We start from the raw sequence: 115,343 nt of genomic DNA, 5'->3' as shown, positions 1-115,343 counted from the left end.
CTGGGCGCCGCCCATGCCGCCGAGCCCGCCGGTCAGGATCCACTTGCCCTTTAGGCTGCCGCCGTAATGCTGGCGGCCGGCCTCGACAAAAGTCTCATACGTGCCCTGCACGATGCCCTGCGTGCCGATATAGATCCACGAGCCGGCGGTCATCTGGCCGTACATGGCGAGACCCTTCTTATCCAGCTCGTTGAAGTGATCCCAGGTCGCCCAGTGCGGCACGAGGTTGGAGTTGGCGATCAGCACCCGCGGCGCATCCTTGTGGGTGCGAAACACGCCGACCGGTTTTCCCGATTGCACGAGCAGCGTCTCTTCTTCGGTCAGCGTCTTCAGCGTCGCGGCGATGCGGTCGAAATCGTCCCAGGTGCGGGCAGCGCGGCCGATGCCGCCATAGACCACCAGCTCATGCGGGTTCTCCGCCACGTCCGGGTCGAGATTGTTCATCAGCATGCGCAGCGGTGCTTCGGTCATCCAGCTCTTGGCGTTGAGCTCATTGCCCCGCGGGGAGCGGACGTCGCGGATATTGTGGCGCGGATTGGTCATCACTTCTGTTCCCGTTATTCTTTGCAATCAGATTTCCAGAACCGGCAGGATGCCGGGCGAGATGGCGGCGGCGAGAGCGCCGGTGGCGACCAAATCCGCAGCCGCAGCTAGATCCGGTGCCATATAGCGATCGTCCTCGAGCGAGGGCACGGCGGCGCGCAGCACGGCGGCCGCCTTTTCCAGCTCCGGGCTGGTCTTCAGCGGGCCGCGTAGCTCCACGCCCTGCACGGCGGCCAGCGCCTCGATGCCCAGAATGCCGAACAGGTTCTCCGTCATGCCGAGCAGGCGGCGCGCACCGTGGCAGGCCATGGAGACATGGTCTTCCTGATTGGCGGAGGTCGGCGTCGAATCCACCGAGGCGGGGTGCGACATCTGCTTGTTCTCGCTCATCAGCGCGGCCGACGTGACCTCGGCGATCATCAGGCCGGAATTCAGTCCCGGCTTTTTCGACAGAAATGCCGGGAGGCCGTAGGAGAGGGCGGGATCGACCAGAAGTGCAACGCGACGCTGGGCGATGGCGCCGATCTCGCAGATGGCAAGCGCCGTCTGGTCGGCGGCAAAGGCGACCGGTTCGGCGTGGAAATTGCCGCCGGAGACGACTTCGTTGTCGGAAAGCACCAGCGGATTGTCGGTGACTGCGTTGGCCTCGATTTCCAACGTGCGGGCGACGGAGCGCAGAAGATCGAGGCAGGCGCCATCCACTTGCGGCTGGCAGCGGATGCAATAGGGGTCCTGCACGCGCTCGTCGCCCTCGATATGGCTGGCGCGGATTTCAGAGCCTTCGAGTAGGGTGCGCAGCGCCGCTCCCGCATCGATCTGGCCCTTGTGGCCGCGCAGCATGTGAATGTCCGGGTGGAAGGGGGCGGAGGAGCCCATGGCCGCATCAGTGGACAGCGCGCCGGTCACGAGCGCCGTCTGGGCGGCACGATGCGCGCGGAACAGGCCGGCGAGCGCGAGAGCGGTCGAGGTCTGTGTTCCGTTGATCAGCGCCAGGCCTTCCTTGGCGGCCAGCACAACCGGGGTCAGCCCAGCCTTCTTCAGAGCCTCGCCGGACGGCATTCGTTCGCCGGCTAAAAAGGCCTCGCCTTCGCCCATCATCGTCGCCGCCATATGGGCAAGCGGGGCGAGATCGCCCGAGGCGCCGACCGAGCCTTTTTCAGGAATGACCGGGATCACGCCCTTTGCCAACATGCCCTCGATCAGGCGAGATCAGATCCAGACGAACGCCGGAAGCGCCGCGGCCGAGGCGAGATCAGTTTGAGCGCCATGATGAGCCGCACGACATTTTCCGGCAGCGGCGCGCCGAGGCCGCAGCAATGCGACAGTATCAGGTTGCGCTGCAGGGTGGCGAGGTCAGCACTGTCGATCTTGATCGAGGCCAGCTTTCCGAAGCCTGTATTGATGCCATAGACCGGCGCATTGCCGGCCGCGATCTCGGCAATTCGGGCGGCTGCCTTCTCGATGCCGGCATCGAAGGAGCGGTCCAGCACGGCCGCATCATTGTTCCAGTAGATCGCGGCGAGATCGGAGAGCGGGACGCTGCCGGGATGAAGCGTGATCGTCATGCGGATACCTGCTGACCCTTGAAGATGCGTGAATGGAGCGGATTGAAGCCGATGCGATAGACGAGTTCGGCCGGACGCTGGATGTTCCAGACGGCGAAATCTGCCGACTTGCCGACCTCCAGCGTGCCGGTCTCGGCAAGCAGGCCGAGCGCACGGGCCGCCTCGCGGGTGGCACCGGCAATGCATTCGTCGACCGTCAGGCGGAACAGTGTTGCGGACATGTTCATCGTCAGCAATAGCGAGGTCAGCGGCGAGGTGCCGGGGTTGCAGTCCGTGGCGATCGCCATCTTCACCCCGGCATCGCGCAGCGCCTGGATCGGCGGCTTCTGCGTCTCGTTGATGGCATAGAAGGCGCCGGGCAGGATGACAGCGACGGTGCCCGCCTCAGCCATGGCAGCGGCGCCTTCGGCATCGAGATATTCCAGGTGGTCGGCCGACAGCGCGCCATAGGATGCCGCCATCTTCGCGCCGCCGAGGTTCGACAGCTGTTCGGCATGCAGCTTTACGGGAAGTCCGAGCGCTTTCGCATGATCGAAGACGCGACGCATCTCGTCGACCGAGAAGGCAATGCCCTCGCAAAAACCGTCGACGGCGTCGATCAGACCTTCCGCATGGGCCTTGTCCATGCCGGGCAGCACGGTATCGGTGATGTAGTCGCCGTTGCGACCCTTGTATTCCACCGGCGTCGCATGAGCCCCAAGATAAGAGGTCACGACGCGGACAGGCCGCACTTTCTCAATCGCCCGGGCGGCGCGCAGCATGTTGAGCTCGCCTTCGATCGACAGGCCGTAGCCCGACTTGATCTCCAGCGTCGAAACGCCTTCGGCCAGCAGCGTATCGACCCTCGGCAGGGCAGCCTTCACCAGTCCGTCAACGGATAATGCATTGGTCGCCTTGACCGAGGAGACGATGCCGCCGCCGGCACGGGCGACTTCCTCATAGGTCGCGCCTTCGAGCCGCATCTCGAATTCCATCGCGCGGTCGCCGCCGAAGACGATGTGGGTGTGGCAATCGATCAGGCCCGGCGTGATGACACGGCCTTCGCAATCGATGATCTCGGCCTCTCCCGACAGCGAAAGCGGCAGGTCCTGCCACCGGTCGACAAAGGCAATCCGCCCGTCGCGCACGGCAATCGCCGCGTCCTCGATCATGCCGAGCCCGGGCAGGTTGTCATCAAGCGTTGCTATCCTGGCATTGCGCCAGATCTGCGTTGCATCAGCCATTGCGCTCCCTCATATGCGTCTTGTGAATGGCCTTGTTGCTCGTTATGTATATACTTAATGATCGACGAGGCAAGCCGGTCTTTGAGATAAAGGGGAATGCCGTGGACGTGATTTTTGCCGACTATGCTCTTGTGGGCGACGAGATCAGGGCGAATGTCCGAATTTCCATCACCGATGGCCGCGTGGGGTCGGTCGAAATCGGTGCCCAGCCGCAGGCCGGCGACGAGCGCCAAACTTTCGTCCTGCCCGGCATGCCGAACCTCCACAGCCACACTTTTCAGCGCGCCATGGCAGGCCTTGCGGAAACCCGTGGTCCCGGCTCCGACAGCTTCTGGAGCTGGCGCACGGTCATGTACCAGTTCGGCCTGTCGATGAACCCGGACCAGCTGGAAGCGATCGCCGCCCAGGCCTTTATGGAAATGGTCGAGCAGGGTTTTTCCCGCGTCGGCGAGTTTCATTACCTGCATCATGACCGCGACGGCTCGCTCTATGCCAATCCGGCGGAACATCTTGATCGGGTCGCTGGCGCAGCCGGTGCAACGGGCATCGGGCTCACCATGCTGCCGGTCTTCTATGCCCATTCCGGCTTCGGCGGTCTGGCCCCGGCCGATGGCCAGCGGCGCTTCATCCACGATCTCGACCAGTTCGCCCGGCTGATGGAGCGCGGTACGGAGATCACGCGCGAACTGCCGGGCTCCAATCTCGGCCTCGCGCCCCACAGCCTGCGGGCGGTGACGCCGGAAGAGTTGTCGGCACTGACGACGATGACCACGGGACCGATCCACATCCACGTCGCCGAACAGGTGAAGGAAGTTGAGGATTGCATCGCCTGGTCCGGTGCCCGTCCGGTCGAATGGCTGCTCGACCATGCGCTGGTCAATGGCCGCTGGTGCCTCGTCCACGCCACCCATGTGACGGAGAAGGAAGTCACGGCGATGGCGAATTCCGGCGCGATCGCCGGCCTCTGCCCGGTCACCGAAGCCAATCTCGGCGACGGCATCTTTCCCGTCTCCTCCTTCATCGCCCAGGGTGGCCGCTACGGTGTCGGGTCGGATTCCAACGTCTCGATCTCGCTGCGTGAAGAGCTGCAGATCCTCGAATATTCCCAGCGCCTCGCCGAGCGCTCGCGCAATGTCATTGCCGCACCCGGTCAGTCCACCGGTGTCTCGCTCTTCACCAAGGCGGTTACCGGCGGCGCCCAGGCGCTGCAGTCGGAATGCGGCATCGTTCAAGGCGTTCCGGCCGATCTCTTTTCGCTCGACCTCTCGAATGTGCCATGGTCGGCAAAGCATGTGATCGATCAATGGATCTTCGGCGCGGGTATCGGCATCGACTGCGCCTGGGTGAGGGTCGCAAGCTCGTCTCCGATGGCCGGCATGTCGGGCGTGATCAGATTTCGACCAAATTCCGCAAGGTCGTCTCGGATCTGATGGCGGCGGGCTGAGCCCGTCCCGTCAGCTGGTTTCGGCGGCGATGACCTGAAACGGCTCGCCGTCTGCCGTTTCCTGCTGCATGCCTTCGATCGAGCCGCGAATGCGGCTCTTGCCGACCTCGATCACATGGCGCATGGCCGACATTGCCTTGGCCGGATCGCGCGAGGCGATGGCATGAACGATGCGCAGGTGATTGGTCGCCACCTCGTCGATCGTTTCGGGCGAGGCGGCGGGTGACGAGAGCTGGAAGGAAATCGCCAGAGCGGCCTCAATCAGCGCGCTGGCCGATCGCATGAACGGATTGCCCGACATGCGGGCGATGGCGAGATGGAACTCGAGATCCACCTGCGCCACCGTCTCCGGCGTATGCTTCAGGTCGTCGAAGCGGGCGGCGATCGCGTAGAGCGCGACAATATCGTCGCTCGTGGCGCGGACTGCCGCTGCGGCCGCCGCTGCCGGCTCGAGCGCCAGGCGGATTTCGGCCAGGTGTTCGATGAAATCGTAGTCGAGCCCCGATTGAAAGCGCCAGCTGAGCACATCCGAATCAAAGAAGTTCCAACTGTCGCGTGGCAGCACGCGGGTGCCGACCTTGGCCTTGGCCTCGATCAGGCGCTTGGCCGACAGTGTCTTCATCGCTTCGCGCAGCACGGTGCGCGACACGCCGAAACGGGCGGAAAGCTCGGCATCCCCCGGCAGAAGCGAGCCTTCCGGGATCTTGCCGGAGACGATGCCACGGCCAAGCTCGGCCACCACATGCGCGTGGTTGCCGCGACGCTTGCGGCCGCTGATCGCCGTTTCCAGAAGACCCAAAATCACACCTCTCTCAATTGCCTGACTGCAAGTTGGCGGTTTGAATACCAGATGATTGTGCGCTGCAACACGATGAATACGAATAAGAGGATTCCGATGACAATTTTCGTCCACCAGGACGACAGCGTGCCATCGAAGACGATGTAGGTCTGGATCAGTCCCTGCAGCAGAATGCCGACGAAGGTTCCGGCGATCAGGCCGACGCCGCCGGTCAGAAGCGTGCCGCCGATGACGACGGCTGCAATCGCATCGAGCTCCACACCGACTGTCGCCAGCGAATAGCCCGACGAAGTGTAGAGCGTGTAAACGATGCCGGAGAGGCCGGACAGGAAGCCCGAGAGCGCATAGATTCGGATCGTCGTCGAACCGACCGGCACGCCCATCAGTTCGGCGGACTGGATATTGCCGCCGATCGCGTAGACATTGGCGCCGAAGCGGGTGCGCGAGGCGATGAAGATGCCGGCGATGAAGACGGCGAGCATGATCATCGCAAGCAGCGTCAGGCGCCCGCCGCCCGGAAAGCGGATGTAGAAGCCCATCATCGCGTCGATGAATTCATGGGTGATCGGCACGGATTCGGTCGATACGAGATAGGCCGCGCCGCGGGCCAGAAACATGCCGGCGAGTGTCACGACGAAAGGCGGGATCAGCAGATAACGGATCATCGCGCCCATCAGGCAGCCGAACAGGGTGGAAATGACGAGGGCTGCGATGAAGGCGGTCAGCGGGTGGACACCGAAGGAACCAACCATGACGGCGACGAAGACGCTGGTGAAGGCAATCACCGACCCGACCGAAAGATCGATGCCGCCCGACAGGATGACGAACGTCATGCCGACCGCGGCAATGCCGAGAAAGGCGTTGTCGGTCAGCAGATTGCCGATCACCCGCGTCGATAGCATGTTGGGGAACTGCAGCACGCAGAGCCCGTAGGCGATGATGAAGATCGCAAGCGTGGTGACGAAGGGCAGGTTGCGGGCATGGATCATCGGGTCGCCTCCTTCGTGCCGTGCGTCAGCGTCTCCCGCCGCTTCGAGAATTTCACGAAACCGAGAAGGGTCATGACAGCGGGCGATTGCAGCGTCAGTACGATGATGATGATGCCGGCCTTGATGATCAGGTTGAACTCCGGCGGAAAGCCCGAGACGAGAATGCCGGTATTGATCGACTGGATGATCAGCGCGCCGATCAGCGAGGCGGTGATCGAGAAGCGTCCGCCGTTGAGCGACGTGCCGCCGACGACGACCGCGAGGATGGCGTCGAGTTCCAACCACAGCCCGGCATTGTTGGCGTCGGCGCCCCGAATGTCGGCGGTGACGATCATGCCGGCGATCGCAGCGCAGAGGCCGGAAATGGCATAGGCCGAGAAGAGCAGGAAGCGGGCGCGCACGCCGGCAAGGCTTGCCGCGCGACGGTTGATGCCGGTCGCCTCGATCAGGAAGCCGAGTGCGGTCCGGCGCATCAGAAGGCCGATGATCAAAGCCGTTCCGACCCAGAGATAGATCGGGATCGGGATGCCGGCGAAGGCGCCGGAACCGAGGGCTGCGAACGTATCGTCATTGAAGGTGAGGATCACGCCCTCGGTGATCAGCTGGGCGATGCCGCGGCCGGCCACCATCAGGATCAGCGTGGCGATGATCGGCTGGATGTTGAGGATCGCCACCAGCACGCCGTTCCACAGACCGCAGGCAATGCCGACGCCGAGCGAAATCGCGATCACGACGGGGAGAGGATAGCCTTCGGTGATCAGGCTCGCGGCAACCGCGCCACAAATGGCGATGACGGCGCCGATCGAGAGATCGATGCCGCGCGTGGCGATCACCAGCGTCATGCCGACCGTCAGCAGGGCCACGGGAGCTGCGCGCACGAGAATGTCGATCAGGCTGCCGTAGAGACGGCCGTTCTGGACCGACACCGTCAGGAAGCCGGGTGCGACGAGGCTGATAACCCCGAGAATGATGGCGAGCGCGATAAGCTGCGGGGCGAGGCGGCGCAGGCGGCGGGTGATTACATGCATCAGGCCGCCTCCGTCCTGCCGGTGCCGGCAATCGCTTCGATGATGGCATCCGTCGTCAGCTGGCTGCCGGAAAGTTCGGCCACATGGCGGCGGTCGGAGAGCACGACGACGCGGTGGGCGACGGCTGTCAGTTCCTCCAGTTCGGATGAGATGACGACGAGCGACATGCCTTCTGAACAGAGCCTCTCGATCATTTTCAAGATTTCCGCATGGGCGCCGATATCGATGCCGCGGGTCGGCTCGTCGAGGATCAGAAGTCGCGGTTCGGTCACCAGCCAGCGGGCAAGGATCGCCTTCTGCTGGTTGCCGCCAGACAAAAACTTGATCGGCCGTTCGCGATCGGCGGGGCGGATGTCGAGCGACTTGATGAAGGCGTCGGCCAGTTCGCGCTTCTGTGCCGACGAGATCGGCCGCATCCAGCCGCGGCTCGCCTGCAGCGCCAGCACGATATTGTCGGCCACCGAAAGATCGCCGACGATGCCGTCGGTCTTGCGCTCTTCCGGGCAGAAGCCGAAGCCGCTGGCGATCGCCGCCTCCGGTGACGAGATATTCGCCTGCGCGCCATCGATCGTCGCCGTGCCGCTGTCGGCGCGATCGATACCGAAGAGCAGGAATGCAGTCTCGGTGCGGCCCGAACCGAGAAGGCCGGCGACGCCGACGACTTCGCCCGGCCTGATATCGAGATCGAAAGGCGCGACGCTGCCCTTCTTGCCGTAGTTCTGGAAGCGGATCGACGGCGCACCGCGCTCATCGACGGTTTCAGGCTCGGCCTGATGTTCGCGGGTAATGTGCTGCAGCTCGCGGCCGAGCATCATTGAGATCAGCTCCAGACGAGGCAGCTCGGACAGCGCGCGGCTGCCGACGAGGCGGCCGTTGCGCAGCACGGTGACGCGATCGGCGATCTCGTAAACCTGATCGAGGAAATGGGTGATAATGACGATGCCGAGGCCTTCCTCGCGCAGCTGGCGCAGAACGGAAAACAGGCCCTTCACCTCATGGGCATCAAGGCTTGCAGTCGGTTCGTCGAGTACGAGTACCTTGCCGGAAAGATCGACGGCGCGGGCAATCGCGATGATCTGGCGGATGGCGACGGAATAGGAGGCGAGCAGGGCATCGACGTCGATATTAAGCCCATACCGTGCCAGCAGCGCCTTCGACTGTTCGCGCATGGCGCGGCGGTCGATCATGCCGAAACGGCGCGGCTGGCGGCCGAGAAACAGGTTTTCGGCGACGGTGAGATTTTCGAGGAGATTGACCTCCTGGTAGACGGTGCCGATCCCGAGCGCCTGTGCTTGGCCGACATCGTCGGGGAGACCTCGTTCCCATCCAGAGAAATCGTGCCCCGGTCGCGGCGATAGACGCCGGTCAGGACCTTGATCAGCGTCGATTTCCCGGCGCCATTCTCGCCGAGCAGCGCGTGGATCTCGCCCCGGCCGAGCGTGAAGTCCACTTCATCGAGCGCCGGTATGCCGAAGAAGGATTTGCCGATGCCCCGGGCTTCCAGAAGAGCGTGTTGTGCTGACATGTCTCCGTCCCGCATGCTGAAGGAAGCCGAAGCGGAATAAACCGCTTCGGCAATTTGCGATGTCCGGCCTTGATCGGCCGGACCGCGGGAAAGCTTAGTAGCCGAGGCCCTTCTTGGCTTCGTAGACCTTCATCGGGTCGTCAGCGGCCGTATAGAGCTTGGACTCGGTCTGGATCCACTTCGGCGGCTCCTTCTTGTCCTTCAGATACGCATCCAGCGCATCGAAGGCCGGGCCTGCCATGTTCGGCGTCAGCTCGACGGTCGCATTGGCTTCGCCCTTGGCCATCGCCTGGAAGATATCCGGAACGGCGTCGATCGAGACCACCTTGATGTCGGTCCCCGGCTTGAGGCCGGCTTCCTTGATCGCCTGGATGGCGCCGACGGCCATGTCGTCGTTATGGGCATAGACAGCACAGATGTCCTTGCCGCCGCCTTCGGCCTTGATGAAGCTTTCCATGACTTCCTTGCCCTTGGTGCGGGTGAAGTCGCCGGTCTGCGAGCGGACAATCTTGATGTTGGAGGCGGATCCGATGCCTTCCTCGAAACCCTTCTTGCGGTTGATCGCCGGAGAAGAGCCGGTCGTGCCCTGAAGCTCGACGACCTTGCAGTCCTTGGAGCCGACTTCCTTGGCAAGCCATTCGCCGGCAACCTTGCCTTCGAAGACCTGGTCGGAGGTCACGGCGGTCAGATAGAGGTCCTTCGGGGATTCGATCTCGCGGTCGAGAAGAATGACCGGGATATTCTCTTCCTTGGCTTCCTTTAGGACCGCATCCCAGCCGGTGGCGACCACCGGTGCGATCAGGATCGCGTCGACGCCCTGGGCGATGAAACCGCGGATCGCCTTGATCTGGTTCTCCTGCTTCTGCTGGGCGTCGGCGAATTTCAGCGTGACGCCGCGCTTTTCGGCTTCCTGCTTGGTCACGGTCGTTTCGGCCGCGCGCCAGCCGGATTCAGATCCGATCTGCGAGAAGCCGACTGTCAGTGATTGTGCGGAAACGCCTGAAGCAAGTGTCGCGAAAATAGCGGCAGCAGCTGCCGCGACGAGAGCTTTTTCATCTTAATCCTCCCAGAGATGATGAAGCAAACTAGCGCGGCAAGGATTCGCATATAATAATACTTTTTCAAGCCCAATTTTGGCGTGTGGCGAAAAAATCCTCGCGGAATACGAATATGCTAATAAATTAAGCTGGATTCAGTCGCTGATCGCGCAAAGATTCATCGCTGCTGATTTACCTTTACGGAAAAAGACATTCTTGACAGCAGCGCTGAAAATCCAATAGTCGTATTTTTCAATTGCATCGGATCCTGCGGTCTGATGGGAGGAGCGGCGTGGCCTGTGGAGGCGTCACGTCAATCAGACTGGCATGTCAGTTCAGACAAATTGGATGACGAAATCGATGCTGAGAATTCTGCAGATTGCTGATGGTGCGGGTGCGATCAAGGTTGTCGCATGGCAGGGCGAGGGCGCCGGCCAAGTCGTCAACGGCGTTTCTTCGACCTATGATCTCGCCATGCAGGCAATTGCTGCCGGCCGCAGCCTGGAAGCCGAGATCAAGGCCCTCGGCTATGGCGCAGAGATCGATGTCGAAGCCGCCGCCCGCGAAGGCCGCATCGGCCTGCCGATTTCCCATCCCGATCCTGCGCATTTCGTCGTCGCCGGCACAGGCCTGACGCATCTCGGTTCCGCCGATGGCCGCGACAAGATGCACAAGGCCGCCCAGGCGGAAGACAAGCCGACGGATTCCATGCGCATGTTCCTGCTCGGCGTGGAAGGCGGCAAGCCTGCCCCGGGCCAGGTCGGTGCGCAGCCGGAATGGTTCTACAAGGGCAATGGCTCGCAGCTTAAGCCAACCGGTGCCGAACTCGTCTCCCCGTCCTTCGCGCTCGATGGCGGCGAAGAGCCGGAACTGGCCGGCATCTATCTGATCGGCCCGGATGGCACGCCATTCCGCGTCGGCTTCTGTCTCGCCAACGAATTTTCCGACCACGTCACGGAAAAGGGCAATTATCTGTGGCTTGCCCATTCCAAGCTGCGCGAAGCCTCGCTCGGCCCGGAACTGCTGGTCGGCGATCTGCCGGATCACGTCGAAGGCACGTCCCGCATCCGTCGCGGCACGCAAGTGATCTTCGAAAAGCCCTTCCTGTCGGGCGAAGCGAACATGTCGCACACGATCGGCAATCTCGAATACCACAACTTCAAGTACGACATTTTTCGCGCGCCGGGCGATCTGCATGTCCACTTCTTCGGCACGGCAACGCTTTCAGTCTCGCATGGGATCAAGACGGAAGCCGGCGACGTCTTCGAAATCGACGCAGCACCCTTCAAGCTGCCGCTCGTCAACACACTGGCGCTCGCTGCCGAACGCCCTGTGACGATCAAGAAGCTCTGAGGCGATCATGGCAAACATTCGCCTCGCTATCGTCGGTTTGGGCAAGATCGCCAGGGATCAGCATCTCGGCGCCATCGAAGCAACCGACGGGATCGATCTCGTCGCCGTCGCCAGCCGTCACGCCAAGTTGGACGGTGTGCACTGTTTTCACGACATCGCTGATCTGCTTGCCTCGGATGTCGAGATCGACGCCGTGTCGCTCTGCACGCCGCCTCAGGGACGGTTTGAGCAGGCCAAGGCAGCGCTTGATGCCGGCAAGCATGTGATGCTGGAAAAGCCGCCGGGCGCGACGCTGTCAGAAGTCTTTGCGCTGGAGCAGCTGGCAAAATCCAAGAACCTGACACTGTTTTCCACCTGGCATTCCCGTGCCGCCGCAGCCGTCGAACCGGCGCGCGCACTGCTTGCCAAGCGCAAGATCAGGACCGCGTCCGTCGAGTGGAAGGAAGATGTCCGCCACTGGCATCCGGGCCAGGCCTGGATCTGGGAGCCGGGCGGCCTCGGCGTGTTCGATCCGGGTATCAACGCGCTTTCCATCGTCACCCGCATCATGCCGGAAAAGTTTCATCTTACCCGCTCCGACCTGACCTTCCCGGCCAATCGCGCCGCACCGATCGCAGCCAGCCTCACATTCGAGACGGCATCGGGCCTGCCGATCGCTGCCGAGTTCGACTGGCGCCAGACCGGGCCGCAGACCTGGGATATCCGCGTCGAGACCGACGAGGGCTCGGTTGTGTTGACCCATGGCGGCAGCCGGCTCATCGTCGATGGCGAGGCGCAGATCGTCGAGGAAGACCGCGAGTACCGCAATCTCTATCGGGATTTCGTCTCGCTCGTGAACCAGGGCGCCAGCGACACCGATTTTTCGCCGCTGGTGCATGTGGCCGATGCCTTCCTGCTCGGCCGCCGCATCGAAACTGAAGCATTCGAGGATTGAACAATGGCAGATAACGGCAAGACCCCTCCACAGAGCTCTCCACCACGGGTGGACGCAAGCTCCGGTCGCGCGCCTGGTTCGACAATCCCGATAACGTCGACATGACGGCGCTTTATCTCGAGCGCTACATGAACTTCGGTCTGAGCCAGGCCGAGCTGCAGTCCGACCGCCCGATCATCGGCATCGCGCAGACCGGCTCCGATCTGTCGCCCTGCAACCGCCACCATCTTGAGCTTGCCAATCGCCTGCGCGAAGGCATTCGCGAAGCGGGCGGCATCGCCATCGAATTCCCGGTCCATCCGATCCAGGAAACCGGCAAGCGCCCGACCGCCGGCCTCGACCGCAACCTTGCCTATCTCGGCCTCGTCGAGGTTCTCTACGGCTACCCGCTCGACGGCGTCGTGCTGACGATCGGCTGTGACAAGACCACACCGGCCTGTCTTATGGCCGCGGCCACCGTCAACATCCCGTCGATCGCCCTGTCGGTCGGCCCGATGTTGAACGGCTGGTTCCGCGGCGAGCGGACCGGCTCGGGCACGATCGTCTGGAAGGCGCGCGAACTTCTGGCCAAGGGCGAGATCGACTATGCCGGTTTCGTCAAGCTGGTCGCGTCGTCGGCTCCGTCCACCGGCTACTGCAATACGATGGGCACGGCGACCACGATGAATTCGCTCGCCGAAGCGCTCGGCATGCAGCTTCCGGGCTCGGCCGCCATCCCGGCGCCTTACCGTGACCGCCAGGAAGTTTCCTATCTCACCGGTCTGCGGATCGTCGAAATGGTCAAGGAAGACCTGAAGCCCTCCGACATCCTGACCAAGGACGCTTTCGTCAATGCCATCCGCGTCAACTCGGCGATCGGCGGCTCGACCAATGCGCCGATCCACCTGAATGCGCTCGCCCGCCATATCGGCGTGGAACTGACGGTCGACGACTGGCAGACCTATGGCGAGGAGGTTCCGCTTCTCGTCAACCTGCAGCCGGCCGGCGAATATCTGGGTGAAGATTATTACCATGCCGGCGGTGTTCCGGCGGTCGTCAACCAGCTGATGACCAAGGGCCTGATCAACGAAGACGCGATGACCGTCAACGGCAAGACGATGGGCGAAAATTGTCGCGGCGCCATCATCGAGGACGAGAACGTCATCAAGCGTTACGACGCGCCGCTCAAGGAGCGTGCCGGTTTCCGCGTGCTTCGCGGCAACCTGTTCTCCTCGGCAATCATGAAGACCAGCGTCATCTCGCCGGAATTCCGCGAGCGCTACCTGTCAAATCCGAGTGACCCGATGGCCTTCGAAGGCAAAGCCGTGGTGTTCGACGGTCCGGAGGATTATCATCACCGCATCGACGACCCGTCGCTCGGCATCGACGAGCATACGGTTCTGTTCATGCGCGGTGCCGGCCCGATCGGCTATCCGGGTGCGGCGGAGGTCGTCAACATGCGTGCGCCTGACTACCTTCTCAAGAAGGGCGTTAACTCGCTCGCCTGCATCGGCGACGGTCGCCAGTCCGGTACGTCCGGCAGCCCGTCGATCCTGAACGCATCCCCGGAAGCTGCGGCCGGTGGCGGTCTGGCACTTCTGAAGACCGGCGACCGGGTCCGCATCGACCTCGGCCGCGGCGAAGCGAATATCCTGATTTCCGACGACGAGCTCAATGCCCGCCGCCGGGAGCTGGAAGCCAATGGCGGCTATCACTATCCGAAGCACCAGACGCCATGGCAGGAAATCCAGCGCGGTATCGTCGGCCAGATGGAGACCGGTGCGGTCCTCGAACCGGCCGTCAAATACCAGCGCATCGCGCAGACCGAAGGTCTGCCGCGCGACAATCACTGATCTCAAAGGGCGGGAGCGCCCTTGAGATCGTGAGGGCGGCGAGGAGCCGCCCGATCTAACTTCGGCGGCTCGTTGGGGGTCCGCCTTAACGGAGGAGTACATTATGAATTTATTTAAAACTGTGGCCATGGCTGCAATCATGGCGGGCGTTTCCTTTTCGGCTCCCGCCTTCTCGCAGGACAAGGGCCTCGTCGGCGTTGCCATGCCGACCAAGTCCTCGGCCCGCTGGATTGCCGACGGCGACAACATGATCAAGGTCCTGCAGGAGCGAGGCTACCAGACCGACCTGCAGTACGCAGAAGACGATATTCCGAACCAGCTGTCGCAGATCGAAAACATGATCACCAAGGGCGCCAAGGTGCTCGTGGTCGCCTCGATCGACGGCACGACCCTGTCGGACGTGCTGCAGCAGGCGGCTGACCAGGACATCAAGGTCATCGCTTATGACCGCCTGATCCGCGATACGCCTAATGTCAGCTACTACGCCACCTTCGACAACTTCCAGGTTGGCGTCCTGCAGGCAACGACCCTCGTCAAGGCGCTCAAGGCCGATACCGAAGCCGGTCCGTTCAACATCGAACTCTTCGGCGGTTCCCCGGACGACAACAACGCCTACTTCTTCTATGACGGCGCGATGAGCGTTCTCCAGCCGCTGATCGACAAGGGCACGCTCGTCGTCGGCTCCGGCCAGACCGGCATGGACAAGGTCGCTACCCTGCGCTGGGACCCGGCAACCGCCCAGGCCCGCATGGACGCGATCCTCTCCTCGACCTATTCCGACAAGAAGCTGAACGCGGTCCTGTCTCCCTATGACGGTATCTCGATCGGCATCATCTCGTCGCTGAAGGGCGTCGGTTACGGTTCGGGCGACATGCCGATGCCGTTCGTATCCGGCCAGGACGCGGAAGTTCCTTCGGTCAAGTCGATCATTGCCGGTGAGCAGTATTCGACCATCTTCAAGGACACCCGCGATCTCGCCAAGGTCACCGTCGACATGGTCGATGCCGTCATGAGCGGCAAGGAGCCTGAGGTCAACGACACCAAGACCTACAATAACGGCGTCAAGGTCGTTCCGTCCTACCTCCTGAAGCCGGTTGCCATCGACAAGACCAATGTCGATGTCCTGGTCAAGAGCGGCTACTACACGGAAGCCCAGATCAAGTAATTCCGAAGGCCGCGCGGTCTCAAAACCGCGCGGCCCATTTTTTATTGGGAGTCGGTCATGCTTGATCCCGTATTATCTGCTGCGGAAAAACCGCCCATTCTCGAAATGCGCGGCATTTCGAAAGCTTTGGCGCCGTCAAGGCGCTTTCCGATGTCAGCTTTGCCGTCAGGGAAGGCGAGATCCACGCGCTCGTCGGCGAAAACGGCGCCGGCAAGTCGACGCTGATGAAGGTTCTTTCGGGCGTTTATCCCTACGGTTCCTACGAGGGGTCGATCCTCTTCGATGGCCAGGAACGCCATTTCCGCGACATCAACGATTCCGAAAAGCTCGGTATCATCATCATTCACCAGGAACTCGCGCTCATTCCGCTGATGTCGATCGCCGAGAACATTTTTCTCGCGAATGCCCCATCCAAATTCGGGGTGATCGACCGCGACGAGCGCTATGTGCGCACCCGGGAGCTTCTTTCCAAGGTCGGCCTGGGCAGCGAAGTGCCTGAAACGCTGATCACCAATCTCGGCGTCGGCAAGCAGCAACTGGTCGAAATCGCCAAGGCGCTGTCGAAGGACGTGCGTCTGCTGATCCTCGACGAGCCGACCGCGTCGCTCAACGAGACGGATAGCGCCGCACTTCTGGAACTGCTCAAGGAGTTCCGCCGCAACGGCATCACCTCGATCATGATCAGCCACAAGCTGAACGAGATCACCGAAGTCGCCGACCGTATCACCGTCCTGCGCGACGGTCGCACCGTCGGTACGCTCGATTGCCACGAAGGCGCGGTCGACGAGGACGAGATCGTGCGGCGCATGGTCGACCGCGATCTCGAAAGCCGCTACCCGGCGCGCACGCCGAAAATCGGCGACGTGATCTTCGAGGTCGAGAACTGGTCGGTCTACCACCCGCAGCATTCGCACCGGCAGATGGTCAAGAACGTCTCGATGAAGGTTCGCGCCGGCGAGGTCGTCGGCATTTCGGGCCTGATGGGCGCCGGACGCACCGAATTCGCCATGAGCGTTTTCGGCCGCACCTATGGCCGGGACATTACCGGCACCGTGAAGATCCACGGCAAGGAAGCAGACACGTCGAACGTCCATCGCGCGATCAAGGCGGGTCTGGCTTACGTCACCGAAGACCGCAAGCAGCTGGGGCTGATCCTTGCGGAAGACATCCGCAAGAATGTCTCGCTCGCCCATCTCGGCGGCGTCTCCTCCGGCGGGGTGATCGATGACATCAAGGAAATGAAGGTGGCGCAGGAATTCCGCGCCCGCATGCGGATCCGCAGCCACAATGTCTATCAGGAGACCGGCAAGCTTTCCGGCGGCAACCAGCAGAAGGTGGTTCTGTCGAAATGGCTGTTCACCGGTCCGGATATCCTGATCCTCGACGAACCGACGCGCGGCATCGATGTCGGCGCGAAATACGAAATCTATTCCATCATCAACGAACTTGCAGATGCCGGTAAGGCCGTCATCGTGATCTCGTCGGAAATGCCCGAGCTCATCGGCACCTGCGACAGGATCATGGTCATGCACGAGGGCGAATTCGTCGGCGAAGTCGCCGGCGAAGAGGCAACGCAGGAAAATATCATGCGCGCCATCATGCGCCGCAAAGGGAGATAATCCATGAGCACTCCACAGGAAGCAATTGTGGCTCCGAAAGCGGGCACCGGTTTCTGGAAGGAAAATCTTCGCGATTACGGCATGCTGATCTCGCTGGTCATCATCGTCATCTTCTTCCAGTTCGCCACCGGCGGCATTCTGCTACGGCCGCTCAACGTTACGAATATCGTGCTGCAGAACGCCTATATCGTCATCATGGCGCTCGGCATGCTGATGGTCATCGTCACCGGTCACATCGACCTGTCGGTCGGGTCGGTCGCGGGCTTCATCGGGGGCTCGCGGGTCTTTTGATGGTCCGGTGGGGCATCAACCTGCCGCTTGCCATCCTCGCCTGCCTCGTGGTCGGCGGCATTATCGGCGGTGTCCAGGGCTATTTCGTCGCCTATTTCAAGATACCGTCCTTCATCGTCACGCTGGCGGGCATGCTCGTCTTCCGCGGTTTGATGATCGCCATCCTGGGCAGCCAGGCGATCGGCCCGTTCCCGCCGATCTTCCAGAAGCTTTCGTCGGGCTATCTCGTCGAGCTGATCTCGTCCGAAGGCGGCCTCTACCTGACGTCCTTCGTCGTCGGCCTGATCCTGGCGGTACTGATGGTCTGGCAGAATTTCCGCAGCCGCGCGCGTCGCGTCATGCATGGCGTCGAGAGCGAGCCGATGGGCTTCTTCATCGGCAAGAACGTCGTCGTCTTCGCGGCGATCGCCTATGTCGCCTATCTGATCTCCTCGCATCGCGGCCTGCCGAACGTGATGATCATCATGGCGGTACTGATCGTCGCCTATGGCTTCTTCACCAATCGCACCATCCTCGGTCGGCAGATCTATGCCGTCGGTGGTAACGCCCGCGCGGCGGAACTCTCCGGCATCAAGACGACGCGGCTGGTGTTCTGGACCTTCGTCAACATGGGCGTGCTCGCAGCACTTGCCGGTCTCGTCGTTGCGGCCCGCCTCAACAGCGCCACGCCGAAGGCCGGTACCGGCTTCGAACTCGACGTCATCGCGGCCTGCTTCATCGGCGGCGCGTCGGCCTATGGCGGCGTCGGCAAGGTGACGGGTGCCGTCATCGGCGCCTTCCTGATGGGCGTGATGAACAACGGCATGTCGATCCTCGGCATCGGCATCGACTACCAGCAGGTCATCAAGGGCTTGGTCCTGCTCGGCGCCGTCTGCGTCGACGTCTACAACCAGCGCCGCTAGGCATCATTCGATCGAAGACAGGAAGGGGCGCTTGGGCGCCCTTTCGCATTTTGGCGTTCACCATCGGTGCCCGGTCTCTGCAGCAATGCGATCAGCCGGCAGAACGGGCGACACCAATATTGCGTCGAATGGAAGTCGTGACGCCGGAATTCCGGTCGGAGCGGAAATACGTCCAAGCGATATTGATTGGCTGCGTATTACAGGAAAGTATAATCCTCGCAGGTGTAGCGACACACTTAAGCCTTGATCCGGTTGCTCTTCCCTGCGCGTTTTCAATTTCGAGCTTGTCTTTGAGGCAAAGCACACCATGGCGTCCAGCAGTCGTTCCAGTCGTGTTCGGGAAACCCTCCAGGCGTATCGCGGCATACTCGTTTCCCTCGTGGTTCTGCTGGTCTTCGGCTTCACCGCCTTTGCCATCTACGGCCTGACGACGGAAGTGAGCTATGACGAGGTGATCGCAGCACTCGCCGATACACGATGGTCGTCGATCGCGCTGGCCGTTCTTTTCACCATGCTCAGTTTCGCGGCATTGACGGCTTACGATCTCAATGCACTTTCCTATATCGGCCGCAAGCTGCCGCCCGTGCCTGTGGCCATGACGGCATTCAGCGCCTATGCGGTCGGCAACACGGCAGGGTTCGGCGCGCTCAGCGGCGGTGCCATCCGCTTCCGCGGCTATTCGCGGCTCGGCCTTTCGCCGGAAGATATCGGCCGCGTCATCGCCTTCGTCACCTTCGCCTTCGGTATCGGCCTGCTGGCGGTAACCGCATTCGCCTGCCTCGTCACGGCACCGCGGGTGGGAGAGATCATAGGTCTCAGCGAGCACGCCATCCGGATTGTCGCTCTCGTCATCATCGCGGCCCTGGTGGTACTCGTCTTCATCGGGCGTGACGGCCGGGAGATCGCGCTCGGCAAATTGCATCTCAGGCTTCCCGACAGCCGCACGTCGTCGCAGCAGTTCCTGATCACCGCGCTCGACATCTCGGCCTCGGCCTCGACGCTCTATGTGCTCCTGCCGCATACGGATATCGGTTGGCCATCCTTCCTGGCGATCTACGCCACGGCGGTGGGTGCCGGCGTTCTCAGCCATGTGCCGGCGGGGCTCGGAGTGTTCGAGACGGTCATCGTCGCGGCGCTCGGCAGCACGGTGGATATCGATCAGGTGCTCGGCAGCCTCGTGCTCTACCGCGTCATCTATCACGTCCTGCCGCTGGTGGTCGCCACGCTCTTCGTCATCATTCTGGAAGTGCAGCAACTCTCGCGGCATCCGGTCGCTTCGACGCTGCGCAAGCTGGAATTCCGCCTGGCGCCGCTGCTGCTCGCGGCGTTCTCGCTGATTGCCGGTGCAATGCTGGTTCTCTCCAGCGTCACGCCGACGCCGGACAGCAATCTGGATTTCCTCGGCAATTTCATGCCGCTGCCCCTGGTCGAAGGCGCGCATTTCCTGTCCAGCGTCATTGGCATCGTGCTGTTCATCTCCGCCCGCGGCATTGCCCAGAGGCTCGACGGCGCCTGGTGGACGGCTGTCATCTGCAGCGTGCTGGCCCTGCTCTTCGCCGTCGTGAAAGCGCTTGCCCTGTTCGAGGCGGTGTTCCTCGCCGTTCTGCTGGCCGGCCTGCTGCTCAGCGCCAAGCAGTTCAACCGGCCGGCCTCGATGCTGCGCCAGGCCCTGACGCCGCCGTGGATCGTCGCCATGCTGATCCTGGTCGCGGCAGCCGTCACGATCCTGTTCTTCGTCTATCGCGAGGTCGATTACAGCCACGAGCTCTGGTGGCAGTTCGAATTCTCCGAGGAAGCGCCGCGCGGCCTGCGCGCCGTGCTCGGCATCGCCATCGTGGCCGCTGCCGTGTCGATCTTCAGCCTGCTGCGGCCCGCACTGACGCGTTCGCGATCCTCGACGGCGGAGGATCTGGCCCGCGCCACGGAAATCGCCATGGCGCAGAATTTTGCCGACGCCAACCTCGTCCGGATGGGCGACAAGCGGCTAATGTTCTCCGACAGCGGCAAGGCCTTCATCATGTACGGCATCCAGGGCCGTTCCTGGATCGCGCTGTTCGATCCGGTCGGCCCGAGCGACGAGATCGGCGAACTCGTCTGGCGCTTCGTCGAGGAGGCCCGCACAGGCGGCGGACGCGCGGTCTTCTACCAGATCTCTCCGGCGCTTCTGTCCTATTGCACCGACGCCGGCATGCGCGCCTTCCGCCTGGGCGAGCTGGCGGTGGTCGATCTGGAGCGCTTCGACCTGAAGGGTAGCCGGCTATCGGGCTTGCGCCAGGCCGCCAACAAGGGCGTGCGCGAGGGGCTGGAATTCGAAATGCTGCAGCCCGACGAGGTCCCGCCTTATCTCGACGCGCTGCGTGGCGTGTCGGACAGCTGGCTCGACGTTCACAACACGCGGGAAAAGACATTCTCGCTCGGCGCCTTCCGGGATGACTACGTGCTCGCGCAACCCGTCGCCATCCTCAGAAAGGAAGGCCGTATCGTCGCCTTCGCCACGCTTGCGGTCACCGACACGAAGGACGAAGGCACTGTAGACCTGATGCGGTTTGCGCCCGACGCACCAAAGGGATCGATGGATTTCCTCTTCGTCCGCATCATGGAACATCTGCGCGATGCAGGCTTCAGGCAGTTCAATCTCGGCATGGCACCGCTCTCGGGCATGGCTCAGCGGGAAGCCGCTCCCGCCTGGGACCGGATCGGCAGCGTGATCTTCGAGCATGGCGAGCGCTTCTACAATTTCAAAGGCCTGAAGGCCTTCAAGTCGAAATTCTATCCGCGGTGGGAGCCGCGCTATCTTGCCGTGTCCGGGGTCGGCCCAGCCGTGGCGATGATGGATGCGACCCTGCTGATCGGCGGTGGTATCAGAGGAGTTGTCGGTAAATGAGACCGTTTCCAGCCCTGTTGCTCGGCCTTGGCCTGAGCGCCCTCACATATTCTACAGCACTCGCCCAGGAGCCGGATTACAAGACCGGCCTGGTGCCGTCGCCGCATATCTATCTGCCGCAGGCTCAGCCGGCTACCGGCGAGAATGCCGAAGGACAGGCGGGAGGAGCTGCCAAGCCTCCCGAGCTGACCGGCATGGTCTTCCTGATTTCCGATGCGAAGGGCTGGAGCGCGGAGAACGAGGCGGAAGCGAAGGAACTGGTCGAAAGCGGCGCCGCGGTCGTCGGCATCGATTTCCCGTCCTACATGCAATCGCTCGCCGCCGATGACGGCGATTGCATCTATACGATCTCCGATATCGAGGACATCTCGCAGCAGATCCAGCGACGTTTCGGCAACCGGGACTATCGCCATCCCATCCTTGCCGGTGCAAGGAGGCCGGCGCGCTGGTGCTGGCGATGATTGCCCAGAGCCCGCTCGCCACGATCGGCAGCGCGGTCGCGGTCGATCCGGTCGAGGGCATTCCGCTGAAGAAACAGCTCTGCACGCCGGCCGACAAGCGCCCGACGGATACCGGCATCGTCTACGGCCTGACGGATGGCGCCCTGCCGGCTTCGGTCACGATCGCCTTCACACCCGATGCAGATCAGGCCGGCAAGGCCCATGGCCTCGCCCTCAAACAGGCCCATGTCGATATTACGGTGAAGGAAACCTCCGACGAGGCGGAGGATTACCTGAGCACATGGCTCGACAACCAGCTTTCCGCCGATCGACCCCAGGAGATCTCGACCTCCCGCTCTCCGTGCTGGAGGCGAAGCCGGCGATGGATACGATGGCGATCATCTATTCCGGCGACGGCGGCTGGCGCGATCTCGATAGCGAGGTCGGCGGTTATCTTCAGTCCCAGGGCATGCCGACCGTCGGGGTGGATTCGCTGCGGTATTTCTGGGCCAAGCGCACGCCGGAGGAAACGTCCGAGGACCTGAAGCGCATCATCGACACCTATACCGACAAGTGGGGCGTCTCGAACGTGGTGCTGATCGGTTATTCCTTCGGCGCCGATATCCTCCCGGCCGCCTACAACACGCTGCCCAAGGCGACGAAAAGGCGGGTGAAGCAGGTCTCGCTGCTCGCGCTGTCGCCCCAGGTCGATTATCAGGTCTCCGTCACAGGCTGGCTCGGTATGGCGGGTGACGGCGAAGGCGGCAGGACGGTCGATGATATCGCCAAGATCCGCAGCAATCTCGTGCAATGCATCTACGGTACCGAAGAGGACGACGATCCCTGTCCGACGCTGAAGGCGAAGGGTGTCGAGTCCGTGCCGATCGAAGGCGGACACCATTTCGACGAGGATTATGCTGCACTCGGAAAGCGGATCCTCGACAGCCTGCAGACGCGCCTGCCGAAGTGAAGAGTGTCATGGGTATTGATCCTGGGTGGGGGCGTGGCAAATCACGGACCACCCACGGTTTCGTGAACTCGCCCCTTGAGTTTCGGTTGTTGCAGCGTTAAGTCTCGCTTCACCAGGACCGGGCCCCTCTGGCAGTTTGCATTGTGAACTGTGATGTCGGACTGGAATTTCCAACTTCGGTGCCTGGTATCGTGAAGATTTCTGCTGAACGGATGACTGGATCTGGTGACAAGACCGGATTTCGTTCCGCAGCGATGTTCGCGAGTTCCGGCGCCCCTGCCTCGAGATGGGTGTCCTTATGATGGAATTCTTCACGCCGGAGGCGATCTCCGCTCTCCTGCAAGTTATCATGATCGATCTGGTTCTCGCCGGCGACAACGCGATCGTCATCGGTCTGGCCGCTGCCGGCCTGCCGAAGGAGCAGCGTGCCAAGGCCATCCTGGTCGGTATCATCGCCGCGACGGTCCTGCGTATCGGGTTCGCGCTGGCGACGACGCAGCTTCTCCAGATCGTCGGCCTCCTGCTTGCCGGTGGCGTGCTGCTGCTGTGGGTCTGCTGGAAGATGTGGCGCGAACTGCGCACGCCTCACCACCATGAGGACGAAGCCAACGAGGCGCTTTCCGACAGCGATCTGAACAAGGACGGCACGGTTGCCGGCGGCGCGCCGCGCAAGACCTTCGCCCAGGCTGCCTGGCAGATCGTCATCGCCGACGTCTCGATGTCGCTCGACAACGTGCTGGCAGTTGCAGGCGCCGCGCACGAACATCCGGAAGTGCTTATCTTCGGTCTGGTCCTGTCGATCGCGCTGATGGGTATCGCGGCAAGCTTCATCGCCCGCCTGCTCAACAAGCATCGCTGGATCGCCTATGTCGGTCTCGCCGTCATCCTCTACGTCTCGCTCGAAATGATCTGGCGCGGTGCGCTTGAGGTCATGCCCTATCTCGGCATGTAATCTTCCCGAAAAGAAGATCTCATTTTGCGGCGCGGTTCCATCGGGACCGCGCCGTTTTCATATCCGTCAGGCAGTGCGGCGAAGGCGTGCGAGCGCAAAGTCGCGCAGTTGGAGCGCCAGCGAAAACGCCCTCCTGCGGGTCACCGGCTCGAAGAAGCGCGAGATGATCCAGGCGGTCGTGCCGACCATTACAACGATGGCGGCGAGCACCAGCCAGCGGTTCTCATCATCTGCAAAATGGGCAAAGATTGCGTAGCCAATATTCTGGTGCAGCAGATAAAGCGGGTAGGTGAGGCCGCCGAGGCCGATGGCAAGCGCCGCCGGGATCGGCAGCGCGGGTGAGAACGTGGCAATCACAACGGCTGCGAGGCAGAGCGGCCCCATCAGCATCAGTCCCTGCTCCGGCCGCATGATCGCGTACATCTCGACGAAGTCAGGTTCGGTAATGAAGGCGGCACAACTGGCCCAGATCGCCGCCGCCGCCAGCACGAAGAAATCCCGTCTCTCGCAGCTGGCGCGCACCTTGAACAGGCAGAGCCCGAAGCCGAAGAAGCCGGAATATTCGGTGATGAACAGCTTCTGGATGGCGCCGCTGCCCAGCACCAGTTCGTTCAAAGCCGAGAGCGCCAGCCACGCAATCACGATCAGTCGCCAATGGCGCTGGAATAGGCCAAGCGCTGAAAACACGAAAAACCAGAAATAGAAGATGATCTCGTAGACGATCGTCCAATAGGCTCCGTCGAGAAACGGCTGGCCGAGCGCTCGCGAGACGATGACGAAATGCGCCAGCCATTGTTTCAGCGTCGGCTGCTCGAGCGTCGGAACCGGAAACAGCGTCAGCACGATTGCGGTGATCGTCGCGCAGAGCACGAAGGTCGGCCAGAGGCGGGCGAAACGCCCCGCAGCAAATTCGAAGGCCGGCCGGCCTTCCGCCGACATGGCGATGACATAACCGGAGATCGCAAAGAAGATCAGCAGCCCTGCATCGAACCACATCGCGACCGGCGCCAGTTCCGGAAAGCCGACACCGCCGCCTTCACCGGAAAGCCGCATGCGAAAACCGTAGTGGAAGAGCAGAACCATGATCGCCGAGACGAGGCGCAGGATATCGAGGTTGAGCAGTCGTTGCTGTTTGGCGGTTGTCATGATGCTGTGCTGGCCTCGGGGACTATAAGGCTTACGCTAGCGCCCCGACCTTCGCAAAAGGTGAACGAAGCCGCTCCTCAGGCCCTTTTGGTATGCGCGGGCCCAATTCTCCGTCATGCTCGGGCTTGTCCCGAGCATCTGCAACGCCTCAACCTGCCGCGACGTGGTTGGATTCTCGGGACAAGCCCGAGAATGACGACGGATAATTTCGCTATCTATCGCGCCAGAACCTGCGCTTCCGCCGCCCGCTCGTTCATCCAGTCGGCGCTCGGGCGGATGCCGCCGAGCGGGAAGACATGGATCTGCTCGATCAGGCTCTGCGGATTGCTCGCCTTGTATTCGGCGATGTCGGTGAGGAACTCGTCCGGCTCGTAGGGGGTGAGCAGCTTGCTCAGATCCAGCGCGCGCTTCTGCAGCACGGCGATCGATGGGCCAATGCCGCAGGAAATGGCGAACTTGATCAGCGTCTGCAATTTGGTCGGGCCGGCGACGCCGAGATGGATCGGCAGCTTCACGCCGGCTGCGGCGATACGCTCGGCCCATTGAATGACCGGCTTGGCGTCAAAGGCGAACTGGGTGACGATCGCCATCTCCGCATCGCTGCTCTCCGCATAGGCCTGCTTGAATTTCAGGGCCTCGTCGACAACCGCGGTCGTGCCGTCCTTATCGATATCCTTGTTGCCTTCCGGGTGGCCGGCGACATGCAGGCGCGTGAAGCCGTAACGGTCGAAAAGGCCGGTCTCGATCAGCTGCAGCGAGCTGTTGAGGTCGCCCGCCGGCGTTACGACACCCCCGCCAGAAGCAGGGCCTGGGTGACGCCAGCCTCGTTGCGATAGCGGTTCAGCCAGTCGTCGAGCATCGCCTTGCCACGGATGCTGCGCGCCGGGATATGCGGCATCACGGCATAGCCTTCGTCGGTCAGGCGCCTTGCCGTCGCGACCATGTCCTCGATGGAAGTGCCGTCGATATGGGCGATATAAACCCGGGTGCCGACCGGCAGGAACGCGCGGAAATTGTCGATCTTGGCCGCCGTGCGCGGCATCACCTCGATCGAATAGCCGCCAAGCAGACTGCCGAAGCTCGCCGGCTCCGGTCTGTCATCGACCCGCTTGTTCCTGAACACATTGAGAATTGCCATATCGACTGCCTTCTACATCACAAGACTGTCTGTCCGCCATCACCAAAGGACGGCGAGACGGCATTTCTGGCACAGCTTTGCGGGGGCAGTTTTCTCACTGCGCCACTTTCGGTTTGATTTCGTCCGTTTGCGACAGCAAGAGCCTCGTTGACAAGCGTCCCGTCCCATTGGACAACAACGCATCCGACGGCAGCCACGGGGGACTTTTCATGTCTAGGCGCGCGATCTTCGGCCTTTCAGCCTTGCTCTTTTCCGCACTGGCTTTCGCCTCACCGCTCAGTGCCGCCGAACGGCGGATCGAGACGACCGCGGATGGCGATTACCTCGGCTTCGACCTGCGCACCGTCAAGAATGTCAGCCAGGACCAGTGCGAGACCGCCTGCATCGGCGACAACCAGTGCCGCGCCTTCACCTATAATGTGAAAGCCAAGTGGTGTTTTCTCAAGTCCGACCACGGCCAGTTGAACACGTTCGCCGGTGCGGTTGCCGGCAAAATCGTCGAGGTTGCGGCCGAGCCGGATATCGGCGCCCCGCCGCGCCTCTCCTTCCTGTCGGACGACATGCTGACCCAGGCGCGCGAGCAGAAGGATGGTCTGGCGCTCGGCGACAATCAGCAGGGCTACGGGATAGAAAGCCTCAAGACGATCGCCCAGAACGAGCTTCTCTCGGGCCAGGTCGATACGGCGATCTATAATTACAAGGGTGCCCTGTCGTTTACGCCGGATGACGGCGATCTTTGGATCGCGCTTGCCCGGGCCGCCGGCATTGCCAGGAACAACAGCAGCGCCGACAGTGAAGGCACCCTTGCCGCGATCAACGGCTATCTGATGTCGCGCACGACCCAGGCGCGCGCCGATGCGCTGGCGGTGCTCGGAGCAGCCCTCGCCAAGCAACAGAATTATCGCCAGGCGCTCACGGCCTACAAGCAGAGCCTTGCGCTCGTCAGCGCCCGCACCGTGCAGGCCGCCTATAACGACCTGCGCGAACGGCAGGGTTTTCGCGTTACCGGCAACACGGTCGATGCCGATAGCGCCAATCCGCGCGCCTGCGTTCAGTTCTCCGAGCCGCTGGTGAAGGCGGGTGTTGATTACGCGCCTTTCGTGACGCTGGACGGCCAGGCGCCGAAGGCGATGGAGGCAAAGGACAACCAGATCTGCGTCGAGGGCCTGACCCACGGCCAGCGCTACAAGCTGTCGCTGCGCCGCGGCCTGCCGTCTTCCGTCGACGAACCGCTGCCGGCCCAGGTGGATCTGGAGGTCTATGTAAAAGACCGTTCGCCGATGGTGCGCTTCACCGGCGACAGTTTCGTGCTGCCGTCCACCGCGCGCCGCGGCATCCCGATCGTGTCGGTGAATACCGAGCGTGCCAACCTCAAGCTCTACCGCATCGGCGGCCGCAACATTGCGCCGCTCCTCACCAATTCGCAGTTCCTCACCCAGATGAGCGGCTACAGCGCCGATCGCATCGAGCAGGAAAATGGCGAGCTCGTCTGGCAGGGTACGATCGATCTGGGCCAGGATTTGAACAAGGACGTGACGACCAGTTTCCCGGTCGACGAGGCGCTGCCGGAACGCAAGCCCGGCGTCTACGTACTGACCGCGTCCGCCGCCAATGCCGTCAACCAGGAATGGGACAACAAGGCGACGCAGTGGTTCGTCGTTTCCGATATCGGACTGACCACCTATGCCGGCACGGACGGGCTTCATGTATTTGCCCGCGGGCTCGGCTCGGCCAAGCCGATCGAAGGCGTCGATCTGCAGCTTCTCGCCAAGAACAACGAAATCCTCGGCACGTCGAAGACGGATGCGGATGGCCGCGCCACCTTCACCGCCGGCCTGATGCGCGGCACGGCGGCCATGGTGCCGGCAGTGCTGACCGCCCAGAGCGACGGCAAGGATTACGTCTTCCTCGACATGACCCGCGCCGGCTTCGACCTGTCCGACCGCGGCGTCACCGGCCGTCCGGCTCCCGGCGCGATCGATCTTCTCTCTGGACCGAGCGCGGCATCTACCGTCCCGGTGAGGTGGTGCATGCCAGCGCCCTTGCCCGCAATGTCGATGCCACCGCCATCGAAAACCTGCCGCTCACCTTCGTCTTCCTCAGGCCCGATGGCGTCGAAGACCGGCGGATGGTGAAGAATGGCGCGCTCGGCGGCTACACGCTCGATCTCGCCCTGCAGGACACGTCCATGCGCGGCACCTGGACGATGCAGGTGTTCACCGATCCCAAGGGCTCGGCGATCGGCGAAAAGTCTTTTCTCGTCGACGATTTCGTGCCGGATCGCATCGAATTCGACATGACGAGCGAGGCGAAGGAGATCGTTGTCGGCGAGCCCGCTTCGGTGACCATAGACGGTCGCTACCTCTATGGCGCACGGGCCGCAGGTCTCGGCCTCGAAGGCGAGATCGCGCTGAAGCCGACCCGCGAAAACGCGGCCTTTCCCGGCTACCAGTTCGGCCTTGCCGACGAGGAAGAGACCGAAACCGTCCGCATCCCTCTCGATGCGCTGGAGGATACGGACGAGGATGGCAAGGCGGTATTCGATGCCGATGTCGCCGAGCTGCCGTCCACCACCAAGCTGATCAATGCCGATATCATCGTTAGGATGCAGGAAACCGGCGGCCGCGCCATCGAGCGCACCTTGTCGCTGCCGGTGAAGGCTGACGGACCGCGGATCGGCATCAAGCCGGAATTTTCCGGCGACCTGCCGGAAGGCGCGGTCGGCAATTTCAACGTCATCGTCGTCGGCGAAGCTGGCGCCAAGCAGGCTGCCAAGGGCTTGCCGTGGAAGCTGGTCAAGGTCGATCAGGATTATCAGTGGTATCGCGACGGCAATTACTGGCGCTATGAGCCGATCACCCGCACGCGCCAAGTCGCCAACGGCACCGTCGACGTAACCACGGATGGCGGGCGCGTGGCCGTGCCGGTCGAGTGGGGTCGCTATCGTCTCGAGGTCGAAACCGCCGATATCGGCGGCCCGGCCTCCAGCGTCGAGTTCGATGCCGGCTGGTTCGTCACCGCCACATCGACGGAAACGCCGGATGCGCTGGAAGTCGCGCTCGACAAGCCGAGCTACAAGGTCGGCGATATCGCCAAGCTCAAGATCTCCTCGCGCTATGCTGGCGAGCTGATGGTCATGGCTGGTTCCGAGGAGCTGATCACCGTCGAGACAGCCAGCATTTCCGAGAATGGCGGTGAGGTGGAAATTCCCGTCACCGAGGAATGGGGTGCCGGATCCTACGTGACCGCAACCCTCTATCGTCCGGGCGAAGCGCGCGAAAGCCGCATGCCGATGCGGGCAATCGGCATCACCTGGCTGAAGGTCGATCCGGAAGCGCGTGATCTTTCCATTGCGATCGACGCACCGGAAAAGACGCTGCCGCGCCAGCCGCTCGATATCTCGCTGCAGGTGGCGGGTGCCGGTGCCAACGAGGATGCCTATGTCACTGTCGCGGCCGTCGACGTCGGCATTCTCAATCTCACCCGCTACGAGCCGCCCGCACCGGACGACTGGTACTTTGGCCAGCGACGTCTGGGCCTCGAAATCCGCGACATCTACGGACGGCTGATCGACGGTTCGCTCGGCGCGACCGGGCGCCTGAGGACCGGCGGCGATGGCGGCAGCATGGCGCTGCAGGCCAGCCCCCGAAGGAAAAGCTGGTGGCCTTCTTCTCCGGTCCGGTGAAGCTGGACGGTGAAGGCAGGGCGAAGGTCTCCTTCGACATTCCGCAGTTCAACGGCACCGCAAGGGTCATGGCCGTCGCCTGGTCGAAATCCGGTGTCGGTCACGGCGTCAAGGATGTCATCATCCGCGATCCGATCGTCATCACCTCCAGCCTGCCGCGATTCCTGGCGCCGGGAGACGACAGCAATCTGAGGCTCGACATCGCCAATACCGATGGCCCGGCCGGGACCTATGATCTCACCGTCGGAACCAGCGATGCGGTCGCCATCGGCCAGAGCGCGATAAAGCCGGTGGAACTGGCGGCCGGTGGAAAAACCAGCGTCACCCTGCCACTGGTCGGCATCGAGCCCGGCGACGGCACGATCTCGATCAAGCTCGCCAATAGCTCAGGTCTCTCCGTCGATCAGGTGCTCAACATCCCGATTCTGTCCCGCAGCAATGCCGGTGACGGAACGGCGGCTGGTCGATCTGAAGCCCGGGGCGAGTGTCACCGTCGACAGCAACCTGCTGGCCGACAGCGTGCTGCAGGGCGCTTCGGTCAGCGTCAATGTCAGCCGCTCCAACGCCTTCGATATCCCGGCGCTGCTGATGAGCCTCAGCCGTTACCCTTACGGCTGCGCCGAGCAGACGACCAGCCGGGCGCTGCCGCTTCTCTATCTCAGCGAAATGGCGGTGCAGAACGGGCTGGCTGACGATGCCGAGGTAAAGAAGCGGGTGCAGGATGCCATCTATCGCGTCCTGTCCTTCCAGGCGTCGGCCGGCAGTTTTGGCCTTTGGGGACCGGATGGCGCGGGCAGCGATCTCTGGCTCGACGCCTATGTGAGCGACTTCCTCTCTCGTGCTCGCGAACAGGGCTATGACGTGCCGGAAAAGCCGCTCGTCCAGGCGCTGGAAAACCTGCAGAACACGCTCGCCTACACGACCAATGTCCGCGATCAGGGCAACCAGATCGCCTATGCGCTCTATGTTCTGGCCCGCAACCGCAAGGCCGCGATCAGCGATCTGCGCTATTACGCCGACACGATGCTCGGCGATTTCCCGACGCCGCTTGCCAAGGCCCATATCGCAGCAGCGTTGTCGCTCTACGGCGATGGCCAGCGCTCGCAGTCGATCTTCAGTGCCGCGCTGCAGATGTCGGAAAACGCGCAGGTTCATAAGGTCAGCCTTGCCCGCTCCGACTACGGCTCGTCGCTGCGTGATGGTGCGGCCGTGCTGGCGCTTGCCGCCGAGAGCCGGCCGGTGCCGCCGATCGTGCCGGCGCTGGCGGATGTCGTTGCCAAGGAATGGAGTGCGAAGAAATACACCAGCACCCAGGAACAGACCTGGATGCTGCTCGCCGCCCGCGCCCTGCAGAACGGCGATGACAGCCTCAAGCTCACCGTCAACGGCGCTGTCCATACCGGCACGCTGATGTCGCAGATGGCCGGTGACGTGCTGCTCGATCATCCCCTGACGGTGCGCAATGACAGCGCCGATGCGCTGTCGGCCGCCATCACCACGGTTGCCGCACCTGCAACGCCGCTTCCGGCCGGCGGCGATGGATTCGAGATTGCCCGGACCTATTACACCATGGCCGGCGAGGAAGCGAATGTCAGCGAGGCCAAGCAGAACGAGCGTTATGTCGTTGTTCTGACCGTCACCGAGACCAACGACTGGCCGTCGCGCATCGTCGTCACGGATCTCCTGCCGGCCGGTTTCGAGATCGATAATCCGTCGATCGTCAACAGCGCCAACCTCACCAATTTCGACTGGATCGAGGAGGTGCAGGCGGCTCACACCGAATTCCGCAACGACCGCTTCGTTGCAGCTTTCGACCGCAGCCAGGGCGACAACCGGCAGATCACACTGGCCTATGTCGTCCGTGCCGTAACGCCCGGCGTCTACGATCATCCGGCAGCGCAGGTGGAGGATATGTACCGCCCGCAGTTTTCCGCGCGCACGGCGATGGGCAAGATGGGGGTGGTTGGGGGCAGTGAATGTGGCGGTCGGGGAACGAGCGGGTTTGGTCTCTCCTGCTGCACTCTCACGTAACCGGAACCTGCGCGATGAATACCCCCTCTGGCCTGCCGGCCATCTCCCCCACAAGGGGGAGAGAACCCGCAGTACTCGCTCGGACCACTGGGATCTCGGCGGTGCGGTCCAGTTAAGCCCTCCCCTTGTGGGGAGGGTTTGGGAGGGGACTTCCTATTATAGTGATCCGCTGATCTCCATTACGCACGATCCGAAAGACGCATCGAACTCGCTACTTCAGCTACTAGAAGAACCCGAATGAAACGCAGGTGGAAATTCTCGATCGGTGTCGGCACCTGCCTCATTCTGGCAGGCGCAACTGCGCTTGGTCTGGAGTGGGCCGATCGCGCCTATCCGCCGCCGCTGGACAACGCCATGACCGTCTCGCGGGAGGTGCTGGATGCCGATGGCGAGCTGCTGCGTGCCTTCGCCACGCCGCAAGGCCGCTGGCGGCTGAAGACGGATGTCGAGGATGTCGATCCGCGCTTCCTCGACATGCTGATCGCCTATGAGGACCGCCGCTTCTACGAACATGGCGGCATTGATCCATGGGCGATCGGCCGCGCCGCCTTCCAGCTTGTCACCAATGGCCGGATCGTTTCCGGCGCCTCGACGCTATCCATGCAGGTGGCGCGGCTGATCGAGCCGCGCGAGACGCGATCGTTTTCGGCCAAACTGCTGCAGCTCGCCCGCGCCATCCAGATCGAGCGACGCCTTAGCAAACAGGAGATCCTGCAGCTCTACCTGACCCACGCCCCCTATGGCGGCAATCTGGAGGGTATTCGGGCCGCAAGCCTTGCATGGTTCGGCAAGGAGCCGAAGCGGTTGACGGTGGCCGAAGCCGCGCTCCTCGTCGCCCTGCCGCAATCACCGGAATCGCGGCGGCCTGACCGGCATCCGGCCGTAGCACTCGCCGCCCGCGAGCGGGTGCTGGCCCGGCCTGCCGTGGCAGAAGTGACCGGCGAGGGTGAGGTGGAGCGCGCCGCCCACGACGTGATGCCGCGGCAAAGGCTGCAACTGCCGGCCTATGCGGCGCATCTCGCAGAAGCCGCCATTCGGAAACAGCCGAAAGCGGAAGAATATCGCAGCACGCTGAAGCGCAATATCCAGAGACAGCTGGAGGAGGTCGCCCGCGAGGCCGCGGCCAAACTCGCGCCAAAGGTTTCGGTCGCGATGGTCATGGCCGATGCGACGACCGGGGAGATCGTCGGTGAGGTGGGGTCGGCGGATTATTTCGATGCCGGGCGTTCCGGCTGGATCGATATGACGCGGCGGCTGCGTTCGCCGGGATCCACGCTCAAACCCTTCATCTACGGGCTTGCCTTCGAGCAGGGGCTCGTCTCCCAGGAAACGATGATCGAGGATCGCCCGGCGGATTTCTTCGGCTACCGGCCCAAGAATTTCGACATGACCTATCAGGGCGACGTGACGGTGCGTCAGGCGCTGCAGCTGTCACTCAACGTGCCCGCTGTCCGGCTGCTCGATGCGGTCGGGCCGTCGCGGCTGATGATCCGGTTCCGCCGCGCCGATGTCAGGCCGGTGCTGCCACCCAACGAGGCGCCGGGGCTTGCGATTGGTCTCGGCGGCGTCGGTATCACGCTGAAAGAACTGGTGCAGAGCTACGCCGCACTCGCCAATGGCGGCCAGCCGGTTCGCATCGGCAATGGAATAGACGAGCAGCCGGCCAAGCTGGACAATGAGCCGATGCTCGAGCGTCAGGCGATCTGGAACGTCACCGACATTCTCTCCGACGTGCTGCCGCCGACCGGCAGCAGAAAACTCGGCATCGCCTACAAGACCGGCACGAGCTACGGCTATCGCGATGCCTGGTCGGTCGGTTATGACGGGCGCTTTGTGCTCGGCGTCTGGGTCGGGCGGCCGGATAATGGCGCGGTGCCCGGCATCGCCGGCTACCAGACGGCGGCGCCGATCCTGTTCGAGGCGTTTTCGCGCTCGGGCGTGCCGTTCACGCCCCATCCGCTGCCGCCCGCCGGTGCCGTGCGGCTGGCGCAATCCGATCTGCCGATCTCCCAGCGACGGTTTGCGGTCACGTCCAGCGGGCTGATCCGCGCGTCGGCCCGGGAGAGCGCGCCGCAGATCGTCTATCCGCCGGAAGGGGCGAAGGTCGATCTCGGAGCCTTGTCGGGTGAGATCTCGCCATTGGTGCTGAAGCTGCAGGGCGGCCGTCCGCCCTTCCGCTGGCTCGCCAACGGCAAGCCGCTCGCCGACCTCTCCCGCCGCCGCACCAATCAATGGCTGCCGGAAGGGGCAGGGTTTTCGACGCTCACGGTGATCGATGCGGCCGGAAGGGCTGCGACGGTGAGGGTGTTTGTGGAGTAGGCCCCCTCACCCGGGTCTCCGCTCGGCCACCCTCTCCCCTAGGGGAGAGGAAGAGCGCCGGCGCTGCAGTGTTCCTCCTTCTCCCCTCGGGGAGAGGGCGGCCGAAGGGCGGATGAGGGGGATGACGCAGCCGGGCATTGCCCGCCAGCTACCGTCTTTCTCCACGGCACGGGCTAAACTTGGCCGGTGACCAGATGATTGCTTCTTTCAGTGGGAAAATGATTGGAGCAATACGGCTCCACTTGCTTCGCCGTCATGCTCGGGCATGTCCCGAGCATCTGCCGGAGATGCGACTTGTCACGACGTACATAGATCCTCGGCACAAGGCCGAGGATGACGTCCAGCGTGGAGTGGCCGATCAGGCCACAGCCTTCTTCTTGGCAATACGCGCACGGATCGATTCCACATCCGCACGCGGCGTCGCCTTGAACAAGGTCTGCGTATACTCGTGCTTCGGTGCCGAAAACACCTCGTCGCGCGTGCCGTATTCGACCGCTTCGCCGAAATACATCACCATCACCTCGTCGGCGATGTAGCGAACGACCGAGAGGTCGTGGCTGATGAAGACGTAGGTGAGGTCGAATTCGTCCTGCAGGTCGGCGAGCAGGTTCAGCACCTGGGCCTGGACCGAAAGGTCGAGGGCCGAAACCGGTTCGTCCAGCACGAGCAGCTTCGGGTTCATCATCAGCGCGCGCGCAATGGCGATACGCTGGCGCTGGCCGCCGGAGAACATGTGCGGGTAGCGATTATAGTGTTCCGGGCCGAGGCCGACCTTGATCAGCATTTCGGTGGCGCGGTTGCGGCGCTCGGCAGCAGACAGGTCGGTGTTGATCGCCAGCGGTTCGCCCAGAACGTCGCCGATCTTCTGGCGCGGGTTGAGCGAGCCATAGGGGTTCTGGAAGATGATCTGCACCTTCTGGCGCATTTCCGGGGTCAGATGGCCAGGACGGGTATCCATCTTCTTGCCGTCAATGATCAGATCGCCTGATGTCGGCTCGTCGATGAAGGTAATCATGCGGGCAAGCGTGGACTTACCGCAGCCAGATTCACCGACGATCGCAAGCGTCTTGCCGCGCTCCAGCTTGAAGGACACGCCCTTCACCGCATGAAGCGTCTTCTTCGGCTTCATGAAGCCGGCCGGCAGTTCGTAGTCGCGCTTGATGTCGCGCACTTCGAGCATGGGGGTATTGGTGTCGCTCATGCGTTTGCTCCAGCGCTCGTTGCCGCGGAAGGGGCTGGTTCCGGATTGCCGTCGAAGAAGGCGGAAACGGTGGTCAGGCGGTCGCCGGTGGCGTTTTCCGGCAGGGCCGCCAGAAGCGCCTTCGTATAGTTGCTCTTCGGGCTTTCGAAAAGCGAGAGCACGTCTGCTTCTTCCATCTTGCGGCCCTTGTACTGCACGACGACGCGGTCGGCGGTCTCGGCGACGACGCCCATATCATGGGTGATCATGATCAGGCCCATGCCGGTGCGAGCCTGCAGGTCCATGATCAGGTCGAGGATCTGCTTCTGGATCGTCACGTCGAGCGCGGTGGTCGGCTCGTCGGCGATCAGGAGCTTCGGGTTGCAGGCGATCGCGATGGCGATCATCACGCGCTGGCACTGGCCACCCGACATCTGGTGCGGGAAGGCGTTCATGCGCTCTTCCGGGTTCGGAAGACCGACCTGCTTGAACAGTTCGATGGCGCGGGCGCGGCGGTCCTTCTTGCCCAGACCGAGGTGGATGCGCAGCACTTCCTCAATCTGGAAGCCAACCGTGAAGCACGGGTTGAGGCTGGCGATCGGCTCCTGGAAGATCATCGCGATATCCTTGCCGATCAGCTTGCGGCGCTCGGCAGCTGAGAGCTTCTGGATATCTTTGCCTTCGAACAGCATGCGGTCGGCGGTGATCTTTGCCGTCCAAGGCAGGAGGCCCATGACGGCCAGCATCGAGACGGACTTGCCGGAGCCGGATTCACCGACGATGGCAAGAACCTCCGCCTTGTCGACGGAGATGGAGACACCATCGACGGCGCGGAACCAGCCGGTCGCGGTTTCGAATTCGACGGTGAGATTGTCGATTTGCAGAAGCGCCATGATCAGGACCTCTTCAGTTTCGGGTCAAGCGCGTCGCGCAGGCCGTCGCCCATCAGGTTGATGGCAAGAACGGTGATGAGGATTGCAAGGCCCGGGAAGGTGACGACCCACCAGGCGCGCAGGATGAACTCGCGGGCTTCGGCCAGCATCGTGCCCCATTCGGGAGCCGGCGGCTGGGCGCCCATACCGAGGAAGCCGAGGGCCGCCGCGTCGAGAATGGCGTTCGAGAAGGACAGGGTCGCCTGGACGATCAGCGGCGCGGTACAGTTCGGCAGGATGGTGCGGAACATCAGGCGCAGCGGGCTGGCGCCGGCAATGCGGGCGGCCGTCACGTAGTCGCGGGTCTTCTCGGCCATCACGGCCGCGCGCGTCAGGCGCACGAAATGCGGCTGCAGCGTCAGCGCGATGGCGATCATGCCGTTGGTCAGGCTGGGCCCGAGGATCGCAACCAGAACCAGCGCCAGCAGCAGCGACGGGAAGGCCAGGATGATGTCCATCAGGCGCATGATGACGGTGTCGACCCAGCCGCGGTAGTAACCGGCGATCAGGCCGACCAGGATGCCGCCGACCAACGACAGGGAGGTGACGAAGACGCCGATGAAGAGCGAATACTGGGCGCCATAGATCAGGCGCGAGAGGATGTCGCGGCCGACCGGGTCGGTGCCGAGAACATAGGTCCAGCTGCCGCCTTCGGTCCATGCCGGCGGCATCAGCACCGCGTCGCGATACTGTTCGAAAGGCGAGTGCGGGGCGATGAACGAAGCGAAGACCGCGACGAAGACCAGTGCGACGAAAACGTAGAGGCCGATCACGGCGCCGCGGTTTTCGGAGAAGTAGAACCAGAACTCCTTGAGCATCTGGCGGCGCATCTGCGAGGATGTCACCGGCTCGGAGGTCTTGGTTGTGATTGCATCTGCCATGGGATTTTGCTCCTTCTTCTCGGCGGATCAGTGACGAATACGCGGGTTGATCAGGCCGTAGAGCAGATCAACGATGAGATTGACGGTCATGATGATGCCGGCGATCAGGAGAAGACCGCCCTGGATGACCGGGTAGTCGCGACGGAACACGCTGTCGACCATCCACTTGCCGATGCCCGGCCAGGAGAAGATCGTCTCGGTCAGGATCGCGCCTGCCAGCATGACGCCGATCTGCAGGCCGATCGTGGTGATGACCGGGATCATGGCGTTGCGCAGCGCGTGCACGCCGACGACGCGGAAGGGCGACAGGCCCTTGGCGCGGGCGGTGCGGACGTAATCCTCGGAGAGGACTTCCAGCATGGCCGAACGGGTCTGGCGGGCGATGACGGCGAGCGGAATGGTCGCGAGCACGATCGATGGCAGCGCCAGGTGGCTGATCGCCGAGGCGAAGGCGCCCTTCTGGCCGGAAATGAGCGAGTCGATCAGCATGAAGCCGGTGACCTGCGGGAAATAGAACATCAGCGAGATGCGGCCCGACACCGGGAACCACTGCAGGGTGCCGGAAAACAGGATGATCAGCAGCAGGCCCCACCAGAAGATCGGCATGGAGTAACCCACGAGCGCGATGCCCATCAGGCCCTGGTCGAATATCGAGCCGCGCTTGATGGCGGCGATCACGCCGGCCGGGATGCCAAATGCTACGGCGATCAGCATGGCGAACAGCGACAATTCGACGGTCGCGGGAAACAATGCCCAGAACTGGTCGAGGATCGGCTTCTTGGACACGATCGACGAACCGAAGTCACCCGTCAGCACGCCACCGAGATAATCGAAATACTGGATGACCAGCGGCCGGTCCATGCCGAGCTGCGCGGAAATCTGCGCATGGCGCTCGGGCGACATGACGCGTTCGCCGGATAGAAGCGCCACCGGATCGCCCGGAAGAAGCCGGATGAAGGAGAAGGCGATGATGGAGACCCCGAGGAAAGTCGGGATCAGCACGGCGAGCCGCCGCAAGAGAAAGCCAAACATTCTAAAACCTTTAAGGGTTTGTTGCGGGCCGGTTTCCAGCTTCTTGTCAAGCCCAGGGAAGCGGCAATTGCGGCGTCAACGCCACATTTTTGGGCGTCTCATAAGAAAATGCCGCGGGAAACGCAATGTATCCCGCGGCAAAAAGTTGTGATGTGGCCGGATTACTCGGCGATATCGACAGCTTCGAAGGTGAAGTCACCGAGCGGGCTCTGGGTAAAGCCGGTTACGCCCTTGGCCATCGGAACGATGGAGAGGAGTGGTCGATGGTTGCCCAGGGTGCGTCCTTCTTGAAGACGGTCTGTGCTTCTTCATAGAGCTTCGTGCGCTCTTCCTGGTTGGACGTGACCTTGGCCTTCTTCACCAGTGCATCGAATTCCTGGTTGCACCACTGGGCGCGGTTGTTGCCGCCAACAGCGTTGCAGCCCAGCAGGGTGTCGAGGAAGTTGTCCGGGTCGCCGTTGTCGCCGGTCCAGCCGAGGATGACGGCGCCGTCACGGTCCTTTGCCTTCGAACGGTCGAGATATTCGGCCCATTCGTAGGAAACGATCTCGACCTTGACGCCGATCTTGGCGAAGTCGTCCTGCATGATTTCAGCGGCGCGACGTGCGTTCAGCATGTACGGGCGCGAAACCGGCATTGCCCAGATCTTCATGGAAAGATCCTTGACGCCAGCAGCTTCGAGCGCCTTCTTGGCGGCGTCGAGGTCGTATGCGTCGTCCTGGGTTGCTTCGTTGTAGGACCACATGGTCGGCGGGATCGGGTTCTTGGCCGGCGTTGCCATGCCCTGGAACACGGCGTCGACGATCGCCTTCTTGTTGATCGCCTGGTTCAGCGCCTTACGGACTTCCGGCTTGTCGAACGGAGCCTGGGTGGTGTTGTAGGCCATGTAGGCTACGTTGAGGCCTTCCTGCTCCAGAACCTTGAGGTTGGAGTCGGACTTCATCGATCTCGACGTCTGCAGCGTTCGGGAACGGCATCAGGTGGCATTCGCCAGCCTTCAGCTTCTGGTAGCGAACGGCGGCATCGGTCGTGATCGCGAAGACGAGGTCGTCGATCTTCGGAGCGGTGCCCCAGTAATCGGCGTTCTTCTTGTAGCGGATGATGGCGTCCTGCTGGTAGGCGACGAAGGTGAACGGACCGGTGCCGACCGGCTGCTGGTTCAGCTGTTCCTTCTTGCCTTCCTTGTCGAGCGTGTCTGCATATTCCTTCGATGCGATCGAAGCGAACGGCATGGCAAGGTTGGCGAGGAACGGAGCTTCCGGCTTGTTCAGGGTGATCTTGACGGTCAGGTCATCAACCTTTTCGATCGTCTTGATCAGTTCCGGGAAGCCCATGCCGGCAGCGTATTCCCAGGAAGCGCCAGCGATGTACTGTGCCCACGGATGATCCGGCTTGATCTGGCGCTCGAGCGAGAACAGCACGTCGTCGGCGTTCAGCTCGCGGGTCGGGGTGAAGTAGTCGGTGGTCTGGAACTTCACGCCTGAACGCAGCTTGAAGGTGTAGACGGTGCCGTCTTCAGAAACGGTCCAGCTTTCGGCAAGGCCGGCTTCCGGCTCGGTCGTGCCCGGCTTGAACTCCAGAAGGCGGTTGTAGATCGGGTGAGCCGAAGCGTCGAAGGTGGTGCCGGCGGTGTACATGCCCGGGTCGAAGCCTTCCGGCGAACCTTCCGAGCAATAGACGAAGGTCTTGGCGCTGGCAGCACCGGCAAAGAATGTCGCGGACAGAAGCGCTGCTGCCGCAAAAGTAAGCGTACGTTTCATGTTAGTCTCCCTACCTGTACCGGCGCGGCCGGCACGGTTGATTTCCTGATTTTTTAGTGCGGCTGGCGCACCCTCTGGACAAGTCTTGTTGTAGTCACCTCCTGACCGGCGCGCGAGTGCCGTGCCGGTCGTATATTTTCCCCAATGCGGAATGAATTTCATCGCCGACCGAATCGATGGTCCGACAGGCATCAAGGGCTGGATTTTCTCCCTTGCAGTCTATCTTGGAACATCATGCTCCGGTTTGGCGTGCTCACCCCATGTTTGTTTTCCGGTTTGGAGTTTCGTCCTAGACGTGTCCTGGTACCGTGGCGCGGGAGAATAGCGATTATGGACCGGTTGTCGAGACACTAAGATTTACCCGTTGATCACAAGTGTCGAAAAGGTGCCTAATTGGTGTGCGCCGCCTTAATTCGTCGCAATAGCCGTTGCGCTGCCTCCAGAATGGCGTAGGTATGCGAACCTTCTCTATCCATTGTTGAAGGCAGATTTCATGAGCGCAGGCAATTCCAATCTTCCCCTCGTCTGGGACATGGTGGACCGCAAGAGGGAAGTCTTCATCGAGCTGGCAGACCGCGTCTGGGAGACGCCGGAAACCTGCTACATGGAGACGCAGTCCGCTGCCGCCCACCGCGAGATGCTCGAGGCGCAGGGGTTCGCAATCACCGACAATGTCGCCAACATCCCGACCGCGCTGATGGGCGAGGCGGGCGAGGGCGGTCCGGTCATCGCCTTCCTCGGTGAATACGATGCGCTTGCAGGTCTCAGCCAAAAAGCCGGCGCGACTGAGCATGATCCGACGACGCCCGGTGCCAGCGGCCATGGCTGCGGCCATAATCTGCTGGGGTCGGGTGCACTTCTGGCGGCAACCGCGCTGAAGGACTGGCTGGAAAAGACCGGTACGCCGGGGCGTGTGCGATACTACGGCTGCCCGGCCGAAGAGGAGGCGCCGCCAAGGCCTTCATGGTGCGCGAAGGCGCGTTTTCCGATGTCGATATCGCGATCAGCTGGCATCCGAGCAATTTTGCCGGCGTGCAGCGCGAGACCTCGCTTGCCAATTGCCGCATCGATTTCACCTTCACCGGCCGCGCGGCCCACGCCGCCGCCGTGCCGGAACTGGGAAGAAGTGCCCTCGATGCCGTCGAGTTGATGAGCGTCGGCGTCAATTACATGCGCGAGCATATGCCCTCCGATTGCCGTATCCATGCCGCCATCATCGATGCTGGCGGTATTTCGCCGAATGTCGTGCAGGCCCATGCCAAGGTGCGCTACGTGGTGCGCTCGCCGGATCTCCAGGGGCTTCTCGCGCTGATCGAGCGGGTCAAGAAGGTCGCCGAAGGTGCGGCGCTGATGACCGAGACCAAGGTTGAGAGCACCATTCTCGCCGGCGTCTCCAACCTCATCGTCAACACGCCGCTGATGGATGCGATGCAGGATATCTGGGAGAGCATGGGTGCGCCTGCCTTCGACGGCGAGGACATTGCCTTTGCCGAAAAGATCCGCGCCACGCTGACGCCGGAAGATATCGCCGCAAGCTGGGCGCAGGAGCGGATCGAGCCGCGCGACACCGCGCTCGCCGACTTCGTCCTGCCTCCCCATAACGAGGTCCGCCAGATGGGCGGTTCGACGGATGTCGGTGATGTGAGCTGGGTCGTGCCCACCGTGCAGGCTTATGGCGCGACGCTCGCCATAGGCACGCAGCTTCACACCTGGCAGGTCGTGACCCAGGGCAAGAGCCCGCTTGCCCATAAGGGCATGGTTTCCGTCGCAAAGGCCATGGCGGCGACGGGGCTTGCAGCGCTGACAAGCGAGCAGTTGCGCGAGGCGGCCTGGGCAGATCTCAAGCGCCGCAAGAAGGGGCAGGAATATACGAGCCCGATCCCTGCATCGTCCGAGCCGCCGATTGCGGCGATGACGTCCCGCTGAGAAGTCAGCGATGAAAATGGCTGATGGCGCCCGTCAATTATTTTGAGGGGCGGGCGTCATTCTCGGCTGCTTTTGGGGGTGGGCAACCTTCCCGATTCCTCATATGAGATTCCTATACGCATTCGCGTGGAGGAGTTCCCGTCGTGACCATTCAACCCAATTCGCTTGAAGCCCGTGACAAGGCCTATCACCTGCATTCCTACACCAATGCCCGCGCTCTGGAGCGCGATGGCGCGCTGGTGATCGATCGCGGCGAGGGCATCTATGTCTACGACAATGCCGGCAAGCAATATATCGAGGGCATGGCGGGTCTTTGGAGCGTCGGCGTCGGTTTCGGCGAAAGCCGGCTCGTCGAGGCCGCGACGAAGCAGATGGCCAAGCTGCCCTATTACCACACATTCACCGCCCGCACGCACAGCCCGTCGGTCGAGCTTGCCGAAAAGCTCATCCACATGGCGCCGGTGCCGATGTCCAAGGCCTATTTCACCAATTCCGGTTCGGAAGCCAACGACACGGCGATGAAGATCGTCTGGTACCGGTCGAACGCGCTCGGCAAGCCGGACAAGAAGAAGATCATCTCGCGCATCAAGGGCTATCACGGCGTCACCATTGCCGCTGCCAGCCTTACCGGCCTGCCGAACAACCACCGCTCCTTCGACCTGCCGTTGCCGCGTGTTCTGCACACGACGTGCCCGCATTACCGGGTGTTCAAGACCGAAGGCGAAACCGAAGCGCAGTTCGTCGAGCGCTGCGCCAAGGACTTGGAGGACCTGATCCTCAAGGAAGGTCCCGATACGGTTGGCGCCTTCATCGGCGAGCCCCTTATGGGCGCGGGTGGCGTCATCGTGCCGCCGGCCGGCTATTGGGAGGCGATCCAGAAGGTTCTGAAGAAGTATGACGTGCTGTTCATCGCCGACGAGGTGATCTGCGGTTTCGGCCGCACCGGCAACATGTTCGGCACCACGACCTTCGAGCTTCAGCCCGACATGATCACGCTGTCGAAGCAGATCTCGTCCTCCTACCAGCCGATCTCGGCGCTTCTGATCAACGAAAACGTCTACCAGCCGCTGGCGGATGAATCGGCGAAGATCGGCACGTTCGGCCACGGCGTCACCGCCGCCGGCCATCCGGTTGCCGCTGCCGTCGCGCTGGAAAACATCGCCATCATCGAGGAGCGCGATCTCGTCGGCAATGTTCGGGCGCTCAGCCCAAAATTTCTGGCGCGTCTTGCCGCGATCGCCGACAATCCGCTCGTCATCGAAAGCCGCGGCGTCGGCCTGATCGGCGCTTTCGAGCTTGCGCCACGCGAAGGATACGACGCCGGCCAGCTCGGCCCGAAACTCTTCCCGGTCCTGATGGAAGAGGGCGTGATCAGCCGCGCGATCGGCGATCTCGCTTGCCTTCTGCCCGCCGATGATCATCACCGAGGCGCAGGTGGACGACATGTTCGACAAGGTCGAGCGCGGCCTGGAAAAGTTCGCCAGGCAGCTGGCAGCCTAAACCGCTGATTTCACCAATTGTCTAGCATCATGGCGTCCCTATATTGGACGCCATGATCTCGCTTTCACCGCCTATTGGCCACACATCCTCTTCATTGTCTCGGTTGTGGCCGGGGCGGCTGCTGCCATCCATGCAGCGATGACGAAGGAGGAAGTGCGCTCGGCGATCGGCTGGGTCGGCGTCATCATCCTGTCGCCCATCGTCGGTGCCGCGCTTTATCTCGTGGCCGGCATCAACCGTATCCGCCGCAATGTCATCGGTGACCGGCGCTCGCTGCTGCAGGGAGCCGAGCGGGCGGATTTCGCCTCCTATGACGTGACCGACGACCAGGTCGTGCGCGATTTCGGTTATCGCTTCCGGGCGATGAAGACGCTCGGCGACCGCGTGAGCCGGCACCACCTGACGACCGGCAACGGCATCGAGGCCTATGACACGGGTGACGCCGCCTATGGCGCGATGCTTTCGGCGATCGGCAGCGCCAAGCATGCCATCCTGCTCGAAACCTATATTTTCGACCGCGACCGGATCGGCATTCGCTTCATCGAGGCGCTCGGTGCAGCAACAAAACGCGGGGTCGAGGTGCGCGTGCTGATCGATGCGGTCGGTGCCCGATACTCGGTGCCGAGCGTTCTCGGCATGCTGCGCGAACACGGCGTGACGGTCGACGTGTTCAACGGCAATGTCATCACCGGCCTGCGCCTGCCCTATGCGAACCTGCGCACCCACCGAAAGATCATGGTGGTGGACGGTTCTGTCGCCTTTACCGGCGGCATGAATATCCGCGAGGGCTTTTCCAGTGAGTTCAACGGTGAGAGCAGCGCCGTCGACACGCATTTCAAGGTGAGCGGCCCGGTGGTCGCCGACCTTCTGGCGATTGCCGCAGCCGACTGGGAGTTCACCACCGGCGAAAGGCTGGAGGGTGAGGCCTGGGCCGTGCCGACACCGGAGACGGAACCGGGATCGGCGATCCTGATGCGGGCCGTATCATCCGGGCCGGATCGCGGCCTCGAGACCAATCACAAGACGCTGATGGGAGCGTTTTCCATCGCCCGCACGTCGATCAAGATCGTCTCACCCTATTTCCTGCCCGACCGGGAGCTGATCACGGCGCTCGTCACCGCCGCCCGGCGCGGCGTCAGCGTCGATATCGTCGTGCCGAGCGCCAACAACCTGACGCTGGTCGACCTTGCCATGACGGCGCAGTTTGACCAGATGCTGAAGAATTATTGCCGCATCTGGCGTGCTTCCGGGCCGTTCAATCATTCCAAGCTGATGGCGGTCGATGGCTGCTGGTCCTATGCCGGTTCCTCCAATATCGATCCGCGGTCGTTGCGCCTGAATTTCGAGGTCGATCTCGAGGTTTTCGACCGGCCATTCACGCAAGCATTGGAACGAAGGATCGATCTGGCGATTTCCTCTGCGGAGGAAGTCAGCCTCCATGAGCTGAGATCGCGACCATTTCTCAAGCGCTTCATCGAGCGCGTGCTTTGGCTGGGGTCGCCCTATCTCTAGGAGGAAGGGAGCGGGAGCGAGCAATGTTTAACGGACGAACAGAACGAAGAACGATGCACCAGAACCGCCGCGCCAGTCTTCCCGCCAGCATTCTCGCATCCATCCGGGCGCGCAAGGACAGGGGGCGGGCGGTCATTCCGCGCATGATCCGAGTTCCGGCCTGCTCGTCGCTTCCTACAATGTCCACAAATGCGTCGGCGTCGACGGCAGGTTCGATCCAGGTCGCATCGCACAGGTCATCCGCGAGATCGGCGCCGATATCATCGCGCTGCAGGAGGCCGATACGCGCTTCGGGGAGCGGCGCGGCTTGCTCGATCTCAACTGGATGGAGCGAGAGACCGGGCTCTGCCCCGTGCCGGTTTCCGGTGTGGCCAAGGCGCATGGGTGGCACGGCAATGTCGTCTTCTTCCGCGAAGGCCTGGTGCGCGACGTCCACCAGATCAAGCTGCCGGGGCTCGAGCCGCGCGGCGCGCTTCTGACCGAACTCGACCTCAGCGACGGCAGCACGTTCCGGGTCATCGCCGCCCATCTCGGCCTGCTCAACCGCTCCCGACAGCAGCAGGCGCGGATGATCCTCGACATTCTCGGGGCCCGCGCGGAGCATCCGACCGTGCTGATGGGCGATCTCAACGAGTGGCGGCTCGGCGACCGGTCGTCGCTCAATACGCTCGCAACGGTCTTCGGCCTTCCCGCCGCCGTGCCGAGCTTTCCTCGCGCCTGCCGGTTCTGGCGCTCGACCGGATCATGGCCAACCGACCGGGCCTGATCGACCAGGTTCGGACCCATGACACGCCGCTTTCCCGCCTCGCGTCGGATCACCTGCCGATCAAGGCGGTGGTCAAGATCGACGCCCTGGCAAACGGGGCGGCGAGCTGACCGCCGAGCGCCGGTCGGCAGAATTGACAGGGTGACAATCTTCCCGGCGGCCGGCAGCTTTACCCGGCGCGGAAGCGGGAATAGGTTTTTCCCATTCACATTCTGCTTTGGGATTTCCATGACCGATATTGCCATGATCGAAGCCGCCCGGGCCCGTCTCGACGGCCGTGCCCGCCGCACGCCGCTGCTTTCCTCACCCTTTCTAGACGAGATCGCGGGGCGAAGGATATTCGTGAAGCCCGAATGCCTGCAGCATACCGGATCGTTCAAGTTCCGCGGTGCCTGGTCGGCAATTTCCGCGCTTGCGCCGGATGTCCGCGCCCGCGGCGTGATAGCCTTTTCCTCCGGCAACCACGCGCAGGGCGTGGCGCTTGCCGCCAGGATGCACGGCATCCCGGCTGTCATCATCATGCCGAACGACGCGCCAAAACTGAAGATCGAGAATACCCGCGCCTACGGTGCCGAAGTGGTGCTTTACGATCGTGTGAAGGAGGACCGCGACGAGATCGGTGCAAGGCTTTCCCGGGAACGCAATCTGACGCTGGTCAAGCCGTTCGATGATCCGCTGGTGATCGCCGGGCAGGGTACGGTAGGCCTCGAGATCGCGGAACAGGCACAGGAACTCGGCATCGAAAAGGCCGATGTGCTCGCGCCGGCAAGCGGGGGCGGGCTCCTGTCGGGCATCGCGCTGGCACTTGAAGCCAAGGCGCCCGGATTCGTCGCGCATTCCTGCGAACCGGAAGGGTTCGACGATCTGGCCCGCTCGCTGGTCTCGGGAAAGATCGAACGTAATGCGTCGCTCACAGGATCGCTGTGCGATGCGATCCTTTCACCACAGCCGGGCGACATCACGTTTCCCATCATGAAGCGCCTCTGCGGCCCTGGCCTCGTCGTCTCGGAAGACGAAGCACTCAAGGCCATGGCGCTCGCCTTCAGCCGGTTGAAGATCGTCGTTGAGCCGGGCGGCGCGGTGGCACTGGCAGCTGCTCTCTTCCATGGCGATACGCTGGGCGAGACGGTGATCGCGGTCTGCTCTGGCGGAAATGTCGATGAGGATATCTTCAGGACGGCGCTGGAGCGGCACGGCAATTGAGGCGCCATTTTGGCGTCGAGGTATAATAAACCGTTAACACTATGATACAGCCGTTAACGAAAAAGGATTTTCTACGGAACCGGTATGCGTCTGGAACATTATCTCTACCGGGTTGATAGAGATAAGATACAGTAAGTGCGAAGTGAGAGTTATTAACTCGGGAGGATCGCATGCAGCCCAGCCAGAACCAGACCCGGACATTTGCGACCCGTTCCACCGCTCACCACAGCCGGTGGGCAGCCGTCGGGCACACCGCCCTCGTGACCGCCGCCTTCATCTTCGTCGGCGCGGTTACCTTGGGCATTCTCGCCTGACTGGATAGCTAGTCGCAAGAGACGAAAAAACCTCCCGCGCCGGTGACAGCGCGGGAGGTTTTTTATGCGGTCTTGATTCATCGCTTTCCGTCATCCTCGCCCTCGGGTTAAACCCGAGGGTGTCCCGAGGATCCAACCACGTCGAGCAAGATGCGAGTTCAGTGGATGCTCGGCACAAGGCCGAGCATGACGACGGAGGGGAGGCGCCGCTTCCTCACTTCGTCGGCAGATAGGCTTCCGCCAGTTCCACCCACAGATTGACCCCGGTTGGAATGATGTCGTCGTTGAAGTCGAAGCGGGGGTGATGCAGCGACGGGTCGTTGTCGGTCCTGGCGGTGCCGAGGAAGAAATAGCTGCCGGGACGCTCCACCAGCATATAGGCAAAATCCTCTGCGCCCATCATCGGCCGCTCGATCTCGGCGACGTTCTCAGCGCCGACAACCTTCTTCGCGAGATCACGGACGAAATCGGTTTCGGCCGTGTGGTTGACGGTCGCCTCGTAGCCGCGGTCGTAGTTTACGGTTACCGACATGCCGTAGCTTGCCGCCTGGCCCTCTGCGATGCCGCGGATACGCTCTTCCAGCATGTCGCGGACCTTCGGATCGAAGGAGCGGATGGTGATTGCCATTTCCGCCCGCTCGGGGATGACGTTGCTGGCAATGCCGGCGTTGAACGCGCCGACCGTGACCACAGCCTGGTCGAGCGGGTGGAGATTGCGCGATACGACCGTCTGCAGCGCCATGATGATGCTGGCGCCGGCAACGATCGGGTCCTTTGCCGCCTGCGGTTCGGCGCCGTGGCCGCCAAGGCCGTTGATGATCAGGCGGCATTCGTCGACCGCCGCCATGATCGGGCCGTCCTTGACATAGACCTTGCCGAAGGGAAGGCCCGGATCGTTGTGCATGCCGAAGACGGCGTCGCAGGGGAATTTATCGAACAAGCCCTCGTCGATCATGATCTTGGCGCCGCCGAAATTCTCCTCGGCCGGCTGGAAGATGAGGTGGATCGTGCCGTCGAAATTCTTCCGCTCGGCCAGGATCTTCGCCGCGCCGAGCAGCATGGCGGTATGCCCGTCGTGGCCGCAGGCGTGCATGACGCCCTTGTTTCTGCTCGCGTATTCCGCGCCGGTCTCTTCGGTGATGGGAAGCGCGTCGATATCGGCGCGGATGCCGATCGAGCGGGTGCCGGTTCCGTTGCGCAGTGTCGCGACGACCCCGGTCTTCGCCAGACCGCGGGTCACTTCGTAGCCGAGTTCTTCCAGCCGGGCGGCGACGAAATCGGACGTCTTGAATTCCGAAAGGCCGATTTCCGGGTTCTCGTGCAGGTGCCGGCGAATGGCGACGACGTCTGCCATGTCATTGGAAAATCGCATCGTCATCTGGCCTGCCTCTCGATATGCCGGGGATTGGATTGTGGTCGATATACCAGCCCGCGCCGCCTGCGCCAACATGGCGATGCCAGAGGTGCCGTTTTTCATCGAAATCAAAGATTTGAAGCCGTTCAGCCTTTATTCAGGCAGCGGGCGATAGAGGCTTAGAATGTGTCAATCCGATTTGCAGCTGGCGATAGTTCATGTGTTTCATTTGCATTATTGAAGCCGGCCTCTATCTCCTAGCGCGGATTGCACCGGATGTGGTCGTCGTTTCCCGAACGACGACGCGGTGTCCGGCGTAGGCCGAGCAATTTGGCCCATAAACCCCGAATTTTCATTCAGAAGCGTATCCATGTCCCTTGAAAATCCGAAGTCAGTCTCCTCGCGAGAAACAGATGCCAAACAGGTCGATCACAACGATCTCGATCCGTGCGACATATCTTACGATAGAAGACCTTAGGGATCACGGCGAGCAGCTGGGTCGCGAGGCGATCACCGAGCTCCCGGGCTTCATGTCCTTCGAGTTCTTCCAGCAGCATTCGGACAACGAGAAGGAAATCCTTCGCGTCTATCGGGCGGCCGCCCTGGATGTCGACGCGGGAGCCTCGATCACGCCGGCAGCCGAATGGCTTCTGGACAACTATTACATCGTGGAAGAGGCGATCCAGGAAGTCCGCCGCGACTTCCCGAAGAAGTTCTTCAAGCAGCTGCCGACCCGCGTGGTCGGGGGCCAGAAGATCCCGCGCGTCCTAGCACTTGCCTGGCTTTATGTCGCGCATACCCATAGCGGCGTGAATCGCGATACGCTGGCGGCCATGGTCGAGGGCTTCCAGGAGAATGAGCCGCTCGAGATCGGCGAGATCTGGGCGCTGCCGTCCTTCATCCGCTTCGTGCTGATCGAGAACCTGCGTCGCATCGCCACTCGCATGGATCGCTCGCGCAACATGCGCAAGGCCGCCAACGACACGGCGGACGAGATCATCCGCCTGAACGACGAGGCCGAGAGCGCCAAGGTTCTGGCCGGCGTCGAGAGCCTGGCGCGCGACAATACGTTTGCGGCGCAGTTCCTCTATCGCCTGCGCAACGCCTCGCAGGCATCGGGCTTTGCGACTTCGTGGCTGGAGCAGCGCCTTGCCGCTGCCGGCACGGATGCCGAGACGGTCACCCAGGCCGAGCAGAGCCGCCTTTCGTCCGGCAACGTGACGATGGGCAATATCATCAAAAGCCTTCGCCTCATCGTCGATACCGAGTGGAGCGTCTGGTTCGAGGACGTCTCGCAGATCGACAAGCTGTTCCGTGAGCATACGGATTACGAAGCACTCGATTTCGGTTCGCGCAACGCCTATCGCAACCGCATCGAAAAGCTCGCCCGCCTTTCCAAGCGCAGCGAGGCCGAGGTTACCGAGGCCGCGATCAAGCTGGCGACGGAAGCCGCCGCCACAAACCCGGACGTGCGCGAGACCAATGTCGCCGCCTTCATCGTCGGGCGCCACCGCAAGGAACTGGAAGCGGCCGTCGGTTACAAGCCGCCGCTGCTGCAGCGCGCCGTGCGCGCCTATCGTCGCCTGAACTGGTTTGCCATCGCCGGCCCGGTCCTGTTCCTCACCGTGCTCGCCATGGTGATTGCCGGTTACTTCCTTGTCCAGGCAGCCATTCCGCTGGCCGTCGTGTTCTTTCTGCTGGTCATGCTGGCGCTGCCGGCGTCGGAGGGTGCGACCGGCCTGTTCAACACTGTCGTCACCTATTTCGTCAAACCGGCGCGGCTTGTCGGCTACGAATACAAGGAAGGCATTCCGGAAGAGGCGCGCACGCTCGTCGTCGTGCCCTGCCTGATTTCCAACCGTGATACGGTGGACGAGCTGATCCGCAATCTCGAGGTTCACTACCTCGCCAACCCGAACGGCGAGATCTATTTCTCGCTGCTTTCCGACTGGCGCGACAGCAAGACCGAGCAGAACGAGGCCGATCTCGAGATCCTCGAATATGCCAAGCGCGAGATCGAGGTGCTCAATGCCCGCTACCAGGAAGAGGGCGGCAACCGCTTCTATCTGCTGCATCGCCGTCGCCTGTTCAATCCGAGCGAAGGCGTCTGGATGGGCTGGGAGCGCAAGCGCGGCAAGCTGCACGAGTTGAACCTGCTTTGCGCGGCGACCGCGACACGACCTATCTGCAGGGCGCCAACATGGTGCCTGAGAATGTCCAGTATGTGATGACGCTGGATGCCGACACCCGCCTGATCCGCGATGCGGTGACCAAGCTGGTCGGCAAGATGCACCATCCGATCAACCGTCCGGTTCTCGACCCGGTCACCAACCAGGTCATCAAGGGCTACGGCCTGATGCAGCCGCGCGTCACCCCGTCGCTGACGACGGGAACTGAAGCCTCGGTCTTCCAGCGCGTCTTCTCGGTCGGCCGTGGTCTCGACCCTTACGTCTTCGCCGTTTCCGACGTCTACCAGGACCTGACCGCCGAAGGCTCGTTCACCGGCAAGGGCCTTTATCACGTCGACGCTTTCGAGACCTCGCTCAAGGGGCGCATCGAAGAAAATGCGGTTCTCTCCCACGACCTTCTCGAAGGCTCGTTCGCCCGTTGCGCTCTCGTCACCGACGTCGAACTGGTCGAGGACTTCCCGACCCGCTATGAAGTCGAAGTGTCGCGCCAGCATCGCTGGGCCCGCGGCGACTGGCAGCTCCTGCCTTACATCCTCGAAGCAAAGCGTGGCGTGACCGCGCTCGGCCGATGGAAGATGCTCGACAACCTGCGCCGGTCGCTCACGCCGATCGCCTGGTTCTTCGCATCGGTTCTCGGCTGGTACTTCATGGACCCGCTCGGCGCGCTGATCTGGCAGATTCTCCTGATCTTCTCGCTGTTCGTGGCACCGACCATCTCGCTGCTGACGAACCTGTTGCCGCGCTCGAGCGACAATGTCGCCAAGGCACATTTCTATTCGGTCTGGACGGATGTCCGTTCGACCAATGCGCAGGTCGCGCTGCGTATCGTCTTCATCGCCGATTCAGCCTGCATCATGACGGATGCCATTGCGCGTTCTCTCTATCGCCTGCTCGTTTCCCGCAAGCTGATGCTGGAATGGAAGACCGCCGCCTCGATCCAGTCTAACGCCCAGGGCAGCCCAGCCGACTATTACCGGTCCATGTGGCATGCGCCGGCAATCGCCGTGCTCAGCATCCTGCTTGCCGCGATCCCGGGCGATAACGCCTTCCTCGTCGGCATTCCGTTCGCGGTGCTGTGGATCTTCTCGCCCTTGGTCGCCTGGTATGTCAGCCAGTCGGCCGAGACCGAAGACAAGCTGTTCGTGCCGGAAAACGTGTCGGTCGAGCTGCGCAAGATCGCGCGCCGCACCTGGCGCTATTTCGAGACCTTCGTCACGGCCGAACAGAACTATCTGCCGCCGGACAACTACCAGGAAAAACCGAACCCCTCGATCGCCAAGCGGACGTCGCCGACCAATATCGGCGTCTACCTTCTGTCAACGATTTCGGCGCGTCATTTCGGCTGGATCTCGTTTGCCGACACGATCGAGCGACTGGAGCAGACGATCGCGACCGTCGAGCGCGCGGATAAATTCCGCGGCCACATGTACAACTGGTATCACACCGACACGCTGAAGCCGCTGATGCCGCGCTATGTCTCGTCGGTCGATAGCGGCAACTTCGCCGGTCACTTGATCGCGATCTCGTCCGCCTGCCGCATCTGGGCGGAGGCGCCGTCTGCGCATCTTCAGGGCAATCTCGACGGTATCGGCGACGTCGCCGGCGTTCTCGCCGAGACGCTGAAGGCGCTGCCGGACGACCGCAAGACCGTGCGCCCGCTACGCCGTCGTCTCGAGGAACGCATCGTCGGCTTTGCCAATGCGCTCGCCGCCGTCAAGCGCGAGCACGAGTTCGCCTCGATCCGCATCATCAACCTGTCGGTTCTTGCCCGCGACATCCAGAAGCTCGCCACAAATCTCGACCACGAGGTTCGCTCGGCGCAGAGCGAGGAAGTCATCAAGTGGTCGGCATCGCTGGTCGCGGTCTGCGAAGCGCATATCTCCGACTCGACCTTCGACAACGCAAATGTCGAAGAGTTGCGCGATCGTCTCGCGTCGCTGCGTGACCGTGCGCGCAAGATCGCGCTCGCAATGGACTTCAAGTTCCTGTTCCGCAAGGATCGCCGTCTCCTGTCGATCGGCTACCGGGTGGAAAGCAACGAAGTGGACGAGGCCTGCTACGACCTTCTCGCCTCCGAAGCCCGCCTGACCAGCCTGTTCGGCATTGCCAAGGGCGACCTGCCGAACGAGCACTGGTACAAGCTCGGCCGCCATGTCGTGCCGATCGGCGCGCGCGGTGCGCTTGTCTCCTGGTCGGGTTCGATGTTCGAATACCTGATGCCGCCGCTCGTCATGCAGGAGCGCCAGGGCGGTATCCTCAACCAGACCAACAATCTGATCGTCCGCGAGCAGATGAACCACGGCCGCCGTCTCGGCACGCCATGGGGCATTTCGGAAGCAGCGTTCAACGCGCTCGATCATCAGATGCACTACCAGTACACCAATTTCGGTGTGCCGACTTTGGGCCTCAAGCGCGGTCTCGGCCAGAACGCCGTCATCGCCCCCTATGCGTCGATCCTTGCCAGCCAGTACGATCCGATCGCAGCCGTCGAGAACCTCGCCGAACTGCGTGATCTCGGCGCGCTCGGCATTTACGGCTTCCACGACGCGGTCGACTTCACGCCGACCCGCGTGCCGGAAGGCAAGCGCTGCGCGGTGGTCTACAACTACTATGCCCACCACCATGGCATGTCGATCGCGGCCGTCGCCAACGTCGTCCTGAACGGCCTGCTGCGCGAACTCTTCCACGCCGATCCGGTGATCGAGGCGGCGGAACTTCTGCTGCAAGAAAAGGCGCCGCGCGACATTCCCGTGATGAGCGCCAAGCACGAGGAGAAGCCGGGTACCGGCGGCGGCGAGCTGCTGCGCCCGGAAATCCGCACCATCACCAATCCGGCCACCAAGGACCGCGAGCTGGTGCTGCTCTCCAACGGCCATTACTCGATGATGCTGACGGCGACCGGTTCGGGTTACTCACGCTGGAACGGTCTGTCGGTTTCCCGCTGGAAGCCCGATCCGACCGAGGATCGCTGGGGCCAGTTCATCTTCCTGCGCGACACGGCGACCAACGACTGGTGGTCGACCACGTCGGAGCCGCGCCGTGCCGAAGGTGAACAGACCAAGGCTGTCTTCGGCGACGAAAAGGCCGAGTTCCACAAGACGGTGGGTGAACTCACGAGCACGGTCGAGGTCATCGTCGGTACCGAACACGATGCCGAAGGCCGCCGCGTCACCCTGCTCAACATGGGCACGGAAGATCGCTTCATCGAGGTGACCTCCTACATGGAGCCTGTTCTCGCCGGCGACGACGGCGACCAGGGCCATCCGGTCTTCTCGAAAATGTTCATCCGCACCGAGATCGGCAAGCGCGGCGACGTGATCCGCGCCTGGCGCAACAAGCGCGATCCGAGCGAGCCCGACATGCTGGTCGCCCATCTGGCGGCCGACAATGCCGGCTCCTCGCGTCCGACGGAATACGAGACCGATCGCCGCAAGTTCCTCGGCCGTGGCCGCACCCTCGGCGAGGCGGCAGCCTTCGATCCGGGTGCGACGCTGTCGAACACCGACGGCTTCACGCTCGATCCGATCCTGTCGCTGCGCCGCACCGTGCGCGTACCAGCCGGCAAGAAGGTCAGCGTGATCTTCTGGACGATCGCGGCACCCAAGCGCGATGATCTCGACAAGGCGATCGAGCACTATCGCCACGCCGAGAGCTTCCAGAGCGAGCTCACCCAGGCCTGGACCCGTACGCAGATGCAGATGCGCCATCTCGGCGTCACCTCGCAGGATGCGGCGGCGTTCCAGCATCTGGCACGCTATCTCGTCTATCCCGACATGCAGCTTCGCGCAGACCAGCAGACGCTGCATTCAGGCATGCAGCAGCAGTCCGGCCTATGGCCGTCGGCGGTATCCGGCGACCTGCCGATCTTCACGCTCAGGATCAACGACGAGAGCGACCTGCCGGTCGCCAAGGAAGCGATCCTGGCGCAGCAATATCTGCGTTCGCGCGGTGTCGTGTCCGATCTCGTCATCTTCAACGAGCGGTCGGCCGAAGACGCGCAGGACATGCAGACCTCGATCGAGCACATGTCTGCCCGCATGGGTCAGGAAGGCGGGCGCCAGCACGTCTTCACGCTGCGCCGCGACCTCCTGGAAGGCGGCGGTGCGGACGGTCTCATCGCCGCATCGCGCGTCGTCCTGCACGCCCGCAACGGCGAGATGAGCGACCAGTTGAACCGTACGAGCACGATCTTCGCGCCGTCTACGGAACAGCAGATCGAGGCCGATCGTCGTCCGCTCCTCAACGGCGAGATTTTGCTCCGCAGGCAGAGATCGCGGAAGGTCCGAAGGGTGTCGAGTTCTGGAACGGGTTCGGCGGGTTCTCGGAAGACGGCAGCGAATATGTGGTGCGCCTCAATGGCGGCCAATCGACGCCGCATCCGTGGATCAACATCATCTCCAACGACAATTTCGGCTTCCATGTTTCGGCCGAAGGTGCAGGCTTCACCTGGGCCGTCAACTCGCGTGACTACCAGCTGACGCCGTGGACGAACGATCTTGTGATCAACCGTCCGGGCGAAGGCTTCTATGTTGCCGATCTCGACAAGGGCACCGTCGTCACGCCGTTCGCCGCGCTGTCGCGTCGTCCGGAAACCGTGTTCGAAGCCCGCCACGGCCTCGGATACTCCATCTTCTCGACGGAGGAAGATGGGTTGAAGCTGGCGCTGACCAAGACGGTCGACCGCAACCGTTCGGCCAAGCTGTCGCATATGGTTCTGCGCAATACCGGTTCGGAAACCCGCAAGCTCCGGCTTTACGGTTATGTCGAATGGCTGCTCGGCACCAATGCGGCGAAGACGTCGCCGTTCATCCTCTCGTCGCGTGACGAGGAGACGGGCACGCTGATCGCGACGAACTCGTTCAGCATCAACTTCCGCCGCTTCGCCTTCATGGGCATGACGGAAACCCCTCCGGCTTTACCGCAAGCCGCCGGGAGTTCCTCGGCCGCTTCGGCTCGGTGCAGATGCCGGCGGCGGTCGCCAGCGGTTCCGCGCTCAGCGGTTCGCTCGATCTCGACGGCGACCCGTGCGCGGCGCTCGCCTATGATATCGAGCTGGCCCCGGGCGAGGAGACCGAAGTCACCTTCTTCCTCGGCGATGCCGAGACGAAGGAGGAGGCGCAGGCATTCGCCGCACAGCTCAAGGGTGACAAGTTCGACAGCATTCTTGCCGAAAACCGTGGCTTCTGGACCGGCTTTACCGGCCGCCTGAAGATCTCGACGCCGGACAAGTCGCTCGACAACATGGTCAACCACTGGCTGCCCTACCAGGCGCTCGGCTGCCGCATCATGGCGCGTTCGGCCTTCTATCAGGCCTCCGGCGCCTTCGGTTTCCGCGACCAGCTGCAGGATACGCTGGCCTTCCTCGTCCACGAGCCGTCGCTCGCCCGCAAGCAGATCGTCAATGCGGCGTCGCGCCAGTTCAAGGAAGGCGACGTGATGCATTGGTGGCTGCCGGGCACCGGTGCCGGCGTGCGCACGATGATCTCCGACGACGTGGTGTGGCTCGCTTACGCTGTCCACCAGTATGTCTCGGTGACCGGCGACAAGACGCTGCTCGACGAGAAGCTGCCGTTCCTCAACGGCCCGATTCTCGAAAAGCACAAGCACGACGCCTTCATCCAGCCGGAGATCACCGACGAGATCGGCGACCTCTACGAACATGCCGCCCGGGCGCTCGATCTTGCGATCACTCGCACCGGCGACATGGGCCTGCCGCTGATGCTCGGCGGCGACTGGAACGATGGTATGAACCGTGTCGGCATGAACGGTCGCGGCATGAGCGTCTGGCTCGGCTGGTTCCTGGCCGCGGCACTGCGCAACTTCCTGCCCTATGCGCAGGAGCGTGGCGACGGCAAGCGCATCGATCGCTGGACAAAGCATATCGATACGCTCAAGGATGCGCTCGAGACGGACGGCTGGGACGGCACCTATTATCGTCGCGGCTATTTCGACGACGGTTCGCCGCTCGGCTCCGCCAAGAGCGACGAGTGCCGCATCGATTCGCTCGGTCAGTCCTGGAGCGTGCTGTCGGGCGAAGGCAATGCCGAACGTTCGGCGCAGGCCATGGACGCCGTCATGGAAAAGCTGGTCGACGAGGAAGCGGGCATCATCCGCCTCTTCACGCCGCCCTTCCAGGATACCCGCAAGGATCCGGGCTATATCAAGGCCTATCCGCCGGGCGTGCGCGAAAACGGAGGCCAGTATACCCATGCGGCGATCTGGGTCGTCCTGGCGCTGGCCGGTCTGAAGCGCGGTGACGATGCCTGGAAGTGCTTCCAGCTCCTGAACCCGATCAACCATGCGCTGACCAAGGATGCGGCCGAGACCTACCGGGTCGAGCCCTATGTGGTGGCTGCCGATGTCTACGGCGCGGGCGACTATCAGAGCCGCGGCGGCTGGACCTGGTATACGGGTTCCGCCGGCTGGCTCTATCGCGCCGCCGTCGAGGGTATTCTCGGCATCAAGCGCAATGGCGACCGTCTGCATGTCGATCCGGTCCTGCCGACAGGCTGGAACGGTTTCGAGGCCGAACTGACGATCGACGGCAAGGCCCATGCGATCAAGGTCGAAGGCGGTACCGTCACGGTGGACGGCAAGGCCGCGGATGCCGACAACAGCTTCCTGCTGTCGTCGAAATAGTCTGTCAGCCTGACGCAAACAAAAAGTCGCCCCGAAAACCAAAACCGGTTTTCGGGGCGATTGCTCTCAGGTCATGGCACGTCCTTTCCCGTCTTACAGGCATCACTTGGGTCCGCGACGGGGAGAGCCCGTTGCGGCCGGCCAGGTGGGGAGGCGGGCAGTGTGGTGGTTCATTGTGTATTCGTGTCAGGCATTCTGCCCGCCCGATCGATTGGCGTTCCGGTCGTTGATGCGGAGGGTCCAAATTACGCATCCCGTTTCCGGTGGAGGATCTCGCCCTGACGGCCAAGTCCTCCCGCCTTTCAACCATCATCGGGCACCGGATGTTGATCCTGCGGATCCGGTTCGCGACCCGGTTCCCCGCCCAATGACAGGATCAGGTTATTGCGGCCCGCGAAGGTGGGGATGGAGATGGCGCGAAATTTTGTTGGGAGCGTTGATTTAAAGGGGAGTTTTCTGCGCGAACAAGAAATTTCGTCCACGTTGCGAATATCGCGCGTTCGGCCCAATCATCGATAGATTGCGGGCGCAAACGTCTCCCGCCGTCATGCTCGGGCCTGTCCCGAGCATCTGCCACGGTGCTATTGGCTGAGACGTGGTTGGATCCTCGCCACAAGGGCGAGGATGACGCCGAGCGAGTGGCAATCCGCACGAATCCTCATCAAATAAATAAAGGCTCGGCGGTGCCACATCCTTCTTCTCCCCAGCGGGGAGAAGTGCCGGAGCGTAGCGAGGCGATGTGGGGGCCACACGGTAGAACGCGCAAGGTGGCTTCGCTCCCCTCATCCGACCCTTCGGGCCTTCTCCCCGCCGGGGAGAAGGAGGAAGCAACCGGCGGGTTCGCAGTCAGTGAGTGCCTCGGAAAAAAAGCCCAACGCTCAATCGAGCGTCGGGCTTCGTCGTTTCTGCAATGCGCGGGCAGTTATGCCGGGCTCGGGGAAGCCTCGGGCTTCTTGTCCTTCTTCGCGTCGTCTTCCTCTTCGTCGTCCAGCAAGCCGCTGGTTCTCAGCAGCGAGGCGAAGCGGCCGCCGAGCTGACTGAGTTCGTCATAGCTGCCCATTTCGGCGATCCGGCCGTTGTCGAGGAAGATGACGGTATTGGCGTCGCGCACGGTGGACAGGCGGTGGGCGATGATGAAGGTCGTGCGGTCTTCGCGCAGCTTGTCGATCGCCGCCTTGACGCGGGCCTCGGTCTCCACGTCGAGCGCGCTGGTCGCCTCATCGAGCACGAGGATCGGCGCGTTCTTCAGGATGGCGCGGGCGATCGCGATACGCTGGCGCTCGCCGCCGGAAAGCTTGTTGCCGCGCTCGCCGACCGTCGTCTCGTAGCCGTTGAGGCGGCTTTCGATGAACTCGGTGGCGGCTGCGGCCTCCGCGGCCTTGAGGATGTCCTCTTCCGTCGCGCCCTCGCGGCCGAGGCTGATATTGTCGCTGATCGAGCGGTTGAGCAGGCCCGCATCCTGGAAGACGGTGGCGATCTGCTGGCGCAGCGATTTGCGGGTGACGGTCGAGATGTCGATGCCGTCGACCAGGATCTTGCCTTCCTGCGGGTCGTAGACGCGCTGCAGGAGGTTGATCAGCGTCGTCTTGCCGGCACCCGTCGGGCCGACGATCGCAACCGTCTGCCCGGCCTTGGCGGTGAAGGAAACGTGGTGGACGCCCTGCTTGGTATTGGCAAAGCCGAAGGAGACGTCGCGGAATTCGACCTCGCCCTTCACGTCGCGAAGCTCGCCGGCATTGGCAGGCTCGGCGCGATCCTCGACGGAATCCTCCAGCACGAAGAAGTCTTCCAGCTTGGCGCGGGCCTCGAAGATCTGGGTGGCGAACTGACGCAGCAGGTCGAGGCGGGCGATCAAGAGGTTGGCGAAGCCGATGAAGGCGACCACGTCACCGACGCGGATCTCGCCACGCTGCACGAGCATCGTGCCGATGACGAGGATGACGCCCATCGATACGGTGGAGGCGGTGCGATTGAGGCCGCCGGCCAGCGCCCACCAGTCGAGGACCGGGTACTGGGCGGCGAGAAGGTCCTTCGTATAGGCCTTCAGTGCCTGCGTCTCCGCCTCGATGCGGTTGTAGCTGTGCAGCACCGAGACGTTGCTGATGGAATCGCTGACATGGGAGAAAACCTGGTGATAGTGGCTTTCCACCGAGGCTTGGCCTTCCTTCGTCCGCTTCATCACTGCGACGCCGATGATCCAGTAAAAGATGCTGAGAACGAGCAGGACGATCGAGAGACGCCAATCCATCGAGATCGCGGTCGGTATCAGGAGTACGATCGCTACGGCGGTCGCCAGATGGGTGCGCATGAATTCCAGCCACAGGCCGAACAGGCTTTCGGCGGCACGCAGCAGCGTGTGGAGCGCATTCGATGTGCCGCGCTGGTGATGCCAGGCGAGCGGCATGGAAATGATGCGGCCAAAGGCTTCCGTCAGCAGCGAGGCGCGGCGGCCATGGGCGAGGCGGTCGGCCTCGCGCGCCACCAGCACATAGGCAATCGTGTTGAACACGCCGAAGCCCGCCCACATCAACAGGACGGGCGTGACGTCGCCCTTCGAGGAAATGGCGTCGATGATCCAGCCGAAAAGAACCGGCTCGGCGATGGTGATGACCGCAAGCACGATGTTGGCGATGACGATGGCGGTTACCCGCCACTTGTTCTTCGCCAGATATTTCAGAGCCCGGGCGTAAACCTGGAATAAAGTCAAACCGCTAACCTCGTCAGTCGCCAATATGCGTTATTTGGGTAGAAGAGCATTATGGACAAGACCGGGCGATTCCAAGCCTCTATCGCGGTCGCAATGCGACAAAGCAAATAAGATTTCGTCGTGCAAACGAAACGGAATACACGTATCCGTGGTAATTGCCGCGCGAGCGGTGCTAAATATGGCCATGCCGTTTCAACGAATGCTAACCATGCATGTCCAATTATAGGCTTTATTGACATTGATTATTTTAGCTAAATTGAATTCGGCCGGTTGGGCTTGGGGGCGCTGTTGAATATAACCTTGATCGTCCAGTTCCTCGTGTTGCTCGGCGAAGCAAAGACGGCGGAACAGGCGCGTGCCCAGTTCGAAAGTCTTCTCGCAACCTATGGCTTTGATTTCTACAGCGTCCTGATACAGCCTCTGCCGCACCTGCAGCAGCAGCGGGAGGTGCTTGCCGCCCGCTGGCCACAAGGCTGGACGGAACTCTATTCACAGCGCAAGTACAGCCTGATCGATCCGACGTTGCGATGGCTCAGAATGGCGCAGCGACCCTTTCGATGGAAGGATGCGCTGCTAACCCTGAAGGCCGATCCGCATCGCCAGCGGATGAAGCGGATGACGCAGGAAGCAGCGCGCCACGGCCTGCACGACGGCTACCTGTTTCCCATACACGGCCGTAACGGAATGTTGGGCAGCCTGGCTGTGGGCGGGCGCCCGGTGGATCTTTCGCCGGCAGAGCTCAACCTGTTCGATGCCGCCGCCAAGGCGCTGTTCTGGAAGCTGCTGCAGTTCCGGCGCCAGAGCGATATCCTGGAAAGTGCGGTCAGCACGGATGTGCAGCTGACACGGCGCGAAATGGAGGTCATCCTCCTGCTCGCCAACGGCCTGACCTCCAACGAGATCGCCAAGGAACTCAGCATTTCCAGCCATACGGTGGACTGGTACATTAACGGCCTCCACGAGAAGCTCGGTGCCAACAATCGCCAGCATCTGATCGCGCTCGCCTTCCGGCTGGCGCTGATCGCCTAGTGCATCCGGATCGGCCGCCGGCTTAACGCGCGGGCGGCGCGATCGTCTCTCTCCTCGACGCAAATTGTGCTTGCCTAATGCAGGTGATGTTGATCTCTTTGCAGCGCAGCATGTCGATAATGCCTTGAGGAGGTTGCGTTGCCGATATCCAAGATTCTCGTTGCCAATCGCTCCGAGATTGCCATCCGTGTTTTCCGCGCCGCCAACGAACTTGGCATCAAGACAGTCGCGATCTGGGCGGAGGAAGACAAGCTTTCGCTCCACCGCTTCAAGGCGGACGAGAGCTATCAGGTCGGGCGCGGCCCGCATCTGGAAAAAGATCTCGGGCCGATCGAGAGCTATCTGTCGATCCCGGAAGTGATCCGCGTGGCAAAACTATCCGGCGCCGATGCGATCCATCCCGGCTACGGACTTCTGTCCGAAAGCCCGGAATTCGTCGACGCCTGCGACGAGGCAGGGATCATCTTCATCGGCCCGCGCCCGGATACAATGCGCAAGCTCGGCAACAAGGTCGCGGCGCGCAATCTCGCGATTTCCGTCGGCGTTCCCGTCGTGCCGGCAACCGAGCCCCTGCCGGATGATATGGCTGAGGTGGCGAAGATGGCCGAGGAGATCGGTTACCCGGTCATGCTCAAGGCTTCCTGGGGTGGCGGCGGGCGCGGCATGCGCGCGATCCGCGATCCCAAGGATCTTTCCCGCGAAGTCGTCGAAGCCAAGCGCGAGGCGATGGCCGCCTTCGGCAAGGATGAAGTCTATCTGGAAAAGCTGGTCGAGCGGGCCCGGCATGTCGAAAGCCAGATCCTGGGCGATACCCACGGCAATGTCGTGCATCTGTTCGAGCGCGATTGCTCCATCCAGCGCCGCAACCAGAAGGTCGTCGAGCGAGCTCCCGCTCCCTACCTCTCGGAGGCGCAGCGGGCTGAACTCGCCGGCTATTCGCTGAAGATCGCAGGCGCCACGAACTATGTCGGCGCCGGCACGGTCGAATATCTGATGGATGCCGATAGCGGCAAGTTCTACTTCATCGAGGTCAACCCGCGCATCCAGGTGGAGCATACGGTGACCGAGGTCGTCACCGGCATCGATATCGTCAAGGCGCAGATCCATATCCTCGACGGCTTTGCCATCGGCACGCCGGAATCGGGTGTGCCTGCCCAGGAAAACATCCGTCTCAACGGCCATGCCCTGCAGTGCCGCATCACGACGGAAGACCCGGAACACAATTTCATTCCGGATTACGGCCGCATCACCGCCTATCGCTCGGCGTCGGGCTTCGGCATCCGTCTCGATGGCGGCACGTCCTATACGGGCGCGATCATCACCCGCTATTACGATCCACTGCTGGTCAAGGTGACCGCCTGGGCGCCGCAGCCGCTGGAGGCGATCTCGCGCATGGACCGCGCGCTGCGCGAATTCCGTATCCGCGGCGTCGCCACCAACCTGACCTTCCTCGAAGCGATCATCACCCACCCGAAATTCCGCGACAATTCCTACACGACGCGGTTCATCGATACGACGCCGGAACTGTTCGAGCAGGTCAAGCGCGCCGACCGCGCCACCAAGCTGCTCACCTATCTCGCCGACGTCACCGTCAACGGCCATCCGGAAACCAAAGGCCGGCCTGAACCTTCGGCAAATGCGACGAAGCCGGTCATTCCCTATATCAACGGGGATGTCCCCGCCGGCACCAAGCAGAAGCTGGATGAGCTCGGCCCGAAGAAATTTGCCGAATGGGTGCGGGGCGAGGGCCGTGCTCTCATCACCGACACCACGATGCGTGACGGCCATCAGTCGCTGCTCGCCACCCGCATGCGCACCCATGACATCGCCCGGATATCGGGCGTCTATGCCCGGGCGCTGCCCAATCTGTTCTCGCTGGAATGCTGGGGCGGCGCGACTTTCGACGTATCGATGCGCTTCCTCACCGAAGACCCGTGGGAACGTCTGGCGCTGATCCGCGAGGGCGCTCCTAATATCCTGCTGCAGATGCTGCTGCGCGGCGCAAACGGCGTCGGCTACACGAACTATCCCGACAATGTGGTCAAATATTTCGTCCGCCAGGCCGCCAAGGGCGGCATCGACCTGTTCCGCGTGTTCGACTGCCTCAACTGGGTCGACAACATGCGCGTGTCGATGGACGCGGTGAACGAGGAGAACCGGCTCTGCGAGGCGGCGATCTGCTATACCGGCGATCTGCTCAACTCCGCCCGGCCGAAATACGATCTCAAATATTACACGGCGCTGGCTGCGGAACTGGAAAAGGCCGGCGCCCATATCATCGCGGTCAAGGACATGGCCGGCCTGTTAAAGCCGGCCGCCGCGCGCGTTCTGTTCAAGGCGCTGCGCGAGGCGACCTCGCTGCCGATCCACTTCCACACCCATGACACGTCCGGCATTTCGGCGGCGACCGTGCTTGCCGCGGTGGATGCCGGCGTCGATGTCGTCGATGCGGCAATGGATGCGCTGTCCGGCAACACGTCGCAGCCCTGCCTCGGCTCGATCGTCGCAGCCTTGGCTGGCGGCGAGCGCGATACGGGGCTGGACGCAGAATGGGTCCGCAAGATCTCGTTCTACTGGGAAGCCGTTCGTGGCCAGTATGCGGCCTTCGAAAGCGATCTTAAGGGACCTGCCTCGGAGGTCTATCTGCATGAAATGCCGGGTGGCCAGTTCACCAACCTGAAGGAACAGGCCCGTTCGCTGGGGCTCGATACCAAGTGGCACAAGGTGGCCCAGACCTATGCCGACGTGAACCAGATGTTCGGCGATATCGTCAAGGTGACGCCGTCGTCCAAGGTGGTCGGCGACATGGCGCTGATGATGGTCAGCCAGGACCTGACGGTTGCCGATGTCGAGAACCCGGCGAAGGATATCGCCTTCCCGGATTCGGTCGTCGCCATGCTGAAAGGCGATCTCGGCCAGCCTCCGGGCGGATGGCCTGAAGGCATCCAGAAGAAGGCGCTGAAGGGCGACAAGCCCTATACGGCGGTGCCCGGCTCGCTGCTGCCACCGGCCGATCTTAACGCCGAGCGCAAGGTCATCGAGGACAAGCTGGAGCGGAAGGTCGACGATTTCGAATTCGCCTCCTACCTGATGTATCCCAAGGTGTTCACCGATTTCGCGCTGGCATCCGACATGTACGGCCCGGTCTCGGTCCTGCCCACCCACGCCTATTTCTACGGCATGGCCGACGGCGAGGAACTGCATGCCGATATCGAGAAGGGCAAGACGCTGGTCGTGGTCAATCAGGCGGCCAGCGCGCCGGATGCCCAGGGCATGGTAACCGTCTTCTTCGAGCTGAACGGCCAGCCGCGCCGCATCAAGGTGCCGGATCGCAACCGCGCCTCGGCCAGCGCCGTGCGGGCGAAGGCCGAGCCCGGCAATGCCGCCCATCTCGGCGCCCCGATGCCGGGCGTCGTCTCGACGGTTGCCGTGTCCACCGGCCAGTCGGTCAAGGCGGGCGACGTGCTGCTGTCGATCGAGGCGATGAAGATGGAAACGGCGCTGCATGCGGAGAAGGACGGCACGATCGCCGAAGTTCTCGTCAAGGCCGGCGACCAGATCGATGCCAAGGATCTGCTGATCGTCTACGGGTCCTGAGGCGGCCACAGCATCTGATCCAAGCCAAAGCGGCCCCGAATTCGGGGCCGCTTTTTTCGTATAAAAATGAATCGCACGTTGTTGCACGATTGTTCCGATTAATGCATGATTATCGGCATGGATCATTTTGTCAGTGAAAGACAGGCGCAGATATTGGCCGAGCTTCGCGTCAAGGGACGCGTCTCGGCTCAGGATCTCGCATCAGCCTTCGATGTATCAGAAGACACGGTGCGGCGTGACCTGCGGGAAATGGCGGCGCGGGGCGAATGCGAGCGTGTCTATGGCGGTGCCTTGCTGCCGGGCGGCAGCACCGTGCCACTAAGGACGCGCGTGGCCGAGGAGCCGGATCGCAAGGCGGTGCTCGGGCAGATGGTCGCGGAATTGCTCGTCGAAGGCAGTGTCGTCTTCTTCGATGCGGGATCGACCAATCTGGCCATCGCCCGCAGCCTGCCGGAGGGATTTCGCCTGACGGCCGTCACCAACACGCCGGTCATCGCGGCGGAACTCGCCGGGCGGGCGGGCGTCGATCTGGTCATGATCGGCGGCAGGGTCGATCCTGCGGTCGGCGCGGCAATCGATGCGACCGCGATCCGCCAGCTGGAGACGATACGGCCGGATCTCTGCATATTGGGCGCCTGCGGCCTGACGCTCGAGGACGGGCTTGCCGCCGATGTCTTCGAGGACGCGGCCTTCAAGCGGCTGGCCTGTGCCGCGAGCAAGCGCAGTCTCGCCGCCGTCACCTCCGACAAGCTCGGCCATCGCGCGGCGTTTCACGTCCATGACCTTCAGCCATCCCTGACGCTGGTGCTGGAAGCCGATGCGGAACGGGCGATGGTCGGGGCGATCGCTGCTCGGGGCGTCGACCTCCACCAGCTCGTCGCCATGACGAACACAAACGAAAAAGATCATCACGAGGAAACACCCCATGAGCCAGTCCGATGCCGAAAGGGCGAGCCGTCCACTCGCGTCCTACATGACGCGGGAGAGGCTCGGTGTCTCGCTGCTGTTCCTGATGAACGGCTTCATGATCGGCTCCTGGGCACCGAAAATTCCGGAATTCGCCTCGCGGCTCGACCTCAGCGAAAAGGCGCTGGGGCTGATGATCCTCGCCTTCGGCCTCGGTTCGATCATCATGATGCCGATCGCCGGCAGCCAGATCGCCCGTTTCGGCTCCAGCACCGTGTCCAAGTTTGCCGCGGTGCTTCTGACGCCGATGCTTCTTCTGCTTTCGTTGGCAGGCGATGTCTGGAGTGGGGCGGTGGCGATCTCGCTGTTCGGCGGGCTGATCGGCGCGATGGACGTGGCGATGAATGCCAATGCGGTGGCGACGGAAAAGCATATGCGCCGTTCCATCATGTCGTCCTGCCACGCCTTCTGGAGCCTAGGCGGTCTGCTCGGTGCGTCGACCGGCGGTTTTCTCATCCAATCGCTCGGCGTTTCCGCCCATGCCATCGTGGTGACGCTGGTTGCCGCTTTGATGATCGTCGTCGCCTGGCAGGCCGTGCTGCATGATGCACCGCATCCCGATGAGCAGAAGGACGAAGCGCATAGCCGCCTGCCGCGTTCTGCGCTTCCCTGGCTGATCGGCATGGTGGCGCTGTTCTGCATGGTGCCGGAAGGCGCGATCCTCGATTGGGGTGCGCTTTACCTGCGCAACGAACTCGGCGCGTCGGTGGCGCTGTCCGGTTTTGCCTTCGCGGGCTTTTCCTTCACCATGGCGGTGATGCGCTTTGCCGGTGACATCATCCGCGATCGGCTCGGCGCGGTCAGGACACTGCGGATCTGCGGAATGATTGCAATCGCCGGTCTGCTCTTGATCGGCATTGCGCCGAGCGCACCGGTGGCGATCGCCGGCTTTGCGCTGGCCGGTATCGGCATTTCCAACATGGTGCCGATCGCCTTTTCCGCCGCCGGCAACCTGCCGGGCATGGCGGCGGGCGTCGGTCTGTCGGTCGTCACGACCATGGGGTATTCGGGCATCCTGCTTGCGCCGTCGCTGATCGGCTTCGTTGCCGAGCATACCGGCCTGGGGCCGATCTTCCTGGTGCTCTCCGCCTTCCTTGTCGTTGTCCTGCTGCTCTCCCGGCTTGCGCGGCATGCGGACGGAGCGCATCATTGATCGGTGTGCCGTAAAACTGACAAAGCTCGATGGTTGACAAGCGGCAATGCATACGCCACCTGAAATGCAACTCCGCTTGAAGGCACCTGGAAGCGACCATGACATCACCCATCGACTTTGATCCGAAGCCGCGCCGCCATACCGTTGCGGTCGATGTGGGCGGGGTGATCGTCGGCGGTGGTGCGCCGGTCGTCGTACAGTCGATGACCAATACGGACACGGCCGACATCGATCTCGACCGTCGCCCAGGTGGCGGCCCTCTACAAGGCCGGTTCGGAAATCGTGCGCATCACAGTTGATCGCGACGAAAGCGCTGCCGCCGTGCCGAAGATCCGTGAACGTCTTCTACGTCTCGGCATGGACGTGCCTCTCGTCGGTGATTTCCATTATATCGGCCACAAGCTGCTGTCCGATCATCCGGCCTGCGCCGAGGCGCTTGCGAAATATCGCATCAATCCGGGCAATGTCGGGTTCAAGGACAAGAAGGACAAGCAGTTCGGCGACATCATCGAGATGGCGATCCGCTACGACAAGCCGGTCCGTATCGGAGTCAACTGGGGTTCGCTCGATCAGGATCTGCTCACCACGCTGATGGACCGCAATGCGGATGCCGGCTCGCCGCTTTCCGCCCGTCAGGTCATGCATGAGGCGATCGTGCAGTCGGCGCTGATCTCGGCGGAGCTTGCCGAATCGATCGGCCTGCCGCGCAACCGCATCATTCTGTCGGCAAAGGTCAGCCAGGTTCAGGATCTGATTGCCTGCTACTCGATGCTGGCCGAACGGTCGAACCATGCGCTGCATCTTGGTCTCACCGAGGCCGGCATGGGGTCGAAGGGCATCGTCGCCTCGTCGGCCGCGATGGGTTACGTGCTGCAGCACGGCATCGGCGACACGATCCGCGTCTCGCTGACGCCCGAGCCGAACGGCGACCGCACCAAGGAAGTGCAGGTGGCTCAGGAAATCCTGCAGGTCATGGGTTTCCGCCAGTTCATCCCTGTCGTTGCCGCTTGTCCCGGCTGCGGTCGCACGACCTCGACCGTCTTCCAGGAACTGGCCCAGAAGATCCAGGCCGATATCCGCAAGAACATGCCAGTCTGGCGGGAAAAATATCCGGGCGTCGAGGCATTGAACGTCGCGGTTATGGGCTGCATCGTCAACGGCCCGGGGAGAGCAAGCATGCCGATATCGGCATTTCGCTGCCGGGCACCGGCGAGACGCCGTCCGCCCCGATCTTCATCGACGGCAAGAAGGCGATGACGCTGAAGGGGCCGAACATTGCGGGAGACTTCGAGAAGCTGGTCATCGACTATATCGAGAACCGCTTCGGCCAGAACCGGACCGCCGCCGAGTAATCAATCCCTCTTTCCTCGTTTCGCCGCATTTCGTGTTAAGGAAGTGCGACCACCTAGGACGGGGAAACGATTCGAATGCTCAAGAAATTTGCCATCGTCGCGCTGGCCGCGACCTTCCTTTCCGCTTGCACCACGACCGACCCTTACACGGGCGAGCAGAAGGTTTCCAACACGGCCGGAGGCGCCGCGATCGGTGCCGGTCTCGGCGCAGTTGGCGGCCTGCTGATCGGCGGCGGCAACAAGGGCCGTAATGCGCTCATCGGTGCCGCGATCGGCGGTCTCGCCGGCGGCGCGATCGGCAACTACATGGACCGCCAGGAAGCCGAACTGCGCCAACAGCTGCAGGGAACCGGCGTATCGGTAACCCGTCAGGGCGATCGTATCATTCTCAACATGCCGTCGAATGTCACTTTCGCAACCGACCAGGACCAGGTCATCCCGCCGTTCTATGCGACGCTCGATTCGGTTGCGATCGTGCTCAACAAGTTCGGCAAGACCTATATCGACGTGAACGGCCATACCGACTCGACCGGCAGCGTGCAGCATAACCAGGGCCTGTCGGAGCGCCGTGCAGCCTCTGTCGCCAACTATCTCGGTGGCCGCGGTGTCGACCAGCGCCGTATCTCCACCATGGGCTTCGGCCCGTCGCAGCCGATCGCTTCCAATGCAACGCCGGAAGGCCGCGCCCAGAACCGCCGCGTCGAAGTGGCAATCGCGCCGATCGAACAGAACTGATCCGCGTCACGCGGTATTAGCGAGACATCAAAAGCCCCGCGCGTCTTTCACGATGCGCGGGGCTTTCGCGTTTCAGGGATGTAGCTCAGATGCCGATCAGCTGGTGCGATCGGCGATGAAACGCGCCGCCTGCTGCAATATGGCAGCCTTGCCGCCGTAAGGCGAGAGAAGCTCGACGGCTTCGTCTGTCAGCGCATCCAGCTGCGTCTCGGCCCACTCCATGCCGTGCAGGCCGACCAGCGTGCCCTTGCCGCGACCGGCATCCTTGCCAGCGGCCTTGCCGAGCGTTGCGGCATCGGAGGTCACGTCGAGGAGGTCATCGGCGAGCTGGAAGGCAAGGCCGATCTTTTCGCCGAAGGTCCGCATCCGCTTGCGGTCTTCATCCGAAGTGCCGGCGATGATCGGGCCGGCCTCGCAGGCGAAGCGCAGGAGCGCGCCAGTCTTCATCGACTGGAGAGTGCGGATGCCCTGCTCGTCGGGCGCGTTTTTTCGGCCGCGAGATCGAGCGCCTGGCCGCCGGCCATGCCGCCGATGCCGGCTGCGCGGGCGAGAAGGAGCGTCAGCTGTACCTTGCGCTCGGCTGCCAGTTCCGTCTCCGGGGCGGCGATGATGTCGAAGGCATAGGTCAGCAGGCTGTCGCCGGCGAGGATGGCTGTTGCCTCGTCGAAGGCCTTGTGCACGGTCGGCTGGCCGCGCCGCAGATCGTCATCGTCCATGGCGGGAAGGTCGTCATGGATCAGCGAATAGCAGTGCAGGCATTCGAGCGCCGCGCCGATGCGCAGGGCAGCCTGGTGTTCGGCGCCGAACAGGGCCGCACTCTCGACGACGAGAAAGGGCCGGAGCCGCTTGCCGCCGTTCAGCGTGCCATGGCGCATCGCGGCCAGGAGATTTTCCGGCCTGACGATCTCGTCACTTGCGGCATCCGGCGACAGCAGTGCCATCAGCAGGTCCTGCGTCTCGGCGGCGCTGGCCCTCAGGCGGCTTTCGAAGGATGTCAGCTCGGTGATCTCTGTGTCCATGGGGCGCTGTTTTGCACGCCCTTAGACCGCTGGCAACGGGATTCACCACCCCACAGGAAGTTTTGGAGCGAGACTCGTCACAAGGCGTTAGAGTGGCTATGAACGTCATGGGCCATGGGAAATAGCACTTGGACATCACGCCGGATCGAAGAGCCGACGAAAAGGAGGAGCCCGCCATGCCGAGAAGGCTGAAGGCGGGATCGCTTTCGCATATCGCAAGGGGCGCCGTCACTGTGCTCGTCGTGCTTCTGGTCCTGCCCTACCTGCTCATTCCCGTCTACGCGCTGCCGTTCACCCGGCCGGTCTCGACGCTGATGCTGTCGGAGCTTTTCCTGCTGCGCGGCTATGACCGGCAATGGGTTGATCTGGATGAGATCTCGCCCAATCTCGTGCGCGCCGTGATGATGTCGGAGGATGGACAGTTCTGCGCCCATGGCGGCGTCGACTGGGTGCAGATGCGCGGTGTGGTGCAGGATGCGCTTGACGGCGAACAGACCCGTGGTGCCAGCACCATCTCGATGCAGACCGCCAAGAACCTGTTCCTCTGGAACGGCCGCTTCTTCGTCAGGAAGATCCTGGAACTGCCGCTCGCCATGACCTCGGATTTCGTCTGGTCGAAGCGGCGAATGATGGAAATCTATCTCAACGTCGCCGAATGGGGCCCGGGCATCTACGGCGCCGAGGCTGCCGCGCAATATCACTTCAAGACGAGTGCGGCGAAGCTCTCCAGCAGCCAGGCGGCGCTTCTGGCGGTGGCATTGCCCAATCCGTTCACCCGCGTTGCCAGCAAGCCGGGCCGCGGTATGAGGCGCCTAGCCAATATCGTCGAACGCCGGGCGCGTAGTTCAGGCGAATATATCAAATGCATTTATGACTAGGTTCTGAGCTTTTCATTGGAGGCTTTCAGTCGCTGCCTGTAGCGTGGCGACACATCCGGAGGCTGCCATGACCGAGCTTACTCTCTATATCGCCAACAAGAACTATTCGTCCTGGTCGTTGCGGCCGTGGATCGCGATGACGGCGGTGGGCGTGCCGTTTCGCGAGGTTCTGATCCCCTTCGACGACCCTGCGGGAAATCCGAGATTCAAGGAGATCTCGCCGACCGGTCGCGTGCCTGTGCTGCATCAAGGGGATATCCGGGTGTGGGAATCGCTGGCGATCATCGAATATGTCGCGGAGCTTTATCCGGATAAGCGGATCTGGCCTGAGGCTCCCGCGGATCGCGCGGTCGCCCGATCGGTCTCCATGGAAATGCTCTCCGGCTTCCGGGCGCTGCGCAATGCCTGCCCGATGAACATGCGCCGGCCGAAGGGAAGGCTCGATCTGGCGCAGGATGTGAAAGCGGGCGTCGATGCCGATGTCTCGCGCATATCGACAGTGTGGAAAGAGCTGCTGGCGCGTTCGGGCGGGCCGTTCCTGTTCGGCGATTTCTGTGCTGCGGACGCGATGTTTGCGCCCGTCATCAACCGTTTCGAGGCCTATGAGCTGGTGACGGATCAGGCGGTGCTGGATTATATGGCGGCGATGAAGGGACATCCGGCTTGGAAAGCATGGGAAACGGCAGCGCTTGCCGAGCCGTGGATCGTCCCGGAGGACGAGGCCTAGGCGTCTGGCGGGCAGGTTTGAAAATGAGTCGCCGCGTTGACGAAAAAATGCGGCCGGGGACTGGTCAACAGCCTGATAGGCATGTATAAGCCGGCCCAATTTCCGAGATCGAGACGTGATGGGTTCGGCCTCACTAGGCCCGGATGATCACTGTTCTGCACGAAGTGGAGTAACGAAAATGGCAGTACCGAAGAGAAAAGTTAGCCCGTCCAAGCGCGGTATGCGCCGCTCCGCCGACGCGCTCAAGACCCCGACCTATGTCGAAGACAAGAACTCCGGCGAACTTCGCCGTCCGCACCACATCGACCTGAAGACCGGCATGTACCGCGGTCGCCAGGTTCTGACGCCGAAGGAAAGCGCATAAGCGTTTGACTTGAGTGCGCATGCTTTAAAGGCCGGTTTGACCGGCCTTTTTTGTTGCGCGCTTTTCAGATGTGACGACAGAGTTCCGACGGCATCATGCGCCCAGGCTGTCGAGCCTGCTCTGCAGCGAGCGAAGCTGTTCCTTCAGGTCGTCGATATCCTTCGCATCCGCCTTGCGGGACGAGGATGCCGATGGCGCCGGCGGGACGGGGGCGGCTGCAAAGGGGTAAACATCTGCACGGCCTGGCGGAACATCTCGGTGTTGCGGCGCACCTGATCCTCCATCATCTGCATCGGAACCTGCAGGTTCTTGCCGAGCGGAGTTTCGCCGAAGGCCCGCGTCACATGCTCACGCATCTGCACCTGCTGGTCGGTAAAGGCCTGCATCGACTGTTCGAGATAGGTCGGCACAACCATCTGCATCTGGTCGCCGTAGAACGAGATCAGCTGGCGCAGGAATGACACCGGCAGAAGGGTGTTTCCCGTCTTCGATTCCTGTTCGAAGATGATCTGTGTCAGGACGGAATGGGTGATGTCTTCGCCGGTCTTGGCGTCCTGGACGGAGAATTCCTCCCCTTCTTCACCATCTTGGCGAGATCTTCCAGGGTCACATAGGTGCTTGTGCCGGTATTATACAGCCGCCGGTTGGCGTATTTCTTGATAATCGTTTCGCCTTCGGCTTTTGCCATGGCTCTACCTCCCTAAGAATCATTTTTTGATTTTTCGGGCTTGCGCCCTTCTCCCAAGGGAAATGTAAGCCCAAATCAGGGGTGGAGACAATGATTTTGTGCGGCGCGGCGATATTCTTGTTGCGCAGCAAATTTTGCGAGATCACCCGGCCTACGTGTGCGAGCCATGGGTGGTTTGACACCTCGGGCAAGCTTTGACAGTCTCCGCGCAAAGAATTTCGGAGGAAGCCCCTTGTCCACACCATCGATCGTCATCGCATCCGCCGGCCGCACGGCCGTCGGCTCGTTCAACGGCGCTTTTGCCAATGTCGCGGCGCATGAACTCGGCGCCGTCGCCATCAAGGAGCGCTGGCGCGGGCGGGCGTCGAGGCATCCGAGGTGGACGAGGTCATTCTCGGCCAGGTCCTGCCGGCCGGCGAGGGGCAGAACCCGGCGCGCCAGGCGGCGATGAAGGCCGGCGTGCCGCAGGAAGCAACGTCCTGGGGCGTCAACCAGCTCTGCGGCTCGGGTCTGCGTGCAGTCGCACTCGGCATGCAGCAGATCGCGATGGGTGATGCGAAGATCATCGTGGCCGGCGGCCAGGAATCCATGTCGATGGCACCGCATTGCGCGCACTTACGCGGCGGCGTGAAGATGGGCGACTTCAAGATGATCGATACGATGATCAAGGACGGCCTGACCGACGCCTTCTATGGCTATCATATGGGGATCACGGCAGAAAACATCGCCCGCCAGTGGCAGCTTTCGCGCGAGGAGCAGGACCAGTTTGCGGTCTCGTCGCAGAACAAGGCCGAGGCGGCGCAGGCTGCGGGCCGCTTCAAGGACGAAATCCTGCCTTTCGTCATCCAGACCCGCAAGGGCGACGTGACGGTCGACCAGGACGAATATATCCGCGCCGGCGCGACGCTGGACGCGATGGCGAAGCTTCGCCCGGCTTTCGACAAGGAAGGCACGGTGACGGCCGGCAACGCGTCCGGCCTCAACGACGGTGCAGCAGCCGTGGTGCTGATGACCGAGGAAGAGGCGCAGCGCCGGGGCATACAGCCTTTGGCGCGCATCGCGTCGTGGGCGACGGCGGGCGTCGATCCGCAGATCATGGGCACCGGCCCGATCCCGGCCTCCCGCAAGGCGCTGGAAAAGGCGGGCTGGAAGGTCGGCGATCTCGGGCTCGTCGAGGCGAACGAGGCCTTTGCGGCGCAGTCCTGTGCCGTCAGCCGCGATCTCGGCTTCGATCCCGCCATGGTCAACGTCAATGGCGGCGCGATCGCCATCGGCCATCCGATCGGTGCTTCCGGTGCGCGCATCCTCAACACGCTTTTGTTCGAGATGCAGCGTCGCGGAACCGCCAAGGGATTGGCGACGCTATGCATCGGTGGCGGAATGGGGGTCGCCATGTGCGTCGAACGTCTCTAATTAGAGGCGGATACGATAATGGCCGGCCACAAGATCGGCCGAGAATGACAGGGAGGATCGATGGGACGAGTTGCTCTCGTTTCCGGCGGAACGCGCGGCATCGGAGAAGCGATCTCCGTTGCGCTGCAGGAGGCCGGATACACCGTCGCTGCAAGCTATCACGGCAATGACGAAAAGGCTGCCGAATTCCACACGACGACCGGCATTCCGGTGTTCAAGTGGGACGTGTCGGACTACGACGCCTGCGTTTCGGGTATTGCCCTGGTGGAAGAGCGGCTCGGGCCGATCGACATTCTCGTCAACAATGCCGGCATCACGCGCGATGGCATGTTCCACAAGATGACCCTCGCTCAGTGGAACGAGGTCATCGGCACCAACCTCAATGGCCTCTTCAACATGACCCACCCGGTCTGGCCCGGCATGCGCGAGCGCGGCTTCGGACGGATCATCAACATCTCGTCGATCAATGCCCAGAAGGGGCAGGCGGGGCAGGTAAACTATTCCGCCTCCAAGGCCGGCGATCTCGGCTTTACCAAGGCGCTGGCGCTCGAGGGGCGTCCCGCAACATCACAGTCAATGCGATTTGCCCCGGCTATACCGCGACCGACATGGTGCGCGCCATTCCGCAGGCGGTGCTGGAGGAGAAGATCCTGCCGCAGATTCCGGTCAAGCGGCTGGGACTGCCGGAGGATGTTGCGCGCTGCGTGGTGTTTCTCGCCTCGGACGATGCGGGCTTCATCACCGGCTCGACATTAAGCGCCAATGGCGGCCAGCATATGGAGTGAGGAAGCCGATTGGCTTTCCCGACACGGGAAGATGCTGCCGTTAACGATTGAACAGCGACGCAGCCATGCTTATCCACAGTCGCTATGGTTTAAAAATCATTAAACATCAACATGTTGTCGGGAACGAAGCATGAAGATCGCAGCGTCGCCGATTCGTCGATGATTCGTTCCTTATTTGATCGGCCGCTGATTTAGCCTCCCAAAAGTTAAGGCCGGATGCGATTTCTCGCTCCGGCCTCGTCTTTCATTAACGCGTTCGCGTTTAGCGGCAACGTGCCTCGTAGGTGCGGCCGTAACGGTCACGATAGACGCAATAGCCCTGGCGCTTCTGGGATTCGCCGATAGCTGCGCCGACGAGGCCGCCACCGACGGCGCCTACTGCAGCACCACCCCAGCTGTTGGTCACGGCGCCGCCGATAACGGCACCCGATGCTGCGCCAATTGCGGTTCCCTTCTCCGTCGACGTGCAGGATGCCAGGGTGCCGACGAGCGCGGCGATCAGCATAATCTTTTTCATTTCTCGGTTTCCTTCCCTTCCAAAGTTAAACCTATCAGATCCTGCCCAAGAGCAGCAGGATGATGATGATGAGAACGACGAGCCCCAAACCACCGGACGGGCCATAGCCCCAACCCCGGCTGTAGCCCCAATTGGGCAAAGCGCCAATCAAGAGCAGGATGAGTATGACGAGCAATACCGTTCCGAGCATGGTCTTATCTCCACTTCCCTGAAGCCGGGATGAATTTCGCGGTGACAACGTGAGGCGGGAACTTTTGTTCCATGGTGACTAAAAAGCCTGCATTCACACGTTGTTACGGTGCGTTAACGGAGCGCCGCCTGTTGGTGGCCCGCTATTCGTACATACGATGGAAATGAATCTGCCTGCTCGTTGACTCTTTGCGTGAAACGAGTCCTGCGGTCCTTTTTGCTGCGATTCGATCTGAATCATGAGGAGGCACAAGATAAGGTGTTTTTCATCCTCTCTGCGGCCATATATTGTGAGAACGGAGGGTGAATCTGGCGAGTCTCTATTTCGTCGCTGATTCGTTCGCATCTGTTCCTGCGGCTCAAGACGCCGGCGCGAGATCGTCGGGAGAGCCTGCTTTTCCACTTGCGTTTGGCCTGCCGTATCGCCATGTGTGGCGAAACTCCGGGCGTTCCGACGCACGCGATGTTTAAAGGACGCGGAACTTCGCTTTGAATTCTCAGCCGATGATCTTCAGCGGGCGTGGCGTTACTGCCGTACTCGGCCCGACAAACACCGGAAAGACGCATTACGCGATCGAACGCATGGTGGCGCATGGCTCCGGCGTGATCGGTCTGCCGCTGCGTCTTCTGGCGCGTGAGGTTTATACACGGCTGGTCGAGAAGGTGGGGCACCACAATGTCGCGCTGATCACTGGCGAAGAAAAGATCACGCCGCATATGGCCCGCTACTCGGTCTGCACCGTCGAAGCGATGCCGCGCGAGACAAAGGCCTCGTTCGTCGCGATCGACGAAGTGCAGCTCGCCGGCGATCTCGAGCGCGGCCATATATTCACCGACCGCATTCTCAACCTGCGCGGCAAGGACGAGACGCTGCTGCTCGGCGCCGCAACGATGCGGCCGATCCTCGAAAGCCTGCTTCCCGGTATTACCATCGTCGAGCGACCGCGCCTGTCGCAGCTCTTCTACGCCGGTCAGAAGAAGATCACCCGCCTGCCGCAGCGTTCGGCCATCGTCGCCTTTTCGGCCGACGAGGTTTACGCGATTGCAGAATTGATCCGCCGCCAGCGTGGTGGCGCGGCCGTGGTGCTCGGCGCGCTCAGCCCGCGCACCCGCAATGCGCAGGTCGGGCTCTATCAGGAAGGCGATGTCGAATATCTGGTTGCCACCGATGCGATCGGCATGGGCCTCAATCTCGACGTCGACCATGTCGCCTTCGCTCAGGACCGCAAGTTCGACGGATACCAGTTCCGCAATCTCAATCCTGCCGAGATGGCGCAGATCGCCGGTCGCGCGGGCCGCCACCTGCGTGACGGCACGTTCGGGGTGACGGGCCAGGTGGCGCCGTTCGACGAAGAACTGGTGGAGCGGATCGAAGGTCATCACTTCGACAACGTCAAAGTTCTGCAATGGCGCTCGAAGAACCTGAGTTTCGCCTCGCTGCAGGATCTCAGGCGCAGCCTTGACGCCGCGCCCACGATACACGGACTGACGCGGGCGCTGCCGGCGACCGACAGCCAGGCGCTGGACCATCTTTCCCGCTATGCCGAAGTGCGCGATCTCGCGACTACCGCCGAGCGGGTCGAAAAGCTCTGGGACGCTTGCGCGCTCCCGGATTACCGCAGAATTGCACCTGCGCAGCACGCCGACCTTATTTCGACGCTTTTCTTCGATCTTGTGCGCCACGGCACGGTGAACGAGGACTTCATGGCGGAGCAAGTTCGACGTGCCGATCGTACTGATGGCGAGATCGACACCCTGTCTGCCCGGATCGCTCAGATCCGGACCTGGACTTATGTCTCTAACCGTCCCGGCTGGCTTGCTGATCCGACACACTGGCAAGAAAAGACGCGGGAAATAGAGGATAGGTTGTCGGACGCGCTACATGAAAGGTTGACGAAACGCTTTGTTGATCGCAGGACATCTGTGCTCATGAGGCGCCTGAGAGAGAATGCGATGCTGGAAGCTGAAATCAGTGTAAATGGCGATGTGTTTGTCGAAGGACATCACGTCGGACAATTGGCGGGCTTCCGCTTTACCCTTGCATCGGGCACGGAAGGCCCGGATGCGAAGGCTGTGCAGGCTGCTGCACAAAGGCGCTTGCGCTTGAATTCGAAGCGCGCGCTGCGCGTCTTTATGCATCCGGCAACAGCGATCTCGCCGTCGGTTCGGATGGTTCCGTCCGTTGGCTCGGCGAGCCCGTCGCGCGTCTGGCCGCAAGCGACCATGTCATGCGCCCGCGCGTCATCCTGTTGTCCGACGAACAGCTGACCGGCAATGCGCGCGAGCATGTGCTTGCCCGCATCGAACGCTTCGTCAATCATCATATCGCGACCGTCTTGAAGCCGCTCGACGACCTGTCCCGCGCCGAAGACCTGCAGGGTCTGGCGAAGGGCCTGGCCTTCCAGCTGGTCGAAAATCTCGGCGTGATGTTCCGTCGCGATGTCGCCGACGACGTGAAGTCGCTGGATCAGGATGCGCGCGCCTCGATGCGCCGCTACGGCATCCGCTTCGGAGCCTATCACGTCTTCATGCCGGCACTGTTGAAGCCGGCTCCGGCCGAACTCATCACACTTCTCTGGGCGCTGAAGAACGATGGCCTCGACAAGCCGGGCTATGGCGAACTCATTCCCGCTCTTGCAGCAGGTCGTACCTCGGTTGTCGCCGATCCGTCCTTCGAGCGGACCTTCTACAAGCTCGCCGGCTTCCGTTTCCTCGGCAAGCGGGCGGTACGCGTCGATATTCTCGAGCGTCTGGCTGATCTCATCCGTCCGCTGCTGCAGTGGAAGCCCGGCGCGACGCCGCGTCCGGAAGGTGCCTATGACGGCCGCCGCTTCACCGCGACGACCGCCATGCTCTCCATCCTCGGCGCAACGCCGGACGATATGGAAGAAATCCTGAAGGGCCTCGGCTACCGCGCTGATGCCGTGCCGGCCGAAGAAGCCCAGGCTCATCTTGTCAGCGTCGATGGCGCCGCAGCACCGGCTGCCGAGCCTGTTGCGGCGGAAGCTACGGCCTCCGAAGAAGCGGCCGAAGCTGCTCCGGCGGAAGCTGCATCAGCCGAAGCTACAGAGACCGGGACGGTTATCGAGAGCGTATCGGCGGACGCTGAGAACGCGTCGGAAGCGAGTGCCGAGACCGTTATCGAGACCGTTGTTGTTGCCGAAGCGCCTGTCGAGGCTGAAAAGTCTGCGGAACCCGAGGAGGCCAAGCCGGTTCTCCTCTGGCGACCGGGTGGTGGCCGCGAAAACAATCAGCGTGGCGGTCGTCCGCATGGTGACCGTCAGGGTGATCGCCGTGGTCATGGCGGCCAGCGCAATGCGGGTGCCGGTGGCGAAGACGCAGCCCAGGGACGCCGTGACGGTGGCCGTCGCGACGATCGTCGTGGTGGTGAAGGCCGGGGTGGCGAGGGACGTGGCGGCGAAGGCCGCGGCCAGGAAGCTCGTGGCGGACGCGATGGCAATCGTCGTCCCGATAATCGTGGTGACCGGCCGCCGCGCGGTGATCGCCACGAGGGCGGCCCGCGCAACGACCGGAACGATCGCAACAAGAATTCGCAGCCGGCGCGCTTCGAAGCCAAGCCCCCGCGCAAGGAAAAGCCGCTTGATCCAGATTCACCTTTCGCAAAGCTCGCTGCTCTCAAGGAGCAGATGAAGAAGTAAGAAGACTTCAGCCATGACGGAAAAGCCACAGACAGAGACGCGCCAGCGCATCGACAAGTGGCTTTTCTTCACGCGCATGGTGAAGTCGCGTTCGCTCGCCCAGGGTCTGCTCAACAGCGGCCATGTGAAGGTGAACGGCACCTCGATCCGCCAGCCTAGCTTTCAGGTCAAGACTGGTGACAGGGTCGAGCTTGCGCTTGAGCGCCGCGATATCATCCTCGTCGTCAAGTCTGGCGGCGAGCGCCGCGGCCCCTATGAAGAAGCCAAGCTGCTCTATGACGACCTGACGCCGCCGCGCGAAGAGACGGAACGGCTGACCGCGCTCGAACAGGCGCAGCGCATCAAGGGCAGCGGCCGGCCAACCAAGAAGGAACGGCGCGAGACCGATCGTCTCTTCCCCGACCCGGGCGGTTCGGCCGCCGATCCCTGGGACGATTAGAAAATCCACCTTCCAGCGCCGCTTTTTCGGAAAGCTTTATTCTTGCTAAGGCGCGGCAAAGGCATTACGTCACGTTCGAAAATGCCGGGTAGCCCGCCTCTGGTTCCAGCGGTTGCGTTGCTTGTCTCCGGCGCTTCCGGCCCGACTTTCCCAATCGGTGTCCTGATCAACGCGCTATGTGGAGTGCTTCATGACTTACGTCGTGACCGATAATTGTATCCGCTGCAAGTATACCGATTGTGTCGAGGTCTGCCCGGTCGATTGCTTCTACGAAGGTGAGAACTTCCTCGTCATCCATCCCGACGAATGCATCGATTGCGGCGTCTGCGAGCCGGAATGTCCCGCCGAGGCGATCAAGCCCGATACCGAGCCGGGGCTGGACAAGTGGCTGAAGATCAATTCCGAGTTCGCGCAGATCTGGCCTAACATCACGGTCAAGAAGGACGCGATGGAAGGCGCCAAGGAAGTCGACGGCGAAGAGGGCAAATACGAGAAGTATTTCTCCGCCGAGCCGGGGCAGGGTGACTGACCGGCCACCTGCCTGTGGCTTGCCGGCATAGCTCCTCCTCGGCATCTCGCCGCATCCGTTCAATGCTGCCGATCCTACATTTGAAACCTCTTCGCCCGGGCGTGCAATGAACGCGCTCTGGTAGACGGCAAAAACATGCTGGCAATTCCCTGGAAGGAGCCAGCAGATGAATTATGTCACAGCCGCAAATACGGGAGGCATGCGCAAGGCAGCTCCCTATCGTCCGGAACTCGTCGCAGCCGCGGAAGCCATCGCAGCAAACCTGCCCGACCGTCGGGAGGAGACCGACAGGCTCTGCAGGCTCCCCGACAGCACGATGCGGGAGTTGGAAGAGGCCCATCTCTTCGACATCATGAAGCCAGCCGCCTATGGTGGGCAGGAGGCTTCGCACCAGACCCTGATGGATTGCATCGTGGCGCTGTCCAAAGGAGACGGCGCCGTCGGCTGGACGGTTTCCCTGCTGAGCGGTGGCGCGTGGACACTCGCCGCATTGTATAATCAGGAGACTGCGCGAGACCTTTTCTCTTCTGGCGAGAATGTCCGCATGGCCGGTGCCTTCCAGCCTAAAAGAGCAAAGGTTCGGCGGACATCGGACGGCGTCATGATCGACAGCGGAACCTGGGGTTTTGCCAGTGGCATTCGCCATTCGAGCTGGGTCTTCCTGGGCTTGCCGCTTTTTGACGACGAGGGGAAGCTTGTAGGGCAATTGGGAGGGGCCATCCCCGTCTCGGACGTCCAGATACTCGACGATTGGGATACAATCGGATTGAGGGGGACGGGGAGCAACAGCGTTTCGGTCTTCGACACTTTCGTGCCGAATGCACGGCTCGTCAATTTTTCAGAGATCATGGCCGGGGAATACGCATATCTCCATCTGGAGAGCCATGCCCTCTATCGCCTTGCGCTCTTGCCGTTCTTCTCTACCAAGCTGTCCTTTGTCAGTCTCGGTATCGCGAAGGCCGTCATGGACGAATTCGCAGAATCGTCCATGCGTCGCGGGATCATCCACACCCAGTACGATAAGCAGAGCGAGGCCGCAGTCACGCATTTGCAGATCGGTGAGGCGAGCGCGAAGATCGAATGTGCCGAGTTGCTCCTGCGTAAATGCGTGCAGGATATGGATCACGCGGCTCTGAACGGCGCAGCGCTGTCGTTGATTACGCGCGCCACGATCCGTCGCGATGCAAGTTACGCTAACCAGCTAGCCCGCGAAGCCATCGAGATACTGGTGAACGCCTCGGGTGCTTCTTCTGCCTTCGCCAGCCATCCTCTCAACCGGTTGTGGCGCGATGCCCGTGTCGCCAGTCTGCATGCGGGTATAAACCCCGCTGCCGCGCTTGAACTCTATGGTCGCGTGCATTTGGGATTGGACCCGGGGACGCATATGTTATGAGGCAGATCGGCGCCGTCGGGTCGATGATCCGGCGGCGTACCACTCCGCCCGTCAATGATTGCAATGCGGTTCTCCAGTGTGCCCGGAGTGGCATTTTTACGCCGCCCGCATTCTGATGACTTGATTGGCAGAGTGAACTTGCTATCTGATTGAGGAGAAGGCTTGGGCCGCACGTTCTGCGATGTGGTCACGGCCACGTGCCGGAATGAGTGTGACGCTGTGATGCGTGGCTTCCGACCAGTCTTGATGCATTTGTAGGCACGGACTGGATAAGCGGTCTTTTGCACGCCGTGAAACCAAATTATTGATTTACGCACTTTTTTGTGGTAGAGAAGAGACACTGTTCCACAAAGCGGCACTGGCGTGCCCAAAAAACATCACGAAAGCAACAGGTCAGCATACGCGCTCTCCGTGACATTACAGCGTTTCATGTTGTCGGTCGCAGTTTAGCGATGGGATTTGTTTTTTCGTGCGCGTTTGGGCGGATCAGTATGGAGTGACCCGACGGTATCCCCCGTCTCATCCGGGCCTGACTGACCCGGTTTCCCCGACCCAGAGATGGGTGAGTAGAAGGGAGTTTTTGAAACGAATGACGACTCAGCAGAAAAAGAATTCCCCTGCACGCCAGGGCTTCAAGACCGGCGAATCGATCGTGTATCCGGCGCATGGCGTAGGTACGATCACCGCGATTGAAGAGCAAGAAGTAGCTGGCATGAAGCTTGAGCTTTTTGTCATCGACTTCGAAAAAGACAAGATGCGGCTCAAGGTTCCGGTTACCAAGGCCGTGACTATCGGCATGCGCAAGCTTTCGGAGACGGATTTCGTCGAACGTGCGCTCAAGGTCGTGCAGGGCAAAGCCCGCGTCAAGCGTACAATGTGGTCGCGTCGCGCCCAGGAATATGATGCCAAGATCAATTCCGGCGACCTGATCTCCATCGCAGAAGTGGTTCGTGATCTCTATCGCGCTGAAAACCAGCCGGAGCAGTCCTATTCCGAACGCCAGCTGTACGAAGCTGCGCTTGATCGGATGGCCCGCGAAATCGCCGCCGTCAACAAGATGTCGGAAACCGAAGCCGTTCGCCTCGTCGAGGTAAACCTGGCCAAGGGCCCAAAGCGTGGCAAGTCCCTGGATGAAGACGAGGCACAGGAAGAAGCTGCCTGATTCAGCTTGAAAATAAGCATGCAAAAAACCCGGCCTTGAGCCGGGTTTTTTTATTGGAACTTTTCTTTTTCTGTCGCGTTAACCCGCCGGAACGGCGAACTGATTGCTGCGTAACGCTGCCCTCGGTTCCCGTCAAAACGAGGGCGATCATGGCTATCCAGGTCGTCACAACCAGGGGGACGAAAGCAGCTCATCCGATCCTACGCCAGCATCCTTTCGGCTGCTTGTTTCCCGGTCATCCCGCTGTTTTTGTCAGACCAGAACCGTTGACGGAGAAGACGATGACAGCCATGTCCGCAGACCGCACGATGATCAAGATAGCGATGTCGGCTCCCTATCTCGCCCGCGAGGAGGAGCGAGATCTGGCAATTCGCTGGAAGGACGCGCAAGACCAGAATGCGCGCAACCAGATCGCGCTTGCTCATATGCGTCTGGTCATCGCCATGGCTTCGAAGTTCCGGGGCTTCGGCCTGCCGATGAGCGACCTTGTACAAGAAGGTTATGTAGGGCTGCTCGAAGCGGCGGCAAGGTTCGAACCGGAACGGGACGTACGTTTTTCAACCTATGCAAGCTGGTGGATCCGCGCTTCCATGCAGGATTACATCCTGCGCAACTGGTCAATCGTCCGTGGCGGCACCAGCTCCGCCCAAAGGCTCTCTTCTTCAATCTCCGCCGTCTTCGCGCCAAGCTTGCCCGCGGTGATTCCAACCTGACCGCCCGTGCCATCCACGAAGAGATCGCGGTTGCCCTCGGCGTCAGCGTTGCCGATGTGCAGACGATGGATGCGCGCCTTTCGGCCAATGACGCGTCGCTTCAGGCACCGACCATTGCCGGCGACAATGATAGCGGCGAACGTCTCGACATGCTGGAAAGCGGAGAACCTCTGCCGGACGAGCAGGTTTCGGGCATGATCGACGGTGAGCGCCGTTTGAAGTGGCTGCAGGGCGCCCTGACCAAGTTGAACGATCGCGAGAAGAAGATCATCCGCGCCCGCCGCCTGACCGATGACGGTGCGACGCTCGAAGCGCTCGGTGCCGAACTTGGTATTTCCAAGGAGCGTGTGCGCCAGATCGAAAGCCGCGCGATCGAGAAGCTGAAGTCGGCTCTCGTCTCCGCCAATCCGCAAATGGCTGCCGCCGCCTGCTGATATCGTTTTGCGCGAAATCCCGGCCGCGAGGCGCGCCGGGAAAATTGCACCGGGCGTAAGGCTTCCCGAGAACCGTCATCGGTGCCCAGGAAGCCTTATTTGTTATTCGGAAATGATCTTGACCTTCTGGCCGGGCGACACTGTCGCGCCGGCCGGCATGGCGTTGATCAGCTTGAACAGATCGACCTTGCGGTCGGTGCCCATCATGCGGCTGGACAGCGAGGCAAGGCTGTCACTCGGGCCGACGGTGACGATGCGGATCCTCAGCGGCTTGAGCGAGGCGATTTCCTGCGGCGTCATGCGGCGGAAACTGTTGCGCAACGTGTCGGCCGTGCTTTCCAGCGTATTGGTGCCCTTCGGCACGGCGGTGAGGAAACGGAAGATCTGCTGATCGACGCGGACCACCGTGACATCGAAATCCCAGCGTTCAGCAGATGCGCGTGCGGTTGCGGCCGGCAGGCCGTTGACCTGGGTCTCACGCACCGTCTCCGGCTGCAGGCCGGCAACCCATCCGCTGGTGAGATAATTCATCAGGCTGTTGTTGTCGCCGGCGGCGACGCCATCGAAGCGGATCGCGCTTTCGCCGGGTCCGGTGGCGAGCACCGCCTCGACCTTGTTGTCGATGCGGAAATCGGCCGGCACGTCGAAGCGTATGCCGAGGCTGCCGTGCAGGAAGGTCTGGCCGCGGACATAGCCCTCCTGCGGGCTGTCGCCATAAAGAAGCCCGTCGATGCCGGCGAGATAATAATCCCGTCCGCGGTCGCCGACGCCTTCCTGGCCGAAGGCGCGGGCATGGCGGCGGGCGAGATCGACGCGCTGGGCGGAATTCGGGTGGCTCGACAGAAAGTCGAGGCTCTGGTCGCTATCTGGATCGACAGCGGAATAGCGCGCATAGGCCGCCATGGAATCGAGGAAGCGGGCGGCGGCATAGGGGTCATAGCCTGCTTCGCCCAGCATGCGCACGCCGATGACGTCTGCCTGCAGTTCCTGCTGGCGGGAGAAGGCTGCAAGGCGCAGCTTGCCCCGGGCGAGCGCCTGCTTGCCGGCGATGTCGCTGGACAGGACCTCGGCCACGACGCGGCTCGCGATGACTTCCGCTTCTTCGCGCTTCTGGCGCTCGATGCCGTGGTTGGCGGTAACGTGTCCCATTTCGTGAGACAGCACGGCCGCGACTTCCGACGCGTCATTGGCAAGCGCCAGCAGGCCGCGGGTGACATAGAGATAGCCGCCCGGCAGCGCGAAGGCATTGATTGCCGGAGAATTCAGGATGGTGATGCGGAAGGACTGGGTCGGGTTCTCCGATACCGCGGTCAGCGCGCCGGTGATGCGGGCGACGAGACGCTCGGTCTTGGCATCGCGATATTCGCCGCCATAGCTCGCGACGATGCGCGGATGCTCGCGGGCGCCCATGGCAGCACGCGGGTCGTTCTTCTGAACCTGATCGACAGTCTGCGGATTGTCCGATGGCGAAACGTTCGGCGTATAGGCCTGTTCGAAGATCGACTGACAGCCGTAGAGCATGGTCGTGGCAAAGCACAGTGCGGCTATGGGACGAAGCACGCGTAGACGACGCATGGTCATTGGCTGCTTGGCATCGTCCCTGTGTTCCGTATTCGCTTGCACCATCATCTCCGGAATTGCGCGATCGATCGAGGACGTCGCGCCCTGCCTCGTCTGCCGCAACCGTCGCTTAGCGTCTTTCGCGCCGGCTGCACAGATATTCCTAAATGAATATGTATCTTCCGCTGGGTTTGAAAAGGAAATTACAAGCAAGGGCGATGCCATTCGGCCACGTCCAAATTGTGGCAGGTCCGGCGCACGCTTCCTTAACGCCGTTTACATACCAGCGGGAGATTCTCCCGTCCGGTCGAAAAACTCTGTCTTCGCTTGGTGCCGCGCGACCTCGCCATGCTCCACGACAAGCACCCGGTCCGCCACCCTTCTGATCTCGTCGCGGTCATGGGTGACGATGACGACGGTATTCTCGGTCTCGCGGTGCAGTTCGACCAAAAGCTCGGCCATCTGGATGCGCAGGTCGGGATCGAGCGAGGCGAAGGGCTCGTCGAGCAGAAGAACCGGTCTTTTTCGCACCAGTGCGCGGGCGAAGGCCACCCGCTGGCGTTCGCCGCCGGACAATGAGCCGGGCATGCGAGTGCCGAAGCCGCCGAGGCCGACGCGGGCGAGGGCGTCATTCACATTCGCCCTATCGGCTGGGGTAAGGCGCAGGGACGGGCTGACGCCGAGCGCGACATTGGTGAAGATGTCGAGATGGGCGAAGAGGTTATGATCCTGGAAGACGAGCGAGACGGGCCGTTCCGAGGGATGGCTTTCCGTATGGTCGGCGCCCGTGATGAGGATGCGGCCGGATCGCGGCTGCTCGAAACCGGCAATCAGGTTGAGAAGCGTCGACTTGCCGGCGCCTGAAGGCCCGGCGATCGCGGTGATGGCGCCGTCCTCGATCGCGCAGTCGAAACGGAAGCCGGTCGTGCCAAGCGTGAGCTCGACCCGGTCGAGCACGATACCGTCATGCATTCCTATTTTCCTTGTCGCCGGCTGTGCCGAGGATCGTCAGGGCCAGGCAGACGAGCCCGAGGATCAGGGCCAGGCCATCCGCATCATTGGTGCGATAGCTGGAAAGGGTGCTGTAGACCAGCCAAGGCAAGGTCACCAGATCGCTGGAGCCGAACAGGGCCACCGCGCCAAGATCGCCCAATGACAGCGCCATGGCAAAGGACAATGCGGTCAGCATGGGCTTGAGAAGGACGGGAAGATCGACCAGCCGCCATTTCGACATGCCGGATACGCCGAGAGATGCGGCAAGGCGGGCCGTCTGGCGTGCATGTTCATCGAGCGCGGGTTCCAGCACCCGCATGACGAAGGGCAGGGCCATCAGGGCGTTGATCAGTGCCACGAGATAGGGCGCGAAGAGGCCGACATCGCCGAAGGGGCGCAGGACCAGGAACCAACCTGTGCCGAGAACGATGGGAGGGACGAGCAAGACGAGGGATGATGTGCCGGCTAAGGAGGTCGAGAGCGCCCGCATCGGCCGCGACCTCACCGGCAGGCCGGCGATGGCCTGACGGGCGGTGATGATGGCGAGCGAAGCGGTGACGGCGAGCACGCCGGCGGCGATTGCGATGCCGAGGCTCATTGCTGCGGCGCGCAGGAACAGCGAGCCGGTGACAAGTTTCACGAGATCGGCGCGCAGGCCGGCGGCGAGGACCGAGGCGAGGGGGCGGCGATGAAGAAGACCGCGGCTGCGATGATAGCCGCGTCCCAAAGGCGGGTGGTTGCGGTCTGTCCGTCGAAGCGCCGCATTTTCCTTCCGGCGGCCCTGACCGTGTCGGTTGCGGCCGGCAGCAGCGCGATGAGGCCGATTATGGAGCCGGTCAGGGCGATCTGCAGGAAGGCGAGCGCGATGGCGCGGGGCGGATCGAAGTCGAAGCGGAGCGCCTGGTAGATGGCGACCTCGAGCGTCGTCGCGGCCGGCCCGCCGCCGAGGACGAGGACCAGCGTGAAACTGGTGGCGCAGAGCATAAAGATCAGACCCGCCACGCCGGGCACGACGCGCCGCAGCGCCGGCCATTCGATGAAGCGGAAGACGGAAAGAGGCCGCATGCCGAGGCCGGCCGAGAGCAGCCAATATTCCGCCGGCTGGCGTTCGAGCGATGCGAGAAGAAGGCGTACGGCGAGGGGGATGTTAAAGAATGTATGGGCGAGAAGAATGCCGGTGAGGCCATAGATGCTGACCGGCTGTTCCAGGCCGATCGCCGTCAGCCCACCGTTGACGATGCCCTGACGGCCCCAGATGCCGACGAGGCCGAGCGCACCGACCAGCGCCGGGAGGCCCATGGGCAGCGCCATCAGCCGGATGATCCAGACACGGCCGGGAAACTGCGGGCGGCGGGCCAGTGACAGCGCGACCGGTATGGCAAGCAAGACCGAGAGCAGGGTGGAGAGCGTCGCCTGCCACAGGGTGAATTGCAGGATGCGCCAAGTATAGGCCGAAAACAGCCGGGATGCCGATTGGTCGCCATCCCAGGCGAGCAGGGTCATGACCGCCGTGCCGACGAACAGGGCGATGGCGAGGAGCGCGGCAATGCCCGCTCCCAAACTGCGCCTTCGCTCTGCAACCGTCTGCACCATGCCTACCTATGTCCGCTTCAGCCGAGTTTCGGCTCAGCTCAGTTCCGGCTCATCGCCGTCAGCCACTCGTCGATCCAGGCCTGGCGGTTCTTTGCCACTTCGTCGGAGCCGAGCAGCAGCGTCTTCTCCGGCTGGACGAGCTTGCCGAAGGCATCCGGCAAGGGATTGGTAGTGGTGGCGACCGGCATCATCCAGTTGGTCGTTGGAATGATTTCCTGCGCTTCCGGTGAGACAAGGAAGGTCAGGAAGCTCTTTGCCAGGTCCGGGTCCTTGGCGCTCTTCAGGATGCCCGCCACCTCGATCTGGACATAGTGGCCGTCGGAGAAGGAGGCTGCCTGATAGCGGTCGCTCTTTTCCTCGACCATGTGATAGGCGGGCGAGGTCGTGTAGGAGAGCACCATCGGCACTTCGCCCTTGGTGAACAGGCCATAGGCTTCCGACCAGCCCGGGGTGACAGTCAGAACGCGGTCCTTCAGCTGCGACCAGGCCTCCGGCGCCTTGTCGCCATAGACCGACTTCATCCAGAGCAGCAGGCCTAGGCCTGGAGTGGAGGTGCGCGGGTCCTCGATGACGATCTTCTGCGAGGCATCACCCTCGACCAGATCCTTGAGGCTCTTCGGCGGGTTCTTGATGGTTTCGGTGTCGTAGACGACGGCGAAATGGCCGTAGTCATAGGGGATGAAAGTGTCGTCGCTATAGCCGCCCGGCACCTTGACCGCGCCGGTTTCGACACCTGCAGGCTGGAACAGGCCCGTCGCCTTGGCTTCGGAGATCAGGCTTGTATCGAGGCCGAGCGCGATATCGGCCTTGGTGCCGGCGCCCTCCAGCTTCAGGCGGGTCAGCAGCGCCACGCCATCGGCGACGCCGACGAAATTCACCGTGCAGGCGCAGGTCTTTTCGAACTCCGCCTTGATCTTCGGGCCGGGACCCCAGTCGGATATGAAGCTCTCATAGGTATAGACGGTCAGCGTCTTGTCCTGTGCTTCGGCAAAGGGTGCGAAAGCTGCGGCCGCAGCTGCCAGAAGAAAAGTCGAAATCCCGCGCATCAGCGCCTCCTCACATGGTTCAAAATGGGGAATAGGGCGCTGGTATGAGCCGTCTAATCCCTCCGCCGGTGTTAGCCGGATCAGGTTCCGCGGGTTGGCGATATGCCTCTCAGCCCTGCAGACGCAGGGCACCCCGTTAGAGCGTGCAAAGATTTAGCGGGCTCGCCGGATGCTGGCAAGAGGGCGAAGGGCGGTCGTTGTTCCATACGCCATGCGCCCTCATCCCTGTGCTTGTCACAGGGATCCAGCCGACGCGCGTCTGCGCGGCGAAAGGACTCTTCCAGCCCAAGGACTTGGGCTGGCTGGATTCCTGTGACAAGCACAGGAATGAGGGGTGAGCGTCTTCGTGCCAATAAGATATCTGATCTGGCCACATGTGCCCTCCTGAGGGGCACAATGTCATTGCGCAGGCAAATCAGTCGCCAGACATATCCATATACATGACTTCCCAGACATGCCCGTCGGGATCCTGGAAGCTGCAGCCGTACATCAGGCCCATTTCCATGTTCGGCTTCCAGTCGGCGCCGCCGGCGGCGAGTGCCTTCTGCTTGAAACCGTCCACCTCGTCGCGGCTCGTGGCAGAGAGGCAGGTCAGGACTTCGGTCGTCTTCTTCGCGTCGGCAATCTCGCCGTTGATGAAGCTCTTGAACTTCTCGTGGGTCAGCAGCATCACATAGATCTGCTCGCTGACGACCATGCAGCTTGCCGTGTCGTCGGAAAAATCGGGGTTCTTGTTGAAGCCGAGCGCCGTATAGAAGGCGGTCGAGGCTTCGAGGTCCGTGACCGGCAGATTGACGAAGATCATGCGCATGCTGTCTGTCCTCCGATTGGAAGGCGCTCCGAATGAGCGCCCTTTCCTCCAAGACGGATCATGCCGAAGAGATCCGACAAGTCCATGGTCGGACGATGCCGGTTTTTCAGATAATCAATGGCGATTGCCCTGAAATACCTTAAGGTCTCGCGGAACGATCGCCATGCCGCCCAGGCGGTTGGCGAGCGCAAAATCCACCGTCTGCTCGACGACTTCGGGCAGGACAGGCTTGGTGAGGACGCCAAGCGTGCCGTCGACACCATTTGCGATGTCATCGGGATTGGCGGTCATGAAGACAACCGTCAGGCCATATTCCTCGGCCAGTTCCCGGCCGATCTCGGGGCCGGTGCGGCCGTCGGAGAGATTGACGTCGACGAATGCGATATCTGCCAGGGGGCGAGCGCGAGCGCCTGCTTGCGGGCGCTGGCAAAGCCGGCGACCTTCAGGCCCATATGTTCGATCGTGTCGGCAACATCGAGGGCGATCAGAAATTCGTCCTCAATGATCAAAACGCGCTGATTCATTGCCTCACTGGCCAGCCGACGACGCGATACATTTGTCAGCATTGGACATCTCCCAGAGTTCATCTCGGTTCAGTTCAGTCCTTGCGGCTGCCTGATCTCAAGCAACCGAACTGCCAACCGAACGCCATGGACGAAGAGATTGTTCCGCCGCGGGACAATATTTTCTGTGAGTAACTATCTGTTAATACTAACAAATAGTTACTTTATCCTTCCAGCTCCTCGCGCAGCATTTCAAGCTCCAGCCATTCTTCTTCCATGGCCGTCACCTTCTCGCGCAGCTTTTCCATCTCGGCGGCCAGCTTGTTGAAGGTGGCGGGATCCTTGGTGAAGAGGTTGGGGTCGGCCATCTTCTTTTCGCGCGCGGCGATCTCGCTCTCGGCCTTTTCCATTTCCTTCGGCAGGTTTTCGAGTGCGAATTTCTGCTTATAGGAAAGCTTGCCCTTGGCTTTTGGCACGTCCGAAGAAGACGCTGTTTCCGACTTCGGCTTTTCCGCAGCCTTCTCCGCCCTGCGACGCTCTTCCTGGGCGCCCTTGCGCTGGGCGAGCATGTCGGTATAGCCGCCGGCATATTCGATCCAGCGGCCGTCGGGCGCATCCGGGGCGGCAGGCGCGATGGTCGAGGTCACGGTGCGGTCGAGAAAGTCACGGTCGTGGCTGACGAGGATGACGGTGCCATTATAACCGGCGACGATCTCCTGCAGCAGGTCCAGCGTCTCGATGTCGAGGTCGTTGGTCGGTTCGTCGAGGATCAAGAGGTTTGACGGCTTGGCCATGATGCGCGCCAGCATCAGCCGGGCGCGCTCGCCGCCGGAGAGGTTCTTGATCGGCGTGCGGATCTGTTCCGGCTGGAACAGAAAGTCCTTCATGTATCCCGCCACATGGCGCTGTTCGCCATTGACGAGAAGCGTCTCGCCGCGGCCATCCGTCAGGTAATGGGATAGCGTGTCGGACGGATCGAGGTCCTCGCGCTTCTGGTCGAGCGTGGCGATTTCCAGATTGGTGCCGAGCTTGACCCAGCCCGCATCCGGCTCCAACTGGCCGGTGAGCATCTTCAGAAGCGTCGTCTTGCCGGCACCGTTCGGGCCAACGAGACCGATGCGATCACCGCGATGGACGCGGATCGAAAACGGCGCGACGATCGGCTTGTCATAGGTCTTGGTGATGTTTTCCGCTTCGATGACGAGCTTGCCGCTCTCCTTGCCTTCGGTCGCGGAGGCCTGGATCGTTCCCTGCGGGCCCTTGTGGCCGCGATAGTTGGCGCGCATGGCCTGCAACTCGCCGACACGGCGCATGTTGCGCTTGCGGCGGGCGGTGACGCCGTAGCGCATCCAGTGTTCTTCGCGCTCGATCGCCTTGCCGAGCTTGTGCTGTTCCAGCTCCTCGGCTTCCAGAACCTCGTCGCGCCAAGCCTCGAAATGGGCAAAACCGCGATCGAGGCGGCGTGACGTGCCGCGGTCGAGCCAGACGGTGGCGGTCGAAACCTTTTCAAGGAAGCGACGGTCGTGGGAAATCAGCACGAGCGCGCTCTTGGTGCGGCGCAGCTCGTCTTCCAGCCATTCGATGGTCGGCAGGTCGAGATGATTGGTCGGCTCGTCCAGCATCAGGATATCCGGTTCCGGCGCCATGACACGGGCCAGCGCCGCACGGCGAGACTCGCCGCCGGAAAGCCGGTTCGGGTCTTCGTCGCCGGTCAAGCCGAGATGCTGCAGCAGATAGGTGACGCGATAGGGATCGTCGCCCGGGCCGAGGCCTGCTTCCGCATAGGCCTGCACGGTCGTGTAGCCGCCGAAATCCGGCGCCTGTTCCAGATAGCGGATCGTTGCGCCCGGATGGCGGAAGACTTCGCCCGACTGGGCCTCGACCATGCCGGCTGCGATCTTCATCAGCGTCGACTTGCCCGAGCCGTTGCGGCCGACAAGGCAGATGCGGTCGCCCGGCTCGACCTGCAGGCCGGCGCCGTTCAACAGCGGCGTGCCGCCGAATGTCAGGACAATATCGTCAAGCTTGAGAATGGGAGGTGCCATGAGGACCTTTTATGCTCCGGAAAAGTCGTGGGGACGGGCAAGGATCATCGCCTTGCCCACTCTTAGATGGAATTCGACCGGCCCTTCCGCAACATTGGAGACCGTGCGGGACGAGCCGAAGGGCAGCGAGAAATCCTTCAACGGATAGCGCGCGCCAAGAATGTCGAGGCCTGCAAGGGCGGAAAAGCCGAGGACGGAGAAGAGCGCGCCCTTGGGCAGATCCACCGTCTTCGTGCCGGGCAGGAAGGGAATGGCCTCTTCATCACCCGACATCAGCAGTACATCGATGCCGCGTTCGGCAAGGCCCATGGCATGCAGGAGGTGCTGGAGCGCATGGTCCGAGCGCTTGCCGCCGAGTGCGCCGATCAGGATCAGCCGCGTCGCGCCGCGCTCGATCGCCTCCGCTGTGGCGATCTCGCCATCGGTTTCGTTCTTGGCCGGGGGTAGGTCTTGCGCTCAACCTTGGGAAAACATGCGATGAGGTCGGCGTCCGAGGAATCGAAATCGCCGACCCAAAGCTCCGGTGTTACCTTCAGTTCCAGCGCGTGATGCATGCCGCTGTCGGCGGCGATCACACGGCTTCCCGCGATCGCGTTTCTGACGCGATCGGTGACGGTCAGGTTTCCGCCGAGCAGGATGGTGAAGGTCGAAGGGCTCATCGGCAATGCCCTTAGCGCATAGGCCGGCTGAGGCAAAGCGCCTGCTCGCTTCAGATCGCGTGCATGGATGAAAAACTTCGCTTGTCGCCCGCCATGGGGGCACGAAGACGTGATGAACGCGATCGTCCAAGTCCGGCGGGATGGACCTATGTAAAGATTTCTCAACAGATCGAAAGGAGATCGGCATGCGCATGAAGCTCTTCCTATTGCTCGCCCTCGTCGTCCAGGCCGGTTGCCAGAGCCTGCCTCCCAATGCCAATGGTCGCTACCACACGGCGGAAGTCGGCATGCGGGGAAGCAACCGCTGATGAGGCGTCGGTCGTTTTTGCTACCATTGACGGCCGACGCGGTAAGGATTATCTGAGAAGTCGAACTTCCGTGGTGATTTGGCCGGCCGGCTTGCAGCCACGTAAAAAAGTCGCTAAAGGGCCGCGAGAAGATGTTCAAATCTTTCCCACGGGCCGGTTGCGATTTTCGTTGCCGGCTTTTTGTTTGTGGGTTGATTAACATGCCGATCAAGATTCCCGATACGCTCCCTGCCTTCCAGACGCTCGTTTCCGAGGGCGTGCGCGTCATGACCGACACGGCTGCGCTGCGTCAGGACATTCGCCCGCTGCAGATCGGCCTGCTCAACCTCATGCCGAACAAGATCAAGACCGAGGTGCAGATGGCGCGGCTGGTCGGCGCCTCGCCGCTGCAGGTCGAGTTCTCGCTGATCAGGCTCGGCACCCACAAGGCGAAGAACACGTCCGAAGAGCACCTGCTTTCCTTCTACGAGACCTGGGAAGAGGTGAAGGACCGGAAATTCGACGGCTTCATCATCACCGGCGCACCGGTGGAGACCATGCCTTATGAGGACGTCACCTACTGGGAAGAGATGCAAAAGATCTTCGAATGGACGCAGACCAACGTGCATTCGACGATGAATGTCTGCTGGGGCGCGATGGCGGCCATCTACCATTTCCACGGCGTGCCGAAGCACGAGCTGAAGGAGAAGGCCTTCGGCGTCTACCGCCACCGCAATCTTGCGCCGGCTTCGGTCTATCTCAACGGCTTCTCCGACGATTTCCAGGTGCCCGTGTCGCGCTGGACGGAGGTGCGCCGTGAGGACGTCGAAAAGTCAGCCGATCTCGAAATCCTGATGGAATCCGAGGAAATGGGCTTGTGTCTGGTGCATGAGAAGGTCGGCAAGCGGCTCTACATGTTCAACCATGTCGAATACGATTCCACCTCGCTGGCGGATGAGTATTTTCGCGACGTCAATGCCGGTATCCCGATCAAGATGCCGCATGACTATTTCCCCCATAACGACGATACGCTGACGCCTCAGAACCGTTGGCGCAGCCACGCGCATCTCCTGTTCGGCAACTGGATCAACGAGATTTACCAGACGACGCCCTACGATCTCGACAAGATCGGCACGGAATAGGGTTTCGGGCGGTCCCGCGATCTTTATCGCAGCGCCATGATATGACGGTTTGAAGACGCCGATTTTCGTTGCGGCGCTTCCTCAAATCGCGCAGTTTGCCGCCATCGCCTTGCATCCCTGCGGATGCGCGGCGTCATGCGGAGGACCATCATGGCATTGCAGGCATTCGAGGTTTTTGGCACCACGAAGGACGGGGAGCCCGTCTATCGCGTCCGTATCGCCGGAGGCGGATTGACAGCGCATGTCCTGACCTGGGGTGCGGTGATCCAGGATCTTCGCCTCGAAGGCCACGAGCCGCCGCTGGTGCTCGGCTTCGAAACATTCGATGACTATCCTGCCCATTCTCCCTATTTCGGCGCGACGCCCGGCCGCTGCGCCAACCGCATCGGCAATGGCAAATTCTCGATCGACGGCAAGGATTATCAGCTGGAGCTCAACGAGCGCGGCGTCACGCATCTGCATGGCGGGTCTGATGGAATCGGGCGCGGGCACTGGTCCATCGTCGAATACGAGACCGACAAGGTGGTGCTCGACATCGTCGATCCCGGCGGCCGTGCCGGCTATCCGGGCGATTGCACTACCACCGTCACCTACCAGCTCAAGGCCGATGGCGTTCTCTCCGTGATCTACGAGACGGAAGCCGACCAGCCGACGCCGGCCAATGTCTGCCAGCATTCCTATTTCAACCTCGATGGACGCGAGGACATTTTCGGCCACGACATCATGATTGCCGCCGACCAGCTGACGGCGGTCGATGATCGGCTGATCCCGACCGGCGAGCTGATGGACCTGTCAGGCTCGCCCTTCGACCTGCGCGAAATGGGGCCGGTGCAGCGGACGCTGGAAGACGGCGCCCAGGTGCCCTTCGACCATAATTACTGCCTGTCGCCAGAACGCGTCGAAAAGCGTTCGGTGGCGCTGGTGCGCAGTCTCTATTCGGGTGTGTCGCTCGAAGTGCGCACGACCGAGCCCGGCGTGCAGTTCTATGCCGGCGTCATGCTCAACGTGCCGGTGCCCGGCTTCGACGGCCGCCGCTACGGCCCCTATGCCGGCTTCTGCCTGGAAACCCAGATCTGGCCGGATGCGGTCAATCACGAGAATTTCCCGAACGCGGTGCTTCGCCCCGGCGAAGTGCTGCGGCAGGAAACGGAGTATGTGTTTTCTAAGGGGTGATGGGGAAAGACCGGCTTCGGCCGGTCGCCGCCGACATAAAGAAAAGACGCCCGGGGCGTCTCGTTCTGTATCAAAAATTTCTCTTGGGAGGGACTGGAGCGGGCGAAGGGGTTCGAACCCTCGACCCCAACCTTGGCAAGGTTGTGCTCTACCACTGAGCTACACCCGCTCATCAATCCGTCAGTCCCTGTGGTAGTGGGGACCGTGGCGCCGCGGCTTGTTGCCGGCGACGGGCGCTATATGGCCCAGCCGATTTTCAAATGCAACAGGGAAATGACGATCGCGATGAAGATTTTTTGGCCGATCGCCAAACCCCTTGGAATGTAAGGCTTCTGGCGTAACGTTCATTGGGCGGATGGCTGGGGATGAGATCTTTTCCCCTGTCACATTCTCTCTATAGTCCCGGTCTCCCGCCAATCGCTTCCCCGGATATGACCGAAATCATGCAAAAGACTGCCGCCGACCTGTTCGCCTTCCTCGACAGCCTCAACATTCCCCACACGACGAAAAACCATGCGCCGGTGTTTACCGTCTCCGAATCGCAGAGCCTGCGCGACGAGATCCCGGGCGGGCACACGAAGAACCTATTCGTGAAGGACAAGAAGGACCAGTATTTCGTCCTGACGGTCGAGGAGCATGCGACCGTCGACCTGAAGACGGTCCACAAGCTGATCGGTGCGTCCAGCCGCGTGTCGTTCGGCAAGCCGGAAATGATGCTCGAATATCTCGGGGTCGTGCCCGGATCGGTGACGGTGTTCGGCGCATTCTGCGACACCGGCAACAATGTCACCTTTGTTCTCGATGAAGATCTGATGCGCTATGATACAATCAACGGGCATCCGCTTTCCAACGATGCGACGACCTCTGTCGGCCGCGACGATCTGATCCGGTTTCTGGAAGCCACCGGCCATACGCCGCTTGTCTTGAAAGTCACCGACTGACATACGATGTTTTGACCTTGAATTGATAACCACAAAGGTTCCCGGGAGAACACTCATGAGCGGCAGCGACAACCCTTATTCCGGGTCCTATGGCGGCGGTTACGGCGGCCAGATGAATGCCACGCCGAGTTTCGGCGCAGCACCGGCGGATGCGGCGCCGCAGGCCGCCACGGGCGGTTATGTCGGTGACACGACGACGGCGGGCTTTGCCAAGGATGTCATCGAAGCCTCGCGCAGCCAGCCGGTCCTGGTGGATTTCTGGGCGCCCTGGTGCGGTCCGTGCAAGCAGCTGACCCCGGTGCTCGAAAAGGTCGTCAACGAGGCCGAGGGCCGCGTCAGGCTGGTCAAGATGAATATCGACGACCATCCCTCGGTCGCCGGCCAGCTCGGCATCCAATCGATCCCGGCCGTCATCGCCTTCGTCAACGGCCAGCCGGTCGACGGCTTCATGGGCGCGGTGCCGGAAAGCCAGGTGCGCGAGTTCATCGACAAGCTTGCGGGCCCTCCGGGCGCCGATCAGGCGGCCGAGATAGAGGCCGTGCTCGGTGAGGCCGAAGGACTGCTCGCCTCCGGCGACATCCAAGGTGCCGCCCAGCTTTACGGCGCGGTGCTGCAGGCGGATCCCAACAATGCCAAGGCTGCGGCCGGCATGATGCAGTGCCTGATCGCCATGGGTGAGACTGAACGCGCCAGCCAGATGCTCACCTCGCTGCCGGAAGAGATGGCCAGTGATGCCGCCGTCCAGGCAGTCGCAAAGAAGCTCGGACAGATCGAGGAAGCCCGCAAGCTCGGCGATCCGGTGGCGCTGGAGCGCGATTTGTCGGCTGATCCGGACAATCACGAAGCGCGGATGAAGCTTGCAAAGATCCTCAACGTACAGGGCGAGCGTGACCAGGCGGCTGACCATCTGCTGGCCATCATGCGCAAGGACCGGACGTTCGACGATGACGGCGCGCGCCGCGAACTGCTGCAGTTTTTCGAGGTCTGGGGCCCGAAGGATCCCGCGACGATTGCGGCCCGGCGCCGGCTTTCGTCCATTCTGTTTTCCTAAACCGCATTTAATGCGTTGCCGGCAGACTTGCGTTAGCCGGCAAGAGCCCCAGATTAGTCTCCAGTAGCAACAGCTGCACGGAATGATCTGCGGGAGGTGACTGACTGATGCATGTGGGAAACGCACGGTACTTGAAGCGAGAGGACCTGCCGGAAATCGTGCCGGTCTTTCCGCTGACCGGGGCCCTGCTTCTGCCGGGCGGCCAATTGCCGCTCAATATTTTCGAGCCGCGTTATCTTTCGATGTTCGATGCGGCGCTTGTCGGTGATCGCCTGATCGGCGTCATCCAGCCGTCGCTGGTGGAGGAAGCCGGCGCCGGTGATCCGCTTCGTCCGGCGCTTGCGAATGTCGGCTGCATCGGCCGGATAACCTCGTTCGCGGAAACGGGGGACGGCCGCTATATCACCTCGGTCAGCGGCGTCTGCCGTTTCCGACTTCTGGATGAGACGCTCGGCTCGCATCCCTATCGAGTGTTCAAGTTCGCACCGCTGATGTCGGACCTGACGGAAGAGGACGACGAGGCGTCCGTCGATCGGGCGGAACTGCTGCGCGTGTTCAAGGCCTATCTCGATGCCAACAAGCTGGAAGCGGACTGGGAAAGCATCGAGCGGGCGGGCAATCGCACGCTGGTCAATTCGCTCTCGATGATGTCGCCTTTCGGTGCGGCAGAGAAACAGGCGCTGCTCGAGGCGGCCGACCTGAAGACGCGGGCCGATACGCTGATTGCGATTACCGAGATCCTGCTTGCCCGCGGGCTTGCGGATACCGACACCATTCTCCAGTGAGGCGTCGATGGACGAAAAGCTCAGCAAGGTCGATCCCAAGCTTCTCGACCTTCTCGTCTGCCCCCTGACCAAGGGGATGGTCACTTTCGACCGTGAGCGCAACGAACTTGTCTCGGAGGGGGCAAGGCTTGCCTATCCGATCCGCGACGGCATTCCGATCATGCTGGTTTCGGAAGCGCGCAAGCTGGACGATTGAGCGTGTCGCTCTCACACTTTTTCGTCATGCTCGGGCTTGTCCCGAGCATCTGCTACGTCTCTACCTGCCGCGACGTGGTTAGATCCTCGGGACAAGCCCGAGCATGACGGCAGAGAGTGCCGTACCGCGCTGATAATCTCTTGCCTTAATCCTAAATCGCTTCGCCGGCCAGCAGCTTCGGATGGCCTTCGCCGGTCGTGCCGGCGGCCTGGCCGATGAAGAAATCCTTCAGCTTGGGCATGCGCTCGACGAGGCCGAGGCCGAAGTCGCGGGCGATCCTGATCGGCGTCACGTCGTTGGAGAAGAGGCGGTTCAGGACGTCGGTCGTCACCCCCATGCGGAACGTGTCGAAACGGCGCCAGGACTGGTAGCGCTCGAGAACGGCGAGCGAGCCGATATCGAGGCCGAGGCGGTCTGCCTCGACGATGGTTTCGGCGAGTGCCGCCACATCCTTGAAGCCGAGGTTCAAGCCCTGGCCGGAAATCGGGTGGACGCCGTGGGCCGCATCGCCGGCAAGTGCGAAACGCTGCGCCACGAAGGCGCGCGACAGGGTGAGGCCGAGCGGGAAGGCGCGGCGGCCGCCGACGAGCGTTAGTTCGCCGAGCTTGTGGCCGAAGCGGCGCTGCAGCTCGTCCTCGAAGACCAGATCGTCAGAGGCGACTAGCCGGTCGGCATCCTCGGTCCGCTCGGTCCAGACCAGCGACGACTGGTTGCCCGGCAGCGGCAGGATGGCGAACGGGCCGGCGGGCAGGAAATGCTCCTCCGCGACGCCTTCATGCGGGCGCTCGTGGGCAACGGTCGCGACGATGCCGGACTGGCCGTATTTCCACGTCACCGTCTTGATACCCGCCATGTCGCGCAGCTTCGAGCGCACGCCATCGCAGGCGACGAGCAGGCGGGTCTCGATTGTCGAACCGTCGGACAGCGTCACCGTCGTGCAGTTGCTTCCGGTGGCAAAGCTGGTGGCGGACAGGCCGTGGCGGATCGCGATGCCGAGCCGCTCGGCGGCACCGCGTAGCGCGCGCACCATGGCGACATTCGGGACCATATGGGCAAAGGGTTGTCCGTCCTCGATCTGGCCGTCGAAGGTCAGGAAGACCGGACGCACGGGATCGGAGGTGCGGCTGTCGGTGACGATCATCTTGGTGATCGGCTGCGACTGGGCAACGATTTCCTCCCAGACGCCGAGCACGCTCAGCATCTTGCCGGCGGCGGCGATGATCGCGGAGGCGCGCTCATCCTTTTCCCATACACCGGCGGGAGCCGCTTCCACGACTTCGACGGAAAGGTGTGGCGCAGCCTGCTTGACGGCCACCGCCGCCGCCAGGCCGACATAGCCTCCACCCACAACCATCATGTCCAGCATCTGTCTGCTCCCGTCAGTCTTGTGATCATCAACGATCCCGATATAGATCATCCGACCGCCGCTTCCTATTGCCGGAGTAAATCAAAAATGTCGCGCCCTTCCGATCAGTCTACCCCCATGGAGCAATTGATCCGGACGCTCGACCTCGAGCAACTGGAACACGACCTCTATCGCGGCACGAGCCCGGATGTCGGCTGGCAGCGGGTTTTCGGCGGGCAGGTGATCGCCCAGGCACTGGTCGCGGCGCAACGGACGGTCGACGCGGATCGCTTCGTCCACTCGCTGCATGCCTATTTCATGCGGCCCGGCGATCCCTCCGTGCCGATCATCTATCAGGTGGATCGTATTCGCGACGGGTCAAGCTTCGCCACCCGCTGGGTGGTGGCGATCCAGCATGGCAAGGCGATCTTCTCGATGTCTGCTTCCTTCCAGAAGGACGAGGAAGGTTATGATCACCAGATCGAAATGCCTGCCGTTCTCCAGCCGGAAGAGTTGATGGACGAGGAGGAGTTCCGCCGGCGCTTCCTGCAGAAGGCGCCGGAGGCGATCCGCCGATACTGGGAGCGGCCGAGGCCGATCGAGTTGCGTCCCGTGTCGCTTGCGCATTACCTGACGACGGACAAGCTGGAGCCCCGCCAGGATGTGTGGGTGCGTACGCTTGGCGAAGTACCGGCGGAACGGACCTATCAGGCGGCCGTGCTCGCCTATCTCTCCGACATGACGCTTCTGGATGCCTCGCTCTATCCGCACGGAACGTCGATCTTCGACCAGCGCCTGCAGGTCGCAAGCCTCGACCACGCCATGTGGTTCCATCGTCCGATCGCCTTCGACGACTGGCTGCTCTACAGTCAGGACAGCCCCAGCGCATCGGGTGGTCGCGGGATGACGCGGGGCAGCCTTTATACACGCTCAGGTACCCTTGTTGCGTCGGTCGCCCAGGAGGGGCTGATCTCGCAAAAAGGCAAATGACTAGTTTTTGTGCATAAACAAGGTTAACGCACAGCATTTCGGCGTCTTTATGACGCTCGTCTGCCTGTTTTCTGGCAGGTCTTTATGCTCCCTATATTTTTCAATGACTTAAGTCCTATTCGAAACTGGCACGCCCTTTGAATGTAGAGGTCCAGTCGCAGGCGCATGCCGGTGATCAGGAGAGTCGGCTTCGGCCGAGCAACAAAGGATGGGAAGCCAGATGAAAATCGTGATGGCCATTATCAAGCCGTTCAAGCTGGATGAGGTGCGCGAAGCACTCACGGCTGTCGGTATCCAGGGCCTGACCGTTACCGAAGTCAAAGGTTACGGACGCCAGAAGGGACACACCGAGATCTATCGCGGCACCGAATATGCCGTCAGTTTTCTGCCGAAGCTGAAGATCGAGATCGCCGTGCCGTCCGACCTCGTGGACAAGGCCGTGGAATCGATCGCGTCCGCAGCGAAGACCGGCCAGATCGGGGACGGCAAGATCTTCGTCTATTCGATCGAGCAGGCCGTGCGCATCCGTACCGGCGAAACCAACACCGAAGCGCTTTAAGCACGGCTTACAGGGGAGTTTTCAAGCTATGCAATTGACCAGAATTTCTAACCTCGGACGCATGGGCGCCGCCGCTGCCGCCTTCCTTGCGCCGGTCGTTGCCTTCGCGCAGGACGCTGCCGCGCCGGCCGCCGAGGCTGCTGCCGCCGCTCCGGTTCCGGACAAGGGCGATACCGCCTTCATGTTCATCTGCACCCTTCTCGTCCTCTTCATGCTGATGCCGGGCATCGCACTGTTCTACGGCGGTCTGGTTCGCGCCAAGAACATGCTCTCGGTCCTGATGCAGTGCACGGTTGCCGGCGCAGCAATCATGCTGATCTGGGTCACCTACGGCTATTCCTTCGCCTTCGGCGGCAGCACGTCTCCTTACTGGGGCGGTACGGCCAAGATGTTCCTGTCGGGCGTGACGATGGACTCCACCGCCGCCACCTTCTCCGACGCAGTCATTCCGGAATTCATCTTCATGCTGTTCCAGATGACCTTCGCAGCCCTGACGCCTGCCCTGATCGTCGGCGCCTTTGCCGAGCGCATCAAGTTCTCTGCGTCGATCCTGTTCTGCATCCTCTGGGTCACCTTCGTCTACTTCCCGATCGCGCACATGGTCTGGGATGCCAACGGCCTGATCTTCGGCTGGGGCGCGCTCGACTTTGCAGGCGGCACGGTCGTTCACATCAATGCTGGTCTTGCAGGCCTCATCGGTGCGATCATGGTCGGCAAGCGTACCGGCTACGGCAAGGACATGATGGCTCCGCACTCGATGACGCTGACGCTCGTCGGTGCCGCCATGCTGTGGATCGGCTGGTTCGGCTTCAACGCTGGTTCCAACCTCGAAGCTTCCGGCGGCGCGATGCTCGCAACCGTCAACACCTTCATCGCCACGGCTGCAGCAATCGTTTCCTGGTGCATCGTCGAAACCTTCACCCGCGGCAAGGCTTCGCTGCTCGGTGCCGTTTCGGGCATGATCGCGGGTCTCGTTGCCATCACGCCTGCTGCCGGCATCGCCGGTCCGATGGGCGCCATCATCATGGGCCTCATCGTTTCGCCGCTTTGCTACTTCTTCGTCGCCGTCATCAAGAACAAGTTCGGCTACGACGACACCGCTGACGTCTTCGGCGTCCACGGCGTTGGTGGCTTCTTCGGCGCTCTCGCAACCGGCATCTTCGCTTCCTCGTCGCTCGGCGGCATCGGTTATGCCGAAGGCGTCACCATGGGCGGCCAGTTCATGACCCAGCTTTACGCCGTTCTCGTCACCATCGCATGGTGCGGTATCGGCTCGCTGATCATCTACAAGGTCGTCGATCTGATCGTCGGTCTGCGCGTTCCGGTTGAGGCCGAGCGCGAAGGTCTCGACCTCGCGTCGCACGGCGAAGCCGCCTACCACAACTAAGAGGGACATCCGGTTTCGGCCGGCTGCAACCTTTCGATCGAGATGGCCCGGAGTTTTCCGGGCCATTTTCGTTGGTCATCGGCTCAAAAGCGTGTGGTTAAAGCTGCGTTAACCATCCGCGCGTTAGGCTTCTCCGGAATTGCGTGGCGGCATATGCCGATTTTCTCGCATTGTTTATTTTCACGGACGACGGGCAGATACGATGGGCAGAAGCAGTTCGGCGGCACTGGCAAACCGGTCAACCCGCTCGGTCGTCAGCTCCTTCGTTTTGCGCCAGACGCTGGCGCTTGCCGGTTTCGGCATCTTTTTCGGACTGGCGCTTGCGGTTGCGGCGCTGGCGACCTGGAACGTTGCCGATCCGAGCTTTTCCTACGCCACCGACAATGCTCCCACCAATATCCTCGGCTTCGGCGGGGCGGCCTTTGCCGACCTGTTGATGCAGTTCCTCGGCCTTGCCAGCATCCTGGCGCTGCTGCCGATCTTAGCTTTTGCCCTGGCGCTGATTTCCGGCCGCCGGTTCGACCGCATCCCGGCGCGGCTTGCGGCCTGGGGGCGGTACAATCCTCGCATCCGCCACGCTCGGTTGTTTTCCTCGCCGCAGACCTGGCCCATCCCGAACGGGATCGGCGGCGTCATCGGCGACATGATCCTGCGTTTCCCGGCGCTCTTCGTCGGCGCCTATCCGACCGGTATCGTGGCGATGGTGCTCGGTTGCATCTTCACCATTCCCTGCATCTGGCTGATGCTGTTCGCCTCCGGTCTCGTCGGTGACCCGTTGGAATATGACAGCCAGGACGACGACAAGCCGGTGCCGGCCGTTGCCTCCCGCGCCAAGCGCGAGGAGGTCGAGGAAGACGAGGATGACGATCGCGGCAGCCTGCTCGAACGTTTCCTGCCGCTGGGTGCCGTCGCGCATCACTGGTACACGACCCAGGCGCGGTTCCGCCGCCTGTTCGGCATCAAGCCCAAGGCGCGTAGTGCCTATGAGCAGCCCTATGATTTCAACGACGACGAGTTCGGCACGCTGAACGAACCGGTGCGGCCGAAGGCCGCGGCCGTCAATACGCGTCGCCGGGAGCCGTCGCTTGATGGCGATGGTGAACATGTCGCGCCGTCCCGCCGCGTGGTGTCCGCGCCGCCGATGTCGGAGTACGACGACGATCCGCCATTCGACATGGATGACATGCCGAGACGGCCTGCAGGCATTCTCTCCGATGACGAGGACGACGAAGCGCCATTCGTTACCTCCCGCGCGCCGCAGGGTGCCGGCGGACGGGCGCAGCGCGTGGTACCTGCGGCAGCGCCGCCGAAGCCGAGCGCGCGGGTCTCCCGCGACGCGCAGGGTTCGTTCATCCGTCCGGACGGTTTCCAGCTTCCTTCCGTCCATCTTCTCGCCGAACCGAAGGCCGTCGCCCGCGACGCCTCGCTTTCGGCCGACGCGCTGGAGCAGAATGCCCGCATGCTGGAAGGCGTGCTGGAGGATTTCGGCGTCAAGGGCGAGATCATCCATGTGCGCCCGGGCCCTGTCGTGACGCTTTACGAACTGGAGCCGGCGCCCGGCATCAAGTCCTCCCGAGTCATCGGTCTCGCCGACGATATCGCCCGCTCGATGAGCGCGATCGCCGCCCGCGTTGCCGTCGTTCCGGGCCGCAATGCGATCGGTATCGAATTGCCGAACCGCACCCGCGAGACCGTCTATCTGCGCGAAATGATCGGTTCTAAGGATTTCGAGGCCAGCAAGGCGAAGCTCGCCATGGCGCTCGGCAAGACGATCGGCGGCGAGCCCGTCGTTGCCGACCTCGCCAAGATGCCGCATCTTCTCGTCGCCGGTACCACCGGCTCGGGTAAATCCGTCGCCATCAACACGATGATCCTGTCGCTTCTCTATCGCTATACGCCGGAGAAGTGCCGCCTGATCATGATCGACCCGAAGATGCTGGAACTCTCCGTCTATGACGGTATCCCGCATCTCTTGTCGCCGGTCGTCACCGATCCGAAGAAGGCCGTCGTTGCGCTCAAATGGACCGTTCGTGAGATGGAAGAGCGCTACAAGAAGATGTCGAAGATCGGCGTGCGCAATATCGACGGCTTCAACAGCCGCGTCGAGCAAGCCAAGGACAAGGGCGAGATCCTCACCCGTACCGTCCAGACCGGTTTTGACCGCCAGACGGGCGAGGCGACATACGAGACGGAAGAGTTCGATCTCGAGCCGATGCCATATATCGTTGTCATCATCGACGAAATGGCCGACCTGATGATGGTCGCCGGCAAGGATATTGAAGGCGCCGTCCAGCGTCTGGCGCAGATGGCCCGTGCGGCAGGCATCCACGTCATCATGGCGACCCAGCGTCCGTCGGTCGACGTCATTACCGGCACGATCAAGGCTAACTTCCCGACCCGCATTTCCTTCCAGGTGACGTCGAAGATCGACAGCCGCACTATCCTCGGCGAGCAGGGTGCCGAACAGCTTCTCGGCCAGGGCGACATGCTCTACATGGCCGGCGGCGGGCGCATCCAGCGTGTCCACGGACCGTTCGTTGCGGATAACGAGGTCGAGGATATCGTCGCCTACTTGAAAACGCAGGGCTCGCCCCAATATCTCGAAGCGATCACGGCCGACGACGAGGATGAAGACGGCGGTGGCGGTGGCCCGGCGGGCACGTCCAATCTCGGCGATTCGGACGACCCGTATGACCAGGCCGTCGCTGTCGTCCTGCAGGATGGCAAGGCTTCGACCTCTTACATCCAGCGGCGCCTCGGTATCGGTTACAACCGTGCCGCCTCGCTGATCGAGCGGATGGAGAAGGAAGGGCTGATCGGACCGGCCAACCACGCCGGCAAGCGCGAGATCCTCGTGCCGACCGAAGCCGATATTCTCTAAGCGGTCAGGTTTGCGTGATCGGGCCGGTGCAAGGGAATTCGCCCTCGGCCCGTCATCAAGACGCCGCGTTTGCGGCCCAGTGCAGGTGGATGGAGACAAGAATGACCAAAGAAAAGAACGCTCTTTCCATCCGGATCGACCGCAGACAGTTTTCCGCAGGCCTTTTCGGGCTTGCCGCAACGGCGATGATGCCGGGCATGACGCTGGCGCAGGGCGCCGGTGGTGCCGCCGCGCAGAAGATTGCCGACCATTTTTCCTCGGTGAAGACGATGATGGGCGAGTTCGTCCAGTTCGGCCCGCGCGGGGAACAGACCGGCGGCAAGTTCTTCATCGAGCGCCCCGGCAAGCTGCGCTTCAATTTCGACGACCCGTCGCCGCTGCGCGTCATCGCCGATGGTCGCAATGTCGTCGTCGGCAACGTCAAGCTGAAGACCTGGGATATCTATCCGCTTTCCAAGACGCCGCTGACCTTGCTTCTGGCCGACAGGATCGACCTCACCAACGATGCGGTGCGCGGCGTGAAGGAAGAAAGCGACCTCACCACGATCGTGCTCGGCAACAAGACGATCTTCGGCGATCTCGACCATCACCATGATGTTCGACAGCAAGACCTATGACCTGCGCCAATGGACGATCACCGACAACCAGGGCAAGGACACGTCGGTCATGATCTACAACGTCAAGACCGGTGTCGGTTTCGACGGGCGCGTGTTCACCGTTCCCTACGACCAGGTTCGGAAGTAAGCGCGCCCAAGCGGGTCACAGATTACATTAGGGGCTGCGCCGGATGAAGGCGCGGCCCTTTTTGCTTCTCAGCTACGGTGAATCGCTCTAAACCTCGGGTGAAATCGAGGTCCCAAATGACATTCTCCATCACCACCTGGAACATCAATTCGGTGCGCCTGCGCATGCCGATCGTGCAGCAGTTCATCGTGCGCAACCAGCCGGACATCCTGTGCCTGCAGGAGATCAAGTGCCAGGAGCCGGAATTTCCCTACCAGCCGCTGAAGGATCTCGGCTACCAGCATATCATCGTGCATGGGCAGAAGGGCTATCACGGGGTGGCGATCGCCTCGAAGATCCCGCTGACGGAAGATCACCGACAGAATTATTGCGGCGTTGGCGATGCGCGCCACATCTCGGCCCTGTTCGAGCGCGGCTCTCGGCGTATCCGGCTGCATAATTTCTATGTTCCGGCCGGCGGTGACGAGCCCGATCGGACGATCAATCCGAAATTCGGCCACAAGCTCGATTTCCTCGAGGAGATGAAGGTGCTGAAGGCGGATTCGATGCCGGGCATCTCGTCCATTCTCGTCGGCGATCTCAATATCGCGCCGCTGGAACACGACGTCTGGTCGCATAAGCAGCTCCTGAAGATCGTCAGCCATACGCCGGTCGAGACCGACGGCATGAAGGACGTCATCGCCAAGGGCGGCTGGCTGGACCTGATGCGCCAGCACACGCCGGAGCCTGAGAAGATCTATACCTGGTGGAGCTACCGCGCCAAGGACTGGGAGGCCGCCAACAAGGGTCGCCGCCTCGACCATGTCTGGTCCTCGCCGGATCTCGGGCCGTTCCTGGAGAGCATCGACATCCTGAAGGAAGCCCGCGGCTGGAACCAGCCTTCGGACCATGTGCCGGTGACGGCAGTGTTCAAGTTCTGAGGTCGATACGGAAAATTCCCTCTTCCGGCGCGCAGGAAGAGGGAGAATAGTTCAGCGGAACCGATGTTCCATCGCCGCCGCCGCCTTGGCTAGGCCGGCGATATTTTCCCGAATGCGGGCCTCGATCAGGCGGCCGACTTCGGGATATTCCTCCAGCAAGCGCTGGAAGAGTGGGCGGCTGACCTTGAGCACTTCGCAGTCCGAGGCCGCGACCGCAGTGAATTTGCGCTCGACCATCGTCACCAGCGCGAGTTCGGAGAGCAGGGTTGCTGCCCCGACATCCTTCTGGTGGCGGATGTCGCCCATGCGGTCCATCGCATAGAGGCCGATCTTGCCGCGCACGACGATATAGGCAGCTTCCGCGGGAGAACCCTCGCGAAACAGTTCCTGGCCTTCGGCAAGCGACCGGCGCTCGGCGCCGAAGGCGATCAGGCGCAACTGGTCGCCGTCCAGCTGCCGGAACAGCGGGACCTGGGACAGAAGCTGGATATCGTCATTCAGCGCCATTACGGAACGATCTTGTAGCCGCCGTTTTCGGTGACCAGGATTTCGGCGCTCGACGGATCGCGCTCGATCTTCTGGCGAAGCCGGTAGACGTGGGTTTCGAGCGTGTGGGTGGTGACGCCGGAATTATAGCCCCAGACCTCTTCCAGCAACACGTCGCGGGTCACGACCTTCTGGCCGGCGCGGTAGAGATAGCGGATGATCGCCGCTTCCTTCTCGGTCAGGCGGATCTTCTTGCCGTCGTCGGTGGTCAGCAGCTTCTGGCTCGGCTTGAAGATGTAGGGGCCGACGGTGAAGGTCGCATCCTCGCTCTGCTCGTACTGGCGCAGTTGCGCGCGGATACGAGCGAGAAGAACGGCGAAGCGGAACGGCTTGGTGATATAGTCGTTGGCGCCGGCTTCGAGACCGAGAATAGTGTCGGAATCGGTGTCGTGGCCCGTCAGCATGATGATCGGCGCCTTGAAGCCGTTCTTCCGCAGGAGCTTGACAGCCTCGCGGCCATCCATGTCCGGCAGGCCGACATCCATGATCAGCAGGTCGACCTGGGCGTTCTTGGCCGTGTTCATGGCCTTGGTGGCATTCTCTTCCTGCAACAGCGAAAACTCGTCGTATAACGACAATTGCTCGACCAGCGTCTCGCGCAGATCGTTGTCGTCATCGACCAAAAGTATCGTTCTTGCCATTCGGTTCTTGCCTTTCGTATCGCCCGTCTTGCTTCGGCGCCGGTGCGTTCGGCGCATTCCATGCGTATTTAGGGCTCTTCGATCTAATTCCCAACATGCTATGATTTCAAACAAAATCATATTCAAAGCAAAAGCTCGTGAGAAAATGCCGCTTTTCCGTGTGCAGACTGTAACAAAGCAATCGGTCATTACCGTGAGAACGGCACCCGGCAATCGGCAGCGGGCGATCATTTCGGTCGATGGCCTGACGATTCGCGCCGCCATCGGCCGGTCCGGTACCACGGCCTTCAAGCGGGAAGGGGACGGCGCGACGCCGATCGCATCGATGAAACTGATCTCCGGTTTCACCCGCGGCGAGCGCATCAGGCTGCCGGCCACGGTGCTTCCCATGCGACGGATCGGCAAGGATATGCTGTGGTGCGACGAGCCGAGGCATGCGGCGTATAACCGCCTGGTGCGTGCTCCCTTCAAACCGAGCCATGAGGAGATGATGCGCTCCGACGGGCTCTACGACGTCTGCCTGGTGATGGACTGGAACATCACCTCGCGCAAACGCTACGGCGGATCGGCGATCTTCTTCCACCTGATCAAGCCCGGCTACCAGCCGACAGCCGGATGTGTGGCGGTGCATCCCCAAGACATGAAGCGGCTGCTGCCGTATCTGAGGAGGGGAACGGTTGTGAAAGTGGTGGGGTAGGTGGGCAAAAACGAGCCCCTCTCCAACAAAATCTACGACTTAGCCTTTGGCTAAGATCGTGATTTTGTAACCTCTCCCGCAAGGGGAGAGGTATTGCGCCGAGAGTGCGGCATCGTCATCTCTCCCTTGCGGGAGAGAAAGCAATTTCGACATCTTAGCGCAGCTAAGTGTCAGAAATTGCAAGAGAGGGCTCTGACGCCCCTCACTGTCATGGTTCACTTCCACTCGCGGATATCGACGAAATGCCCGGCCACCGCCGCGGCAGCAGCCATGGCCGGCGAGACCAGATGTGTACGGCCTTTGTAGCCCTGGCGGCCCTCGAAATTGCGGTTCGAGGTGGAGGCGCAGCGCTCGTAGGGGTTCAGGCGGTCGTCGTTCATGGCAAGACACATGGAGCAGCCCGGCTCACGCCATTCGAAGCCGGCATCCTTGAAGATGACATCGAGGCCCTCGGCTTCCGCCTGTTCCTTGACGATGCCGGAACCTGGCACGATCATGGCGTTGACGGTGGAAGCGACTTTTTTGCCCTCGACCATTTTCGCCGCTGCGCGAAGATCCTCGATACGGCCGTTGGTGCAGGAGCCGATGAAGACGCGGTCGATGGTGACGTCGGTCATCTTCGTGCCTGGCTTCAGGCCCATATATTCCAGCGCGCGCCATTTGGACGTGCGCTTGTTCTCGTCCTTGATGTCGTCCGGGTTCGGAACCGAACCTTCGATGGTCGTGACGTCTTCCGGCGAGGAACCCCAGGAGACGATCGGCGGCAGGTTGGCGGCGTCCAGAACGACGACCTTGTCGTAATGGGCGCCTTCATCCGTATGCAGTGTCTTCCAATAGTCGACGGCCATGTCCCAGGCGGTGCCCTTCGGCGAGCGCGGCTTGTCCTTGATATAGGCGAAAGTCGTCTCGTCCGGCGCGATCAGGCCGGCGCGGGCGCCGCCTTCGATCGTCATGTTGCAGACGGTCATGCGGCCTTCCATCGACAGCGAACGGATCGCCTCGCCAGCAAACTCGATGACGTGGCCGGTGCCGCCGGCGGTGCCGATCTCGCCGATGATGGCAAGGATGACGTCCTTGGCGCCGACGCCTTCCGGCAGCTTGCCGTCGACGCGAACCAGCATGTTCTTCGCCTTCTTCTGCGGCAGCGTCTGGGTGGCCAGAACATGCTCGACCTCGGACGTGCCGATGCCGTGGGCCAGCGAGCCAAAGGCACCGTGGGTCGAGGTGTGGCTGTCGCCGCAAACGATCGTCATGCCAGGCAGGGTGAAGCCCTGTTCCGGCCCGACGATGTGGACGATACCTTGGCGGATGTCCTTTTCGGAATAGTATTCCAGCCCGAAGTCATGGGCGTTCTGCGCCAGTGCCTCGACCTGGATGCGGCTTTCCTCGTTCTTGATGCCGAGGTGGCGATCGGCTGAGGTCGGCACGTTATGATCGACGACGGCCAGCGTGCGTTCCGGCGAACGCACCTTGCGGCCGGCCATGCGCAGTCCTTCGAAGGCCTGCGGGCTCGTCACCTCATGAACCAGGTGACGATCGATGTAGAGAAGACAGGTTCCGTTTTCGTCCTCAGAGACGACGTGGTCGTCCCAGATTTTATCGTACAGGGTGCGGGGTGCGCTCATGGCTGCCATCCGTTGAAGAACAGTTTTTCGATGAAGAAACGGGATTTCGGCAAAAACGTGTTGCCGCGGCACGGGCCGCAAATGCGGCCGTCAGCTAAGTCGGCTGTTGAGCGCACCGGAGACGCGCGCGAAGAAACGTGCCGGCAGACGCTTGTGGTCCTGCAGCACGATAAATCTGTTCGCGAGGCATCCGAATTTCGATCCCATGGGCGTTGCCATAGCAGTTTTTTTAGGTCGCGGCAATTGTCTGGAAAGGGTGTGCATGCCACAAGCCTAAAGTTCGTAAACCTGCATAACCTTCGAGGCCATAGTTGGCGTCGCCGCGGATGGAAAACAAGGAGGAGCTTATGGCTCTCACAGTCCAGCTTCCTGTCAATGAAGCTGAACGCCTGCAATCCGTCCGGGCGTTGATCGCTCCCGATGGCTATTCCACGCCGGAGCTCACGTCTCTGGTTCAGCTCGCCAAGGACGTGTTCGGCAGCCCGGTCGCAGCGGTCAATATCGTCGATGAGGACTGGCAGCGCGTGACCTGCCAGGTCGGCAGCATTCATATCAATGCCTGCCCGCGCGATGCGTCGATCTGCTCGCGGGTCGTGTTCGAGAACGAAGTCGTCGTGATACCCGACATGACGCGCCATCCCGAGCTGCGGGACATGCCGTTCGTCACGGGCGAGCCGCATTTTCGCAGCTATGCCGGCGCGCCGATATCGCTCGATCCCGAGCTGCCGGTCGGCGCCTTCTGCCTGATCGATACGACGCCGCGGGATTTCACCGATGATGAGCTGCGTCAGCTAAGGCAGTTCGCCGATGTTGCGAGCGGCCTGCTGAGGTTGCAGAAGGCCAATTTCCTGATGGAATTCGCCGAGGAGAAGCTGAAGCTCGCTGCGATGACCGATCCGCTGACCGGCTTCTACAATCGGTCGGCGCTGGTTTCCCTGATCGACGTGATGCTTGCCAACGCCCTATCGTCGCAGCAAGGCTTTGGCGTGCTTTACCTAGACATGGACGGGTTCAAGGCGATCAACGACCGCTATGGCCACCATACCGGTGATGAGGTGCTGACCTATGCCGCCAAGCGCATCAGCGAGTGCCTCAGGGCACAGGATGTGGTAGTGCGCATGGGCGGCGACGAATTCGCCATCTTCGTGCCGGATCCGCCGGATGTCGCAGCGCTTTCCGGATTGTGCGAACGGCTGCTCGGCGAATTCCGCCGCCCCTTCGTCGTGGGTGACCAATTGCTCAGCGCAAGGCTCAGCATCGGGGTCGCCCTCGCTCCGGATGCCGGCTCCGACAGGCTCGGCCTGCTGAGGGCCGTCGACGAGGCGCTCTACCAGGCGAAGGCTGCCGGCCGCGACCGGTTCGTGATCAGGAATCCTGATCTCAGTTGATCCGGAAGACATATGTCCTGACAAGCACGTCCGGTTCGTCGATCGCGTAGGAGCGCCAGAGCGGGCTTTCCTCGACCGCCTGCCAGACGCCGAGCGCTGTCAGTTCGGCGAAGACCTCGGCAAAACCGCCGGCATCGAACACCTTGTCGCGCACGGTGAAGATGCCGTAGCCGCCGGGACGGGTGATGCGGCAAAGTTCGAACAGGCTTTTCGCCGGCGCATGACCTTCCGTGAACACGCCGGTGGACAGGAAGCCCGAGAAATGGGCGTCCGGCCAGGGTAGTTCCTCGCCAAGCGTCGCGCGCTGGAGCAGGTCATAGGCACCGCGCTTTTGCGCCAGCGCCAGCATTTCTTCGGAAAAGTCCAGGCCCTCGACGGTGGCGTAGCCGAGTGCCTTGAGATAGGGGCCGGACAGGCCGGTGCCGCAGCCGGCATCGAGTAGCGGCCCGGCATCAGGAGCGAGATAGCGGGCGACCCATGCCGTGATCATGAAGGGCAGGTTATAGCCCGAGGACAGGTTTTCCCGGTCGTAATCCGTCGACCACGTGGCATAGGCGGATGTCAGTTCGGCATCCGATTTCGAGGCGTAGACCTTGGCGAGGCCCTCGCTTTTGCGTTCAGTCATCGGCGTGTCCCTTTCTCGCGCATGCGTTTCTCGACCTTCCTCAGCATGATCGACAGACCGATCGTCAGGATCAGGTAGATATAGGCGACAATCGAATAGGTCTCGAAGAAGCGGAACGAGCCGGAGGCATAGATCTTGCCGGCCTGGCTGATATCGGCGACGCCGAGCACCGAGACGAGCGAGCTGTCCTTCACCATCGAGACGAAGTCGTTCGAGAGCGGCGGGAAGATCACCCGGATCGCCTGGGGAAAGACGATCAGCCGAAACCGCTGGGAGCGGGTGAGGCCAAGCGCCATGGCCGCCTCGATCTGGCCGCGGTCGACGGATTGGAAGCCGGCTCGAAAGATCTCGGCAATAAAGGCGGAATAGCCGATCATCAGCGCGATGATCGCCCGCCACATCAGCGACAGGTCGCGAACCTGTGCCGGCTCCATCCAGCCGCCCTCGACCAGCGGCGTGATGATGAGGTTATAGAGGCTGACGAGGCCGGGTGCGCCGACGAAGGCGATGTAGAAGAGCAGGGCAAGGATCGGGACGCCACGCACGACCTCGACATAGAAACGCGCCGTCTGACGCAGCACGATATTGTCCGACAGGCCGGCAAGCGAGATCAGCAGTCCGAGCCCGCATGCGAGCGCGAAGGCGACGATTGTGACGAAGATCGTCACCCAGATGCCGCGCGAAACCACGGTGAAGACCTGGGCGTAGAGATCATTGATGGCGATCACGGCGGCGATCGCCAGGCCGATGAGGATCAAGGCATAGAGCCACCAGGGGCGATCATCATCGCCGTTCGATGCCGGCAGGGTCTGGAAGCCCATCAGGCTATGGCTTTCCGCGGCCTGGCCGTCATTGGCCCATCTTGTAGTCGAGGAACCACTTCTTGTTCAGCGCGTCGAGCGTGCCGTCCGCCTTGAGCGCTGCGATCGCGGCGTTGACCGGTGCGACGAGATCCGAGCCCTTCTTGAAGATGAAGCCGAAATCCTCGGTGCCGAGCGGGCCGCCGACAAGCTTGAGGCCGCCATTGGAGGCATCGACATATCCCTTGCCCGCGGTGCCGTCGGTCAGCACCGTGTCGACATCGCCGGTCTTCAACGCCTGCACCGTGGCGCCGAAGGTCTCGAACAGTTTTATCCGCGGGTTCTGCTCGTTGCCGTCCAGCACCGAGTAGACGGCGGTGTAGAAGGGCGTGGTACCCGGCTGGGCGCCGATGAGCGCATCCTCGACCTTGGCGAAGCTCTCGGCATCGGTGAAACGGGTCTCGTCGCCGCGCACCAGCATGAACTGTTCGGAACGCATGTAGGGATCGGAGAAATCCACCTTCTCCTTGCGGTCATCCTTGATGGTGATGCCGGTCATGCCGATGTCGTATTGTCCGTCGGACACCGCCTGTATCATCGCATCCCACGAGACGTTCTGGTACTCGACCTTGAAGTTCAGCCGCTTGGCGATTTCGTTCATCGCTTCATATTCCCAGCCGATCGCGCTGCCAGATTTCGGATCGACGAACTGCAGCGGTGGATAGGCGTTTTCGGTCACGACCACCACTGTACGGCCCTTCAGGTCGGGAAGCGCCTGGGCAAGCGTGACGGTGGGAGCCAGGGCGATAAGCGCGATGGCGGCAAGGGCGGTGCGTCTGGTCAGCATCAGGGCGATCCTCGGAAAGGGTTTCCCCGACAACTCTCTCCAATTTCAAGGCGATGGCAAGCAAAACCAGCGATCACAATCACTGCCTGTTGCTCGCCATGGAGGTGCGACCCCTTGCCGCATGCTGCGCCGCACCTACTTCCCCGGATAGTTAAGGGATTGGCCGCAAGGCCGGGAGGAATGCCTTGGTTTCCGAAAAACAACTGATCTCGAAGATCACTTGGCGTCTGATGCCGTTTCTCGGGCTGCTTTATCTGATCGCCTATATCGACCGGCAGAATGTCAGTTACGCGAAGCTGCAGATGGTCGATGCGCTCGGCATGAGCGAATATGCCTATGGCCTCGGCGCGTCACTGTTCTTCGTCGGTTACTTCATCTTCGAGGTGCCGGCCAACCTTTTCCTGACCCGCTTCGGCGCGCGCGTCTGGTTTGCCCGCATCCTGGTTTCCTGGGGTCTGGTGACGATCGCGCTGGCATTCACGCAGAACATGACGATGTTCTACATCCTGCGCTTCCTGCTCGGTCTCTGCGAGGCCGGCTTCTTCCCGGGCGTACTCTACCTGCTGACGCTGTGGTTCCCGAAGGACTATCGCGGCCGCATGGTCGGACTGTTCATGATCTTCAGCGCACTCGCCAACGCGATCGGTGCGCCGCTCGGTGGCGTCCTGCTCGATCTCGATGGCTTCCTTGGTCTTGCGGGCTGGGAATGGGTGTTCCTGGCGACCGGCGTTCCGGCCGTGATTGCCGGTATCGTGACGCTCCTCTATCTCGATGATACGCCGGAAAAGGCGAAGTTCCTCAGCGACGACGAGAAGCGTTGGCTGAAGGATCGTCTGGCGCGCGAGAATGCGGGCATGGAAAAGGATGCCGATCACGGCTTCAAGGCGCTGATCAATCCGCGCGTGCTGCTGATGTCGCTCTGCTATGTCGGCTTCCCGCTCGCCGCCTACGGCCTCAGCTACTGGCTGCCGACCATCGTCAAGGGGTTTGGTGTGTCGAACACGACCAATGGCTTCATCAACATCATCCCTTGGCTGATCGTCGCAGTCGCACTCTGGGTCGTGCCGGCCGCTGCCGACAAGACGGAGAAGAAGACGCCCTATATCGTCGGCC

The 115,343-nt window shown here is 62.1% G+C and carries 65 protein-coding genes, 1 tRNA gene, 25 pseudogenes and 2 riboswitches (2 of these 93 only partly in view); of the genes and pseudogenes, 53 read left to right on the top strand and 38 right to left on the bottom strand.

From position 1 onward, the window contains the following. The 3 genes and pseudogenes from hutU to hutI all read right to left on the bottom strand — a co-directional run. Window positions 1-543: the beginning of a urocanate hydratase gene (gene hutU, locus N7E02_RS13850; protein ID WP_286582567.1), read on the bottom strand. Its footprint begins 1,143 nt before the window's first position; the window shows 543 of its 1,686 coding nt (coding positions 1-543); the start codon lies at window positions 541-543; its stop codon lies beyond the left edge, outside the window. Between the two features lie 27 nt (window positions 544-570). Beyond that, a pseudogene (gene hutH, locus N7E02_RS13845) lies at window positions 571-2,108 on the bottom strand (histidine ammonia-lyase). After that, window positions 2,105-3,331 carry an imidazolonepropionase gene (gene hutI / locus N7E02_RS13840; protein WP_286582565.1) on the bottom strand — a complete coding sequence of 409 codons (1,227 nt, stop codon included), beginning with the start codon at window positions 3,329-3,331 and terminating at the stop codon, window positions 2,105-2,107. Before hutI ends, hutH begins: the two are co-directional and overlap by 4 nt. A gap of 101 nt (window positions 3,332-3,432) precedes the next feature. On the opposite strand from hutI, the pseudogene N7E02_RS13835 reads away from it, so the two are divergent. Then, window positions 3,433-4,775, top strand: a pseudogene (locus N7E02_RS13835) (formimidoylglutamate deiminase). Between the two features lie 10 nt (window positions 4,776-4,785). On the opposite strand, the gene N7E02_RS13830 reads toward N7E02_RS13835, so the two are convergent. The 5 genes and pseudogenes from N7E02_RS13830 to ytfQ all read right to left on the bottom strand — a co-directional run bounded on the left by N7E02_RS13830 (window position 4,786) and on the right by ytfQ (window position 10,137). Then, window positions 4,786-5,574, bottom strand: a complete 789-nt coding sequence (locus N7E02_RS13830; protein ID WP_286583819.1) for a FadR/GntR family transcriptional regulator — start codon at window positions 5,572-5,574, stop codon at window positions 4,786-4,788. 2 nt (window positions 5,575-5,576) lie between these two features. After that, window positions 5,577-6,563 carry a galactofuranose ABC transporter, permease protein YjfF gene (gene yjfF, locus N7E02_RS13825; protein ID WP_286582563.1) on the bottom strand — a complete coding sequence of 329 codons (987 nt, stop codon included), beginning with the start codon at window positions 6,561-6,563 and terminating at the stop codon, window positions 5,577-5,579. Next, on the bottom strand, window positions 6,560-7,591 hold the full coding sequence (locus tag N7E02_RS13820; RefSeq protein WP_286582561.1) for an ABC transporter permease: 1,032 nt from the start codon (window positions 7,589-7,591) through the stop codon (window positions 6,560-6,562). Before N7E02_RS13820 ends, yjfF begins: the two co-directional genes overlap by 4 nt. Further along, window positions 7,591-9,116: pseudogene (locus N7E02_RS13815) on the bottom strand (sugar ABC transporter ATP-binding protein). Before N7E02_RS13815 ends, N7E02_RS13820 begins: the two are co-directional and overlap by 1 nt. 94 nt (window positions 9,117-9,210) lie before the next feature. Continuing rightward, complete coding sequence (gene ytfQ, locus N7E02_RS13810; protein ID WP_286583818.1) at window positions 9,211-10,137, bottom strand: galactofuranose ABC transporter, galactofuranose-binding protein YtfQ; 927 nt, start codon at window positions 10,135-10,137, stop codon at window positions 9,211-9,213. 376 nt (window positions 10,138-10,513) lie between these two features. Here ytfQ and araD1 point away from each other — a divergent pair, with 376 nt between their 5' ends. The 9 genes and pseudogenes from araD1 to N7E02_RS13765 all read left to right on the top strand — a co-directional run bounded on the left by araD1 (window position 10,514) and on the right by N7E02_RS13765 (window position 23,495). Next, window positions 10,514-11,506 (top strand): AraD1 family protein, encoded by a 993-nt coding sequence (gene araD1 / locus N7E02_RS13805; protein ID WP_286582559.1) that lies wholly within the window; start codon window positions 10,514-10,516, stop codon window positions 11,504-11,506. 7 nt (window positions 11,507-11,513) lie between these two features. Next, window positions 11,514-12,440 (top strand): Gfo/Idh/MocA family protein, encoded by a 927-nt coding sequence (locus N7E02_RS13800; RefSeq protein WP_286582557.1) that lies wholly within the window; start codon window positions 11,514-11,516, stop codon window positions 12,438-12,440. A 56-nt stretch (window positions 12,441-12,496) separates the two neighbouring features. Further along, window positions 12,497-14,272, top strand: a pseudogene (locus N7E02_RS13795) (IlvD/Edd family dehydratase); the annotation flags it as partial. Window positions 14,273-14,399: 127 nt separating this feature from the next. Continuing rightward, complete coding sequence (chvE, locus tag N7E02_RS13790) at window positions 14,400-15,437, top strand: multiple monosaccharide ABC transporter substrate-binding protein (protein WP_374730723.1); 1,038 nt, start codon at window positions 14,400-14,402, stop codon at window positions 15,435-15,437. 57 nt (window positions 15,438-15,494) lie between these two features. Continuing rightward, window positions 15,495-17,056: pseudogene (gene mmsA / locus N7E02_RS13785) on the top strand (multiple monosaccharide ABC transporter ATP-binding protein). Between the two features lie 3 nt (window positions 17,057-17,059). Further along, window positions 17,060-18,249: pseudogene (gene mmsB, locus N7E02_RS13780) on the top strand (multiple monosaccharide ABC transporter permease). A 307-nt stretch (window positions 18,250-18,556) separates the two neighbouring features. Then, complete coding sequence (gene mprF, locus N7E02_RS13775) at window positions 18,557-21,133, top strand: bifunctional lysylphosphatidylglycerol flippase/synthetase MprF (RefSeq protein WP_286582553.1); 2,577 nt, start codon at window positions 18,557-18,559, stop codon at window positions 21,131-21,133. Further along, window positions 21,130-22,543 (top strand): annotated as a pseudogene (locus N7E02_RS13770) (virulence factor family protein). Before mprF ends, N7E02_RS13770 begins: the two are co-directional and overlap by 4 nt. A 298-nt stretch (window positions 22,544-22,841) precedes the next feature. Further along, window positions 22,842-23,495 carry a TerC family protein gene (locus tag N7E02_RS13765; RefSeq protein ID WP_286582551.1) on the top strand — a complete coding sequence of 218 codons (654 nt, stop codon included), beginning with the start codon at window positions 22,842-22,844 and terminating at the stop codon, window positions 23,493-23,495. 66 nt (window positions 23,496-23,561) lie between these two features. Here the strand turns inward: N7E02_RS13765 and N7E02_RS13760 are convergent, their stop codons facing one another. From N7E02_RS13760 to N7E02_RS13750, 3 genes are all read right to left on the bottom strand, one after another. Continuing rightward, window positions 23,562-24,641, bottom strand: coding sequence for an acyltransferase family protein (locus tag N7E02_RS13760; RefSeq protein WP_286582549.1), 1,080 nt, complete (start codon window positions 24,639-24,641; stop codon window positions 23,562-23,564). A gap of 215 nt (window positions 24,642-24,856) precedes the next feature. Beyond that, window positions 24,857-25,231, bottom strand: a complete 375-nt coding sequence (locus N7E02_RS13755; protein ID WP_286582546.1) for a methylenetetrahydrofolate reductase — start codon at window positions 25,229-25,231, stop codon at window positions 24,857-24,859. A 191-nt stretch (window positions 25,232-25,422) separates the two neighbouring features. Then, on the bottom strand, window positions 25,423-25,779 hold the full coding sequence (locus N7E02_RS13750; RefSeq protein ID WP_286582543.1) for a hypothetical protein: 357 nt from the start codon (window positions 25,777-25,779) through the stop codon (window positions 25,423-25,425). Between the two features lie 209 nt (window positions 25,780-25,988). Here N7E02_RS13750 and N7E02_RS13745 point away from each other — a divergent pair. After that, window positions 25,989-31,495 (top strand): annotated as a pseudogene (locus N7E02_RS13745) (alpha-2-macroglobulin family protein). Window positions 31,496-31,732: 237 nt separating this feature from the next. Next, a complete protein-coding gene (gene pbpC / locus N7E02_RS13740; protein WP_286582542.1) occupies window positions 31,733-33,814 on the top strand; it encodes a penicillin-binding protein 1C in 2,082 nt (693 codons plus the stop codon). 358 nt (window positions 33,815-34,172) lie between these two features. On the opposite strand, the gene N7E02_RS13735 is transcribed toward pbpC, so the two are convergent. The 5 genes and pseudogenes from N7E02_RS13735 to N7E02_RS13715 all read right to left on the bottom strand — a co-directional run bounded on the left by N7E02_RS13735 (window position 34,173) and on the right by N7E02_RS13715 (window position 39,599). After that, window positions 34,173-35,015: a dipeptide ABC transporter ATP-binding protein gene (locus N7E02_RS13735; RefSeq protein WP_286582540.1), complete on the bottom strand. Its 843-nt coding sequence runs from the start codon at window positions 35,013-35,015 to the stop codon at window positions 34,173-34,175. Beyond that, entirely contained in the window at window positions 35,012-35,887 is an 876-nt protein-coding gene (locus N7E02_RS13730) for an ABC transporter ATP-binding protein (RefSeq protein ID WP_286582538.1), read from the bottom strand. The genes N7E02_RS13735 and N7E02_RS13730 overlap by 4 nt, the downstream gene beginning before the upstream one ends. Before the next feature lie 2 nt (window positions 35,888-35,889). Next, window positions 35,890-36,807 (bottom strand): ABC transporter permease subunit, encoded by a 918-nt coding sequence (locus tag N7E02_RS13725; RefSeq protein WP_286582535.1) that lies wholly within the window; start codon window positions 36,805-36,807, stop codon window positions 35,890-35,892. A 27-nt stretch (window positions 36,808-36,834) separates the two neighbouring features. Next, window positions 36,835-37,839, bottom strand: coding sequence for an ABC transporter permease subunit (locus tag N7E02_RS13720; protein ID WP_286582533.1), 1,005 nt, complete (start codon window positions 37,837-37,839; stop codon window positions 36,835-36,837). Window positions 37,840-38,000: 161 nt separating this feature from the next. After that, window positions 38,001-39,599, bottom strand: a pseudogene (locus N7E02_RS13715) (ABC transporter substrate-binding protein). A gap of 493 nt (window positions 39,600-40,092) precedes the next feature. Between N7E02_RS13715 and N7E02_RS13710 the strand changes: the two are divergent. From N7E02_RS13710 to N7E02_RS13685, 6 genes and pseudogenes are all read left to right on the top strand, one after another. Beyond that, window positions 40,093-41,525 (top strand): annotated as a pseudogene (locus tag N7E02_RS13710) (M20 family metallopeptidase). Window positions 41,526-41,668: 143 nt separating this feature from the next. After that, window positions 41,669-43,025, top strand: a pseudogene (locus tag N7E02_RS13705) (aspartate aminotransferase family protein). Between the two features lie 42 nt (window positions 43,026-43,067). Further along, window positions 43,068-44,537 carry a phospholipase D-like domain-containing protein gene (locus N7E02_RS13700; protein ID WP_286583817.1) on the top strand — a complete coding sequence of 490 codons (1,470 nt, stop codon included), beginning with the start codon at window positions 43,068-43,070 and terminating at the stop codon, window positions 44,535-44,537. 53 nt (window positions 44,538-44,590) lie between these two features. Next, a pseudogene (locus tag N7E02_RS13695) lies at window positions 44,591-45,413 on the top strand (endonuclease/exonuclease/phosphatase family protein). Between the two features lie 118 nt (window positions 45,414-45,531). Beyond that, on the top strand, window positions 45,532-46,506 hold the full coding sequence (locus N7E02_RS13690; RefSeq protein WP_286582531.1) for a threonine ammonia-lyase: 975 nt from the start codon (window positions 45,532-45,534) through the stop codon (window positions 46,504-46,506). A 170-nt stretch (window positions 46,507-46,676) separates the two neighbouring features. Further along, the gene (locus tag N7E02_RS13685; RefSeq protein ID WP_286582530.1) at window positions 46,677-46,820 is read left to right on the top strand and encodes a hypothetical protein; all 144 of its coding nucleotides are present in this window, start codon (window positions 46,677-46,679) and stop codon (window positions 46,818-46,820) included. Window positions 46,821-47,034: 214 nt separating this feature from the next. On the opposite strand, the gene N7E02_RS13680 is transcribed toward N7E02_RS13685, so the two are convergent. Beyond that, entirely contained in the window at window positions 47,035-48,174 is a 1,140-nt protein-coding gene (locus N7E02_RS13680; RefSeq protein ID WP_286582528.1) for a M20 aminoacylase family protein, read from the bottom strand. On the opposite strand from N7E02_RS13680, the gene N7E02_RS13675 reads away from it, so the two are divergent. Continuing rightward, window positions 48,173-48,349 (top strand): hypothetical protein, encoded by a 177-nt coding sequence (locus N7E02_RS13675; protein ID WP_286582527.1) that lies wholly within the window; start codon window positions 48,173-48,175, stop codon window positions 48,347-48,349. The two genes, N7E02_RS13680 and N7E02_RS13675, sit on opposite strands and share 2 nt — an antisense overlap. Before the next feature lie 195 nt (window positions 48,350-48,544). Beyond that, a pseudogene (locus tag N7E02_RS13670) lies at window positions 48,545-57,002 on the top strand (glycoside hydrolase family 94 protein). Between the two features lie 922 nt (window positions 57,003-57,924). Here N7E02_RS13670 and N7E02_RS13665 read toward each other — a convergent pair. Continuing rightward, entirely contained in the window at window positions 57,925-59,709 is a 1,785-nt protein-coding gene (locus tag N7E02_RS13665; RefSeq protein WP_286582526.1) for a glucan ABC transporter ATP-binding protein/ permease, read from the bottom strand. Between the two features lie 288 nt (window positions 59,710-59,997). Here N7E02_RS13665 and N7E02_RS13660 point away from each other — a divergent pair, with 288 nt between their 5' ends. The 6 genes and pseudogenes from N7E02_RS13660 (at window position 59,998) to N7E02_RS13635 (ending at window position 68,541) form a co-directional block, all read left to right on the top strand. Continuing rightward, the gene (locus N7E02_RS13660; protein WP_286582523.1) at window positions 59,998-60,738 is read left to right on the top strand and encodes a helix-turn-helix transcriptional regulator; all 741 of its coding nucleotides are present in this window, start codon (window positions 59,998-60,000) and stop codon (window positions 60,736-60,738) included. Window positions 60,739-60,876: 138 nt separating this feature from the next. After that, entirely contained in the window at window positions 60,877-64,335 is a 3,459-nt protein-coding gene (pyc, locus tag N7E02_RS13655) for a pyruvate carboxylase (RefSeq protein ID WP_286582521.1), read from the top strand. A 117-nt stretch (window positions 64,336-64,452) separates the two neighbouring features. Continuing rightward, window positions 64,453-65,205 (top strand): annotated as a pseudogene (locus N7E02_RS13650) (DeoR/GlpR family DNA-binding transcription regulator); the annotation flags it as partial. Between the two features lie 55 nt (window positions 65,206-65,260). Then, window positions 65,261-66,454 carry an MFS transporter gene (locus N7E02_RS13645; RefSeq protein WP_286582518.1) on the top strand — a complete coding sequence of 398 codons (1,194 nt, stop codon included), beginning with the start codon at window positions 65,261-65,263 and terminating at the stop codon, window positions 66,452-66,454. 98 nt (window positions 66,455-66,552) lie between these two features. Then, window positions 66,553-67,806: pseudogene (ispG, locus tag N7E02_RS13640) on the top strand (flavodoxin-dependent (E)-4-hydroxy-3-methylbut-2-enyl-diphosphate synthase). A 75-nt stretch (window positions 67,807-67,881) separates the two neighbouring features. Next, complete coding sequence (locus tag N7E02_RS13635; protein ID WP_286582516.1) at window positions 67,882-68,541, top strand: YiaD family glycine zipper/OmpA-like lipoprotein; 660 nt, start codon at window positions 67,882-67,884, stop codon at window positions 68,539-68,541. Window positions 68,542-68,637: 96 nt separating this feature from the next. On the opposite strand, the pseudogene N7E02_RS13630 reads toward N7E02_RS13635, so the two are convergent. Next, window positions 68,638-69,560: pseudogene (locus N7E02_RS13630) on the bottom strand (polyprenyl synthetase family protein). Window positions 69,561-69,688: 128 nt separating this feature from the next. Between N7E02_RS13630 and mtgA the strand changes: the two are divergent. The 3 genes from mtgA (at window position 69,689) to rpmF (ending at window position 71,529) form a co-directional block, all read left to right on the top strand. Next, a complete protein-coding gene (mtgA, locus tag N7E02_RS13625) occupies window positions 69,689-70,438 on the top strand; it encodes a monofunctional biosynthetic peptidoglycan transglycosylase (RefSeq protein ID WP_374730692.1) in 750 nt (249 codons plus the stop codon). Window positions 70,439-70,505: 67 nt separating this feature from the next. After that, entirely contained in the window at window positions 70,506-71,165 is a 660-nt protein-coding gene (locus N7E02_RS13620) for a glutathione S-transferase family protein (protein WP_286582512.1), read from the top strand. Between the two features lie 178 nt (window positions 71,166-71,343). After that, the gene (rpmF, locus tag N7E02_RS13615; RefSeq protein ID WP_092999643.1) at window positions 71,344-71,529 is read left to right on the top strand and encodes a 50S ribosomal protein L32; all 186 of its coding nucleotides are present in this window, start codon (window positions 71,344-71,346) and stop codon (window positions 71,527-71,529) included. A gap of 93 nt (window positions 71,530-71,622) precedes the next feature. Here rpmF and phaR read toward each other — a convergent pair. Continuing rightward, a pseudogene (phaR, locus tag N7E02_RS13610) lies at window positions 71,623-72,217 on the bottom strand (polyhydroxyalkanoate synthesis repressor PhaR). 232 nt (window positions 72,218-72,449) lie between these two features. On the opposite strand from phaR, the pseudogene N7E02_RS13605 reads away from it, so the two are divergent. Beyond that, window positions 72,450-73,630 (top strand): annotated as a pseudogene (locus tag N7E02_RS13605) (acetyl-CoA C-acetyltransferase). Window positions 73,631-73,690: 60 nt separating this feature from the next. Next, window positions 73,691-74,415, top strand: a pseudogene (gene phbB / locus N7E02_RS13600) (acetoacetyl-CoA reductase). Window positions 74,416-74,677: 262 nt separating this feature from the next. Here the strand turns inward: phbB and N7E02_RS13595 are convergent. Both N7E02_RS13595 and N7E02_RS13590 read right to left on the bottom strand, forming a co-directional pair. Then, window positions 74,678-74,932, bottom strand: a complete 255-nt coding sequence (locus N7E02_RS13595; protein ID WP_092999639.1) for a YMGG-like glycine zipper-containing protein — start codon at window positions 74,930-74,932, stop codon at window positions 74,678-74,680. 34 nt (window positions 74,933-74,966) lie between these two features. After that, entirely contained in the window at window positions 74,967-75,122 is a 156-nt protein-coding gene (locus N7E02_RS13590; RefSeq protein WP_092999638.1) for a DUF3309 family protein, read from the bottom strand. Between the two features lie 503 nt (window positions 75,123-75,625). Here N7E02_RS13590 and N7E02_RS13585 point away from each other — a divergent pair. The 6 genes and pseudogenes from N7E02_RS13585 (at window position 75,626) to N7E02_RS13560 (ending at window position 83,450) form a co-directional block, all read left to right on the top strand. Then, window positions 75,626-78,780, top strand: a pseudogene (locus tag N7E02_RS13585) (helicase-related protein). A gap of 13 nt (window positions 78,781-78,793) precedes the next feature. Beyond that, window positions 78,794-79,219, top strand: a complete 426-nt coding sequence (locus N7E02_RS13580; protein ID WP_286582507.1) for an Hsp15 family ribosome-associated heat shock protein — start codon at window positions 78,794-78,796, stop codon at window positions 79,217-79,219. Between the two features lie 190 nt (window positions 79,220-79,409). Continuing rightward, entirely contained in the window at window positions 79,410-79,748 is a 339-nt protein-coding gene (gene fdxA, locus N7E02_RS13575) for a ferredoxin FdxA (protein WP_286582504.1), read from the top strand. 199 nt (window positions 79,749-79,947) lie between these two features. After that, window positions 79,948-81,141: an acyl-CoA dehydrogenase family protein gene (locus N7E02_RS13570; protein ID WP_286582503.1), complete on the top strand. Its 1,194-nt coding sequence runs from the start codon at window positions 79,948-79,950 to the stop codon at window positions 81,139-81,141. Window positions 81,142-81,730: 589 nt separating this feature from the next. Continuing rightward, a complete protein-coding gene (locus tag N7E02_RS13565; protein ID WP_286583815.1) occupies window positions 81,731-82,303 on the top strand; it encodes a CarD family transcriptional regulator in 573 nt (190 codons plus the stop codon). A gap of 281 nt (window positions 82,304-82,584) precedes the next feature. Continuing rightward, window positions 82,585-83,450: pseudogene (locus N7E02_RS13560) on the top strand (RNA polymerase factor sigma-32). A 102-nt stretch (window positions 83,451-83,552) separates the two neighbouring features. On the opposite strand, the gene N7E02_RS13555 reads toward N7E02_RS13560, so the two are convergent. From N7E02_RS13555 to N7E02_RS13520, 8 genes and pseudogenes are all read right to left on the bottom strand, one after another. Next, entirely contained in the window at window positions 83,553-85,025 is a 1,473-nt protein-coding gene (locus tag N7E02_RS13555; RefSeq protein WP_374730722.1) for a M48 family metalloprotease, read from the bottom strand. Between the two features lie 261 nt (window positions 85,026-85,286). Further along, window positions 85,287-85,982, bottom strand: coding sequence for a thiamine ABC transporter ATP-binding protein (thiQ, locus tag N7E02_RS13550; protein WP_286582501.1), 696 nt, complete (start codon window positions 85,980-85,982; stop codon window positions 85,287-85,289). Further along, window positions 85,975-87,596, bottom strand: a pseudogene (gene thiP / locus N7E02_RS13545) (thiamine/thiamine pyrophosphate ABC transporter permease ThiP). Before thiP ends, thiQ begins: the two are co-directional and overlap by 8 nt. Before the next feature lie 38 nt (window positions 87,597-87,634). After that, window positions 87,635-88,642: a thiamine ABC transporter substrate binding subunit gene (gene thiB, locus N7E02_RS13540; protein WP_286582500.1), complete on the bottom strand. Its 1,008-nt coding sequence runs from the start codon at window positions 88,640-88,642 to the stop codon at window positions 87,635-87,637. Window positions 88,643-88,682: 40 nt separating this feature from the next. Then, window positions 88,683-88,788: riboswitch (TPP riboswitch) on the bottom strand. Between the two features lie 269 nt (window positions 88,789-89,057). Further along, window positions 89,058-89,453 (bottom strand): VOC family protein, encoded by a 396-nt coding sequence (locus N7E02_RS13535; RefSeq protein ID WP_286582498.1) that lies wholly within the window; start codon window positions 89,451-89,453, stop codon window positions 89,058-89,060. A 114-nt stretch (window positions 89,454-89,567) separates the two neighbouring features. Further along, window positions 89,568-90,019, bottom strand: a pseudogene (locus N7E02_RS13530) (response regulator). Between the two features lie 161 nt (window positions 90,020-90,180). After that, window positions 90,181-92,001 carry an ABC-F family ATP-binding cassette domain-containing protein gene (locus tag N7E02_RS13525; protein WP_286582496.1) on the bottom strand — a complete coding sequence of 607 codons (1,821 nt, stop codon included), beginning with the start codon at window positions 91,999-92,001 and terminating at the stop codon, window positions 90,181-90,183. 9 nt (window positions 92,002-92,010) lie between these two features. After that, window positions 92,011-92,660: pseudogene (locus N7E02_RS13520) on the bottom strand (thiamine diphosphokinase). A gap of 185 nt (window positions 92,661-92,845) precedes the next feature. Between N7E02_RS13520 and N7E02_RS13515 the strand changes: the two are divergent. From N7E02_RS13515 to N7E02_RS13505, 3 genes are all read left to right on the top strand, one after another. Next, the gene (locus N7E02_RS13515; RefSeq protein ID WP_286582493.1) at window positions 92,846-92,968 is read left to right on the top strand and encodes a hypothetical protein; all 123 of its coding nucleotides are present in this window, start codon (window positions 92,846-92,848) and stop codon (window positions 92,966-92,968) included. Between the two features lie 60 nt (window positions 92,969-93,028). After that, window positions 93,029-93,105: riboswitch (SAM riboswitch) on the top strand. 63 nt (window positions 93,106-93,168) lie between these two features. Next, window positions 93,169-94,089: a homoserine O-acetyltransferase MetA gene (gene metA / locus N7E02_RS13510; RefSeq protein WP_286582492.1), complete on the top strand. Its 921-nt coding sequence runs from the start codon at window positions 93,169-93,171 to the stop codon at window positions 94,087-94,089. A gap of 150 nt (window positions 94,090-94,239) precedes the next feature. Beyond that, on the top strand, window positions 94,240-95,262 hold the full coding sequence (locus N7E02_RS13505) for an aldose epimerase family protein (RefSeq protein ID WP_286582490.1): 1,023 nt from the start codon (window positions 94,240-94,242) through the stop codon (window positions 95,260-95,262). A gap of 94 nt (window positions 95,263-95,356) precedes the next feature. Here N7E02_RS13505 and N7E02_RS13500 read toward each other — a convergent pair. Beyond that, window positions 95,357-95,431: transfer RNA gene (locus N7E02_RS13500), tRNA-Gly, on the bottom strand. A 262-nt stretch (window positions 95,432-95,693) separates the two neighbouring features. On the opposite strand from N7E02_RS13500, the gene N7E02_RS13495 reads away from it, so the two are divergent. The 4 genes from N7E02_RS13495 to N7E02_RS13480 all read left to right on the top strand — a co-directional run bounded on the left by N7E02_RS13495 (window position 95,694) and on the right by N7E02_RS13480 (window position 98,235). Continuing rightward, entirely contained in the window at window positions 95,694-96,203 is a 510-nt protein-coding gene (locus N7E02_RS13495) for a prolyl-tRNA synthetase associated domain-containing protein (RefSeq protein ID WP_286582488.1), read from the top strand. A gap of 55 nt (window positions 96,204-96,258) precedes the next feature. After that, window positions 96,259-97,254, top strand: coding sequence for a thioredoxin (gene trxA / locus N7E02_RS13490; protein ID WP_286582486.1), 996 nt, complete (start codon window positions 96,259-96,261; stop codon window positions 97,252-97,254). Between the two features lie 107 nt (window positions 97,255-97,361). Next, on the top strand, window positions 97,362-98,039 hold the full coding sequence (locus N7E02_RS13485; RefSeq protein WP_286582485.1) for an LON peptidase substrate-binding domain-containing protein: 678 nt from the start codon (window positions 97,362-97,364) through the stop codon (window positions 98,037-98,039). A gap of 7 nt (window positions 98,040-98,046) precedes the next feature. Beyond that, a complete protein-coding gene (locus N7E02_RS13480) occupies window positions 98,047-98,235 on the top strand; it encodes a Trm112 family protein (RefSeq protein ID WP_286582483.1) in 189 nt (62 codons plus the stop codon). 151 nt (window positions 98,236-98,386) lie between these two features. Here N7E02_RS13480 and N7E02_RS13475 read toward each other — a convergent pair whose 3' ends face one another. After that, on the bottom strand, window positions 98,387-99,601 hold the full coding sequence (locus N7E02_RS13475; RefSeq protein WP_286582482.1) for a ubiquinone biosynthesis hydroxylase: 1,215 nt from the start codon (window positions 99,599-99,601) through the stop codon (window positions 98,387-98,389). Window positions 99,602-99,688: 87 nt separating this feature from the next. Between N7E02_RS13475 and tesB the strand changes: the two genes are divergently transcribed. The 6 genes and pseudogenes from tesB to N7E02_RS13445 all read left to right on the top strand — a co-directional run bounded on the left by tesB (window position 99,689) and on the right by N7E02_RS13445 (window position 107,061). Further along, window positions 99,689-100,570 carry an acyl-CoA thioesterase II gene (gene tesB, locus N7E02_RS13470; RefSeq protein WP_286582480.1) on the top strand — a complete coding sequence of 294 codons (882 nt, stop codon included), beginning with the start codon at window positions 99,689-99,691 and terminating at the stop codon, window positions 100,568-100,570. Window positions 100,571-100,778: 208 nt separating this feature from the next. Beyond that, window positions 100,779-101,129, top strand: coding sequence for a P-II family nitrogen regulator (locus N7E02_RS13465; RefSeq protein WP_177230773.1), 351 nt, complete (start codon window positions 100,779-100,781; stop codon window positions 101,127-101,129). Window positions 101,130-101,157: 28 nt separating this feature from the next. Further along, window positions 101,158-102,516 (top strand): ammonium transporter, encoded by a 1,359-nt coding sequence (locus N7E02_RS13460; RefSeq protein ID WP_286582479.1) that lies wholly within the window; start codon window positions 101,158-101,160, stop codon window positions 102,514-102,516. Window positions 102,517-102,718: 202 nt separating this feature from the next. Beyond that, entirely contained in the window at window positions 102,719-105,397 is a 2,679-nt protein-coding gene (locus N7E02_RS13455) for an FtsK/SpoIIIE family DNA translocase (RefSeq protein ID WP_286582478.1), read from the top strand. Window positions 105,398-105,498: 101 nt separating this feature from the next. Further along, window positions 105,499-106,141: pseudogene (locus N7E02_RS13450) on the top strand (outer membrane lipoprotein carrier protein LolA). A 116-nt stretch (window positions 106,142-106,257) separates the two neighbouring features. Beyond that, window positions 106,258-107,061 (top strand): exodeoxyribonuclease III, encoded by an 804-nt coding sequence (locus N7E02_RS13445; protein ID WP_286582476.1) that lies wholly within the window; start codon window positions 106,258-106,260, stop codon window positions 107,059-107,061. 51 nt (window positions 107,062-107,112) lie between these two features. Here the strand turns inward: N7E02_RS13445 and N7E02_RS13440 are convergent, their stop codons facing one another. Further along, on the bottom strand, window positions 107,113-107,568 hold the full coding sequence (locus N7E02_RS13440; protein WP_286582474.1) for a cyclic nucleotide-binding domain-containing protein: 456 nt from the start codon (window positions 107,566-107,568) through the stop codon (window positions 107,113-107,115). After that, a complete protein-coding gene (locus tag N7E02_RS13435; protein WP_286582472.1) occupies window positions 107,568-108,248 on the bottom strand; it encodes a response regulator transcription factor in 681 nt (226 codons plus the stop codon). Before N7E02_RS13435 ends, N7E02_RS13440 begins: the two co-directional genes overlap by 1 nt. Window positions 108,249-108,393: 145 nt before the next feature. Here N7E02_RS13435 and N7E02_RS13430 point away from each other — a divergent pair, with 145 nt between their 5' ends. After that, window positions 108,394-108,945: a L,D-transpeptidase family protein gene (locus N7E02_RS13430; RefSeq protein WP_286582470.1), complete on the top strand. Its 552-nt coding sequence runs from the start codon at window positions 108,394-108,396 to the stop codon at window positions 108,943-108,945. Window positions 108,946-109,160: 215 nt separating this feature from the next. On the opposite strand, the gene leuC is transcribed toward N7E02_RS13430, so the two are convergent. After that, window positions 109,161-110,570 (bottom strand): 3-isopropylmalate dehydratase large subunit, encoded by a 1,410-nt coding sequence (leuC, locus tag N7E02_RS13425; protein ID WP_286582468.1) that lies wholly within the window; start codon window positions 110,568-110,570, stop codon window positions 109,161-109,163. Between the two features lie 347 nt (window positions 110,571-110,917). Between leuC and N7E02_RS13420 the strand changes: the two genes are divergently transcribed. Next, a complete protein-coding gene (locus N7E02_RS13420; protein WP_286582467.1) occupies window positions 110,918-111,958 on the top strand; it encodes a sensor domain-containing diguanylate cyclase in 1,041 nt (346 codons plus the stop codon). On the opposite strand, the gene N7E02_RS13415 is transcribed toward N7E02_RS13420, so the two are convergent. The 3 genes from N7E02_RS13415 to N7E02_RS13405 are packed head-to-tail and all read right to left on the bottom strand — an operon-like array spanning window position 111,951 to window position 114,230. Continuing rightward, window positions 111,951-112,583 (bottom strand): class I SAM-dependent DNA methyltransferase, encoded by a 633-nt coding sequence (locus N7E02_RS13415; RefSeq protein WP_286582464.1) that lies wholly within the window; start codon window positions 112,581-112,583, stop codon window positions 111,951-111,953. The two genes, N7E02_RS13420 and N7E02_RS13415, sit on opposite strands and share 8 nt — an antisense overlap. Beyond that, complete coding sequence (locus tag N7E02_RS13410; protein ID WP_286582461.1) at window positions 112,580-113,404, bottom strand: amino acid ABC transporter permease; 825 nt, start codon at window positions 113,402-113,404, stop codon at window positions 112,580-112,582. Before N7E02_RS13410 ends, N7E02_RS13415 begins: the two co-directional genes overlap by 4 nt. A gap of 28 nt (window positions 113,405-113,432) precedes the next feature. Further along, a complete protein-coding gene (locus N7E02_RS13405) occupies window positions 113,433-114,230 on the bottom strand; it encodes a transporter substrate-binding domain-containing protein (protein ID WP_286582459.1) in 798 nt (265 codons plus the stop codon). Window positions 114,231-114,415: 185 nt separating this feature from the next. Here N7E02_RS13405 and N7E02_RS13400 point away from each other — a divergent pair, with 185 nt between their 5' ends. Further along, window positions 114,416-115,343: the 5' portion of an MFS transporter gene (locus tag N7E02_RS13400; protein WP_286582457.1), read on the top strand. 377 nt of this gene lie beyond the right edge of the window; 928 of the gene's 1,305 nt are visible here — the first part of the coding sequence; its start codon is at window positions 114,416-114,418; the stop codon falls past the right edge of the window.

This window comes from Terrirhizobium terrae (assembly GCF_030323265.1).
Classification (GTDB): domain Bacteria; phylum Pseudomonadota; class Alphaproteobacteria; order Rhizobiales; family Rhizobiaceae; genus Neorhizobium.
This window is presented reverse-complemented; position numbering and strand designations above follow the sequence as displayed.

Excerpts from the sequence above, each read along its gene's own strand:
- tesB (WP_286582480.1), top strand. The coding sequence starts at position 99,689 with ATGTCGCGCCCTTCCGATCAGTCTACCCCCATGGAGCAATTGATCCGG.
- N7E02_RS13675 (WP_286582527.1), top strand. The coding sequence starts at position 48,173 with ATGTCATTGGAAAATCGCATCGTCATCTGGCCTGCCTCTCGATATGCC.
- N7E02_RS13460 (WP_286582479.1), top strand. The coding sequence starts at position 101,158 with ATGCAATTGACCAGAATTTCTAACCTCGGACGCATGGGCGCCGCCGCT.
- N7E02_RS13475 (WP_286582482.1), bottom strand. The coding sequence starts at position 99,601 with ATGCTGGACATGATGGTTGTGGGTGGAGGCTATGTCGGCCTGGCGGCG.
- N7E02_RS13415 (WP_286582464.1), bottom strand. The coding sequence starts at position 112,583 with ATGACTGAACGCAAAAGCGAGGGCCTCGCCAAGGTCTACGCCTCGAAA.
- N7E02_RS13765 (WP_286582551.1), top strand. The coding sequence starts at position 22,842 with ATGATGGAATTCTTCACGCCGGAGGCGATCTCCGCTCTCCTGCAAGTT.
- N7E02_RS13445 (WP_286582476.1), top strand. The coding sequence starts at position 106,258 with ATGACATTCTCCATCACCACCTGGAACATCAATTCGGTGCGCCTGCGC.
- chvE (WP_374730723.1), top strand. The coding sequence starts at position 14,400 with ATGGCTGCAATCATGGCGGGCGTTTCCTTTTCGGCTCCCGCCTTCTCG.
- N7E02_RS13580 (WP_286582507.1), top strand. The coding sequence starts at position 78,794 with ATGACGGAAAAGCCACAGACAGAGACGCGCCAGCGCATCGACAAGTGG.
- N7E02_RS13755 (WP_286582546.1), bottom strand. The coding sequence starts at position 25,231 with ATGGCGATCGTCACCCAGTTCGCCTTTGACGCCAAGCCGGTCATTCAA.
- N7E02_RS13800 (WP_286582557.1), top strand. The coding sequence starts at position 11,514 with ATGGCAAACATTCGCCTCGCTATCGTCGGTTTGGGCAAGATCGCCAGG.
- N7E02_RS13685 (WP_286582530.1), top strand. The coding sequence starts at position 46,677 with ATGCAGCCCAGCCAGAACCAGACCCGGACATTTGCGACCCGTTCCACC.
- yjfF (WP_286582563.1), bottom strand. The coding sequence starts at position 6,563 with ATGATCCATGCCCGCAACCTGCCCTTCGTCACCACGCTTGCGATCTTC.
- N7E02_RS13645 (WP_286582518.1), top strand. The coding sequence starts at position 65,261 with ATGAGCCAGTCCGATGCCGAAAGGGCGAGCCGTCCACTCGCGTCCTAC.
- N7E02_RS13410 (WP_286582461.1), bottom strand. The coding sequence starts at position 113,404 with ATGGGCTTCCAGACCCTGCCGGCATCGAACGGCGATGATGATCGCCCC.
- N7E02_RS13725 (WP_286582535.1), bottom strand. The coding sequence starts at position 36,807 with ATGGCAGATGCAATCACAACCAAGACCTCCGAGCCGGTGACATCCTCG.
- N7E02_RS13435 (WP_286582472.1), bottom strand. The coding sequence starts at position 108,248 with ATGGCAAGAACGATACTTTTGGTCGATGACGACAACGATCTGCGCGAG.
- N7E02_RS13465 (WP_177230773.1), top strand. The coding sequence starts at position 100,779 with ATGGGAAGCCAGATGAAAATCGTGATGGCCATTATCAAGCCGTTCAAG.
- N7E02_RS13405 (WP_286582459.1), bottom strand. The coding sequence starts at position 114,230 with ATGCTGACCAGACGCACCGCCCTTGCCGCCATCGCGCTTATCGCCCTG.
- thiB (WP_286582500.1), bottom strand. The coding sequence starts at position 88,642 with ATGCGCGGGATTTCGACTTTTCTTCTGGCAGCTGCGGCCGCAGCTTTC.
- N7E02_RS13635 (WP_286582516.1), top strand. The coding sequence starts at position 67,882 with ATGCTCAAGAAATTTGCCATCGTCGCGCTGGCCGCGACCTTCCTTTCC.
- N7E02_RS13735 (WP_286582540.1), bottom strand. The coding sequence starts at position 35,015 with ATGAGCGACACCAATACCCCCATGCTCGAAGTGCGCGACATCAAGCGC.
- N7E02_RS13505 (WP_286582490.1), top strand. The coding sequence starts at position 94,240 with ATGGCATTGCAGGCATTCGAGGTTTTTGGCACCACGAAGGACGGGGAG.
- N7E02_RS13760 (WP_286582549.1), bottom strand. The coding sequence starts at position 24,641 with ATGACAACCGCCAAACAGCAACGACTGCTCAACCTCGATATCCTGCGC.
- N7E02_RS13495 (WP_286582488.1), top strand. The coding sequence starts at position 95,694 with ATGACCGAAATCATGCAAAAGACTGCCGCCGACCTGTTCGCCTTCCTC.
- N7E02_RS13720 (WP_286582533.1), bottom strand. The coding sequence starts at position 37,839 with ATGTTTGGCTTTCTCTTGCGGCGGCTCGCCGTGCTGATCCCGACTTTC.
- trxA (WP_286582486.1), top strand. The coding sequence starts at position 96,259 with ATGAGCGGCAGCGACAACCCTTATTCCGGGTCCTATGGCGGCGGTTAC.
- N7E02_RS13525 (WP_286582496.1), bottom strand. The coding sequence starts at position 92,001 with ATGGCACCTCCCATTCTCAAGCTTGACGATATTGTCCTGACATTCGGC.
- mprF (WP_286582553.1), top strand. The coding sequence starts at position 18,557 with ATGGCGTCCAGCAGTCGTTCCAGTCGTGTTCGGGAAACCCTCCAGGCG.
- rpmF (WP_092999643.1), top strand. The coding sequence starts at position 71,344 with ATGGCAGTACCGAAGAGAAAAGTTAGCCCGTCCAAGCGCGGTATGCGC.
- N7E02_RS13820 (WP_286582561.1), bottom strand. The coding sequence starts at position 7,591 with ATGCATGTAATCACCCGCCGCCTGCGCCGCCTCGCCCCGCAGCTTATC.
- N7E02_RS13555 (WP_374730722.1), bottom strand. The coding sequence starts at position 85,025 with ATGCGTCGTCTACGCGTGCTTCGTCCCATAGCCGCACTGTGCTTTGCC.
- N7E02_RS13750 (WP_286582543.1), bottom strand. The coding sequence starts at position 25,779 with ATGGCAATTCTCAATGTGTTCAGGAACAAGCGGGTCGATGACAGACCG.
- pbpC (WP_286582542.1), top strand. The coding sequence starts at position 31,733 with ATGAAACGCAGGTGGAAATTCTCGATCGGTGTCGGCACCTGCCTCATT.
- N7E02_RS13595 (WP_092999639.1), bottom strand. The coding sequence starts at position 74,932 with ATGAAAAAGATTATGCTGATCGCCGCGCTCGTCGGCACCCTGGCATCC.
- metA (WP_286582492.1), top strand. The coding sequence starts at position 93,169 with ATGCCGATCAAGATTCCCGATACGCTCCCTGCCTTCCAGACGCTCGTT.
- N7E02_RS13680 (WP_286582528.1), bottom strand. The coding sequence starts at position 48,174 with ATGGCAGACGTCGTCGCCATTCGCCGGCACCTGCACGAGAACCCGGAA.
- N7E02_RS13565 (WP_286583815.1), top strand. The coding sequence starts at position 81,731 with ATGACGACTCAGCAGAAAAAGAATTCCCCTGCACGCCAGGGCTTCAAG.
- araD1 (WP_286582559.1), top strand. The coding sequence starts at position 10,514 with ATGCTGAGAATTCTGCAGATTGCTGATGGTGCGGGTGCGATCAAGGTT.
- N7E02_RS13430 (WP_286582470.1), top strand. The coding sequence starts at position 108,394 with ATGCCGCTTTTCCGTGTGCAGACTGTAACAAAGCAATCGGTCATTACC.
- fdxA (WP_286582504.1), top strand. The coding sequence starts at position 79,410 with ATGACTTACGTCGTGACCGATAATTGTATCCGCTGCAAGTATACCGAT.
- N7E02_RS13440 (WP_286582474.1), bottom strand. The coding sequence starts at position 107,568 with ATGGCGCTGAATGACGATATCCAGCTTCTGTCCCAGGTCCCGCTGTTC.
- leuC (WP_286582468.1), bottom strand. The coding sequence starts at position 110,570 with ATGAGCGCACCCCGCACCCTGTACGATAAAATCTGGGACGACCACGTC.
- N7E02_RS13570 (WP_286582503.1), top strand. The coding sequence starts at position 79,948 with ATGCGCAAGGCAGCTCCCTATCGTCCGGAACTCGTCGCAGCCGCGGAA.
- N7E02_RS13485 (WP_286582485.1), top strand. The coding sequence starts at position 97,362 with ATGCATGTGGGAAACGCACGGTACTTGAAGCGAGAGGACCTGCCGGAA.
- thiQ (WP_286582501.1), bottom strand. The coding sequence starts at position 85,982 with ATGCATGACGGTATCGTGCTCGACCGGGTCGAGCTCACGCTTGGCACG.
- N7E02_RS13620 (WP_286582512.1), top strand. The coding sequence starts at position 70,506 with ATGACCGAGCTTACTCTCTATATCGCCAACAAGAACTATTCGTCCTGG.
- N7E02_RS13455 (WP_286582478.1), top strand. The coding sequence starts at position 102,719 with ATGGGCAGAAGCAGTTCGGCGGCACTGGCAAACCGGTCAACCCGCTCG.
- N7E02_RS13690 (WP_286582531.1), top strand. The coding sequence starts at position 45,532 with ATGACCGATATTGCCATGATCGAAGCCGCCCGGGCCCGTCTCGACGGC.
- N7E02_RS13480 (WP_286582483.1), top strand. The coding sequence starts at position 98,047 with ATGGACGAAAAGCTCAGCAAGGTCGATCCCAAGCTTCTCGACCTTCTC.
- N7E02_RS13535 (WP_286582498.1), bottom strand. The coding sequence starts at position 89,453 with ATGCGCATGATCTTCGTCAATCTGCCGGTCACGGACCTCGAAGCCTCG.
- N7E02_RS13730 (WP_286582538.1), bottom strand. The coding sequence starts at position 35,887 with ATGGCGCTTCTGCAAATCGACAATCTCACCGTCGAATTCGAAACCGCG.
- N7E02_RS13420 (WP_286582467.1), top strand. The coding sequence starts at position 110,918 with ATGGCTCTCACAGTCCAGCTTCCTGTCAATGAAGCTGAACGCCTGCAA.
- hutI (WP_286582565.1), bottom strand. The coding sequence starts at position 3,331 with ATGGCTGATGCAACGCAGATCTGGCGCAATGCCAGGATAGCAACGCTT.
- N7E02_RS13515 (WP_286582493.1), top strand. The coding sequence starts at position 92,846 with ATGCGCATGAAGCTCTTCCTATTGCTCGCCCTCGTCGTCCAGGCCGGT.
- N7E02_RS13590 (WP_092999638.1), bottom strand. The coding sequence starts at position 75,122 with ATGCTCGGAACGGTATTGCTCGTCATACTCATCCTGCTCTTGATTGGC.